The 113,812-nt window shown below is 65.1% G+C and carries 99 protein-coding genes (2 of these 99 only partly in view); 53 read left to right on the top strand and 46 right to left on the bottom strand.

Annotated elements, in window-relative coordinates:
* Positions 1-577: the 5' portion of a substrate-binding periplasmic protein gene (locus P3C50_RS13590; protein ID WP_275546407.1), read on the bottom strand. The gene continues 137 nt to the left of window position 1, outside the view; only the first 577 of its 714 coding nucleotides appear in the window; it begins with the start codon at positions 575-577; its stop codon lies beyond the left edge, outside the window.
* A 214-nt stretch (positions 578-791) separates the two neighbouring features.
* On the opposite strand from P3C50_RS13590, the gene P3C50_RS13585 reads away from it, so the two are divergent.
* Together P3C50_RS13585 and P3C50_RS13580 are read left to right on the top strand one after the other, a co-directional pair.
* Positions 792-1,922 carry a PilT/PilU family type 4a pilus ATPase gene (locus tag P3C50_RS13585; RefSeq protein ID WP_275546406.1) on the top strand — a complete coding sequence of 377 codons (1,131 nt, stop codon included), beginning with the start codon at positions 792-794 and terminating at the stop codon, positions 1,920-1,922.
* An 87-nt stretch (positions 1,923-2,009) separates the two neighbouring features.
* Positions 2,010-3,650, top strand: a complete 1,641-nt coding sequence (locus tag P3C50_RS13580; RefSeq protein WP_275546405.1) for a Na/Pi cotransporter family protein — start codon at positions 2,010-2,012, stop codon at positions 3,648-3,650.
* A 1-nt stretch (position 3,651) separates the two neighbouring features.
* On the opposite strand, the gene P3C50_RS13575 is transcribed toward P3C50_RS13580, so the two are convergent.
* The 3 genes from P3C50_RS13575 to P3C50_RS13565 form a co-directional block, all read right to left on the bottom strand.
* Positions 3,652-5,160: an NCS2 family permease gene (locus P3C50_RS13575; RefSeq protein ID WP_275546404.1), complete on the bottom strand. Its 1,509-nt coding sequence runs from the start codon at positions 5,158-5,160 to the stop codon at positions 3,652-3,654.
* A 115-nt stretch (positions 5,161-5,275) separates the two neighbouring features.
* The gene (locus P3C50_RS13570) at positions 5,276-7,834 is read right to left on the bottom strand and encodes a TRAP transporter permease (RefSeq protein WP_275546403.1); all 2,559 of its coding nucleotides are present in this window, start codon (positions 7,832-7,834) and stop codon (positions 5,276-5,278) included.
* Between the two features lie 145 nt (positions 7,835-7,979).
* A complete protein-coding gene (locus tag P3C50_RS13565) occupies positions 7,980-8,951 on the bottom strand; it encodes a TAXI family TRAP transporter solute-binding subunit (RefSeq protein ID WP_275546402.1) in 972 nt (323 codons plus the stop codon).
* A gap of 222 nt (positions 8,952-9,173) precedes the next feature.
* Here P3C50_RS13565 and P3C50_RS13560 point away from each other — a divergent pair, with 222 nt between their 5' ends.
* From P3C50_RS13560 to P3C50_RS13540, 5 genes are all read left to right on the top strand, one after another.
* Positions 9,174-9,491, top strand: a complete 318-nt coding sequence (locus tag P3C50_RS13560) for a hypothetical protein (RefSeq protein WP_275546401.1) — start codon at positions 9,174-9,176, stop codon at positions 9,489-9,491.
* Between the two features lie 144 nt (positions 9,492-9,635).
* Positions 9,636-11,876 (top strand): putative bifunctional diguanylate cyclase/phosphodiesterase, encoded by a 2,241-nt coding sequence (locus tag P3C50_RS13555; protein WP_275546400.1) that lies wholly within the window; start codon positions 9,636-9,638, stop codon positions 11,874-11,876.
* Positions 11,873-13,468, top strand: coding sequence for a PAS domain-containing methyl-accepting chemotaxis protein (locus tag P3C50_RS13550; protein WP_275546399.1), 1,596 nt, complete (start codon positions 11,873-11,875; stop codon positions 13,466-13,468). Before P3C50_RS13555 ends, P3C50_RS13550 begins: the two co-directional genes overlap by 4 nt.
* Positions 13,469-13,582: 114 nt before the next feature.
* Entirely contained in the window at positions 13,583-14,584 is a 1,002-nt protein-coding gene (locus P3C50_RS13545) for an LLM class flavin-dependent oxidoreductase (RefSeq protein WP_197858849.1), read from the top strand.
* Between the two features lie 83 nt (positions 14,585-14,667).
* Complete coding sequence (locus P3C50_RS13540) at positions 14,668-15,093, top strand: OsmC family protein (RefSeq protein WP_197858850.1); 426 nt, start codon at positions 14,668-14,670, stop codon at positions 15,091-15,093.
* A gap of 55 nt (positions 15,094-15,148) precedes the next feature.
* Here P3C50_RS13540 and P3C50_RS13535 read toward each other — a convergent pair whose 3' ends face one another.
* Positions 15,149-15,568: a hypothetical protein gene (locus P3C50_RS13535; protein ID WP_197858851.1), complete on the bottom strand. Its 420-nt coding sequence runs from the start codon at positions 15,566-15,568 to the stop codon at positions 15,149-15,151.
* Positions 15,569-15,672: 104 nt separating this feature from the next.
* Here P3C50_RS13535 and P3C50_RS13530 point away from each other — a divergent pair, with 104 nt between their 5' ends.
* Both P3C50_RS13530 and P3C50_RS13525 read left to right on the top strand, forming a co-directional pair.
* Entirely contained in the window at positions 15,673-16,734 is a 1,062-nt protein-coding gene (locus P3C50_RS13530) for an aminopeptidase (protein ID WP_197858852.1), read from the top strand.
* A gap of 63 nt (positions 16,735-16,797) precedes the next feature.
* Positions 16,798-17,028, top strand: a complete 231-nt coding sequence (locus P3C50_RS13525; RefSeq protein ID WP_197858853.1) for a DUF1161 domain-containing protein — start codon at positions 16,798-16,800, stop codon at positions 17,026-17,028.
* A gap of 210 nt (positions 17,029-17,238) precedes the next feature.
* On the opposite strand, the gene P3C50_RS13520 is transcribed toward P3C50_RS13525, so the two are convergent.
* From P3C50_RS13520 to P3C50_RS13505, 4 genes are all read right to left on the bottom strand, one after another.
* The gene (locus P3C50_RS13520) at positions 17,239-17,886 is read right to left on the bottom strand and encodes an HAD family hydrolase (protein WP_197858854.1); all 648 of its coding nucleotides are present in this window, start codon (positions 17,884-17,886) and stop codon (positions 17,239-17,241) included.
* Between the two features lie 60 nt (positions 17,887-17,946).
* Entirely contained in the window at positions 17,947-18,918 is a 972-nt protein-coding gene (locus tag P3C50_RS13515; RefSeq protein WP_275546398.1) for a hypothetical protein, read from the bottom strand.
* Between the two features lie 145 nt (positions 18,919-19,063).
* Positions 19,064-19,564: a GNAT family N-acetyltransferase gene (locus P3C50_RS13510; protein ID WP_197858856.1), complete on the bottom strand. Its 501-nt coding sequence runs from the start codon at positions 19,562-19,564 to the stop codon at positions 19,064-19,066.
* Complete coding sequence (locus P3C50_RS13505) at positions 19,561-20,103, bottom strand: gamma carbonic anhydrase family protein (protein ID WP_197858857.1); 543 nt, start codon at positions 20,101-20,103, stop codon at positions 19,561-19,563. The genes P3C50_RS13510 and P3C50_RS13505 overlap by 4 nt, the downstream gene beginning before the upstream one ends.
* Before the next feature lie 121 nt (positions 20,104-20,224).
* Here P3C50_RS13505 and prlC point away from each other — a divergent pair, with 121 nt between their 5' ends.
* From prlC to P3C50_RS13485, 4 genes are read left to right on the top strand one after another with little or no spacing between them, the layout of a single operon-like run.
* On the top strand, positions 20,225-22,273 hold the full coding sequence (gene prlC, locus P3C50_RS13500; protein ID WP_275546397.1) for an oligopeptidase A: 2,049 nt from the start codon (positions 20,225-20,227) through the stop codon (positions 22,271-22,273).
* Positions 22,270-22,557 carry a YheV family putative zinc ribbon protein gene (locus P3C50_RS13495; protein WP_275546396.1) on the top strand — a complete coding sequence of 96 codons (288 nt, stop codon included), beginning with the start codon at positions 22,270-22,272 and terminating at the stop codon, positions 22,555-22,557. The genes prlC and P3C50_RS13495 overlap by 4 nt, the downstream gene beginning before the upstream one ends.
* A 3-nt stretch (positions 22,558-22,560) precedes the next feature.
* Positions 22,561-23,337, top strand: coding sequence for a DUF1835 domain-containing protein (locus tag P3C50_RS13490; RefSeq protein WP_275546395.1), 777 nt, complete (start codon positions 22,561-22,563; stop codon positions 23,335-23,337).
* 31 nt (positions 23,338-23,368) lie between these two features.
* On the top strand, positions 23,369-24,433 hold the full coding sequence (locus tag P3C50_RS13485; RefSeq protein ID WP_275546394.1) for a hypothetical protein: 1,065 nt from the start codon (positions 23,369-23,371) through the stop codon (positions 24,431-24,433).
* A gap of 149 nt (positions 24,434-24,582) precedes the next feature.
* Here the strand turns inward: P3C50_RS13485 and P3C50_RS13480 are convergent, their stop codons facing one another.
* Positions 24,583-25,374, bottom strand: coding sequence for an AraC family transcriptional regulator (locus P3C50_RS13480; protein ID WP_275546393.1), 792 nt, complete (start codon positions 25,372-25,374; stop codon positions 24,583-24,585).
* A gap of 81 nt (positions 25,375-25,455) precedes the next feature.
* On the opposite strand from P3C50_RS13480, the gene P3C50_RS13475 reads away from it, so the two are divergent.
* From P3C50_RS13475 to P3C50_RS13425, 11 genes are all read left to right on the top strand, one after another.
* Positions 25,456-26,442, top strand: coding sequence for a bile acid:sodium symporter family protein (locus P3C50_RS13475; protein WP_275546392.1), 987 nt, complete (start codon positions 25,456-25,458; stop codon positions 26,440-26,442).
* A gap of 75 nt (positions 26,443-26,517) precedes the next feature.
* Positions 26,518-27,579, top strand: coding sequence for a PA0069 family radical SAM protein (locus tag P3C50_RS13470; RefSeq protein WP_275546391.1), 1,062 nt, complete (start codon positions 26,518-26,520; stop codon positions 27,577-27,579).
* Between the two features lie 62 nt (positions 27,580-27,641).
* Positions 27,642-28,547, top strand: coding sequence for an AraC family transcriptional regulator (locus tag P3C50_RS13465; RefSeq protein WP_275546390.1), 906 nt, complete (start codon positions 27,642-27,644; stop codon positions 28,545-28,547).
* A gap of 227 nt (positions 28,548-28,774) precedes the next feature.
* The gene (locus tag P3C50_RS13460; RefSeq protein WP_275546389.1) at positions 28,775-30,085 is read left to right on the top strand and encodes an ABC transporter substrate-binding protein; all 1,311 of its coding nucleotides are present in this window, start codon (positions 28,775-28,777) and stop codon (positions 30,083-30,085) included.
* A 220-nt stretch (positions 30,086-30,305) separates the two neighbouring features.
* Positions 30,306-31,238, top strand: coding sequence for a carbohydrate ABC transporter permease (locus P3C50_RS13455; protein ID WP_275546388.1), 933 nt, complete (start codon positions 30,306-30,308; stop codon positions 31,236-31,238).
* A gap of 9 nt (positions 31,239-31,247) precedes the next feature.
* Complete coding sequence (locus P3C50_RS13450) at positions 31,248-32,081, top strand: carbohydrate ABC transporter permease (RefSeq protein WP_275546387.1); 834 nt, start codon at positions 31,248-31,250, stop codon at positions 32,079-32,081.
* A gap of 15 nt (positions 32,082-32,096) precedes the next feature.
* On the top strand, positions 32,097-33,200 hold the full coding sequence (gene ugpC, locus P3C50_RS13445; RefSeq protein ID WP_275546386.1) for an ABC transporter ATP-binding protein: 1,104 nt from the start codon (positions 32,097-32,099) through the stop codon (positions 33,198-33,200).
* A gap of 28 nt (positions 33,201-33,228) precedes the next feature.
* Entirely contained in the window at positions 33,229-34,704 is a 1,476-nt protein-coding gene (locus tag P3C50_RS13440; RefSeq protein ID WP_275546385.1) for a mannitol dehydrogenase family protein, read from the top strand.
* A gap of 3 nt (positions 34,705-34,707) precedes the next feature.
* Positions 34,708-36,207, top strand: coding sequence for a xylulokinase (gene xylB, locus P3C50_RS13435; RefSeq protein WP_275546384.1), 1,500 nt, complete (start codon positions 34,708-34,710; stop codon positions 36,205-36,207).
* A gap of 392 nt (positions 36,208-36,599) precedes the next feature.
* A complete protein-coding gene (locus P3C50_RS13430) occupies positions 36,600-37,547 on the top strand; it encodes a carbohydrate kinase family protein (RefSeq protein WP_275546383.1) in 948 nt (315 codons plus the stop codon).
* A 176-nt stretch (positions 37,548-37,723) separates the two neighbouring features.
* A complete protein-coding gene (locus P3C50_RS13425; protein ID WP_197858873.1) occupies positions 37,724-38,452 on the top strand; it encodes a carbonic anhydrase in 729 nt (242 codons plus the stop codon).
* 252 nt (positions 38,453-38,704) lie between these two features.
* On the opposite strand, the gene oadA is transcribed toward P3C50_RS13425, so the two are convergent.
* Both oadA and P3C50_RS13415 read right to left on the bottom strand, forming a co-directional pair.
* Entirely contained in the window at positions 38,705-40,516 is a 1,812-nt protein-coding gene (oadA, locus tag P3C50_RS13420; protein ID WP_197858874.1) for a sodium-extruding oxaloacetate decarboxylase subunit alpha, read from the bottom strand.
* Between the two features lie 8 nt (positions 40,517-40,524).
* Positions 40,525-41,940, bottom strand: coding sequence for an acetyl-CoA carboxylase biotin carboxylase subunit (locus P3C50_RS13415; RefSeq protein ID WP_197858875.1), 1,416 nt, complete (start codon positions 41,938-41,940; stop codon positions 40,525-40,527).
* Between the two features lie 154 nt (positions 41,941-42,094).
* Here P3C50_RS13415 and P3C50_RS13410 point away from each other — a divergent pair, with 154 nt between their 5' ends.
* Positions 42,095-43,069 carry a LysR family transcriptional regulator gene (locus tag P3C50_RS13410; protein WP_275546382.1) on the top strand — a complete coding sequence of 325 codons (975 nt, stop codon included), beginning with the start codon at positions 42,095-42,097 and terminating at the stop codon, positions 43,067-43,069.
* A 70-nt stretch (positions 43,070-43,139) separates the two neighbouring features.
* On the top strand, positions 43,140-44,327 hold the full coding sequence (locus P3C50_RS13405; RefSeq protein WP_275546381.1) for an XdhC family protein: 1,188 nt from the start codon (positions 43,140-43,142) through the stop codon (positions 44,325-44,327).
* Between the two features lie 328 nt (positions 44,328-44,655).
* On the opposite strand, the gene P3C50_RS13400 is transcribed toward P3C50_RS13405, so the two are convergent.
* From P3C50_RS13400 to hexR, 4 genes are all read right to left on the bottom strand, one after another.
* Entirely contained in the window at positions 44,656-46,893 is a 2,238-nt protein-coding gene (locus P3C50_RS13400; RefSeq protein ID WP_275546380.1) for a xanthine dehydrogenase family protein molybdopterin-binding subunit, read from the bottom strand.
* A gap of 13 nt (positions 46,894-46,906) precedes the next feature.
* Complete coding sequence (locus P3C50_RS13395; protein ID WP_275546379.1) at positions 46,907-47,365, bottom strand: (2Fe-2S)-binding protein; 459 nt, start codon at positions 47,363-47,365, stop codon at positions 46,907-46,909.
* A 215-nt stretch (positions 47,366-47,580) separates the two neighbouring features.
* Positions 47,581-47,793: a PA3496 family putative envelope integrity protein gene (locus P3C50_RS13390; protein WP_197858879.1), complete on the bottom strand. Its 213-nt coding sequence runs from the start codon at positions 47,791-47,793 to the stop codon at positions 47,581-47,583.
* Positions 47,794-47,889: 96 nt separating this feature from the next.
* Entirely contained in the window at positions 47,890-48,756 is an 867-nt protein-coding gene (gene hexR / locus P3C50_RS13385) for a transcriptional regulator HexR (RefSeq protein ID WP_197858880.1), read from the bottom strand.
* Positions 48,757-49,046: 290 nt separating this feature from the next.
* Here hexR and zwf point away from each other — a divergent pair, with 290 nt between their 5' ends.
* Positions 49,047-50,468 carry a glucose-6-phosphate dehydrogenase gene (zwf, locus tag P3C50_RS13380; protein WP_275546431.1) on the top strand — a complete coding sequence of 474 codons (1,422 nt, stop codon included), beginning with the start codon at positions 49,047-49,049 and terminating at the stop codon, positions 50,466-50,468.
* Positions 50,469-50,548: 80 nt separating this feature from the next.
* On the opposite strand, the gene P3C50_RS13375 is transcribed toward zwf, so the two are convergent.
* Both P3C50_RS13375 and znuA read right to left on the bottom strand, forming a co-directional pair.
* A complete protein-coding gene (locus tag P3C50_RS13375; RefSeq protein ID WP_275546378.1) occupies positions 50,549-51,790 on the bottom strand; it encodes an MFS transporter in 1,242 nt (413 codons plus the stop codon).
* Between the two features lie 208 nt (positions 51,791-51,998).
* On the bottom strand, positions 51,999-52,949 hold the full coding sequence (znuA, locus tag P3C50_RS13370; protein ID WP_275546377.1) for a zinc ABC transporter substrate-binding protein ZnuA: 951 nt from the start codon (positions 52,947-52,949) through the stop codon (positions 51,999-52,001).
* A gap of 66 nt (positions 52,950-53,015) precedes the next feature.
* Here znuA and zur point away from each other — a divergent pair, with 66 nt between their 5' ends.
* The 7 genes from zur (at position 53,016) to P3C50_RS13335 (ending at position 58,742) form a co-directional block, all read left to right on the top strand.
* On the top strand, positions 53,016-53,501 hold the full coding sequence (gene zur / locus P3C50_RS13365) for a zinc uptake transcriptional repressor Zur (RefSeq protein WP_197858884.1): 486 nt from the start codon (positions 53,016-53,018) through the stop codon (positions 53,499-53,501).
* Positions 53,498-54,286: a zinc ABC transporter ATP-binding protein ZnuC gene (gene znuC / locus P3C50_RS13360; protein ID WP_275546430.1), complete on the top strand. Its 789-nt coding sequence runs from the start codon at positions 53,498-53,500 to the stop codon at positions 54,284-54,286. The genes zur and znuC overlap by 4 nt, the downstream gene beginning before the upstream one ends.
* The gene (gene znuB, locus P3C50_RS13355) at positions 54,286-55,074 is read left to right on the top strand and encodes a zinc ABC transporter permease subunit ZnuB (protein WP_275546376.1); all 789 of its coding nucleotides are present in this window, start codon (positions 54,286-54,288) and stop codon (positions 55,072-55,074) included. The genes znuC and znuB overlap by 1 nt, the downstream gene beginning before the upstream one ends.
* Positions 55,075-55,227: 153 nt before the next feature.
* Positions 55,228-56,052 carry a PA5502 family lipoprotein gene (locus P3C50_RS13350; protein ID WP_275546375.1) on the top strand — a complete coding sequence of 275 codons (825 nt, stop codon included), beginning with the start codon at positions 55,228-55,230 and terminating at the stop codon, positions 56,050-56,052.
* Positions 56,053-56,234: 182 nt separating this feature from the next.
* Positions 56,235-57,242 (top strand): methionine ABC transporter ATP-binding protein, encoded by a 1,008-nt coding sequence (locus P3C50_RS13345; protein ID WP_275546374.1) that lies wholly within the window; start codon positions 56,235-56,237, stop codon positions 57,240-57,242.
* Positions 57,242-57,910 (top strand): methionine ABC transporter permease, encoded by a 669-nt coding sequence (locus P3C50_RS13340; protein WP_074676952.1) that lies wholly within the window; start codon positions 57,242-57,244, stop codon positions 57,908-57,910. The genes P3C50_RS13345 and P3C50_RS13340 overlap by 1 nt, the downstream gene beginning before the upstream one ends.
* A 61-nt stretch (positions 57,911-57,971) precedes the next feature.
* Entirely contained in the window at positions 57,972-58,742 is a 771-nt protein-coding gene (locus P3C50_RS13335) for a MetQ/NlpA family ABC transporter substrate-binding protein (RefSeq protein ID WP_275546373.1), read from the top strand.
* A 345-nt stretch (positions 58,743-59,087) separates the two neighbouring features.
* Here P3C50_RS13335 and P3C50_RS13330 read toward each other — a convergent pair whose 3' ends face one another.
* A complete protein-coding gene (locus tag P3C50_RS13330) occupies positions 59,088-59,942 on the bottom strand; it encodes a LysR family transcriptional regulator (protein ID WP_275546372.1) in 855 nt (284 codons plus the stop codon).
* Between the two features lie 112 nt (positions 59,943-60,054).
* On the opposite strand from P3C50_RS13330, the gene P3C50_RS13325 reads away from it, so the two are divergent.
* Positions 60,055-60,480, top strand: coding sequence for a VOC family protein (locus P3C50_RS13325; RefSeq protein ID WP_197858891.1), 426 nt, complete (start codon positions 60,055-60,057; stop codon positions 60,478-60,480).
* A 42-nt stretch (positions 60,481-60,522) separates the two neighbouring features.
* On the opposite strand, the gene P3C50_RS13320 is transcribed toward P3C50_RS13325, so the two are convergent.
* The gene (locus P3C50_RS13320; RefSeq protein WP_275546371.1) at positions 60,523-63,405 is read right to left on the bottom strand and encodes an EAL domain-containing protein; all 2,883 of its coding nucleotides are present in this window, start codon (positions 63,403-63,405) and stop codon (positions 60,523-60,525) included.
* A 289-nt stretch (positions 63,406-63,694) separates the two neighbouring features.
* Here P3C50_RS13320 and uvrD point away from each other — a divergent pair, with 289 nt between their 5' ends.
* The 5 genes from uvrD to P3C50_RS13295 all read left to right on the top strand — a co-directional run bounded on the left by uvrD (position 63,695) and on the right by P3C50_RS13295 (position 69,919).
* Positions 63,695-65,878 (top strand): DNA helicase II, encoded by a 2,184-nt coding sequence (gene uvrD, locus P3C50_RS13315; protein ID WP_275546370.1) that lies wholly within the window; start codon positions 63,695-63,697, stop codon positions 65,876-65,878.
* Positions 65,879-65,901: 23 nt separating this feature from the next.
* Positions 65,902-66,996: a TRAP transporter substrate-binding protein gene (locus tag P3C50_RS13310; RefSeq protein ID WP_275546369.1), complete on the top strand. Its 1,095-nt coding sequence runs from the start codon at positions 65,902-65,904 to the stop codon at positions 66,994-66,996.
* 124 nt (positions 66,997-67,120) lie between these two features.
* Positions 67,121-68,203, top strand: coding sequence for a TRAP transporter substrate-binding protein (locus P3C50_RS13305; RefSeq protein WP_275546368.1), 1,083 nt, complete (start codon positions 67,121-67,123; stop codon positions 68,201-68,203).
* 103 nt (positions 68,204-68,306) lie between these two features.
* Positions 68,307-68,888 carry a TetR/AcrR family transcriptional regulator gene (locus P3C50_RS13300; RefSeq protein WP_275546367.1) on the top strand — a complete coding sequence of 194 codons (582 nt, stop codon included), beginning with the start codon at positions 68,307-68,309 and terminating at the stop codon, positions 68,886-68,888.
* 176 nt (positions 68,889-69,064) lie between these two features.
* Positions 69,065-69,919 (top strand): Tim44 domain-containing protein, encoded by an 855-nt coding sequence (locus P3C50_RS13295; protein WP_013717887.1) that lies wholly within the window; start codon positions 69,065-69,067, stop codon positions 69,917-69,919.
* 190 nt (positions 69,920-70,109) lie between these two features.
* Here P3C50_RS13295 and P3C50_RS13290 read toward each other — a convergent pair whose 3' ends face one another.
* Positions 70,110-70,574 (bottom strand): GNAT family N-acetyltransferase, encoded by a 465-nt coding sequence (locus P3C50_RS13290; RefSeq protein ID WP_275546366.1) that lies wholly within the window; start codon positions 70,572-70,574, stop codon positions 70,110-70,112.
* Between the two features lie 105 nt (positions 70,575-70,679).
* On the opposite strand from P3C50_RS13290, the gene P3C50_RS13285 reads away from it, so the two are divergent.
* Positions 70,680-71,087, top strand: a complete 408-nt coding sequence (locus tag P3C50_RS13285; RefSeq protein ID WP_003464767.1) for an SMI1/KNR4 family protein — start codon at positions 70,680-70,682, stop codon at positions 71,085-71,087.
* A 180-nt stretch (positions 71,088-71,267) separates the two neighbouring features.
* On the opposite strand, the gene P3C50_RS13280 is transcribed toward P3C50_RS13285, so the two are convergent.
* Positions 71,268-71,921 carry a GntR family transcriptional regulator gene (locus P3C50_RS13280; protein ID WP_275546365.1) on the bottom strand — a complete coding sequence of 218 codons (654 nt, stop codon included), beginning with the start codon at positions 71,919-71,921 and terminating at the stop codon, positions 71,268-71,270.
* Between the two features lie 246 nt (positions 71,922-72,167).
* Here P3C50_RS13280 and P3C50_RS13275 point away from each other — a divergent pair, with 246 nt between their 5' ends.
* Both P3C50_RS13275 and P3C50_RS13270 read left to right on the top strand, forming a co-directional pair.
* Positions 72,168-73,562 (top strand): aspartate aminotransferase family protein, encoded by a 1,395-nt coding sequence (locus P3C50_RS13275; protein WP_275546364.1) that lies wholly within the window; start codon positions 72,168-72,170, stop codon positions 73,560-73,562.
* A 101-nt stretch (positions 73,563-73,663) separates the two neighbouring features.
* On the top strand, positions 73,664-75,031 hold the full coding sequence (locus P3C50_RS13270) for a glutamine synthetase family protein (RefSeq protein ID WP_275546363.1): 1,368 nt from the start codon (positions 73,664-73,666) through the stop codon (positions 75,029-75,031).
* Between the two features lie 38 nt (positions 75,032-75,069).
* Here P3C50_RS13270 and P3C50_RS13265 read toward each other — a convergent pair whose 3' ends face one another.
* Together P3C50_RS13265 and P3C50_RS13260 are read right to left on the bottom strand one after the other, a co-directional pair.
* Positions 75,070-76,332: a hypothetical protein gene (locus P3C50_RS13265; RefSeq protein ID WP_275546362.1), complete on the bottom strand. Its 1,263-nt coding sequence runs from the start codon at positions 76,330-76,332 to the stop codon at positions 75,070-75,072.
* A complete protein-coding gene (locus P3C50_RS13260) occupies positions 76,329-77,048 on the bottom strand; it encodes a tetratricopeptide repeat protein (RefSeq protein ID WP_275546361.1) in 720 nt (239 codons plus the stop codon). The genes P3C50_RS13265 and P3C50_RS13260 overlap by 4 nt, the downstream gene beginning before the upstream one ends.
* Before the next feature lie 84 nt (positions 77,049-77,132).
* On the opposite strand from P3C50_RS13260, the gene P3C50_RS13255 reads away from it, so the two are divergent.
* Positions 77,133-77,630, top strand: coding sequence for an acyl-CoA thioesterase (locus P3C50_RS13255; RefSeq protein WP_275546360.1), 498 nt, complete (start codon positions 77,133-77,135; stop codon positions 77,628-77,630).
* A 74-nt stretch (positions 77,631-77,704) separates the two neighbouring features.
* Here the strand turns inward: P3C50_RS13255 and P3C50_RS13250 are convergent, their stop codons facing one another.
* Positions 77,705-78,244 carry a zf-TFIIB domain-containing protein gene (locus tag P3C50_RS13250; protein WP_275546359.1) on the bottom strand — a complete coding sequence of 180 codons (540 nt, stop codon included), beginning with the start codon at positions 78,242-78,244 and terminating at the stop codon, positions 77,705-77,707.
* A 121-nt stretch (positions 78,245-78,365) separates the two neighbouring features.
* On the opposite strand from P3C50_RS13250, the gene P3C50_RS13245 reads away from it, so the two are divergent.
* Positions 78,366-78,761: a DUF3301 domain-containing protein gene (locus P3C50_RS13245; protein WP_275546358.1), complete on the top strand. Its 396-nt coding sequence runs from the start codon at positions 78,366-78,368 to the stop codon at positions 78,759-78,761.
* 12 nt (positions 78,762-78,773) lie between these two features.
* Here P3C50_RS13245 and P3C50_RS13240 read toward each other — a convergent pair whose 3' ends face one another.
* Both P3C50_RS13240 and P3C50_RS13235 read right to left on the bottom strand, forming a co-directional pair.
* Positions 78,774-79,652, bottom strand: coding sequence for an alpha/beta fold hydrolase (locus P3C50_RS13240; protein ID WP_275546357.1), 879 nt, complete (start codon positions 79,650-79,652; stop codon positions 78,774-78,776).
* 36 nt (positions 79,653-79,688) lie between these two features.
* Complete coding sequence (locus P3C50_RS13235) at positions 79,689-80,666, bottom strand: CobW family GTP-binding protein (RefSeq protein WP_275546356.1); 978 nt, start codon at positions 80,664-80,666, stop codon at positions 79,689-79,691.
* Positions 80,667-80,761: 95 nt separating this feature from the next.
* Here P3C50_RS13235 and P3C50_RS13230 point away from each other — a divergent pair, with 95 nt between their 5' ends.
* On the top strand, positions 80,762-81,112 hold the full coding sequence (locus tag P3C50_RS13230; RefSeq protein WP_275546355.1) for an NADH:ubiquinone oxidoreductase: 351 nt from the start codon (positions 80,762-80,764) through the stop codon (positions 81,110-81,112).
* Between the two features lie 380 nt (positions 81,113-81,492).
* Here the strand turns inward: P3C50_RS13230 and P3C50_RS13225 are convergent, their stop codons facing one another.
* The 3 genes from P3C50_RS13225 to dksA are packed head-to-tail and all read right to left on the bottom strand — an operon-like array spanning position 81,493 to position 83,780.
* The gene (locus P3C50_RS13225; RefSeq protein ID WP_275546354.1) at positions 81,493-82,137 is read right to left on the bottom strand and encodes a DUF1826 domain-containing protein; all 645 of its coding nucleotides are present in this window, start codon (positions 82,135-82,137) and stop codon (positions 81,493-81,495) included.
* Positions 82,137-83,342 (bottom strand): zinc metallochaperone GTPase ZigA, encoded by a 1,206-nt coding sequence (zigA, locus tag P3C50_RS13220; protein WP_275546353.1) that lies wholly within the window; start codon positions 83,340-83,342, stop codon positions 82,137-82,139. Before zigA ends, P3C50_RS13225 begins: the two co-directional genes overlap by 1 nt.
* Positions 83,343-83,357: 15 nt before the next feature.
* Positions 83,358-83,780 carry an RNA polymerase-binding protein DksA gene (gene dksA, locus P3C50_RS13215; protein ID WP_275546352.1) on the bottom strand — a complete coding sequence of 141 codons (423 nt, stop codon included), beginning with the start codon at positions 83,778-83,780 and terminating at the stop codon, positions 83,358-83,360.
* 71 nt (positions 83,781-83,851) lie between these two features.
* Between dksA and folE2 the strand changes: the two genes are divergently transcribed.
* Positions 83,852-84,739, top strand: coding sequence for a GTP cyclohydrolase FolE2 (folE2, locus tag P3C50_RS13210; RefSeq protein WP_275546351.1), 888 nt, complete (start codon positions 83,852-83,854; stop codon positions 84,737-84,739).
* Between the two features lie 16 nt (positions 84,740-84,755).
* On the opposite strand, the gene P3C50_RS13205 is transcribed toward folE2, so the two are convergent.
* Together P3C50_RS13205 and P3C50_RS13200 are read right to left on the bottom strand one after the other, a co-directional pair.
* Entirely contained in the window at positions 84,756-86,708 is a 1,953-nt protein-coding gene (locus tag P3C50_RS13205; RefSeq protein ID WP_275546350.1) for a DUF2207 domain-containing protein, read from the bottom strand.
* 2 nt (positions 86,709-86,710) lie between these two features.
* A complete protein-coding gene (locus P3C50_RS13200; RefSeq protein ID WP_275546349.1) occupies positions 86,711-87,274 on the bottom strand; it encodes a LemA family protein in 564 nt (187 codons plus the stop codon).
* A 105-nt stretch (positions 87,275-87,379) separates the two neighbouring features.
* Between P3C50_RS13200 and P3C50_RS13195 the strand changes: the two genes are divergently transcribed.
* From P3C50_RS13195 to P3C50_RS13185, 3 genes are all read left to right on the top strand, one after another.
* Positions 87,380-89,299, top strand: a complete 1,920-nt coding sequence (locus P3C50_RS13195; protein ID WP_275546348.1) for a putative nucleotidyltransferase substrate binding domain-containing protein — start codon at positions 87,380-87,382, stop codon at positions 89,297-89,299.
* The gene (locus P3C50_RS13190) at positions 89,296-90,003 is read left to right on the top strand and encodes a 3'-5' exonuclease (RefSeq protein WP_275546347.1); all 708 of its coding nucleotides are present in this window, start codon (positions 89,296-89,298) and stop codon (positions 90,001-90,003) included. Before P3C50_RS13195 ends, P3C50_RS13190 begins: the two co-directional genes overlap by 4 nt.
* A 167-nt stretch (positions 90,004-90,170) precedes the next feature.
* Complete coding sequence (locus P3C50_RS13185; RefSeq protein ID WP_275546346.1) at positions 90,171-90,332, top strand: DUF2986 domain-containing protein; 162 nt, start codon at positions 90,171-90,173, stop codon at positions 90,330-90,332.
* Between the two features lie 87 nt (positions 90,333-90,419).
* On the opposite strand, the gene P3C50_RS13180 is transcribed toward P3C50_RS13185, so the two are convergent.
* On the bottom strand, positions 90,420-91,322 hold the full coding sequence (locus P3C50_RS13180) for a LysR family transcriptional regulator (protein WP_197859415.1): 903 nt from the start codon (positions 91,320-91,322) through the stop codon (positions 90,420-90,422).
* A gap of 144 nt (positions 91,323-91,466) precedes the next feature.
* On the opposite strand from P3C50_RS13180, the gene P3C50_RS13175 reads away from it, so the two are divergent.
* A complete protein-coding gene (locus tag P3C50_RS13175; RefSeq protein ID WP_275546345.1) occupies positions 91,467-92,855 on the top strand; it encodes an L-serine ammonia-lyase in 1,389 nt (462 codons plus the stop codon).
* A 434-nt stretch (positions 92,856-93,289) separates the two neighbouring features.
* Here P3C50_RS13175 and P3C50_RS13170 read toward each other — a convergent pair whose 3' ends face one another.
* Positions 93,290-94,942 (bottom strand): BCCT family transporter, encoded by a 1,653-nt coding sequence (locus tag P3C50_RS13170; RefSeq protein WP_275546344.1) that lies wholly within the window; start codon positions 94,940-94,942, stop codon positions 93,290-93,292.
* Positions 94,943-95,283: 341 nt separating this feature from the next.
* Positions 95,284-96,951 carry a BCCT family transporter gene (locus P3C50_RS13165; RefSeq protein WP_275546343.1) on the bottom strand — a complete coding sequence of 556 codons (1,668 nt, stop codon included), beginning with the start codon at positions 96,949-96,951 and terminating at the stop codon, positions 95,284-95,286.
* A gap of 282 nt (positions 96,952-97,233) precedes the next feature.
* Between P3C50_RS13165 and cls the strand changes: the two genes are divergently transcribed.
* Both cls and P3C50_RS13155 read left to right on the top strand, forming a co-directional pair.
* On the top strand, positions 97,234-98,679 hold the full coding sequence (gene cls, locus P3C50_RS13160) for a cardiolipin synthase (RefSeq protein ID WP_275546342.1): 1,446 nt from the start codon (positions 97,234-97,236) through the stop codon (positions 98,677-98,679).
* A gap of 107 nt (positions 98,680-98,786) precedes the next feature.
* Positions 98,787-99,518, top strand: coding sequence for a substrate-binding periplasmic protein (locus P3C50_RS13155; RefSeq protein WP_275546341.1), 732 nt, complete (start codon positions 98,787-98,789; stop codon positions 99,516-99,518).
* A gap of 3 nt (positions 99,519-99,521) precedes the next feature.
* Here P3C50_RS13155 and P3C50_RS13150 read toward each other — a convergent pair whose 3' ends face one another.
* The 11 genes from P3C50_RS13150 to P3C50_RS13100 all read right to left on the bottom strand — a co-directional run.
* Positions 99,522-100,034 (bottom strand): DUF3617 domain-containing protein, encoded by a 513-nt coding sequence (locus tag P3C50_RS13150; protein ID WP_275546340.1) that lies wholly within the window; start codon positions 100,032-100,034, stop codon positions 99,522-99,524.
* Between the two features lie 232 nt (positions 100,035-100,266).
* Positions 100,267-100,674 carry a DUF1850 domain-containing protein gene (locus tag P3C50_RS13145; protein ID WP_017363488.1) on the bottom strand — a complete coding sequence of 136 codons (408 nt, stop codon included), beginning with the start codon at positions 100,672-100,674 and terminating at the stop codon, positions 100,267-100,269.
* Positions 100,671-102,698, bottom strand: coding sequence for a TRAP transporter permease (locus P3C50_RS13140; RefSeq protein WP_275546339.1), 2,028 nt, complete (start codon positions 102,696-102,698; stop codon positions 100,671-100,673). The genes P3C50_RS13145 and P3C50_RS13140 overlap by 4 nt, the downstream gene beginning before the upstream one ends.
* Before the next feature lie 240 nt (positions 102,699-102,938).
* Positions 102,939-103,892: a TAXI family TRAP transporter solute-binding subunit gene (locus tag P3C50_RS13135; RefSeq protein ID WP_275546338.1), complete on the bottom strand. Its 954-nt coding sequence runs from the start codon at positions 103,890-103,892 to the stop codon at positions 102,939-102,941.
* Between the two features lie 509 nt (positions 103,893-104,401).
* Positions 104,402-105,742, bottom strand: a complete 1,341-nt coding sequence (locus tag P3C50_RS13130; RefSeq protein ID WP_275546337.1) for a sigma-54-dependent transcriptional regulator — start codon at positions 105,740-105,742, stop codon at positions 104,402-104,404.
* A gap of 267 nt (positions 105,743-106,009) precedes the next feature.
* Positions 106,010-107,761 carry an ATP-binding protein gene (locus P3C50_RS13125; protein WP_275546336.1) on the bottom strand — a complete coding sequence of 584 codons (1,752 nt, stop codon included), beginning with the start codon at positions 107,759-107,761 and terminating at the stop codon, positions 106,010-106,012.
* Positions 107,762-107,801: 40 nt separating this feature from the next.
* The gene (gene cfaB, locus P3C50_RS13120; RefSeq protein ID WP_197859474.1) at positions 107,802-108,986 is read right to left on the bottom strand and encodes a C17 cyclopropane fatty acid synthase CfaB; all 1,185 of its coding nucleotides are present in this window, start codon (positions 108,984-108,986) and stop codon (positions 107,802-107,804) included.
* Positions 108,987-109,060: 74 nt separating this feature from the next.
* Positions 109,061-110,068, bottom strand: coding sequence for a FecCD family ABC transporter permease (locus P3C50_RS13115; RefSeq protein WP_275546335.1), 1,008 nt, complete (start codon positions 110,066-110,068; stop codon positions 109,061-109,063).
* A complete protein-coding gene (locus P3C50_RS13110) occupies positions 110,065-111,093 on the bottom strand; it encodes an ABC transporter substrate-binding protein (protein ID WP_275546334.1) in 1,029 nt (342 codons plus the stop codon). Before P3C50_RS13110 ends, P3C50_RS13115 begins: the two co-directional genes overlap by 4 nt.
* The gene (locus P3C50_RS13105) at positions 111,093-111,860 is read right to left on the bottom strand and encodes an ABC transporter ATP-binding protein (RefSeq protein WP_275546333.1); all 768 of its coding nucleotides are present in this window, start codon (positions 111,858-111,860) and stop codon (positions 111,093-111,095) included. The genes P3C50_RS13110 and P3C50_RS13105 overlap by 1 nt, the downstream gene beginning before the upstream one ends.
* Positions 111,860-113,812 carry the 3' portion of a TonB-dependent receptor gene (locus tag P3C50_RS13100; RefSeq protein WP_275546332.1) on the bottom strand. 153 nt of this gene lie beyond the right edge of the window, so only the last 1,953 of its 2,106 coding nucleotides appear in the window; the start codon falls outside the window, past its right edge; the stop codon is at positions 111,860-111,862. The genes P3C50_RS13105 and P3C50_RS13100 overlap by 1 nt, the downstream gene beginning before the upstream one ends.

Here is a 113,812-nt window from a genome sequence, read left to right as displayed (position 1 = left end):
CAAATGCTGTCTGCGAGCGATGGAATGCGCTCGGCTCAGCGCCGATCGAGCGCAGAGCGCTGTTGCCCAGATGGCGATCGGCGATGAACAGATCGTCACGCTGCAACAGCAACAATCGCGCACACTCCTGCAGCCCAAGGGGGGAATGACGAAGCAGTATCCCCTTGTCGATCAGTTGCTGGATCATCGCCGCCGGCTGCCAGCCCAATGGATAACAGAGACGGCGCCCGGTCATGGCCGGTAGATCAGCGAGTTCGATGGCGTCGCCTGCGCGGCTGAAGAGGTACTGCTCGGACAGGTAAATCGGCGCCGAGTAGAGAAACTCCGCCTCGCGCTCGGCTGAACGAACGTAGGGAAAGGTGGCGTCGTACTCACCGCGCCTGGCCTTCAGGTAGCCGCGGTTCCAGGGCAGCCAGTCGAGCGTCATCGCCATACCCTGCTCGGCCAGCGCAGCGCGCACCACCTGGGTTAGCATGCCCTGACCGGCCAGTGCCTTGCCGGTGAACGGCGCATAGTCATCGCCGGTCGCCAAGTGCAGCACCTCGGCGCGCGCCGATGCGCATAAAAGCAGGCTCAACAGAGCCGCCCGCCCAAATCCCACCATCAATCTCCAGTCATTGGCGTGCGATTGCCTTGCTGCTCCGATCATTGACTCTTGCTCTCACAAGCACGGCTGTCCAGTGCAACCAGGCTATAGGGCGACAATTCATGCTGTTCTCTTGATACGAAGCAACGGGCTGGGCAGGGCGCCGTCTATTCTTGTCGCAACACGAACGAGATGCGGCAAGCCGATGAATGACACCAACGCCAACGATCAGCCTGACGTTTTCCCCTATCTGCAGCTGATCCACCAGCACGGCGGCTCGGACCTGTTCTTCAGCGTCGGCGCGCCGCCGCACATGAAGGTCGAAGGGCATAGCCAGCCCGTCGGCCAGCGCATCATGAAGGCCGGTGAGGTGCAGCAGCTGGCCTATCAACTGATGACGCAGAAGCAGATCGCCGAGTTCGAACGCGACCTGGAGATGAACCTGGCCGTCAGCCTGCAGGGCGCCGGGCGTTATCGGGTCAACGTCTATTACCAGCGCGGCGAAGTGGCCATGGTGGTGCGCCTGATCAAGAGCCAGATTCCCAGCTTCGAAGCGCTCGGCCTGCCCAAGCTGCTGGAGAAGCTGGCCATGCAGGACCGCGGGCTGATTCTGGTCACCGGCGCGGCGGGCTCGGGCAAGTCCACCACTCTGGCGGCGATGCTGGATTTCCGCAATCGCCACAAGAGCGGGCATATCGTCTGTATCGAAGATCCGATCGAATTCCTGCATAGCCATCAGCGCTCGATCATCGACCAGCGTGAAGTCGGCCTCGATACCCACAGCTTCGATGACGCGCTGCGCAACGTGCTGCGCGAGGCGCCGGACGTGATCATGCTCGGCGAGATCCGCGACGCTGCCACCATGCAGCACGCCCTGCACTACGCCGAAACCGGCCACCTGTGCGTCGCCACCCTGCATGCCACCAGCAGCAGCCACGCCATCGAACGTATCGCCCGCTTCTTCCCCGACGACGCCCGCAAGCAGGTGCTGGCCGATGTCGCGCACAATCTGCTCGCGGTGATCGGCCAGCGTCTGGTGCCCGGTATCGAGCAGAAGCGCGTGGTGGCGGTGGAGCTGATGCTGGGCACGCCCTATATCCGCGACCTGATCCAGCGCGACGAACTGGACGAGCTGCGCGAGGCCATCGCACGAGCCGCCGAGCAGGGCCTGCAGACCTTCGATCAGCATCTGTTCGCCCTGCTCGAAGCCGGCCGCATCAGCCTGGCCGAAGCGCTCAAGTTCGCCGACTCGCGGACCGACCTGAGCCTCAAGTTCAAACTCGAGCGCGGTTTCTCCGCCGACGACGCCGAACTCAAGGTACTGCGCGACGGTTGACTGGCTTTATCAGCGATTTCGGCCAATGCTCATCTATACAGGCCGAAACCATAACCTCTAATCGGCCGTCTTACAGGGGGCCGATTTATGCTGACCCTGCTGCATTTGCTGTCAGCCATTGCCCTGCTGGTTTGGGGCACCCACATCGTACGCACCGGTATCCTGCGCGTGTTCGGTTCACAACTGCGCAAGGTACTCAGCCACAACATCGGTCGCCGGCCGCTGGCATTCGTCGCCGGCATCGGCGTCACGGCCTTGGTGCAGAGCAGCAACGCCACCGCGCTGCTGGTGACCTCCTTCGTTGCCCAGGGCTTGATGGCGCTGGCGCCGGGCCTGGCGATCATGCTCGGCGCCGACGTCGGCACCGCGCTGATGGCGCGTGTGCTGACGCTCAACCTCAGCTGGCTCAGCCCGCTGCTGATCTTTCTCGGGGTGATCTTCTTTCTCTCGCGGCGGCAGACCCGCGCCGGCCAGCTTGGCCGCGTCGCTATCGGCCTGGGGCTGATGCTGCTGGCGCTGGAGCTGATCGTCGCCGCCGCCACGCCGATCACCGAAGCGCGCGGCATCCGCGTGCTGTTCGCCTCACTGACCGGCGACCTGCTGCTCGACGCGCTGGTCGGCGCGCTGTTCGCCCTGCTCACCTACTCCAGCCTGGCGGCGGTGCTGCTCACCGCGACCCTGGCCGGTGCCGGGCTGATCAGCCTGCCGGTGGCCATCGGCCTGGTGATCGGCGCCAACATCGGCAGCGGCCTGCTGGCCTTTCTCACCAGCAGCCTGCAGAACCCCGCCGGGCGCCGCGTGGCGTTGGGCAGCCTGATCTACAAGCTGATCGGCCTGTTGCTGGTGCTTCCTGTGCTGCAGCCGTTGGCCGAATGGCTGGACAGCCTGAACTGGCGCGCGGCGGAACTGGTGATCTTCTTCCACCTGCTCTACAACAGCCTGCGCGCCGTGCTGATGTTGCCCAGCGTCGGACTGATGGCGCGCTTCTGCAACTGGCTGCTGCCGGACCGGACCGACGACAGCGGCATCGCTCGCCCGCGGCATCTGGACCCAACGGCGTTGGCCACGCCAAGCCTGGCGCTGGCCAACGCCGTGCGTGAAACCCTGCGTGCCGGCGACCGCGTCGAGCGCATGCTCAGTCATCTGGCGCCTGTGCTTGAGCACAACGAACCGGCGCTGACCAAGGAGCTGCGCAGTCTCAATGACGATGTCGCCAGCCTGTGCCGGGCGGTCAAGCTGTACCTCGCTCAGATTCCGCGCGAGGCACTGAGCGAGCAGGAAAATCGGCGCTGGGCGGAAATTCTCGAACTGGCGGTGAACCTGGAGCAGGCCGGCGATCTGATCGAACGCATGCTCGGCAAGATCCAGAACGAGAAGACCGCGCAGCGCCGGGCCTTCTCCGAAAAGGGCCTGGAGGAACTCACCAGCCTGCACGGGCAATTGATGGCCAACCTGCGCTTGGGGCTGAACGTGTTTCTCAGCGCCGATCACGCCAGCGCCAGCCAGCTGCTGCGCGAGAAGCGCCGCTTCCGGGCGCAGGAGCGGCGCCTGGCCCATGCGCATATCGGCCGCCTGCAGCGTCAAGTCGTGCAGAGCATCGAGACCAGCTCCCTGCACCTGGAGCTGATCGCCGACATGAAGCGGCTCAACTCGCTGTTCTGCTCCAGCGCCTACGTGGTGCTCGAAGGCGGCGAAACCGGCGCCCTCAGGCTTGAGGGCGGCGAGTGACTCAGTCGGCGCCGGCCGCTCGCTCCGGCGCGCTCGGCTCCACCCCGCGCCAGGCGTACCAGGCGAAGAACAGCGCCATCAGCAGATAGCCATGAACGAAGTCCGGCGCGGCGTACCAGGCCAGCTTCGGTGCGTGCATCAGGCCGACGAAGGCCATGCCGGCCGCCACCAGCGCGAAGACGGTGGCCTGGCGGAACTGACGATCGATCACCGCCACGCACATGGCGCCGAGCAGGATGGCGCTGAACATGGCGCCCTGCCCCAGCGCACCGATGGCGCTGGAAATGCCCTCGACCACCTCCGGTGCGCCGCGATTGAAACGAGTCGCCAGGTAGTTGGCGAAATACGGCAGCATCGCCAGCGCCACGGCCGGGTAGTAACGGGCATGGTTGCTGTTGAAGGCGGTGGCGATCATCGACATGCCGACGAACACCAGAATCGGCGCCACCACCGCCACCGGGATCAGCGCGGCAATGAAGGCGATCAGGCCGAACATGGTCGCCAGGCCATACACCGCGCCGTTGAGCAGGCTGTAACCGCGCCCGGCGCCCATCCACTTCGAACCCACGGTGGCGATGTACACGGTGGTCGGGAACACGCCGCCGAACAGCGCACCGAGCGAGGTGCCGAGGCCATCCACGGCCTGGCACTCGCGCACGCTGTAGCTATCGCCGGCAGCGCTCATGGCTTCGACGTTGTTCATGGTCTCGATGGCGTTGTAGAGGGTGATCGGCAGGATTACCGTCATCAGCGCCAGCATGGTGGTGAACAGCAGGCCCAGGCCTTCGTACCAGGCCAGATTGGGCAACAGCGGGTAGAAACCGAGGTGGGTGAAGGCATCGCTGAACTTGCTGCCGTCAGCTGCGCCGATCAGATAGGCCAGCGCCGTCCCGACGACGATGGCGAACAGCGAGGCCGGCAAACGGAACGGCATGCTCACCCGCGCCACCAGACCGACGATGGTGATGGCCAGCACCAGCAGACCGATCACCGGGATTTCCAGGGTCTTGAACAGCATCTCGCCAGCGATGAAGGTCAGTGCCACGCCGGCCACCGCACCGAGCATCGCCGCACGCGGCAGGTGGCGCTGCACCCAGCCGCCTATCAGGCTGATGGCCGCCTCGATCAGACCACTGATGAAACAGGCAGCCACCGCCACCTTCCAGGCCAGCTCGGCGTCGCCGGTGAGGTTCTTCGCCGGCAGCAGCACGCCGAACAGGAAGACGAACATCACCGGTGTGCTGATGCCGTAGGACAGTGCAGTGACGTCGGCGCGGTTCTCGCGGCGAGCCAGACGCGCGGCACTCCAGGCGTAGTAGAAGTTGCCGGCCATCACCGCCACCGCAGCCCCAGGCAACACCTGACCGAACACGATCTCGGCAGGGAAGCCCATGCCCAGCATGCTGATGGCAATGATCACGAAGTTGGCGATGTTGTTCTGGAACAGGGCGAAGAAGGCATCGGTGTCTTCCTTCTTGTACCAGGGGTAATGCACGCGCGGCGTCGACATGACGGGCTGAGTCCTTGTTGTCTGAACGGTCAGGCCGGCGAGTCTAGCAATCTGCCGCCAGGGCATAAACGAACAAGGCAGCCGAAGCTGCCTTGTTGTCAGTTGCCAGCCGGCGTCATGCGCGCTGCGCAACCAGACGACGGCGCTGCAGCAGCACGATCAAGCCGAACAGCAAAAAGCCCGGAATCCACATCAGCTCCTTCATCCAGCGGTCGGTCGGTGCCCGCACGCTGAGAATCTGCTGGTCGAACTCCAGCCCGGCATCGGCGGCCATGCTGCCGAAGGTGACGCTGTCCACCAGTACCTTGTCGCCCTCCTCATAGAGATTCAGGCCGAGCTTCTCCAGACGCTCCTGGCCCGAAGCGCCATCGGGCACCGGCAGCAGCACGGTGAACTCACGCGGATCGCCCACGGCATTTTCCCCGAGCACCTGCAGGCGCAGCGAACTGCCGTCCTCCACGCCATCGAGCGCCTGCGCCAGCTCCGCCGGCGGCACCTCCTGGTAGGGGTCGTGCAGCATGTCCATCCAGAAACCCGGGCGGAACAGGGTGAAGGCCACCAGCAACAACAGCGCGCTTTCGTACAAGCGGCTGCGCACCAGGAAGTAGCCCTGGGTACCGGCGGCGAAGATCAGCATGGCGATGGTCGCCACGATGAAGATGATCACGCCATGCCAGAAGTCCACGTCGATCAGCAGCAGGTCGGTGTTGAAGATGAACAGGAACGGCAGCGCGGCGGTGCGCAGGCTGTAGAAGAACGCCACCAGGCCGGTCTTGATCGGGTCGCCCTTGGACACCGCCGCCGCCGCGAACGAGGCCAGCCCCACCGGCGGCGTCACGTCGGCCATGATGCCGAAGTAGAAGACGAACAGGTGCACCGCGATCAGCGGCACGATCAGACCATTCTGCTGCCCCAGCGCCACCACCACCGGCGCCAGCAGGCTGGACACCACGATGTAGTTGGCGGTGGTCGGCAGGCCCATGCCGAGGATCAGACTGAACACCGCCACCAGCATCAACATCAGCAGCAGATTGCCCATCGACAGCAGCTCGACCAGATCGGCCAGCACCAGGCCGACGCCGGTTTGCGATACCGCGCCGACGATGACCCCGGCTGCCGCAGTGGCGATGCCGATACCGATCATATTGCGCGCACCGGCGATCAGGCCTTCGCGCAGATCGACCACACCATCGATGAAGGTGCCATGCTCATGGCTGCCATCACGGCGCATCCAGCTCAGCAGCGGACGCTGGGTGAGCAGGATGATGATCAGCATCACGCTGCCCCAGAAGGCCGACAGGCCGGGGGACAGACGCTCGATCATCAGGCACCAGACCAGTACCACTACCGGCAGCAGGAAGTGCAGGCCCGAGAGCAGTACCGCGCGGGTCTGCGGCAGCTCTTCCAGCGGCGCATTGGGGTCTTCCGGCGGCAGTACCGGTACGCTGGCCGCGACTTTCAGCAGCGCCAGGTACACCAGTGCGAGCAGCACGCCGATCACCGGCAGGGCGTACTCACCGAGCGCCGGCTTGAGCCAGCCGAGGCCATAGTAGACCGCCAGCGACAGACCGCTGATCAGCGCCGCGCCGAAGGCGAAGCCGGTCAGACGGCGCAGCCAGGGCTTGGGCTGGTGGCCGCCGATGGGCTGCAGGCCGAGCTTGAGCGATTCCAGATGAACGATGTAGAGCAGCGCGATGTAGGAAATCGCGGCCGGCAGGAAGGCATGCTTGATGATCTCGACATAGGACATGCCGATGTATTCGACCATCAGGAAGGCCGCAGCGCCCATCACCGGCGGCATGATCTGACCGTTGACCGAAGACGCCACCTCGACCGCGCCGGCCTTCTCCGAGGAGAAACCGGTGCGCTTCATCATCGGAATGGTGAAGGTACCGGTGGTGACCACGTTGGCGATCGACGAGCCGGAAATCATCCCGGTCAGGCCGGAGGCCAGCACAGCCGCCTTGGCCGGGCCGCCACGGAAGTGACCGAGCAGGCTGAACGCCAGCTGGATGAAGTAATGCCCGGCGCCGGCACGTTCGAGCAATGCGCCGAACAAAACGAAGAGGAACACGAAGCTGGTGGACACGCCCAGGGCGATCCCGAACACGCCTTCAGTGGTGATCCACTGGTGGTTGGCCAACGCGTTGAAGCTGACCCCACGGTGCGCCAGCAGGCCGGGCATGTAGGGGCCAGCCAGGCTGTAGATGAGAAAGACCAGGGCGATGATCGCCAGGGGTGGGCCGAGCGCTCGGCGCGTGGCCTCCAGCAGCAGGGGTATGCCAAGGCAGGCCGTGACCAGGTCGGCCGTGGTCAGGCTGCCGGGGCGCATCGCCAGCTGCTGGTAGAAGATGAACAGGTAGGCGGCACTGGCTGCGGCGACCAGGCCGAGGGCGATATCCAGTAGCGGTACGCGATCACGCGGCGACTTCTTGAACGCCGGGTAGGCAAGAAAGGCCAGCAGCAAGGCGAAAGCCAGGTGAATGGCGCGGGTCTGGGTATCGTTGAGCACACCGAAGCCGAAAATGAACGGCAGCGGTGAAGCGATCCACAACTGGAACAGCGACCAGAGCAGGGCAAGGCCGGCGATCACCTTGGCCATCAGGCCTGCGGGCGAACGCGCACCGACATCCTGGGCGATCAGTTCCTCGGTGGAAAGTTGCTTGTCATGCATGGGGCGAACCTGCATTTGAGTAATCGAAAACGGCAAAACCCGCAGGCCTGGGCCTACGGGTTTGCTTGACACTAGTCGCGAATCAGACAACGCGCTCAGTGCGCATTGTCAAAGATCCCGGCGGTTCGGCCGCCAGGACCGGGGCTTACAGCCAGCCGCGCTCTTTGTAGTAACGCTCGGCGCCCTCGTGCAGCGGAGCAGTCAGGCCGACCTTGATCATGTCCTCTTCCTTCAGGTCAGCGAAGGCCGGGTGCAGACGCTTGAAGCGATCGATGTTGTCGAACACCGACTTGACCAGCTGGTAGACCACTTCCGGGTCAGCCTTGGCGCTGGTGGACAGCACGGCCTTGCCGCCGATGGACGGAGTCGGCTGATCGTTGCCCTTGTACAGACCACCCGGGATGTCGGCCTTGGTGTAGTAGGTCTTCTCGGCCAGCAGCTTGTCGATCTCGGCGCCGGTCACCGGAACCAGCACGGCGTCGGTGGTGGTGGTGGCTTCCTGGATCGCGCCATTGGGATGACCGACGAAGTAGGTCATGGCGTCGATGTTGTTGTCGCCCAGTGCGCTGGCCTGCTCGGCCGGCTTCAGCTCGGCAGCCAGGGCGAAGGCGGAACGATCCCAGCCTTTGACGGCGAGGATTTCTTCCAGGGTGTCACGCTGACCGGAACCCGGGTTGCCGACGTTGACGCGCTTGCCCTTGAGGTCATCGAAGCTCTTGATGTTGGCGCTACGACGGGCGAGAACGGTGAATACTTCGCTCTGCAGCGAGAACACCGCACGGATGTCGCTCATCGCACCTTCGGCTTCGAACGGCGCAGCACCGTTGAGGGCTTTGAACTGGTGGTCGGACTGCATGATGCCGAAGTTGAATTCGCCACTGCGGATGCCGTTGACGTTGGCTACGCCGCCGCCACTGGCCGGGGCGTTGCACTTGATGCCGTGCTCGGCCGAGCCACGGTTGAGGAAGCGGCAGATGGACTGACCGGCCACGTAATAAACGCCTGTCTGGCCGCCGGTGCCGATGGTGACGAACTTCTCTTCAGCCTGTGCCATGCCACTCAGGGCAGTGCCCGCGAGCGCGGCGGACAGGACCCATGCCAAGGATTTGCCTTTCATGGGAAATCTCCTTTTTTCTGTTGTTTTTGAGCGAGCGCGCCTTGTGAGCGACGTCCGGGAGGGAAGTCTAACCGCTTGCGCCGATTATGCACGCACTGATGACCAGGCGGTCGTAACGCCTTGTGTGAAAAGGGCGTCGGTGGTGCGGACTGATCCTGATCAATAAATCGCCATCCGCCTCCTTCTAGTATTACTAGCCAGTTGCCATACAGCGTGATCATCATGCCCCGCACTCACCTGCTGCTCAGCCTGCCGGACACGGCGTCCAGCCAGCAGGTCACTCATCTGCTGCGCCACCAGGCGCCTCTCTGCCACATTATCGATAGCCTCGACAGTTGCCAGCAGCAGCCGCTGTGCCGCTGGCTACAACCCCTGCCAGCGGGCAGCCTCGGCGACGTGCAAAGCAGCCTCGATGACGCCATCGAAGTTCTGGAGCGCACCCGGCACGCTTTCAAGTCGAGTCAGCTGGCCGAGCTGCGCAAGCGCCTGAGCCAGCTCCGTGAAGAGTTGTCCGCACTGGGGCAATGCGGTAAAAGCTAACCGCAGTAGGTTCCGCCCCGTGCGGAGACCGGCTTTGCCGGGCAGGACACAGGGCCTGCAAGACAGAGCGCCGTTGGCCGCCTTCCTTCGAGGAAGTGCGGCTGGCGGCGCTTTTTTTTGCGCTGAAGAAAGTACGAGGCTGAAATGGGCAACGAACAAGAATTCCAGGACCTGCTCCAACATATCGCCCCGGATCTGGAGGAGCTGCGGCAGCGCCTGCATTTTCTCGACTGGCGTCAGGCCGACAACGAGCGCCTGGCGCGCTGCGCGCAGCGGGTCGAACGCGCCAATCAGAACTTCGTCGATACCCTCTATCAGGAGCTGGCCGACTACCCGGCGCCGGCAGCCATCCTCGGCGACAGGGCCGTGATCGAACGTCTCAAGCAACGCCAGACCGACTACTACCGCGGCCTCTGGGAAAGCCCGCTGGATGAAGCCTACGTGCTGGAGCGGCTGCGCATCGGCTGGGTCCACCAGCGCGTGGGGGTCGACCTGAAATGGTACCTCGGCGCCTATCGCCTGTATCTGGATCGTCTACTCGGCGAACTGCTCGGCTCCTCGGTGGCCAGCGATTGTTTCTCCAGCCTGATCAAGAAAGTGTTCTTCGATATCGGCCTGGCCCTGGACAGCTATGGCGCCGCCCAGCGCAAGGCGCTGCAGGACAGCGAAGCGCGCTATGCGCGCGCCATGCGCGGCGCCAACGACGGCCTGTGGGAATGGCAGCTGGAGCAGGATCAGCTGTACCTCTCCGAGCGCTGGGTTCGCATGCTCGACCTCGACCGCGACAGCCTGTCGCCGACCAGCCAGAGCTGGTTCAGCCGCGTACACAGTGACGACCTGCCCGGCCTGCGCCAGGCCATCGACAATCACCTGCGCGGCCTGTCGCCCTTCCTCCATCACGAGTACCGCATCCGCCGCCGCGACGGCAGCTACCTCTGGGTGCTGGTGCGCGGCGTCGCCGATACCTGCAGCAGCGGCCTGCGCCGCATGGCCGGCTCGCAGAGCGACATCAGCCAGCGCCGCGCCGCCGAGGAGCAATTGCACCATGCCGCGCGCCACGATCCGCTCACCGGCCTGGCCAACCGCGCCCGTCTCAGCGAGTTGCTGCAACAGGCCGTGCAGCGCCGCCAGCGTCCCGGCGCGCGCGAGGCTGCGCTGCTGTTCATCGACCTCGATCGCTTCAAGCTGATCAACGACAGCCTCGGTCACCAGGCCGGCGACCGGGTGCTGGTGGAAGTGGCAGAACGCCTCAGCCACTGCCTGCGCCCGGGCGATCACCTGGCACGCTTCGGCGGTGACGAGTTCGTCGCCCTGCTTGATGACCTGGCCTGCATGGGCGACGCCGAAAGGGTCGCCCAGCGCATGCTCGACAGCCTGCACCTGCCGCTACGGCTGCCGGAGCAGACCTTGTCGGTCAGCGCCAGCATTGGCATCGCTGCGCTGCAGGAGAGCGGCCAGCCACTCGACCCGCTGCAGGCGGCCGATCTGGCGCTGTACCGCGCCAAGAGCGCGGGCAAGGCCCAGTTCGCCCGCTACAGCAATGAACTGCAGCAGCAGGCGCAGCGCCAGCTGGAACTGCAAAGCGCGCTCGCCCAAGCCAATGCGCGCGGTGAGCTGCGCCTGGTGTACCAACCGATCTGCCAGCTGGACGGCAACCAGCCACGGTTGATCGGGGTGGAAGCCCTGCTGCGCTGGCAACATCAAGGATGTGATATCTCGCCGCTGGAGTTCATCCCGTGCTTGGAAGAGTCCGGCGAGATTCTTGCGGTCGGTGACTGGGTGCTGCAGCAGGCATGCAGCCAGGTACACGCCTGGCAGTTGGGCGGGCAGCCGCACTTGCGCTGCTCGGTCAACCTGTCCAGCCGCCAGTTGCAACAGAGCGACTTCGCTGCACGTGTCGCCGATATCCTCCGGCACAGCGGGCTGCCGCCGTCGAGCCTGGTGCTGGAAATTACCGAAAGCCAGTTGATGGAGGACAGCGCGCAGAACCTGGCCTGCCTGCGCGAGCTGGCCAGCCTCGGCATCCAGCTGGCGCTCGACGACTTCGGCACCGGCTACTCCTCGCTCGGCTACCTCAAGCGCTTCCCGTTGCACATCATCAAGGTGGACAAGAGCTTCATCGCTGGCGCGCCGCAGGACAGCGAGTCGCTGGCCATCAGCCGGGCGATCATCGGCCTGGGCCACAGCCTGGGCCTGGCGGTGGTGGCCGAGGGCGTGGAAAAGCAGGCGCAGCTCGACTTTCTCTGCAGCGAAGGTTGTCACTACGCACAGGGGTACTGGTTCAGCCCGCCGCGTGCACCGCACGAGTTACAGCGCCTGCTCAGCGGCGAGGACTGTTTCGATGGTCTCTGGTGTCAGTTGCACACAGAAGGCATGCAGACATGAAGCGCAACCTGCCGGTGAGCGGCCGCCAGATTCCGGTACCGCCGCAGACCAACATCCTCTCCACGACCGATCTCAAGGGCGCGCTGACCTACGTCAACGCTGACTTCGTCGCCATCAGCGGCTTCAGCGAAGACGAGCTGCTCGGCTACAACCACAATATCGTGCGTCACCCGGACATGCCGCCCGCCGCCTTCGCCCACCTGTGGCAAACGCTCAAGGCCGGTCGCTCGTGGATGGGCCTGGTGAAGAACCGCTGCAAGAATGGCGATCACTACTGGGTCAGCGCCTACGTCACACCGATGCGCCGCGACGGGCAGGTGGTCGAGTACCAGTCCGTGCGCACCGCGGCCAGCGCAGAGCAAGTCGCCGCCGCCGAGGCGCTGTATGCCGAACTACACGCAGGCCGTACGCCAAGTGCCTTGCGCCGGCCGTTGCTGGGGCCGGACCGGCGCCTGGCGCTGCTCGGCCTGCTAATGCCGCCTGTGGGCGCGCTGCTCACCAGCCTGGCGCTGGGCCTGCCGCTGTTGCCGCAACTGGCCGCCGGTGCGTTGCTGGGGCTGGCGCTGGGAGGCGTCATCCAGCACACCCTGCGGCCGCTGCGGGGCCTGGCCGAGATGGCCCGACGGCATGCCGACAACCCGCTGAGCCAGGTCCTCTACAGCGGACGCCGTGATGACTTCGGCGCCATCGGCTTCGCCCTGCAAAGCCTGCAGGCCGAAGCCGGTGCAGTGGTCGGGCGCATCGCCGACTCGGCCCGGCAGCTCAGCGGTGAGGCCGGGCAACTGGCCGGTGCGGTGGAGCATCACAACAGCGCCACCCTGCAACAGCGCCAGGAAACCGAGCAGGTCGCCAGTGCCATGGAACAAATGGCGGCGAGCGTCCAGGAGGTGGCGCGCAACGCCCAGCTCAGCGCCAGCGCGGCCAGTGCTGCGGATCAGGAGACCGGCTATGGTCGCCAACTGGTGGAGGACACCCGCAGACAGATCGCCACTCTCGCCGAGGCGCTGCAGGCCAGCCATGCCCAGGTGCGCCAACTGGCCGACAGCAGCCGAGAGATCGGCACGGTGCTCACGGTGATCGGCGACATCGCCGAGCGCACCAACCCGCTTGCCCTCAATGCTGCCATCGAGGCGGCCCGCGCCGGCGACGCCGGTCGTGGTTTCGCCGTGGTCGCCGACGAAGTGCGCGCGCTGGCCCGGCGCACCCAGGCGGCCACCAGCGAAATCGATGCCATCATCGGCGGTCTGCAAGGCACCATCGACGGCAGCGTCGCCGCGATGACCGATAGCCAGCAGCACGCTCAGGGCATTGCCGGCCAGGCGCAACAAGCTGCCGAGGCGCTGAGCGGGATCAGCGAGCGGGTCAGCCAGATCAGCGACATGAACCTGCAGATCGCCAGTGCCGTGGAGCAGCAGAGCGCGGTTGGCGATGACATCCAGCGCAACCTGCATGGCATCCGCCAGGCGTGTCAGAGCACCGCCGAAGCCAGCGCCCGCAGCCACGGCAGTGCCGAACAGCTCGCCAGGCTCGCTGCGCGCCTGCAGTTGCTGGCCGAGCAGTTCTGGAGTCAGCGTCAGAGTCGCCCGAGTTGAAGCGCTGCACGCACCAGCCCATTATCCGCGTCGATGATGACTATGCCTGCGCCGGGCGTGCGAGCCACGACCCATGGGGTTAGAGTAGCCGGCCATGCAACGAGGAGACTCCCCATGAGCCGACTGGCCTCCATCAAGCTCTCCACCCTCGACCTGGCACCGATCCGCGATGACGGCGATGCCGCCCAGGCCCTGCACAATTCACTGGCACTGGCCCGACACGTCGAAAGCCTCGGCTTCGAGCGCTTCTGGGTTGCCGAACACCACAACATGGATGGTATCGCCAGCTCCGCCACATCCGTCTTGCTCGGCTACCTGGCCGCCGGCACCTCGAAGATCCGCCTCGGCGCCGGTGGCGTGATGCTGCCCAACCATGCGCCGCTGGTGATCGCCGAACAGTTCGGCACCCTCGCCACGCTCTACCCCGGGCGGATCGAACTGGGCCTGGGCCGCGCGCCCGGTGCCGACCAGTACACCGCCCATGCCCTGCGCCGCAGTCGCGACGGCAGCGCCGACGACTTTCCCAAGGACGTCGAGGAGCTGCAGGCCTACCTCGGCCCGCGCCAGGAAGGGCAACGGGTGATCGCCATGCCCGGCACCGGCACCAACGTGCCGATCTGGCTGCTCGGCTCCAGCCTGTTCAGCGCCCAGCTCGCCGGCATGAAGGGGCTGCCCTACGCCTTCGCCTCGCACTTCGCGCCGCGCTACATGCACGAGGCGATCCGCATCTACCGCAACCATTTCCGCCCGTCTGAAGTGCTCAACAAGCCCTACGTGATGCTCGGCGTGCCGCTGCTGGCCGCCGACAGCGACGAGCAGGCGCAGCATCTGGCCACCTCGGCGTTCCAGCGCATTCTCGCGCTGATCCGCGGCCAGAGCCTGGTGCAGCGCGCACCAGTGGCGAGTATGGAGAGCCTGTGGCTGCCGCATGAGCGCCAGGCCGTCAGCGAATTTTTCGGCCTGGCCGCCATCGGCGGGCCACAGACCGTGCGCCAACGCCTGGAACAATTGCTCGAGCAAACCGAGGCCGACGAACTGATCTTCACCTGCGATATGTACGACTTCGCCGACCGCCTGCACGCCTTCGACATTCTGGCCGAGCTGCAACGTCGCTAAGTGCGAACTTGTGCGCGTGACTGCCCTCTGAATCAGAACGGGCTGCCAGACCGGCAGCCCCTTTCATTCAACGGGAGACGCACATGAAGAAGACAGCTTCGGCCCACTGGCAGGGCGGCATCAAGGACGGCAAGGGCACCATCTCCACTCAGAGCGGCGTGCTCAAGGACTCCCCTTACGGCTTCAACACCCGTTTCGAGGACAAGCCCGGCACCAACCCCGAGGAGCTGATCGGTGCCGCCCACGCCGGCTGTTTTTCCATGGCCCTGTCCAAGGAGCTGGGCGAAGCCGGGATGACCGCCGAGAGCATCGACACCGAAGCACAAGTGACCCTGGACAAGGTCGATGGCGGCTTCGAGATCAGCACGGTGCATCTGTCGCTGCGCGCGAAGATTCCCGGCGCCGACCGCACCGCCTTCGAGAAGGCCGTGGAAACCGCCAAGACCGGCTGCCCGGTGTCCAAGGTGCTGAATGCGGCGATCACCCTGGAAGCCGTGCTGGAAAACTGAAGCGATGCCGCGCCGCAGCCGATGATCCGTCGGCTGCGGCGTGCGTTTCGTGTAGTTAGATCGCCGTCCCGCAGCGCAACACCTCGCCGCGTGCGAGCACGTTGCGCTGCTCGTCATAGAGCCAGGCCTGCGCCTTCATCAGCTGCTGGCGCGCCTCGATGCGATAACGCTGGCCCGCCGCGAACCCCTCATAACGCAGGCGAATCTCGCAGGTCATGCGCAGCGGTTCGCTCTGCATGCCAAGCCCACCGGTGCGCACCTCGAATTGAAAGCGCGTCTCCAGTTCGTGCTGGCCGGGCGTCACCTGAAAATAGCGACCATCCGGCCAGCGCTTGCCGTCCAGGCGGTCGGCCATCAGCAGGGTATCGGCAGTGGAATACAGCTCGACCCAGGCCTGCTGCGGGTCAGGCGTGGGCAGGGGTGAAGCGCAGGCCCCGAGCAGCATCAGGGCGGGAGCGAGAAGCAGGGCGCGCATGGCGACCTCCGATAAGGGTCCGGATACCAGCCTACACCGGGAGGCAGGCAAAACCGAGGCGAAAGGGGCTGGAGACAACTTGCGCGATCAGCTAGCGTGACGGCATGCCCAACGCCTGCCCTATCGACCTGCTGCGCCGCATCGCGGTTCCCCTGCTCGCTCTGCTGCTGGGCGGCTGCTCGACGCTCGACTATTACACCCATCTCGGCCAGGGTCAGTTGCAATTGCTGAGCGCGCGCCAACCGGTCGAACGCCTGCTCGAAGACCCTGCTACCGACCCCGACCTGGCCAGGCGCCTGAGGCTGAGCCAGCAGGCACGGGACTTCGCCAGCGCCAGTCTGCACCTGCCCGACAATCGCAGTTATCGCCTGTACGCCGACCTTAATCGCCCCTTCGTGGTGTGGAACCTGTTCGCCACGCCGGAATTTTCTCTCGAACCCGAGCTGCACTGCTTTCCCATCGCCGGCTGTGTCGCCTACCGCGGCTACTACCAACAGGGTCGGGCACGTGGCGCCGCCGCGCTGCTGCGCCAGGAGGGGCTGGATACCTACATCGGCGGCGTGGAGGCCTACTCGACGCTGGGCTGGTTCGACGATCCGCTGCTCAACACCATGCTGCGCTGGAGCGACGAGCGCTTCGTCGCGGTGATCTTTCACGAACTGGCGCACCAGCAGTACTACCTGCCGGGGGACACCGCCTTCAACGAGTCCTTCGCCACCTTCGTCGAGCGCGAAGGGCTGCGCCAGTGGCATGCCGCCCGCGGCGAGACACCGCCGGCCAGCGACGACCGCCAGCGCCAGCAGTTCATCGAGCTGGTGCTGGCCAGCCGCGAGCGCCTGCAGCAGCTCTATGCCAGCGACCTGCCGGAGCACGCCATGCGCGCCGCCAAGCAGGCCGAATTCGAGCGTCTGCGTCGCGACTACCGCGCCCTGCGCCAACGCCAATGGGGCGGGCAGGGCCGCTATGACGCCTGGATCGAAAGCCCGCTGAACAATGCCAAGCTGCTGCCCTTCGGCCTCTACGACCAATGGGTGCCGGCCTTCGCGGCCCTGTTCGAGCACGAGGCGCGAAGCTGGACGGCCTTCTACGCCGCCGTAGCCGAGCTTGGCCGGCTGCCGGAAGCAGATCGTCGGGCCCGATTGGAAAGCCTGCTGCAAAACGACTAGAACTGCTGGGCAGATTGCCAGTCCAACCTACTCAGGTTTCGCCCAACACTGGAGGTACAAGCGATGCAACGACTGATTCCCGCCCTGGCCCTGATGCTCCTGGCTGGCGGCGCGCTGGCCGCGCCCAAGCCCTGTGAAGAACTCAAGCAGGAAATTGAAACGAAGATCCAGGCCAACAACGTGCCCAGCTATACCCTGGAAATCGTGCCCAACGCCGACGTGCAGGACCAGAACATGGTCGTCGGCAGCTGCGATGGCGGCACCCAGAAGATCATCTATCAGCGCAACGACTGATCCCCGCGAAGGCGGCTTCCCGCAGCACAGCGGGAGGTCGTCTGCCGTTCCGCCCTTGAGTCTACTTCCGGCGATGATCTTTGCGCTAGGTGGAGGGCCGTTCGCGGACAAGTCCGCTCCCACAGATCAGCGACACACCTGTGGGAGCGGACTTGTCCGCGAATCTTTCGACCTGACCTACGACATTCGTTCAGTTATAAGCGGGACGGATCAGCGACTGAACGCCTGGTGCATCTCTGCCAGCGTCTCGAAATGAAAGGCCGGCGACTCGCCGAGCAACTCCTCACGACTACCGAAGCCATAGCCCACCGCCACCGCCTGCAGGCCATTGCTGCGCGCGCCGATCAGGTCGTGCTTGCGGTCGCCGATCATCAGCGCCGACTCGGGCGCCAGTTTCTCCGACTCCAGCAGATGCGCCAGCAGCTCCACCTTGTTAGTGCGAGTGCCATCCAGCTCGCTGCCATAGATGCGCTTGAAGTAGCGATCGAAACCGAAGTGCCGGGCGATCTCCTCGGCGAATACCGTCGGTTTGCTGGTGGCGATATATAGCGTACGCCCCTGCGCCACCAGTGCTTCGAGCAGCGTCTCGACACCCTCGAACACGCGATTCTCGTAGAGACCGGTGACCCGGAAGCGCTCGCGGTAATGATTGACCGCCTGCCAGCCGATGGCCTCGTCCAGCGCATAGGTCGCCATGAAGCACTGCAGTAAGGGCGGGCCGATGAAGTGCTCCAGCGCGGTCAGGTCCGGCTCATCGATCCCCAACTTGGCCAGGGCGTACTGCACCGAACGGGTGATGCCCTCACGCGGGTCGGTGAGGGTGCCGTCGAGGTCGAAGAGGATGGTGGAGTGATGCATGGGCGAGCGCCTATTCGCAACTGGAACGGTGGCGAAGGATACCTGCCTTTGCCCAGGCATTCACGCCTGAGCGGCTTGCGCACGATAGCCCCAGCGCAGCCCAAGGCGGGTGAATGGCCACAGCAGCGCCAGTTGCAGCAGGCTGAAGAACAGCATCAATACGAGGCTGTTTCCCAGTCCAAGCCAAAGCAGCGCCAGCAGCACAATGCCGCAAAGCAATGCACTGCCTATCCACAATGACAAGGTGATCGCCACCGCCGCCGCCAGCCGTCCGCCATTGAACCCTCGTACCTGCGCTGGCAGTGCTGCACGCGCAGTGAAGAACGCGACCAGCAGAAACAGCCCGGCATTCACCAGGTTGACCAGTCCTTCCCAGCCCTGCAGCTCGTACCCATAGGCCATCCCGCTCAGCAACTGGGTGGTCATCCCTGCCAGTTGCAGGGAAGCCACCACGACAGCCAGCGCGAAGCACCAGGCCAGTGTCGTGCCCGGCACCTGCAAATCGTCAGCGCCTACTTCCGCCTGCGGTCGGAACAGATGCAGCAGCAGCCAGAGCGGTAGCAGCGCCTCGAGGCAGAAGATCAGCAAACCGACGCCCCACCAGCCGAGACCAAACAGCAGACGCGCAACGCCGTAGACGTCCAGTTGCTGATACAGCCATGCGTAGAGTTGCCCAGAGGCAAAACCCAGCGCCCAGGACAGCAGCAGGTAGGCCAGGCCATAACCGATCAGCAACCCTGCCGGCTGCCGGTAACTCGCCAGGCGATGGCGCTCCATGTAGGTGTTGGCCAGCCAGTAGACGCACAGCCCGGCCATCAGCAGATGGGTTATCCAGTAGCTGGCGACGTAGCGCAGCCAGAACATGGCATCGGTGTCGACATCATTGATCAGCCACCCAACCAGCGTGACCGCGATACTGATCAGGCTCATCAGCAGCACCACGCCAACCAGATGCAGCGGCAACACCGGCAGTTGCCGTGAAGCCAATGTCGGCGCGCGCGGCTCCGGGGCGAAGGGATTGGCTTCGGTCATGGGGCGATCCTTGTCGTCGACACAGTCCGTTGGGAAGTAATCGCAGAATAACGACCCTGACGACAGAAGAAAGTGCGACAGCCCGTTTACGTGCTGCAGTCGATACAGGGCAAGGCTACTTATCCACCTGGCTGGCGCATGCTTCTCAGTCCAGCAACCTGCGATACATCACATAGCAATCCACCAACCCATGCCGGGCATGGCGGTAGGCCTTGGGCAGGGTGCCGACTATGTCGAAACCGTGCTTCTGCCACAGCGCCACGGCCACCGTGTTGGTGGCCACCACGCTGTTGAACTGCATGGCGCTGAAGCCCAGTTGGCGAGCTACGTCCAGCGAATGGGCGCAGAGCTTGCCGGCGATGCCATGACCGCGAGCGGCAGGAGCGGTCATATAGCCGCAGTTGCACACATGGTCGCCGGGACCTGCGGCATTGGCCTTGATGTAGTAGGTACCGAGAATCTGCCCATCCTGTTCCGCCACGAAGGTTGCGCGCGGCAGTTCCACCCAGAGTTTCCAGGCCGTTTCGCGATCCATCTGCGGATCGAAGGCGTAGGTTTCCTGCGCCTGCACCACGCCTTCGATGATTGGCCAGACCTGGTCGAAGTCGGCCGCCTCGATGGGGCGGATGATCAGTTCGCCACTCACTGGTCGTAACCCTCGGCCAGATGATGGTCCTTGAGCTTCACGTAATTGCCCGCTGTGTAACTGAAGAAGTTGCGCTCCTTGTCGGTCAGCGGACGTGCCTGTTTCACCGGGCTGCCGACGTACAGGTAGCCACTCTCCAGGCGCTTGCCCGGCGGCACCAGGGAGCCGGCGCCGATGATCACCTCGTCCTCGACCACCGCGCCATCCATGACGATGCTGCCCATGCCTACCAGGATGCGGCTACCCAGGGTGCAGCCGTGCAGAGTGACCTTGTGCCCGACGGTCACTTCGTCGCCGATGATCAGCGGATAGCCGTCCGGGTTGAACGGCCCGGCGTGAGTGATATGGAGCACGCTGCCGTCCTGCACGCTGGTGCGCGCACCGATGCGGATGCGGTGCATGTCGCCACGGATCACGGTCATCGGCCAGACCGAGCTGTCCTCGCCCAGCTCGACATCGCCGATGACCACGGCAGAAGCGTCGACGAAGACGCGCGCGCCCAGTTGCGGGAGATGTTGCTGGTATTTGCGAATCGCCACGATAGAGGCTCCTGGGCTGCGGTAAAGCTTGATTGTAATTAAGATGAACCCCATATCGACTGCAATCGCCCTGGGATTTTCCCCGGCGCAGCCTCTCTTCATTCGCCACAGGTGCCTCGTCGTGACCGCGAACAATCCCCTGCTGCAAGACTTCGACCTGCCGCCCTACTCGCAGATCAAACCGGAACATGTCGAGCCTGCCGTCGACCAGATTCTGGCCGACAGTCGCGCGGCCATCGCCACGCTGCTCGAACAGCAACAGGCCAATCCGAGCTGGGACGGCCTGGTGCTGGCGCTGGACGAACTGGGCGCACGCCTGGGCTGCGCCTGGAGCCCGGTGAGCCATCTCAACTCGGTGTGCAACAGCCCCGAGCTGCGCGCCGCCTACGAGGCCTGTCTGCCCAAGCTGTCGGAATACTGGACCGAAATGGGCCAGAACAAACCGCTGTTCAACGCCTATGACGCGCTGGCCAAGAGCCCGGCCGCCGCCGACTTCGACGTGGCACAGAAGACCATCCTCGAACACGCCCTGCGCGATTTCCGCCTGTCCGGCATCGACCTGCCGATCGAGCAGCAGAAGCGCTATGGTGAGATCCAGATGCGCCTGTCCGAGCTGACCAGCAAATTCTCCAACCAGCTGCTCGACGCCACCCAGGCCTGGACCAAGCACATCACCGACGAAGCGCGCCTGAGCGGCCTGACCGACTCGGCCAAGGCGCAGATGAAGCAGGCTGCCGAGGCCAAGGGCCTGGACGGCTGGCTGATCACCCTGGAGTTCCCCAGCTACTACGCGGTGATGACCTACGCCTACGACCGCGCCCTGCGCGAGGAGGTCTACGCCGCCTACTGCACCCGCGCCTCCGACCAGGGGCCGAACGCCGGCCAGAACGACAACGGCCCGCTGATGGCCGAGATTCTCGACCTGCGCCAGGAAATGGCGCGCCTGCTCGGCTTCGCCAACTACAGCGAGCTGAGCCTGACCAGCAAGATGGCCGAGTCCACCGATCAGGTGCTGAGCTTCCTCCGCGACCTGGCGGTGCGCAGCAAACCCTTCGCCGAGCAGGACCTGGCCGAACTGAAAGCCTTCGCCGCCGAACAGGGCCTGAATGACCTGCAAAGCTGGGACGTCGGCTACTACAGCGAGAAGCTGCGCCAGCAGCGCTACAGCATCTCCCAGGAAGAAGTACGCGCCTGGTTCCCGGTGGACAAGGTGCTCAGCGGCCTGTTCACCATCGTGCAGAAGCTCTACGGCATTCAGATTCGCGAGCTGAAAGGCTTCGACACCTGGCATCCGGACGTGCGCCTGTTCGAGATCAGCGAGAACGGTCAGCACGTCGGCCGCTTCTTCTTCGACCTCTACGCCCGCGCCAACAAGCGTGGCGGCGCCTGGATGGACGGCGCCCGCGACAAGCGCCGCGATGCCCAGGACCAGCTGATCGCCCCGGTGGCCAACCTGGTGTGCAACTTCACCCCGCCGGTCGGCGGCAAGCCGGCGCTGCTGACCCACGACGAGGTCACCACCCTGTTCCACGAGTTCGGCCATGGCCTGCATCACCTGCTGACCCGCGTCGAGCATGCCGGTGCCTCGGGCATCAACGGCGTAGCCTGGGACGCGGTCGAGCTGCCGAGCCAGTTCATGGAGAACTGGTGCTGGGAGCCGGACGGCCTGGCGCTGATCTCCGGCCACTATGAAACCGGCGAAGCGCTGCCGCAGGCCATGCTGGACAAGATGCTGGCGGCGAAGAACTTCCAGTCCGGACTGATGATGGTGCGCCAACTGGAGTTCTCCCTGTTCGACTTCGAGCTGCATGCCACCCACGGCGACGGCCGCAGCGTGCTGGACGTGCTCGAAGGCGTGCGCGCAGAGGTCTCGGTGCTGCGCCCGCCGGCCTACAACCGCTTCGCCAACGGCTTCGCGCATATCTTCGCCGGTGGTTACGCGGCCGGTTACTACAGCTACAAGTGGGCCGAGGTGCTCAGCGCCGATGCCTTCTCCAAGTTCGAGGAAGAAGGCGTGTTCAACGCCGACACCGGTCGCGCCTTCCGCGAAGCCATCCTGGCCCGCGGCGGCTCGCAGGAACCCATGGTGCTGTTCGTCGACTTCCGCGGCCGTGAGCCGAGCATCGATGCCCTGCTGCGCCACCTCGGCCTGAGCCAGGAGGCCGCATGAGCGATGCGCCTGTGAACAGCACGCCGAAACGCTTTATCGCCGGCGCCGTGTGCCCGGCATGCAGCGAGACCGACAGCATCAAGATGTGGAACGTCGACGGCGTGCCGCACCGCGAATGCGTCAAGTGCGGCTACGCCGACACCCTGGACGCCCGTGGCAACTCGGTGCCCAAGGAGCTGCCGACCCGGGTCAACGTCAGCGGCCTCAAGCCCAAGGCGGCCGATCCCAATGTTCAGGCCGTGCAGTTCTTCCCCAATCCCAAGCTGAAAAAAGACAAGGACTGAGCCATGTGGCATCTGGTCTGCGGCGACAACGCGGTGGCCGGCGTCAGCCGAGTAATCGGCCAGCCTGCCGCCGAGAGCGGTCTGCGCGTACTGCGTGACGACCTCGCCGTCGGCCCGCTGGGCGATGTGGACAACCCGCCGTGCAGCGCCCGCGCCATATTCTGGAGCGAAGTATGGCCAGCCGCGGTGACACCGCGGCCAGACTTTTCCACAGGCCTGGCCGAGGATGCTCGCTGGCTCGCCGACCTGGCCGAGCAGGATCGGCCCGTCACCGTCTGGCATGGCGACAGCAGCAGCGAGCAGTTGCTGCTGGCGCGCGTCGCCAGCGCGTTGCAAGGCAGCAGCGTCGAACTCTGGGAAGTGCCCTGCGGCAGCGGCGATAGCCGTGTGCAGACGCGCAAGGCGGTGGCCATGCACAGCCCCGAGGCGCTGGCGCAAATCGCCAAGCCGCGCTTGGTCGATGCCAAGCGCCGGGCCGCACTGGCTGCACAGTGGCAAGAGGTACTGGCTGACGAGGCACCAATCCGTCGTTGGCAAGCGGGCGTCTTCACACGCGAAAGCTATCAGACCATCGACGCCGCGCTGCTCGATAGCGCCAGCGCACAGGCACAACCGCTGGCGCGGCTGATGGCCGAGGTCATGGCGCGCAGCGATGGTTTCTTCGCCACCGATTTCTTTCTGTTCTGGCGCGTCCGTGAACTGGCGGCCGCCGGCCTGCTGGCGCTCAGTGGCGAGCCCGGTGAATACGGTTATCAGGGATTGCAGGTGCGTCGCGCCTGATCCGGCTTGTTGCATGTCCAGGGAGGACAGGATGCGTTACCTACCCCTATTGATGCTCGCTACCGTGATGCCGGTGAGCGCCGAACTGCGTATCGACGATCTGCACGCCAAGCGCAGCGAGTGGGAAACCTACCGTTTCCCGCTGTTCAAGGGCGACAGCCCTGCCATCGCCCGTATCAATACCTACCTGCATGCGGTCGTGCTCAAAGGCCTGCCGGGACGCTTCGAGCGCTCGCCGTTCGAACGCATCTGGCCCAAGGACGGTGAGATCTGGGGCACCAACAGCATCGATTACATGATCGATGGCCAGGGGCCGGGCTATCTGTCGCTGAGTGTGACCGGCGAGTACACCGGCGCCTACACCAGCATGGGGGCCTTCGCTTACTCGTTCGATCTGGCCAGCGGCCGCCCCATCGGTCTCGAACAGCTTTTCACCGAGGCCGGCCTGCAACGGCTGCGCGAACACGTAGGGCGCGAGCGCGGCAAGCGCATCGAGGCGTTTCTCGCCGAATTGCCACCGCCGGATGACGCCACGGCAGAGCCGGACGAGCATGACGAGCGCCTCGAAACCCAACGCGAGATGTACCAGGAATGCCTGCCCCGTCGCAGCAGTGGCGACCTGCAGTACGACCGCGTGGAACTGCGCCGCGATGCCCTCACCCTGGTCGCCGAAGGCTGCGCGGCCCATGTCGTGCGCGCCCTGGACGACCTGGGTGAGTACCGCAACAGCATTCCCTATACGCAACTGGCCGAAGACTTCAGCCCCTACGGCCGTTGCCTGCTGCTGGAACAGCGCAGCGACTGCCAGCGCCCCGCCGATCTGCGCGCTGGTGGCGCCTACCACGGCAAGATCGCTGGCCGCTACGCGATCAGCCTGGTGCTCGAAGGCAACGTCTATGCCTCCAGCAGCTACTTTTACGACCGCTACGCCCGGCAGATCGAGCTGAGCCGGCAAACCGTTAGCGCTGACCAGGTTCGCCTGCACGAAGGCGGCGACAACCCCGCCATTTTCGAACTGCACTTGCAACCAGACGGCTCGCTGATCGGCACCTGGCAGCAGGAAGGCGGCAAGGCGCTGCCGGTGGTTCTTGACTGAAACCGGCCACGCGTTTCGTCCTCACCACTGGCTGCCCATAACTGGAAAGCTTCGCGGACAAGTCCGCTCCCACAGGGGGGCGGTGGCTGATCCGTGGGAGCGGACTTGTCCGCGAAGCGCGCAGCGCTCGATCACACTGAGAGCAAAGGCTACTCGCGAAAGAATTCCCCCGGTGTCGCGCCGAACTGTCGGCGAAAAGCGGCGATAAAGGCCGATAGCGAATCGTAACCGCAGGCCAGCGCCACATCGGTGACACGCTCGCCCTGCTCCAGCGGGGTCAAGGCATCGAGCAGGCGCTGACGCTGGCGCCAGCCGCGGAAACTCAGACCGGTTTCGCGCAGGAACAGTCGGCTCAGGGTCTTCTCCGAGACGCCCAGGCGCTCGGCCCATTCGCCCAGGCCAAGCTGGCGCAGGTTGGCATCTTCAAGCCCCTGGCATACCTCGCGCAGCCGCGCGTCCTGCGGCAGCGGCAACACCAACGCCACTTCCGGCGCTGCCTGGAGTTCATCGAGCAACACCGACGCCAGCCTGCCCGGTGCGCCTTGCTCGTCGTACTCGGCCGGCAGGTCGCTGAAGCGGCGGATCAACTCGCGCAGCAGCGGGCTGACCGCCAGCACCCGGCAGGCATCCGGCCCCCAGGGCACGGCGTTGCCGTCGATGTACAGGCTACGCATTTCGGTGCGCGGCGAGCTGAACACGCGGTGCTCGACGCCGGCCGGCACCCATACCGCGCGTTGCGGCGGGGCGACGAAACGGGCGCCGGCGGTCTGCACTTCGAGCACCCCGGCGATGGCATAGGACAGCTGCACCCAGGGGTGCGTATGGCGAAAGGTCAGCGCCCGGTTGGTCAGCGATTCGACCCGGCCATACAGCGGCCGTGGCAGGCTCGGCAGCTCGGGGAGATTGCGATAGAAGGCGGCTGGATGTCTGTTTGGCGACACTTGCTGGCTCTTTGGCGTTAGTCGGAAATCCTCGATGACGATAATGTGGCGACCTTCCGTATCGCAAGCCCGAGATTCGCCATGTTCCTGCGCCGCCTGTTACCCGATGCCTTCACCATGACCCTGCTTGCCGTGGTACTCGCCGCCACGCTGCTGCCTGCCAGCGGCCAGATCGCGACGATCTTCGAGTGGATCACCAACCTGGCCATCGCCCTGCTGTTCTTCCTGCATGGCGCCAAGCTGTCGCGCCAGGCGATCATCGCCGGGGCCGGGCACTGGCGCCTGCACCTACTGGTGTTCTCCTGCACCTTCATCCTCTTCCCGCTGCTCGGCCTGGCCCTCAAGCCGGCGCTGGAGCCGTTGCTGGGCAATGAGCTGTATCTGGGCATGCTCTACCTGTGTGCCCTGCCGGCCACCGTGCAGTCGGCCATCGCTTTCACCTCGCTGGCACGCGGCAATATCCCGGCAGCCATCTGCAGTGCGGCGGCCTCCAGCCTGCTCGGCATCTTCGTCACCCCGCTGCTGGTGGCGCTGCTGATGGGCGTGCAGGGCGACAGTGGCTCGACCCTCGACGCCATCGGCAAGATCAGCCTACAACTGCTGCTGCCGTTCGTACTCGGGCAGATCGCCCAGCGTTGGATCGGCGCCTGGGTGACTAAGAACAAGAGCTGGCTGAAATACGTCGACCAAAGCTCGATCCTGCTGGTGGTCTACACCGCCTTCAGCGCTGCGGTGATCGGCGGCCTGTGGCAGGAGGTGCCGCTGCTCACCCTGCTGGCCGTGACCTTCGCCTGCTGCGTATTGCTGGCCCTGGCGCTGGTGCTGACCCATTTGCTCGGCAAATGGCTGGGCTTCAGCCTGGAAGATCGCATCACCATTCTCTTCTGCGGTTCGAAGAAGAGCCTGGCCACCGGCGTGCCCATGGCGCAGGTGCTATTCGCCGGCGGCGCCATTGGCGTGCTGATCCTGCCGCTGATGCTGTTCCACCAGATCCAGCTGATGGTCTGCGCGGTGCTGGCGCAGCGTTATGCCAAGCGTGAGGAGACGCCGCAGACCGCGGCAGCTTGATCGCCTCGCGACAGAAGGGACTTGCTCGAACGACAAATAGCTGTATTTTTATACAGTATATTTTGGAGTCCGAGCATGTCCGCCAGCCAGCCGCCACGAGGCCGTGGCACCGCCAGCAATCCGCACAATCGCTTTGCGCCGACGCGCTCGGAGCATGAAGACGATGGCTGGTATCAGGAAGAGACGCCCCTGAGCCGCGCCACCGAAGTGCGCAAGGAAAAGGCCAAGACCGCGATCACCCACAACAACTCACCGGACGTCGGCTTCGACCGTTCGGTGAATCCCTATCGCGGCTGCGAACACGGTTGCATCTACTGCTTCGCCAGGCCGAGTCATGCTTATTGGGACCTGTCGCCGGGCATCGACTTCGAAACCCGGCTGATCGCCAAGACCAACCTGGCCGAGCGCCTCGAAGAACAGTTGCAGAAGCCCGGCTACGTAGCGCAGCCCATCGCCCTGGGCATCAACACCGACGCCTACCAGCCGATCGAACGCGAACAGCGCCTGACCCGCCAGGCGCTGGAGATTCTGCTGCGTTACAAGCATCCGCTGCACATCATCACCAAGGGTTCGCTGATCCTGCGTGACCTCGACCTGCTCAGCGAGCTGGCCAGCCATAACCTGGTCAGCGTGGCCTTCAGCCTGACCACCCTGGACGACGAGCTGAAACACATCATGGAGCCGCGCACTGCGGCGCCTGCCGCCCGCCTGCGTGCCATGCGCACGCTGCATGAGGCCGGCGTGCCGGTGAGCGTGATGTGCGCGCCGATGATTCCGATGATCAACGACATGGAGCTTGAGCACCTGCTCGAAGCCGCACGCGATGCCGGTGCACGTTCGGCGGGTTACGTGCTGCTGCGCCTGCCGCTGGAGATCGCCGAACTGTTCGAACAGTGGCTGCAGGCGCATTTTCCCGACCGCGCCGAGCATGTGATGAGCCTGATTCGCCAGAGCCGTGGCGGCAAGAACTACGACAGTCGCTTCGGCAGCCGCATGCGTGGCGAGGGCCAGTTCGCCGACCTGCTGCAGCAGCGTTTTCGCCTGGCGCGGCGCAAGCTCGGCCTGGATCGTCGCGACAGTTTTACGCTGGACTGTTCGCAGTTCTGCCCGCCAGGTGCGCAATTGAGCCTGCTCTGACTTGGCCGCGCCGCTCGATATGTTAAAACGTGGTGACTCTAGGCATTGACCGACGAAGCCCCATGACCCGTACAGCCCGCGTAGCCGACCCGTCCTACGAACTGATGGACGACCACGAAGGCCATTCGCTGATCTACCGCCAGCACGGCTTTCCCTCGCCGCTGGTGCGCTGGCACTTCCACAAGGAATACGAGCTACACCTGATCGTCGCCAGCTCGGGCAAGGTGTTCATCGGCGACTACATCGGCAACTTCTCGCCCTACACACTGTTTCTCACCGGCCCCGGCCTGCCGCATAACTGGATCAGCCAGGTCGAAGACGGCGAAGTGGTCGAGACCCGCGACATGCTGGTCAATTTCACCGACGAAGTACTGGAAAGCGGCACCGCGGTGTTCGCCGAACTGAAAAGCCTGCAGCCATTGCTGGCCCGCGCGCAATTCGGCATCGAATTTCGCGACCCGCAGGTGATTCGCCAGGCCGCCGCTCTGCTCGGCAAGATCGCCAGCAGCCGCGGCATCAGCCGCCTGGGCCACTTCTTCATCCTCATGGAGCTGCTAGCCGGCAGTGAGGACTACCAGCTGCTCTCGGCCGTGACCTCCTCCGAGTTCGGCGACGAGCAGCATGTCGAGCGCATCAACCGCGCGGTGGACTACATCTTCCAGCACTACGCGCAGGGCATCAGCCAGGAAGAGGTCGCCGACTACCTGGGCATGACGCCCACCTACTTCTCGCGCTTCTTCAAACAGGCCACCGGCCGCGGCTTCGTCGAGTTCGTCAATCGCCTGCGCGTGAGCAAGTCCTGCGAACTACTGAGCAAGAGCGACAAGCCGGTGACCGAGGTGTGCTTCGAGTCTGGCTTCAGCAACATTTCCAACTTCAATCGCCGCTTCCAGCAGCTCAAGGGTATGACGCCCACGGGCTATCGCAAGCTGGTGGTGCAGCGCCTGACCGAGCAAAACCTGTACTGATTCGGCGGTTGCTTCTGCTGCCTGCATCGCGGCGACCGCTCTGCCAAGCAGTTTTCATCCGCGTTCGCGCTATGTTCCAGCGGACTCTCAAGTGCAAAAAAGTATCGATCACTGTGCGCTCTAGGATTTGTCCGCGCGAGTCTGCGGGGGTGTAATCGAGCCCGAGCGAAACAAAAACAATAACGTTCTTCCGTAGCCGAACCGGCGCGGGAGAGGAGTTCACAAGCATGAACAACGCGATCAAAGCCCTCGTTGCAGCCTCCTGCCTGTCCCTCACCGCGGTCGCCCAGAGCGCCGAAACCCTGACCATCGCCACGGTCAACAACAGCGACATGATCCGCATGCAGCGCCTGGCGAAAACCTTCGAAGAGCAGAACCCGGACATCAAACTCAAGTGGGTGGTGCTCGAAGAGAACGTGCTGCGCCAGCGTCTGACCACCGACATCGCCACCCAGGGCGGCCAATTCGACGTGCTCACCATCGGCATGTACGAAGCGGCGCTGTGGGGCGAGAAAGGCTGGCTGGAGCCGATGACCGAGCTGCCGGCCGACTACGACCTCGACGACGTTTTCCCCTCGGTGCGCGAAGGCCTGTCGGCCAAGGGCACGCTGTATGCCCTGCCCTTCTATGCCGAAGCCTCGATCACCTACTACCGCACCGACCTGTTCGAACAGGCCGGCCTGACCATGCCCGAGCGGCCGACCTGGGATCAGCTCGCCGAGTTCGCCGGCAAGCTGCATCAGCCGGACAAGGGAGTCTATGGCCTGTGCCTGCGCGGCAAGGCCGGCTGGGGCGAGAACATGGCGCTGATCACCACCCTGGCCAACGCGCACGGCGCGCGCTGGTTCAACGAGCAGTGGCAGCCGGAGTTCACCGGCAGCGAGTGGAAGAACGCGCTGAACTTCTATGTCGACAACATGAAGAAGTACGGCCCGCCGGGCGCTTCCAGCAACGGTTTCAATGAGAACCTGGCGCTGTTCAACAGCGGCAAGTGCGCGCAGTGGGTCGATGCCAGCGTGGCCGGCTCGTTCGTCACCGATGAATCTCAGAGCAAGGTCGCCGACTCGGTCGGCTTCACCTTCGCGCCGACTCAGACCACCGAAAAGGGCGCGTCGTGGCTGTACTCCTGGGCACTGGCGATCCCCACCAGCTCCAAATCCAAGGAAGCGGCCAAGACCTTCAGCGCCTGGGCGACCTCCAAGGCCTATGCCGAGCTGGTGGCCGAGCGCGATGGCGTGGCCAACGTACCGCCAGGCACCCGCGCCTCGACTTACAGCGATGCCTACATGCAGGCGGCGCCGTTCGCCGAGGTCACCCTGGATTCGCTGAAGCAGGCCGACCCAGCCAACCCCAGCGCCAAGCCGGTGCCCTACGTGGGCATCCAGCTGGTGACCATCCCCGAGTTCCAGGCCATCGGCACCAGTGTCGGCAAGCTGTTCGCCGCCGCGCTCACCGGCCAGATGCAACCTGACCAGGCGCTGCAAGCCGCGCAGCAGAGCACCGAGCGGGAAATGAAGCGCGCCGGCTATCCCAAGTAGAGAAGCCGCTTTCCCGTAGGGTGGGTTAGCGCCGCGTCCAATGACAGCCCAGACGCCGCGATGACAGCGCGGCGCGTAACCCACCAGGCGATAGTCGGCGTTGCACCAATGGTGGGTTACGGCGCCATCTTGAGCGAGAGGCGCCAGAGTATCCCGACAAGACGCCTAACCCACCCTACGGACCGCGTCTGTCACCACGACACTGCCTTTCGGAGGCACCATGAACACCTCGGCCATCGACACCCCTGCTGCACAGGTCAGCACCCCAGGCGAGCGCAAGCCGCGGCGTCTGGCGCCCGGCTGGTTTCTGGTCAGCCCGTCGGTGCTCCTGCTGCTGATCTGGATGATCGTGCCGCTGGGCATGACCGTCTATTTCTCGCTGATCCGCTACAACCTGCTCTACCCCGGCGAGAACGACTTCGTCGGCCTGGAAAACTTCGAATACTTCGTCACCGATGCCGCCTTCCTCTCCGGCGCCGGCAACACCGTGCTGCTGGTCGGCAGCGTGCTGCTGATCAGCGTGGTGTTCGGCGTGCTGATTTCCGCCTTGCTGGAGGCCAGCGAGTTCTTCGGCCGCGGCATCGTGCGGGTGCTGCTGATCTCGCCGTTCTTCATCATGCCCACGGTCAGCGCGCTGCTGTGGAAGAACCTGATCTTCCACCCGGTATCGGGGATTCTCGCCGCTGTCTGGCAGTTCTTCGGCGCCCAGCCGGTGGACTGGCTGGCGCACCACCCGCTGTTTTCGATCATCCTGATCGTGTCCTGGCAGTGGCTGCCGTTCGCCATCTTGATCCTGATGACCGCCATGCAGTCGCTGGATCAGGAACAGAAGGAGGCCGCGCGCCTCGACGGCGCCGGCCCCATCGCCATCTTCTGGCACCTGACCCTGCCACACCTGGCACGGCCGATCGCCGTGGTGGTGATGATCGAAACCATCTTCCTGCTCTCGGTATTCGCCGAGATCTACACCACCACCAGCGGCGGCCCGGGTTACGAATCGACCAACCTGGCCTACCTGATCTACACCCAGGCGCTGCTGCAGTTCGACGTCGGCATGGCCTCGGCCGGCGGGCTGATCGCCGTGGTCATCGCCAATATCGCCGCCATCGTGCTGATCCGCATGATCGGCAAGAACCTCACCGAGCGGCAGTAGGAGCGCAGCATGCTGACCCTGAAACAGTCCCGCCGCCTGCAGAGCCTGGTCATCGGCATCCTCGCCTGGGCCATCGCCGCGCTGATCTTCTTCCCGATTTTCTGGATGGTGCTGACCAGCCTGAAGACCGAGATCGACGCCTTCGCCACGCCGCCGCAGTTCATCTTTACGCCGACGCTGGAGAACTACCTGCACATCAACGAGCGCAGCGACTACTTCGCCTTCGCCTGGAACTCGGTGCTGATCTCCGTCTCGGCGACGCTGCTGGGCATGCTCCTGGCCGTGCCCGCCGCCTATTCCATGGCCTTCTTCGAGAGCAAACGCACCAAGGGCACGCTGCTGTGGATGCTGTCGACCAAGATGCTGCCGCCGGTGGGCGTGCTGGTGCCGATCTACCTGCTGGCCAAGCAGTTCGGCCTGCTCGATTCGCGCCTGGCGCTGATCATCATCTACACCCTGATCAACCTGCCGATCCTGGTGTGGATGGTTTACACCTACTTCAAGGACATCCCGGTGGACATCCTCGAAGCCGCGCGCCTCGATGGCGCCACCACCTGGCAGGAGATCGTCCGCGTGCTGCTGCCGATCGCCCGCGGCGGGCTGGCCTCGACCATGCTGCTGTCGCTGATCCTGTGCTGGAACGAGGCGTTCTGGTCGCTCAACCTGACCAGCTCCGCCGCCGCCCCGCTGACCGCGCTGGTGGCCTCCTACTCCAGCCCCGAGGGATTGTTCTGGGCCAAGCTTTCCGCCGTCTCGACCCTGGCCTGTGCGCCCATCCTGATCTTCGGCTGGATCAGCCAGAAGCAACTTGTCCGCGGCCTGTCCTTCGGCGCAGTGAAATAACGGGAGAACTCCGACATGGCTGATCTGAAGATCCGCAACCTGAAAAAAGGCTTCGACGGCACCGCGATCATCAAGGGTATCGACCTGGACATCCGCGACCGCGAGTTCGTGGTCTTCGTCGGCCCGTCGGGCTGCGGCAAATCCACCCTGCTACGGCTGATCGCCGGGCTCGAAGAGGTCAGCAGCGGCCATATCGAGCTCGACGGCAAGGACATCACCGACGTCGCCCCGGCCAGGCGCGACCTGGCCATGGTGTTCCAGACCTACGCGCTGTACCCGCACATGACGGTGCGCAAGAACCTCTCCTTCGCCCTCGACCTGGCCCGGGTCGGCAAGCAGGAAGTCGAGGAGAAGGTGGCCAATGCCGCGCGCATCCTGCAACTGGAGTCGCTGCTCGAGCGTAAACCCAAGCAGCTCTCCGGCGGCCAGCGCCAGCGCGTGGCCATCGGCCGTGCCATCGTGCGCAACCCGAAGATCTTCCTGTTCGACGAGCCGCTGTCCAATCTCGACGCCGCCCTGCGCGTGCAAACGCGCCTGGAGCTGGCGCGGCTGCACAAGGACCTGCAGGCGACCATGATCTACGTGACCCACGACCAGGTCGAAGCCATGACTCTGGCCGACAAGGTGGTGGTGCTCAATGGCGGCCGCGTCGAGCAGGTCGGCTCGCCGCTGGAGCTGTATCACCACCCGGCCAACCTGTTCGTCGCCGGCTTTCTCGGCACGCCGAAGATGGGCTTTCTGCGCGGCACGCTGCACAAGGCCGGTGCCGACAGCTGCGAGGTGCAGTTGGAGTGCGGCACGCATCTGACGCTGCCGCTGTCCGCCGCCGGCCTCAGCCAGGGCAGCAGCGTAACCCTGGGCGTGCGCCCCGAACACCTCAACGTCGTCGCCGCCGATACCGGTCGCCTGCAGGTGACCGCCGACGTCAGTGAGCGCCTGGGCAGCGACACCTTCTGCCACGTGCGCTGCGCCTCGGGCGAGATGCTCACGGTGCGCGTACGCGGCGACTTCGCACCGCGTTATGGCGACGCCCTGACGCTGGACTTCGACGCGGCGCACTGCCACCTCTTCGATGCCGATGGCCAGGCCATCGCCAAACCACTGCAGCAGGCCGCCTGACGCCGCGCTCCAATACGGGATTCTTCGGATGAAGCTCAATCGCCAGCAACTCTCCCAGCTGGGCGGCGCTATCGCGCTGCCCCGCTACACCCCGGACATGATCCGCACCGGCATTGCCCACATCGGCGTCGGCGGCTTTCACCGCGCGCATCAAGCCGTCTACACCGATGCCCTGATGAACCGGGGCCTGGCGCTGGACTGGGGCATCTGCGGCGTCGGCGTACGCAGCGAAGACCGCGCCATGCGTGACGCTCTGGCCAGCCAGGACCATCTCTACACCTTGGTCGAACTGGGCGATGAGCCGAACCTGCCGGTGCGGGTGATCGGCGCGATCACCGATATGCTGCTGGCCGAGGAATCGCCGCAGGCGCTGATCGACAAGCTGGCCGACCCGGCGATTCGCATCGTCTCGCTGACCATCACCGAGGGTGGTTACTGCATCGACGACAGCACCGGCGAATTTCTCGCCGAGCTACCCGCTATCCAGCACGACCTGCGCCACCCCGAATCGCCGCAAAGCGTCTTCGGTTTTCTCTGCGCGGCCCTGGCCAAACGCCGCGCCGCCGGCACTCCGGCCTTCACCCTGATGTCCTGCGATAACCTGCCGCACAACGGCGACGTCACGCGCAAGGCGCTGCTGGCATTCGCCCACCTGGCCGATCACGAGCTGGCCAGCTGGATCGACCATCACGTGAGCTTCCCCAACGCCATGGTCGACCGCATCACGCCGATGACCAGCGCCGCCCACCGCCAGCAACTGGCCGAACAGCATGGCGTCGAGGACGCCTGGCCGGTGGTCTGCGAGCCCTTCGTTCAGTGGGTGTTGGAGGACAAGTTCGTCAGCGGCCGCCCAGCCTGGGAAGAGGTCGGCGTGCAGTTCACCGATGACGTCACGCCCTACGAGGAAATGAAGCTCAAGCTGCTCAACGGCAGCCATCTGGCGCTGACCTACCTGGGTTTTCTCAAGGGCTATCGCTTCGTTCACGAGACCATGAACGATCCGCTGATGCGCCGATACGTGCGCACCTTCATGGACCTGGACGTCACCCCACAACTGGCGCCGGTGCCGGGCATCGACCTGGACCACTACAAGGACACGCTGATCGAGCGCTTCTCCAACCAGGCCATCGCCGATCAGCTCGAACGGGTCTGCTCGGACGGCTCGTCGAAGTTTCCCAAGTTCATCGTGCCGACCCTCAACCGCCTGATCGAAGACGGTCGGCCACTGGAACGCGCGGCCCTGGTGGTCGCGGCCTGGGCGTTGTATCTCAAGGGCGTCGACGAGACCGGCGCGCACTATCGCATCCCCGATCCGCGCGCCGAGTTCTGTCAGGCGCTGGTGGCCGACGACGACCAGGTGCGCGAGCGGGTGCTCGGCGTCGAGGCGATATTCGGCACCGCCATCCCGCAGTCGGAAGCGTTCATCGCGGCCTTCGAGCTGTGTTACGACAGCCTTCGCAAGCTGGGCGTGACCCGCACCCTGCAGACCCTGCTGGGCGACTGAGCCATGTACCTCGGCATCGACTGCGGCACCCAGGGCACCAAGGCGCTGATACTGGATGCCGATAATGGCCAGGTGCTCGGTGCAGGCAGCGCCAGCCACACGCTGCACAGCGGCGCCAATGGCCGTCGCGAACAGCAGCCCCAGCAGTGGCTGGACGCTTTCGAGCAGGCGACGCGTCAGGCGCTGGCGGCTGCGGGCATCGGCGGCGAGCGGATTCTGGGTATCGGCGTTTCCGGCCAGCAGCATGGCCTGGTGCTGCTCGACGAACAGGGCGCGGTGCTGCGCCCGGCCAAGCTCTGGTGCGACACCGAATCGACTCCGGAAAACCAGCGCCTGCTCGATCACCTCGGCGGGGAAGCCGGTTCGCTGCAACGCCTCGGCGTGGCCATCGCACCCGGCTACACGGTGTCCAAGCTGCTCTGGACCCGCGAGCAGCACCCCGATGTGTTCGAGCGCATCGCCCATATCCTGCTGCCCCACGACTACCTCAACCACTGGCTCACCGGCCGCGCCTGCAGCGAGTACGGCGACGCCTCCGGCACGGGCTACTTCGATGTGCGCACGCGCAGCTGGGATGTCGAGCTGCTGAATTTCATCGACCCCAGCGGGCGCCTGCAGCGCGCACTGCCGGAGCTGATCGGCCCGGATCAGCTGGTGGGCCGCATCCGCCCACAGGTCGCCCGGCAATTGGGGCTGAACCCGGACGCCGTGGTGGCCAGCGGCGGCGGCGACAACATGATGGGCGCCATCGGCACCGGCAATATCCGCCCCGGTGCGATCACCATGAGCCTGGGCACCTCCGGCACGCTCTACGCCTACAGCGCCCAGCCGACGATCAGCCCACACGCGCAGGTCGCGACCTTCTGCTCATCGAGCGGCGGCTGGCTGCCGCTGATCTGCACCATGAACCTGACCAGCGCCAGCGGGCTGATCCAGCAATTGCTGGAGCTGGATATCCACAGCTTCGCCGAGCTGGTCGAGCGCTCGCCCATCGGCGCCGAGGGCCTGTTGCTGCTGCCGTTCTTCAACGGTGAACGAGTGCCGGCGCTGCCGACGGCGCGCGCCAGCCTGCTGGGCATGGACAGCGACAACCTGACCCGCGCCAACCTGTGCCGCGCGGTGGTCGAGGGCACTGCCTTCGGCCTGCGCTACGGGCTCGACCTGCTGCGCGCCAGCGGTCTGCAGAGCGAAACCATTCACCTGATCGGCGGCGCAGCGAAAAGCCCGGTCTGGCGCCAGGTGATCGCCGATATCATGGGCACGCCGCTGGTCTGCCCGCAGCACACCGAAGCCGCCGCCCTGGGCGCAGCGATCCAGGCTGCCTGGTGCCTGACGCCTGGCGACGATCGCCAGGCGCAGCTGGCCGCACTGTGCGAGCGCTGCGTGCAGCTCGATGCCAGCACGCACACCCAACCGGATGCTGCAAGCACCGCGCAGTACGAGGCGGTCTATCAACGCTATCGCGAGCAGGTCAGCCGGCTTGCAGAGGGTAATTCGAAGTGAGAGCAGCGCTGACGGTGAAAGCCGGTTTGCAAAACAGCTTTTCGTAGGAGCCCCGCCCCGGAGCGTAATGCTGTTCACTTAAGGCTGTACGCGCCTGGCTCCCCTCTCCCATTTATGGGAGAGGGGCTGGGGGAGAGGGCTGTAAATGCCGCAAAACTGCCAGCTCCCCCCTCGCCGAACACGGCCCGCCCTAACCCTCTCCCCGAAGGGGCGAGGGGACTAATCGCGTCCGACCGCTTCTTATATGAACGGCATTACGCCCTAGGGCTAAGTTTTTCCAGTCCGCGCCGCCCTGGTTCGCAGCGGGGCGCCGCTCCTACAGCTCGGTGCATCGGGGCTTGAATGAAGCGGGTGGTTTTTAAATGTGCCCTTGAATCGATACGGAGATGAATATGTACCTGGTCTGTGGCGAAGCACTGTTCGACGTGTTTATCCAGAACGACGGCGGGCGTAGCAACGAGTTGGCCTTCAAGGCCATCGCCGGCGGCTCGCCGTTCAACGTGGCGCTGGGCTTGCGCCGCATGGGCGCCGACTCGGCGCTGTTCACCGGGATTTCCTCGGACAGCCTCGGCCAACACCTGCGCCAGGTGCTCAGTGATGAGGGCGTGAGCGATGCTTACCTGATTGCCAGCGATGCGCCGACCACCCTGGCGATGGTCGGCGTGGACGCCAGCGGCTCCCCGCGATACTCCTTCCGCGGCGAAGGCTGCGCCGACCGCCAGTTGCGCACCGAGCACCTGCCAACGCTCGATGATCAAGTGCGCGGCGTGCATGTCGGCTCCTTCTCGCTGGTGGTGGAGCCGGTGGCCAGCACGCTGCTGCAGCTGGTGCAGCGCGAGCACCCGCATCGCCTGATCAGCCTCGACCCCAACGTGCGTCTCGGCCCGGCGCCGGATGTCGCCCTTTGGCGAGAGCGCGTAGAGACCTTCGCCCGCCATGCACACCTGATCAAGGTCAGCGAAGAGGATCTGCAATTGCTGTATCCCGAGCGCGACCCGCAACAGGTCGCGGCAAGCTGGCTCAACGAACGCTGCCAGTTGGTGTTCCTCACTCAGGGCAGCGCAGGCGCCAGCGTCTACAGCCGCCACGGGCACAGCTCGGCGCCGGCCGTGGCCGTGCACACCCGCGATACCGTCGGCGCCGGCGATACCTTCCAGGCGGCGCTGCTCGCCTACCTGGCGCGGCACCAGCTGGACAGCGTCGAGGCGCTGGCAACGCTGAGCCGTGAGCAGATCGACGCCATGCTGAACCAAGCGATCGCAGCCGCCGCGCTGACCTGCTCGCGGGTCGGTCCCGACCTGCCCTACCTGCATGAACTGGAGCGGCAAAGCGCGCGTTGAGCGGGGCACAGGACGCCCTGTGCGGCACGCCATATCGGTAAACCGACACCGGGCACCAACTGCATGAACCTACCGGTTGTCGCGCCTGCGAGCGCGGGCGACACTTGCGTGTGACTCGCACCCCGCTGCGGCTGTCGTTTTAGCAGCGTATTTTCGATAACAAAGAGGTTCAGGGCATGCCTTACAAACATCAGGTGATTCCGCTTCAGGCCCATGAGGGCAACGAAACCGCCGATCAGGCGCTGCACAGCATCGTCGAGGGCTTCAAACGCTTTCGCAACGAGGTATTCCCGCAGCAGGAAGAGCTGTTCAAGAAGCTCGCCACCGCCCAGAACCCACGCGCCATGTTCATCACCTGCGCCGACTCGCGCGTGGTGCCGGAGCTGATCACCCAAAGCTCGCCGGGCGACCTGTTCGTCAACCGTAACGTTGGTAACGTCGTACCGGCCTACGGGCAGATGATGGGTGGCGTATCCACCGCCATCGAGTACGCGGTGATGGCTCTGGGTGTGCAGCACATTATCGTCTGCGGGCACTCCGACTGCGGCGCGATGAAGGCGGTACTCAACCCGGCGTCTCTGGAAAGCATGCCCACGGTAAAGGCCTGGCTGCGCCACGCCGAGGTCGCGCGCAGCGTGGTCGCCGAGAATTGCAACTGCAGCAACAACCAAGAAGCCCTGGAAGTGCTCACGGAAGAGAACGTGGTGGCGCAGCTCAATCACCTGTGCACGCACCCGTCGGTGGCAGCCAGGCTGGCGCGCGGTCAGCTGTTCATCCATGGCTGGGTGTATGACATCGAAACCAGCCAGATCAAGGCTTACGATGCCGAGCTGGGCAGCTTCCTGCCGCTCGATGGCGATAAGGTACCGATGGCCACGCCGCGCGCACGTTTTCCTCAGGAGTGAAACGCGCCGGCCGGAGCTCAGGCTCCGGCCGGCTGAAAGGAGAAGGCCATGCCCCGCGCAAGCGGTGCTGATCGCCCGCGCTGTGCTTGCGCACCTGGGGCATGACCAGAGAACTGCAGGAAAAAAAGGAGCCTTGCGGCTCCTGGGTCTCGAACCCTGGGCGTCCGGTCAGGGACGCCAACGAATAAAAAAGGAGCCCGGGTTATACGCCCCGTCAAACTTGCCCATCCAACAGGCCGGGCTCCATAGAGGTTAACCTTCGATTTCCACCAGCACTTCGCCCGGATTGACGCGGTCGCCCTTGGCCACGTGAACGGCCTTGACGGTACCGGCAATCGGCGCCTGCACCTCGGTTTCCATCTTCATTGCTTCGGTGATCAGTACGGCCTGACCGGCCTTGACCGTGTCACCTTCCTTGACCAGCACATCGACGATGTTGCCCGGCATGGTGGTGGACACGTCGCCCGGTGCCCCGGCCTGCTTGCGTTTGCCGCCGCTGCCAGCGACGAAATCGTTGAGCGGCTCGAACACCACCTCTTCCGGCATGCCGTCGATGGACAGGTAGAAGTGGCGCTTGCCGTCGCCCTTGACGCCGACGCCGGTGATGTCCACGCGGTAGCTTTCGCCATGCACGTCGACCACGAACTCGGTCGGCACGCCTTCACCACCGACCGGCGCCGCCTTGCCCTGGCCATTCGGCATGGGCAGCAGCTCTTCCGGTTTGAGGGTGCCGGCCGCGCGCTCTTCGAGGAACTTGCGCCCGATGTCAGGGAACATGGCGAAGGTCAGCACGTCCTCTTCGCACGATGCCAGGCTGCCGATCTCTTCACGCAGGCGCGCCAGCTCGGGTTTGAGCAGGTCGGCCGGGCGCACGTCGATCACTTCCTCGCTGCCGATGGCCTGCTTGCGCAGTTGCTCGTCGACCTTGCCCGGCGCCTTGCCGTAGCGGCCCTGCAGGTACAGCTTCACTTCGTTGGTGATGGTCTTGTAGCGCTCGCCAGCCAGCACGTTGAAGAACGCCTGGGTGCCGACGATCTGCGACGTCGGGGTCACCAGCGGCGGGAAGCCGAGGTCGGCACGCACACGCGGAATTTCTTCCAGCACTTCGTTCATGCGGTTCAGCGCACCCTGCTCCTTGAGCTGGTTGGCCAGGTTGGAAATCATCCCGCCCGGCACCTGGTTGACCTGCACGCGGGTATCCACGCCGGTGAACTCGCTCTCGAACTGGTGGTACTTCTTGCGCACAGCGTGGAAGTACATGCCGATTTCCTGGATCAGTTCCAGATCCAGGCCGGTGTCGAACTCGCTGCCCTTGAGCGCGGCGACCATCGACTCGGTGCCCGGATGGCTGGTGCCCCAGGCCAGGCTGGAGATGGCGGTGTCGATATGATCGGCACCGGCTTCGATGGCCTTGAGCTGACACATGGCGCCGAGACCGGCGGTGTCGTGGCTGTGGATAAATACCGGCAAATCGATCTCGGCCTTCAGCGCCTTGACCAATTCGAAGGTGGCATAGGGCGTAAGCAGGCCGGCCATGTCCTTGATCGCGATGGAGTCGATGCCCATCGCCTGCATGGCCTTGGCCTGGCCGACGAAGGCCTCGTTGGTGTGCACCGGGCTGGTGGTATAGGCGATGGTGCCCTGGGCGTGCTTGCCGGCAGCCTTGACCGCCTCGATGGCCACGCGCAGGTTACGCACGTCGTTCATCGCATCGAAGATGCGGAACACGTCGATGCCGTTGACCGCGGCCTTGGCCACGAAGGCGCGCACCACGTCATCGCTGTAGTGGCGGTAGCCGAGCAGGTTCTGCCCGCGCAGAAGCATCTGCAGGCGGGTGTTGGGCAGCGCGGCCTTGAGCTGGCGCAGGCGCTCCCACGGGTCTTCCTTGAGGAAGCGCACGCACGAATCGAAGGTGGCCCCACCCCAGACTTCCAGCGACCAGTAGCCGACGCGATCGAGCTTGTCGCAGATCGGCAGCATGTCCTCGGTGCGCATGCGGGTCGCCAGCAGCGACTGGTGGGCATCGCGCAGGACGGTATCGGTAACGGTGATCTTCTTGCTCATGATGTCCCCTACAGGCCCGCGTGGGCAGCGATGGCAGTGGCGATGGCGATGGCCAGGTGCGACGGGTTGCGCTTGATCGAGTACTGGGTCAGTTCCGGGTGGCTTTCGACGAAGCTGGTATTGAACTGGCCGCTACGGAATTCCGGGTTACGCAGGATTTCCTGGTAATAGGGCGCGGTGGTGCGCACGCCCTGCACGCGCATGTCGTCCAGTGCGCGCAGGCCACGATCCATCGCCTCTTCCCAGGTCAGCGCCCAGACGATCAGCTTCAAGCACATCGAGTCGTAATAGGGCGGAATGGTGTAGCCGGTGTAGATCGCCGTGTCGGTGCGCACACCGGGGCCGCCGGGGGCGTAGTAGCGGGTGATCTTGCCGAACGACGGCAGGAAGTTGTTCTTCGGGTCCTCGGCGTTGATACGGAACTGCAGGGCATAACCGCGGTGGATGATGTCTTCCTGCTTGACCGACAGCGGCAGGCCACTAGCGATGCGGATCTGCTCGCGAACGATGTCGATGCCGGTGATTTCCTCGGTGATGGTGTGCTCCACCTGCACCCGGGTGTTCATCTCCATGAAGTACACCTCGCCTTCGGCGAGCAGGAACTCCACGGTACCGGCGTTCTCGTAGCCCACGGCCTGCGCTGCACGCACGGCCAGGTCACCGATATAGGCGCGCTGCTCGGGGGTGAGCTGCGGGCTGGGGGCGATTTCGATCAGTTTTTGGTTACGCCGCTGGATCGAGCAATCTCGCTCGTACAGGTGCACGGTGTTGCCGAAGCTGTCGGCGAGGATCTGCGCCTCGATGTGCTTCGGGTTGACGATGCATTTTTCCAGGAAGACGGAGGCCGAACCGAAGGCCTTGGTCGCCTCGGAGATCACTCGCGGGTAGGCCTGCTCCAGCTCCTCGCGGCTGTTGCAGCGACGAATGCCGCGACCGCCACCACCGGAGGTCGCCTTGAGCATCACCGGGTAACCGATACGCTCGCCTTCTCGCAGGGCTTCGGCCAGGTCGGCGACGTTGCCTTCGGTGCCGGGAGTGCAGGGCACACCAGCAGCCATCATGCTGCGTCGGGCTTCGGTCTTGTCGCCCATGCGGCGGATGACTTCCGCGCTCGGACCTATGAATTTGATCCCACGTTCAGCGCAGATCTCTGCAAGTTCGGCGTTTTCAGAAAGGAAACCGTAGCCGGGGTGCAACGCATCGCAGCCGGTTTCCACCGCCAGATTGACCAGCTTGCGCGGGTTCAGATAGCCGGCCAGCGGATCTTCGCCAATGCTGTGCGCCTCGTCGGCACGCTTGACGTGCAACGCATGACGGTCGGCGTCGGAATAGATCGCCACCGAGCGGATGCCCATTTCGGCGCAGGCCCGCACGATGCGGACGGCAATCTCACCACGGTTGGCGATCAATATTTTTCTTATCACGATCCAATCCTCAGCGCAGAGCTGCAAGGGACGCTGCAACAGTTGGTTGCAAACGTGGTGAAACCCTATCCGGCTATACGAATTAACCAAAATGAATAATTATTTGATCGTGCATAAGTAATTACTTATACGTTGATCGAACGAGGACGAAAACGTGCGTAAAACCCTGCTGCGCATGACCTTGCGCCAGCTTCACTTATTCCGGGCGGTGTGCGAGCACGGCTCATACAGCCGTGCGGCCGACGAAATGGCGCTGACCCAACCGGCCGTGAGCCTGCAGATTCGTCAGTTGGAAGATCTGGTCGGCCAGCCGCTGTTCGAGTACGTCGGCAAAAAGCTCTACCTCACCGAGGCCGCCGAAGCGCTGCGCCGCGCCAGCAGCGACATTTTCGGCCGCCTGGAAAGCTTGGATATGCAGTTGTCCGACTTGCAGGGCTCGCTGCAGGGGCAGCTCAATTTGTGCGTGGAATCCAGCGCCAAATACTTCATTCCCCACCTTTTCGCCGATTTTCGCCGCCAGTATCCGGAAGTCAGCCTCAACCTTACGGTGGTCAACCACGCTCTGGCTGTGCGTCGCCTGACCCTCAGCCGCGACGACCTGATGATCATGAGTCAGGTGCCGCAGGACCTGGCGCTGGACTTCATGCCCTTTCTCAACAACCCGATCATCGCCGTGGCGCCGCCAGATCACCCGCTGTGCGAGGCGGACAGTCTCCAGTTGCAGGATCTAACCGCCTATCCGCTGCTGATTCGCGAAAGCGGCTCCGGTACCCGCCGGGCCTGCGAGGAGTACTGCCACCAGAAACGCGCGCATTTCCCGCATACGCTGGAGATCGGTTCACTGGAATCGCAGCGCGAAGCGGTGCTGGCCGGGCTTGGTATTGCCTTGCTACCGCGCCATGCGGTGCGCCTGGAGCTGCAGCACGGCCTGCTGCGCGAACTGCCAGTGGCCGAGCTACCGCTGCAAAGAAGCTGGTGCGTAGTGAATATTCGCGGCCGCAGGTTGTCCCCTGTAGCACAGGCTTTCGTCGATTACATCCGCACCGAACGTGCTCGCATCGTCAAGTTGGCCGAGCGTTTCGAGGGTAGCCACGCAGGATCGGGCAAGAATCTCGCAGAATCGGCCTAACCTTTCCCGACTGACCTGAGCGACATTGCCAACCTGGAATCACACCGCCAAACCCGTCCGGGAGAACTCTATGCTGTCGGGAATCAGCGCCCTGCTCGAGGCCATGCGCGCGCTGGAGCGCGACAATGGCCAGGCCGTGCTCGCCACCGTGGTCAAGGTCGAAGGCTCGGCCTATCGCCGCCCCGGCGCGCGCATGCTGATCCCGCTGTATGGCGGCACCGTCGGCACCATCAGCGGCGGTTGCCTGGAGTCCGAAGTGGCGAAGAAGGCCTGGTGGCTAACAGATAGCGGTGAGCCGGTGATTCGCCGCTACAGCACGGCCACCGAGGAAGACGATGACGACCAGGACGCCGCGCTGACTTTCGGCCTCGGCTGCAACGGCACCGTGCATGTGCTGCTCGAACGCCACAGCGCGGAAAAGCCGCTGGTGGTGCTCGATCTCTTACGTCAGGTGCGCGAAAGCGGTCAGGCTGGGGCAGTCGCCACGGTGATCGGCTGCTATCGCAACGCCCGCGTGCGTGTCGGTGATCGCTTGTACCTGCATCCCGCACTTAGCGACAGCGATCGCCTGCTCGATCCTGAACTCGACGCCGAGGTTCGCGCCGGCCTGCAACGAACCCTGACCGATGGCCGCTCCTTGCTGCGCAGCTACCGCGATGAGCGCGGCGAGATCGAGGTTTTCTGCGAGTATCTGGCGCCGCAGCGGCGCCTGGTGATCTTTGGCGCCGGGCATGATGCCCAGCCGCTGACGCATATGGCCAAACTGCTGGACTGGCACGTTACGGTGGTTGATGGCCGCGCCCATTTCGCCCGCGCTGAACGCTTCCCCGATGCGGATGCGGTGCTGCAGGTCGATGCCAAGCCACCCTACGATCTGCACGCCCTAACTGACGGCGCCCTGGTGGCGATCATGAGCCACAGCTACAGCCAGGATCGTCACTGGCTCGGCAGCGTGCTGCAGGGTTCGCCTGCCTATATCGGCCAATTGGGGCCGCGTGACCGCACCGAACGCCTGCTGAACGAGATCCGTCAGCATACCGAGCAGTTGCCGGCACTGGAGCGCCTGCACTACCCCATCGGCCTGGATATCGGCGGCGACACGCCGGAAAGCGTGGCCACGGCGATCCTCGCCGAGATGACCGCGGCCATCAACCAGCGCACAGGCGGCATGCTCAAGCATCGCCAGGCGGCGATCCATACGCCAACGCCGCAAGATTGCAGCGAGATCGAAAGCGCGGCCAGACTGACTGCCTCCTGAGCGAAGCCCCGAATTGCATCCGGGCTACATGTAGGGTGGGCTTCAGCCCACCACGGCTGGTCTGGTGGGCTAAACACCCTACATGCTGAACACGCCCGATACGATCCCGTAGGAGCGGCTTCAGCCGCGATCAATGGCCAAAGCTCGCCGCTAAAGCGCCTCCTACACAAGAACGACCTCCCGAGGCACGATTGATCTCCCCCTGTGGGAGGGGCTTTAGCCGCGACACCTTTGCAGCAATCTCGCCGCTAAAGCACCTCCCACAGTGCCCCCCACAAACCAAAACGCCCGGGCAACTGCCCGGGCGTCGTGTTTACCGCGCCTTCGGTCAGGCCGTGATCTGCGCCGGGAACGGCAGCTTGCGCAGGCGCACGCCAGTGGCGGCGAACAGGGCGTTGGCCAGGGCCGGCGCCAGCGGCGGCACGCCCGGCTCACCGACACCGGTGGGGTTCTGCGCAGACGGCACGATATGCACTTCAACCTTGGGCATCTCGTTCATGCGCAGCACCTGGAAGTCGTGGAAGTTCGACTGCTCGACCCGGCCTTCCTTCAAGGTGATCGCGCTGTGCCGGGCAGCCGCCAGGGCGAAGCCGATACCGCCTTCCATCTGCGCCTTGATCACATCCGGGTTGATCGCGATGCCGCAGTCCACGGCACACACCACACGGTCCAGGCGATAGCTGCCATCGGCCTTGACCGTGACCTCGGCGACCTGCGCGACGAACGAGCCGAACGATTCATGCACGGCAATACCACGCCCGCGCTTCTCACCCTCGGCGCCGGCAGCCAGCGGCTTGTCCCAGCCGGCCTGCTTGGCGGCCAGCTCCAACACACCGCGATGACGCGGCTGGCTGTCCAGCAGCGCATGGCGGAACGCGTAGGGGTCCTGCCCGGCCGCCACGGCCGCCTCGTCGATCATGGTTTCGGCGACATAACCGGTGTGGGTATGACCGACCGAACGCCACCACAGCACCGGCACCTTGATATTGCTCGGCGTGCTCAGCTCCACCTGCAGGTTGGGCACCGCGTAGGACAGGTTGGAAATACCCTCGACCGAAGTATGGTCGACACCATCCTTGATCATGAAAGGCTCCATCGAAGTGCCGGTCATGATTGACTGGCCGACGATGCGGTTGTGCCAGGCCTGCAACTTGCCGGCCTCGTCCAGACCAATGCGTGCACGGTGCACGTACATCGGCCGGAAGAACCCGCCACGGGTGTCGTCCTCACGGGTCCAGACCATCTTCACCGGCGCATCGACGCCCTTGTCGCGCGCGGCCCTGGTGAACGCCACCGCTTCCAGCAGGTAATCCGACTGCGAACTGGCGCGACGACCGAAACTGCCGCCCGCGTACAGCTGGGTCAGCGAAACCTGTTCGGGCTTGAAGCCCAGGTAGTTGCTGATGATGGCCTGGTCGACAGTCTGGAATTGCTCGCCATTCCAGATCTCGCAGCGCTCGTCGGAGAGTTTCACCAGGCAATTCATCGGCTCCATCGCCGCATGAGCCAGGTAAGGGAATTCGTAGTCGGCCTCGACCACTTTGGCGGCCTTGGCCAGCGCCGCATCGGCGTCGCCCTTGCTCGTCGCCGGTAAACCGGGCTTGCCCGCGCTGTCGCGGTATTGCGCGAGAATCTCCTCGCTGCCGAGGGTGAAGGCCTGGCTCTCGTCCCAGTCGATCACCAGCGCATCACGACCCTGACGCGCCGCCCAAGTGTTCTTCGCCAGCACGGCGACCCCCGAACGGCCGTGGGGCAGGTCGCGAAACTCCACCACTTCGACCACATCACGCACGGCCTTGGCCTTGCTGCTATCGACCGAGCGTGGCACGCCGCCGAAACGCGGCGGATAGGCGACCATGGCCACCAGCATGCCGGGCAGCTTGAAGTCCTGGGTGAAGATGGCGCTGCCATCGGTCTTGCCCGGACTGTCCTTGCGGCGCAGTTCGCGCTTGCCGATCAGCTTGAAGTCCTTGGGGTTCTTGAGCTGCACCTGCTCGGGCACCGGCAGTTGCGCGGCGGCCTCGACCAGTTCGCCAAAGCCGGCGCTGCGCCCGGAACCGCCGTGACTGACCACGCCCTTGTCGACGCTGATTTCACTCGCAGGCACGCCCCAGCGCTGCGCGGCCGCAGCCACCAGCATGGCCTTGGCGGTCGCACCGGCGTTGCGCATCTGCTCCCAGGAGTTGGCCATGGCGGTGCTGCCGCCAGTACCCTGCATCGGGCCAAAGGCAAGGTTGTTGTAGCGCTTCACATCGGCCGGCGCGCCTTCGACGCGCACCTTGTCCCAGTCCGCGTCCAGTTCTTCGGCCAACAGCGTGGCCAGGCCGGTGTAGCTGCCCTGGCCCATTTCCAGGTGTTTGGCCAGCACGGTCACCGTGCCATCGAGGTCGATGCGCACGAAGGCGTTCGGCTCCAGCGGGCCACTTGCGGCCAGTGCATCCATGCCGCGCAACAGCGGCGCGAAGAAGATGCCCAGCGCCAGGCCGCCGGCGCCCTTGAGCAGGCTGCGACGGCTGACATTGAGAATGCCGCGCGTGGCGCTATCGGGGGTTTCGATCTTGCCCATGATTCGACGCTCCTCAGGCCAGCTGACCAGCCGCTTGGTGGATGGCGGCGCGAATCCGCACATAGGTGGCGCAGCGGCAGATGTTGCCGCTCATGGCCGCATCGATGTCGGCGTCACTCGGCGCCTTGTTGCTGCTCAGCAGCGCCGTGGCGGCCATGATCTGCCCGGACTGGCAGTAGCCGCACTGCACCACGTCCAGCTCGCGCCAGGCCTGTTGCACCACCTTGCCCACGGCGTCTTCGCCGACCGCCTCGATGGTGCTGATGCGTTTGCCGGCCACCGCCGATACCGGCGTGACGCAGGAGCGGGTCGGCTGGCCATCGACATTCACCGTGCAGGCGCCGCACAGGGCCATGCCACAGCCGTACTTGGTGCCAGTGAGATTGGCGACGTCGCGCAAGGCCCAGAGCAGCGGCATATCGCCTGCCACGTCCAGTTCATGCTCCTGGCCGTTGAGATTCAGGGTAATCATGGTCTGCCCACCTTTCTGATGGTGTCTAAGTCATTTCGCCAGGCCGCGCTGGCGATCCCGGTCAGGCCCGCACGCAAGGGGCCGGAGCGTCACTTTAGTGGGCGCAAAAGCGGCTGTCGCCGCCTGCAGATGAGATAGGCAGAACCGGGCAACAAGTTCGTAGAATCGGGCAAGCTCATTGCCCTGCCCGCAGGCAGGCAGGGCGACGAGAGGAGTCAGGCGGCGCGGCGCGAGGTGCGTTCGCTGCGCTGCGCGTAGCTGGCGGGCACCAGCTCGGGGAAGTCGGCAAGCTCGCGTTGCAGCTGGCACTGCTCGGCATAATTTTCGATGGCCCGGCGATAGGCCATGCGGCGCTGGTCTTGCAGTTTGCGCCGGGTCTTGGCGTCGGGTTGGTCGTGCAGTTGCGCGTCATCGAAGATACGAGGCATCTCGGTTCTCCCGGAACGAGGACTGGAGGCCTCAGCTTGCTCCGGGCAGATGACGCTTTTGCGGCGGGCAGATGAACAGGCGGTGAAACCGCGCGCTCAGTCCTCGCTGCTGCGCAGGGACTTTGGCGACAGGCGCAGGCTGCGCAGACTGCGCTTGACGCTCTTGAGGTGGTTGACCAGGCTCGGGCCCCGCGCCATGGCCACGCCCATGGCGAGTACGTCGATCACCACCAGGTGGGCGATGCGCGAGGTCAGCGGGGTGTAGATCTCGGTGTCTTCCTGCACGTCGATGGCCAGGTTCACGGTCGACAGCTCCGCCAGCGGAGTCTGGCTCGGGCACAGGGTGATCAGGCTGGCGCCGGATTCACGCACCAGATTGGCGGTGATCAGCAGGTCCTTGGAACGCCCGGACTGGGAAATGCACACTGCCACATCGCCCGGCTGCAGGGTCACCGCACTCATCGCCTGCATGTGCGGGTCGGAATAGGCCGCGGCGTTGAGCAACAGGCGGAAGAATTTGTGCTGGGCATCGGCCGCCACGGCGCCGGAGGCACCGAAGCCGTAGAACTCCACGCGCTGCGCATTGGAGCAAGCGGCGATGGCGCGCTGCAGGGCCTCGGGGTCGAGCTTCTCGCGCACCTCCATCAGCGTATGCAGGGTGGTGTCGAAGATCTTCAGGCTGAAGTCGGCGACCGAGTCATCCTCGTGAATCGCGAACTGACCGAAGCTGGCACCGGCGGCCAGGCTCTGCGCCAGTTTCAGCTTGAGGTCCTGGAAACCACTGCAACCGATGGCGCGGCAGAAACGCACGATGGTCGGCTCGCTGATGCCGACACTGTGCGCCAGCTCGGCCATGGAGCTATGCATCACCGATGCAGGATCGAGCAAGACGTGATCGGCCACCTTGAGCTCGGACTTGCGCAGCAGGTGGCGCGACTGGGCGATGTGTTGCAACAGATTCACGGAGATAGGCTCTATGCAGAAAAGGGTCTACCGCGGCGCTCGGCGAGTCTCGGCTCGGTTATGATCGGCGGTCGGCGGTTGTAGTGACCTTGTAGTTATACTACATAGCTCGCGCTCGCGCACAGCCAAGCGGCTGCCGAACAGCTGAACGAATGTTTCAAACATCGGGCACGCCGCAAAAACACAGGCATTCTTGGGGCGTTTTTCACCGCCTCCTTCCTGCAAACGCAGGTAGTTTGCAACGGTCCGCTAAACGAGTCGGAGTGTTTCCCTTGAGTATTCCCTGCGACATGCTGGTCTTCGGTGGCACGGGCGATCTGGCCCTGCACAAGCTGCTGCCGGCGCTCTATCACCTGCACCGCGAAGGGCGCCTACACGCCGATGTGCGCATCCTCGCCCTGGCTCGCAGCAGCCACACCCGCGAGGCCTACCAGGCCCTTGCCGAGCGCCACTGCCGCGCCCAGGTCGCCCGTGCCGATTTCACCAACGAGGCCTGGGCCAGCTTCGCCGCACGCCTCGACTACTTCGCCATGGACGCCGCGCAGAGCGCCGATTTCGGCCGCCTGGCCAAGCGCCTGGGGCGTGATGAACAGCGTGTGCGGGTCTACTACCTGGCCACCGCACCGAGCCTGTTCGAAGACATCGCCGCGCACCTGGCCAACACCGGCCTGGCCGGGCCGGCGGCACGCATCGTGCTGGAAAAACCCATCGGCCACTCGCTGGAGTCGGCCCGCGCGATCAACGCTGCCATCGGCGCCGTGTTCGATGAGGCGCGGGTGTTTCGTATCGATCACTACCTGGGCAAGGAAACTGTGCAGAACCTCATGGCGCTGCGCTTCGCCAATGCCCTGTTCGAACCGGTATGGCGCGCCGGTCACATCGACCACGTGCAGATCAGCGTCTGCGAAACCCTCGGCGTGGAAAACCGCGGCGGCTACTACGACAAGGCCGGCGCCATGCGCGACATGATCCAGAACCACCTGCTGCAACTGCTCTGCCTGGTGGCCATGGAGGCGCCGGTACGATTCGACGCCGAGGCAGTACGCAACGAGAAGGTGAAGATCCTCGAAGCGCTGAAACCCATCTCCGGCCTCGACGTGCAGGACAAGACCGTGCGCGGCCAGTACACCGCCGGCAAGATCGGCGGCCACGATGTCCCCGCCTACTACTTCGAGAAGAACGTCGACAACGACAGCGACACCGAAACCTTCGTCGCCGTGCAGGTGGAAATCGACAACTGGCGCTGGGCTGGCGTGCCGTTCTACCTACGCACTGGCAAGCGTCTGGCGAAGAAAACCTCGGAAATTCTCATCCAGTTCAAACCGGTGCCGCACCGCCTGTTCAATGGCGGCGAAGCCAACCAGCTGCTGATCCGCCTGCAGCCGGAAGAGCGCATCAGCCTGCAACTGATGGCCAAGAATCCCGGCAAGGGCATGCGCCTGAAGCCGGTGGAGTTGGATCTCAACCTGGCCAACGCCTTCAACCAGCAGCGCCGCTGGGACGCCTACGAGCGCCTGCTGCTCGACGTGATCGACGGCGACTCGACGTTGTTCATGCGCCGCGATGAAGTCGAGGCCGCCTGGCAATGGGTCGACCCGATCCTGCAGGGCTGGCACCAGCATTATCAAAGCCCGCGACCCTACCCGGCCGGCAGCGATGGGCCGGAGCAACTGCAGCACCTGCTGGAGCGGCACGGGAGGCACTGGGCATAGACGTGCAGCCGGAAGCGATCCGGGAATGACCGGCACCTTCCCCGGATTGCATCCGGGCTACTGGCTCGCGCCAACGTCGCTCAGGCTACTGATCGGCGCGCGTGCGCGAACACCACAAGCAACACCAGCATTCCCAGCCCTCCAGCAGCCAGGAACAAACCCTCGTACCCCAACGCCTTGGCCAGCACTCCACTGCTGGCGCCGACGAAGCCGGACAACAGCAGTTGCGCCGACGCCTGTAGAGTGAAGTCGGCGCCTTCGTGTTCGGCGCGGCACATGCGCATCATCGCGGCGAACAGGGCAACGGTGGACATGCCATCGGCTATCTGCTCGAACAGGGTCACGACGTAGACCAACCCAGTGTTGGCGCCCTGCCCCACCAGCAACGCCAGGGCGGCGATGCCGATGGCCTGCAGCGCGCCGAACAGCATCAGCGACCGCAGCACGCCGATGCGCGCGTAGAGCAGGCCGCCGAGCACAGCGCCAGCGATGCCGGCCAGGCTGCTGATCAGGGTTAGCTGGCCAAGCGCGCCCGTGCTCCAGCCCTGATCCACCAGCATCGGTTTGATCATCGGCGAGCCCAGCGAGTCGCCGAGCTTGAAGGTCAGCACCACCGCCAGCCACAGCAGCATGCCCGGCTGCGCCAGCAGGCCGCGGTAGTGATCGAGCAACAGTCGCGGGCCAAGGGCACGCTCCGCCAGAGCAGGCTGAAAGGGCAGGACACGGCGCTCGGGGAACAACCAGATCGGCACGGTCATCAGCAGGATCAGGCCGGCCACCAGCCCCACCGCCAGGTTCCAGCCCAGCGGGTCGATCACCAGCAGCAGTCCGCTGCCGCTGACGATCATGCCGACCTTGTAGCCACCGACCTGCAGGCTGTTGCCCAGGCCGCGCCAGCGTTCGGGCAACAGGCGTACGGTTAGGCCATCGGTGGCCACGTCCTGGGTCGAGGCCAGCAGGTTGATCAACAACAGCAGGCCGAGCAAAAGCCACAGGCTGGAGCCAAACAGCGTCTGCGGAGCTAGCAGCGCCAGTGCGGCGACACAGACGATGACGCCCGTCTGCAGCGGCAGGATCCAGCCACGATGGTGGCCCAGTCGAGGCGAGGCCAGGCGGTCGATCCAGGGCGCCCAGCACACCTTAAGCAGCCAGGGTAGCGCCAGCAGTTTGAGCAGACCGATCAGTGCCAGGTCGACGCCATGCTGACGCAGCAGCACCGGCAACGAGTGGGCGATCAATCCGGACGGCAGGCCTTGCGCGCAATAGAGCGAAGCCAGCAGCACCAGCGTGGCGTTGGACGGACGAGGTGCGGTTGGCGACATGGCGGGCGCTCGCGGCAAAAGCGCAAGCCTAGTGGTTTGCGCCAGCCAGCGGCAATGCGACGCTGGTTACAGTTCGTAGCTCGGTTCGTCGCGGCTGAAGCCCCTCCCACAACAGCCGACCCGTAGCCCGGATGCAATCCGGGGCACTTCAATCGCGAATGAATTCGCTCCTACACAGGGTCTGCCGCTGGATTCTCCAATGCGACCCTTACAGGCTATTCAGGCACTCGCTGAGGCCGTTTGCCAGGTTATCCAGCAGCTGCTCGTAACCGCTGGCGTCGACCGGCAGGGTGCCGCCCAGCGCATCCAGCTCCGCCAGCTTGACCGGCAGGCCCGCGGTGAGGGTTTCCGCCAGGCGCGGGCGCAGCGGCGGTTCGCTGAAGACGCAACTCGGGCCGGTCTGCTGCAGGCGCTCGCGCATGGCAGCGACATGCCGCGCACCGGGCTGGACTTCGGTCAGCACGCTGAACACGCCGGCGTGCTTGAGGCCATAGGCAGCCTCGAAATAGTCGAAGGCCTCGTGGAAAACGAAGTAGGGCTTGCCTTGAAGTTCGGCCAGTTGCGGGCGGATACGGCCATCGAGCGCGTCCAGGCGCGCTTCGAAGGCTTGCAGATTGGCGGCGTAACGCCCGGCGTTGGCAGCATCCAGCTTGGCCAGGTCCGCGGCCATGCGCGCGGCGATCACCTTGGCGTTGTCCGCGGCCAGCCACAAATGGGCATCCAGGCTGCCCGGGCGATGGTCGTGATCGTGCCCCAGGTCGTCACCGGCATGGGCGTGCTCATGATCATGATCGTCGTGTTGGTGGTCGTGGTCATGCTCGCCATGGCTGTCGCCAAAGTGACGCAGGGTCATGCCGGGCAGATCCTGCACGGCCACCTGCGGTTTGTTGCGGCTGCTCAGGACGCGGGGCAGGAAGGCTTCCATGTCCGGGCCGATCCAGTACAGCAAGTCGGCCTCGCGCACTCGCCGTACGTCGGAAGGACGCAGCGCATAGTGGTGCGGCGAGGCGCCCGGCGGCAGCAGCACTTCGGGCTCGCCAACACCGTCCTGTACCGCCGCGGCGATCAGTTGCAGCGGTTTGATACTGGTCAGAACACGCACCTCGGCCTGGGCGCTGGCGACGAAAAGAAGGGTAAAGAGACAGAAAAGACGCAACACGGGGAATACTCGGATGGAATTGAATGGGTAATATAATAACGTCTCTTACCAGCGCCGTCCTTGCCCATGACCGACACGCCTCTGGCTTCACGCCCACACGACCATTCCCGCTGCGTCAGCCATGCGCTGGCTGAAGCCGAAGCCATCTGCGCTCGCCAGGGCCTGCGCCTGACCGCCCTGCGCAAACGCGTGCTGGAGTTGGTCTGGGCCAGCCACAAACCGCTCGGCGCCTACGACATTCTCGGCGTGCTGAGTGATGAAGATGGCCGCCGCGCCGCGCCGCCCACTGTCTACCGCGCGCTGGACTTCCTCCTGGAAAACGGCCTGGTGCACCGCATCGCGTCACTCAACGCCTTCGTCGGCTGCAGCCATCCGGAGCACGCGCATCAGGGCCAGTTCCTGATCTGCCGGGCCTGCCATGCGGCGACCGAACTGGAGCAGCCCGCCATCAGCCAGGCCATCGTCGACGGCGCAGCCGGCGTCGGTTTCGCCGTGGAAAGCCAGACCGTGGAAGTCGTCGGCCTATGCGCAGGCTGCAAGGGCGCGGCATGAGCGAAGCGCTGATCCGCCTCGACGGCGTCGCTGTCAGCTTCAACGGCCAGCCAGTGCTGGACGACGTGCAGCTCAGCGTACAACCCGGCGAGATCGTCACCCTGATCGGCCCCAACGGCGCCGGCAAGACCACCCTGGTACGGGTGGTGCTCGGCCTGCTGCAGCCTGAGCGTGGCAGCGTGCGCCGTACACCGCGTCTGCGCATCGGCTACATGCCGCAGAAACTTCATGTCGACGCCACCCTACCGCTGTCGGTGCTGCGCTTCTTGCGCCTGGTGCCAGGCGTGGATCGCAAACGCGCGCTGTCGGCACTGGCTGAAGTCGGTGCCGAGCAGGTGATCGACAGCCCGCTACAGAGCATTTCCGGCGGCGAGATGCAGCGCGTGCTGCTGGCCCGCGCCCTGCTGCGCGAGCCGCAACTGCTGGTGCTCGACGAGCCGGTGCAGGGCGTCGACGTCGCCGGCCAGGCCGAGTTGTACCGGCTGATCTCGCGGCTGCGCGAGCGTCACGGCTGCGGCGTGCTGATGGTCTCGCACGACCTGCACCTGGTGATGAGCGCCACCGATCAGGTGGTCTGCCTTAACCGCCACGTATGCTGCTCCGGCCACCCGGAACAGGTCAGCTTCGATCCCGCCTTCATCGAGCTGTTCGGCCAGGACGCCAAGAGCCTGGCCGTCTATCACCACCACCACGACCATGCTCACGACCTGCATGGCGGCGTGGTCAAGCCCGGCCTGACCATTCACGGCCCGGCTCACGTTCACGGCCCGGACTGCAAACACTGATGCCCGATTTCCTTCTCAACGCCCTGCTCGCCGGCCTGGCGCTGGCCCTGGTGGCCGGCCCGCTCGGCTCCTTCGTGGTGTGGCGACGCATGGCCTATTTCGGCGACACGCTGTCCCACGCCGCCCTGCTCGGCGTGGCGCTGGGCCTGCTGCTCGACGTCAGCCCGACCCTCACCGTGACCGTCGGCTGCGTGCTGCTCGCCGTGCTGCTGGTGACCCTGCAACAGCGCCAGCCGCTGGCCTCCGACACCCTGCTGGGCATCCTCGCCCACAGCACCCTGTCGCTGGGCCTTGTGGCGCTGAGCTTCATGCATGACGTGCGCATCGACCTGATGAGCTACCTGTTCGGCGACCTGCTCGCCGTCAGCCCCAACGATCTGGCCTGGATCATCGGCGGTAGCACGCTGGTGCTGGCGCTGCTGGCCTGGCTGTGGCGACCGCTGCTGGCGATCACCGTGCACGAGGAGCTGGCGCGGGTCGAAGGCCTGCCGGTGGCGGCGATTCGCCTGGCGCTGATGCTGCTGATCGCCGTGGTGATCGCCGTGGCGATGAAGATCGTCGGCGTGCTGCTGATCACCTCTCTGCTGATCATCCCCGCGGCTGCCGCCCAGCGTCACGCGCGCACGCCGGAGCAGATGGCCGTGGGCGCCAGCCTGCTCGGGCTGCTGGCGGTGTGCTGCGGCCTGGCGCTGTCCTGGTACCAGGACACACCGGCCGGGCCTTCCATCGTGGTCAGCGCCGCGGCGCTGTTCCTGGCCAGCTTCGCACTGCCCAGGCGCAGCGCCTGATGGCGCGCTCTGCGTAGCCCGGATGCAATCCGGGAATGCTCCAGCACGTTTTCCCCGGATTGCATCCGGGCTACGGCGCGACCGATCAAGGTGAAATCAGCAGTACGAACCTGTATGATTGCGCGTTTTTTGCACAATTCGAGACGCGTAGTCATGAAGTCGTTCGCTTTTCGCGGTCTTCCTCTTTTGCTGGTTCTGCTGCTGATCGGTTGCCAGAGCAGCCAGCAGCAGAGTCTCCCGCCGGTCGATGATCTGGTCCTCGCCTTCCGCCAGCTCGACCTGAGCCTGGCCGAGGAGCGTCTCGACGATGCGCGTAGCCAGCTCGGCGCACTGCAGCAACGCGCCAGCCGCGACACACGCCTGGAGCAGTACCAGCGCCAACTGGCCGAAGCCTATATGGAGCGGGGCCAGGAAGCGCTGCAGCAGGGCGATCTGGACCTCGCCGCACAAGCGCTGGGCCAGGCTCGCAGCCTGATGCCGCAGGCACCGTCATTGAGTCACGACCTCAACCAGGCCATCGATAGCGCCCGCGCCGCACGCCAGGCTGCAGCCGAACAGCAGGCACGCGAAGCTGCCGCCAAACTCGACGCCGAGCGCCAGGAGCAACTGCGCCAGCAGCGCCTGGCCAGAGCATCCGTCGCAACGGCGCCTGCGAGCGAGCCGGCACCAGAGGCCGAGAGCACGCCTGCCGCCCGAGTGATCGACCCCAGCGCGGCCACCAGTTCGGTGGCGTTGCCTATGCTGGACAGCCAGGACAACCAGCAATTGCGCCGCCTGCTCGACAGCGTGGCAGCGGACGTCGTGACCTTTCGCTGCGCCGTGCGCATCGAAGTACGCGAGGCCAAGGACTATCCCTGGGTCGCGGCACTGCTCTCGGCTCGTATCAAGAAGCTCGACCCGAGCTTCCGTCCGCAGCTAAGCCAGAAGATCGCGCCGCAACAGGTACCGCGCCTACTGTTGAGCCCGCAGCGTCAGTGAAACAGGCGCTGAGACCGCCGCTGATCGTTAATTCCGATTTGTAATAACCATAGGCCAACAAAGATTTTCTCGGCCTAAACACCGCCGGGTAGACTAGCGCCCTTTTGCGCCCACCCGGCGCCCGATGGCCGGCCCCTTCCACCTTGAGGCTCGCCCTTGAACACACCCAAAAGGTCGTTCGCGTGATCCAGTTTCAATCCGTCCACAAGGCCTACCGTGTCGCAGGCCGCGAGATTCCGGCGCTGCAGCCCACCACGTTGCAGATCGGCAACGGCCAGGTGTTTGGCATCATCGGCCACTCCGGCGCCGGCAAGAGCACCCTGCTGCGCCTGATCAACCGCCTGGAAGAACCCTCCGGCGGGCGCATCGAGATCGACGGCGTCGACGTCACCGCCCTCGATGCCAATGGCCTGCGCCGCTTCCGCCAACAGGTCGGGATGATCTTCCAGCATTTCAACCTGCTGTCGTCGAAAACCGTCGCCGGCAACATCGCCATGCCGCTGCGCCTGGCTGGCGAGCTGAGCCGCGCCGAGATCGACGCCCGCGTCGCTGAGCTGCTGGCCCGCGTCGGCCTGCAGGATCACGCCAACAAATACCCCGCGCAGCTCTCCGGCGGGCAGAAACAGCGTGTCGGCATCGCCCGTGCGCTGAGCACACGGCCGAAGATCCTGCTGTGCGACGAAGCCACCAGCGCTCTCGACCCGCAGACCACCACCGCCGTGCTGCAGCTGCTGGCCGAGATCAACCGCGAGCTGGGCCTGACCATCGTGCTGATCACCCACGAGATGGATGTGATCCGCCGCGTCTGCGACCGCGTGGCGGTGATGGACGCTGGCGTCATCGTCGAGGAAGGTCCGGTGGCCGAGGTGTTCCTGCACCCGCAGCACCCGACCACGCGGCGCTTCGTGCAGGAGTCCGAGCATGTCGACGAGGCCGAGCAGCACGACGACTTCGCCCACGTTTCGGGACGCATCCTGCGCCTGACCTTCCAGGGCGAAGCCACCTACGCGCCGCTGCTGGGCACCGTGGCCCGCGAGACCGGCGTGGACTACAGCATCCTTGCCGGACGCATCGACCGCATCAAGGACACCCCCTACGGCCAGCTCACGCTGGCCCTCACCGGTGGCGACATCGACGCCGCGCTGGCGCGCTTCGAAGCCGCCGACGTGCATCTGGAGGTACTGCGCTGATGCTCGAACAACTGCTACCCAACGTCTTCTGGCCGGAAATCTGGCAGGCCAGCCTCGATACTCTGAACATGCTGCTCGGCTCGATGTTGTTCACCGTGCTGCTCGGCCTGCCGCTCGGCGTGCTGCTGTTCCTCACCGGCCCGCGCCAGTTGTTCGAGCAGAAGGCCCTGTACGGTGCGCTGTCGCTGGTGGTGAACATCCTACGCTCGGTGCCCTTCGTCATCCTCTTGATCCTGATGATCCCCTTCACCGAGCTACTGGTCGGCACCTCGCTGGGCGTCGCTGGCGCCATTCCGCCGCTGGTGGTGGGCGCCACGCCGTTCTTCGCCCGCCTGGTGGAAACCGCCCTGCGCGAAGTGGAGCGCGGCATCATCGAGGCGACCCAGGCGATGGGCGCCAGCACTTGGCAGATCATCACCCGCGCGCTGCTGCCCGAGGCGCTGCCCGGTCTGCTCGCGGCCACCACCGTCACTGCGATTACCCTGGTCTCCTACACCGCCATGAGCGGCCTGATCGGCGGCGGCGGCCTCGGCGATCTGGCCGTACGCTATGGCTACCAACGCTACCAGCCGGACGTGATGGCCGTGACCGTGATTCTGCTGCTGATCCTGGTGCAGGTGCTGCAGATGGTCGGTGACCGGCTGGTTGTGCATTTTTCCCGCAAATGATGAAAAGCGGCGACTCGCCACCCGCGAGACCCGCACCAACCTTCCCAAAAGGAACCTTGAAATGAAGAAGCTGCTGACTGCAATCGCCGCCTGCGCGGCCTTCTCGGCCCAGGCCGAAACCCTGAGCGTCGCCGCCACCCCGGTGCCGCACGCGGAGATCCTCGAGTTCGTCAAACCGGCCCTGGCCAAAGAAGGCGTGGAGCTGAAGGTGCGCGTGTTCACCGACTACGTGCAGCCCAACCTGCAGGTACAGCAGAAGAACCTCGACGCCAACTTCTTCCAGCACCAGCCGTACCTAGACGAGTTCAATGCCAGCCGCAAGACCGAGTTGGTCAGCGTCGGCGGTGTGCACGTCGAGCCCTTCGGCGCCTACTCCAGCAAGATCAAGAGCCTCAACGAGCTGGCGCAAGGCGCCACCGTGGCCATCCCCAACGACGCCACCAACGGCGGCCGCGCCCTGCTGCTGCTGCAGAAGGCCGGTGTGATCACCCTCAAGCCGGAAGCCGGCATCCTCGCCACGCCGAAGGACATCGTCGAGAACCCGAAAGGCATCAAGGTGCGTGAACTGGAAGCGGCCACCCTGCCGCGCGTGCTGAGCCAGGTCGACGTTGCCCTGATCAACACCAACTACGCCCTGGAAGCCAAGCTGAACCCGACCCAGGACGCCCTGGCCATCGAAGGCAGCGACTCGCCGTACGTCAACATCCTGGTGACCCGCGCCGACAACAAGGACAGCGACGCCGTGCAGAAGCTGGTCAAGGCCCTGCACAGCGCCGAGACCAAGCAGTTCATCGAAGAGAAATACAAGGGCGCCGTCATACCGGCGTTCTGATCGCCGCACAGGTCCCAGCTGTAGCCAATGCCGCGCCGCTGCCAAGCCGCGCGGCATTTTTTATGGGCGGTACTTCGCGCACCCTACCTGGCTGCCAGCGCGGACAAGTCCGCTCCCACAAAAACGGTGCAAGCGCACGGCGGCTCGCCACTCATACCGTAGGAGCGGTCTTGACCGCGAAGCTTTTCCTGCTGCGCCATTCGCGGACAAGTCCGCTCCCACAATCCGCTCCCACAAAAATCGGCGCACGCCCAACCGGCCCTGAGCTTCTCTGGGCGAGTCCAGATGAACAGGCACAGGGCGACTACTGTTCCGGATTGCATGCAGGCTACGACCTCCCAAGGATTAGCCCCGCAGGCAATCCAGCAGACAGTCCAACGCCGGCTGGCGCTGCGCACGCCGCAACAGCGCCACCAGTTCACGGTGGAAGGCCAGTTCGCCGAGCTCGATCACCCGCAGGCGGGTCGGCCGCTGCAGCCACAGGCCGGCACGCGGCACCAGCGACACACCCATGCCGTTCTCCACCAGACGCACGATGGCCTCCACCTCGTCCAGCTCCAGCGCCTCGCGCACCGCCAGCCGCTGCTCGCGCAGGAAGCGGCAGACCTGGCGGCCACCGAACGAGGCCCGGTCGTATCGCACGAATGGGTGCTCGGCGAGCAACTGCAGCGGATCGTCGCCGGCTGCGTCCAGCGGTGCGATGAGCACGAAGGGCTCGCGCGCCAGCGGTACCTCCAGCAGCTCCTTGGGCAATGGGAACGGCGGCTTGATCAGCAGGGCCAGGTCCAGCTCGCCGGCATCGAGCTGGGTGAACAGCTGCAGCGACACCCCCGGCACCAGCTTCAGTTCGACCCGCGGCGCCAGCTGGCGAAAGCGCGGTAGCGCCTCGGCCAGCAGCCCGGTCTGCAGGGTGGCGATGGCGCCGACGCGCAATTCGCCCTGCCACTGATCAGCGGCCTGCGGCAGGGCCATCTGCGCATACAGCGCCAGCATCTGCTCAGCCAATGGCAGAGCGTGGCGACCGGCGGCGTTGAGCACGGCGGCGCGGCCGCTGCGGTCGAACAGGCGTACGCCGAGGTGCTGTTCCAGTACGCGGATCTGCGCGCTGACCGCCGACTGGGTCAGGCCGACCTGCTGCCCGGCAGCGGCGAAGGTGCCCAGGCGGGCCACGGTGACGAAGGTTTTCAGCTCGCGCAGCATGAGCGTCTCGATTGATCAAAATTATTTGAGCTTGCTAGAAAGGATATTCGCTTTCAATCGATTTGGCTGTTGCTAGGCTAGCCCGACAGACAATAACCAGAGGTAATGCGTGATGGCCCTTGCTCCCTTTCACCTGGCGATTCCCGTTTTCGATCTCGCCGCAGCGCGGCATTTCTATGGCGAGGTATTCGGTTGCGCCGAAGGGCGCAGCAGCGATCACTGGGTCGATTTCGATTTCTTCGGCCATCAGCTGGTGATCCACGAGGCGCCGAAGATGGCCTACCAGGAAGCGGCCGTGAGCAACCCGGTGGATGGCCACGACGTGCCGGTGCCGCACTTCGGCGTGGTGCTCGGCTGGGCCGACTGGGAAGCCCTGGCCGAGCGCCTGCGCAGCCGCGAGACGCAATTCGTCATCGAGCCCTATGTGCGTTTCAAGGGCCAGGTCGGCGAGCAGGCGACCATGTTCCTCCTCGACCCCTGTGGCAACGCCCTGGAATTCAAGGCGTTCAAGGACATCGGCCAGCTGTTCGCCAAGTGAGCAACTGAGTCAGATCCGGCGACGGGGCGAGGTAGACGCCGCTCAGTCCAGCGGGTGGTCGATCTGCGCGCGCAGCAGTTCGGCGAAGGCGCTGGCCTCCACCGGGCGGCTGATCAAAAAGCCCTGGATCTCGTCGCAGTTCTGGCTCTTGAGAAAGTCCATCTGGGCTTGGGTTTCCACGCCCTCGGCGACCACTTTCAGCTCCAGACTGTGGGCCATGGCGATGATCGCGCGAGTGATCGCCGCGTCCTCGCTGCCGGGCGAGAGATCGCGGATGAAGGTCTGGTCGATCTTCACGTAGTGCACCGGGAAGCGCTTGAGGTAGCTGAGCGAGCTGTAGCCGGTGCCGAAGTCGTCGATCGCCAGCTTCACGCCCAGCGCACGCAGTTGCTGGAAGGTGGCGATGACGCTTTCGACGTTGTCGAGCAGTTGGCTTTCGGTCAGTTCCAGCTCCAGGTACTGCGGCGCCAAGCCGGTTTCCTCGAGCACCTGGCGGACCAGGCTGGTGAGATTGCCCTGGCGCAGCTGGTGCACCGACAGGTTGACCGACACGCGTATCTGCGCCAGCCCCTGGCGCTGCCACTCGCAGGCCTGCTGGCAGGCCTGGCGCAGGACGAACTCGCCGATCGGCGCGATCAACCCGGTCTCTTCGGCCAGGCCGATGAACTCGCCCGGCGCCACCATCCCTTGCTGCGGATGGCGCCAGCGCACCAGCGCTTCGGCGGCATTGAGCTGGTCGTCGGCGAGGTTCAGCTTGGGCTGGTAGAACACCTCCAGCTGACCTTCGTCGATCGCCTTGCGCAACTGGTTCTCCAGTTGCAGGCGCTCGAGGGTATAGGCCTGCAGGTTGTCGGTGAAGAACTGGAAGGTATTGCCGCCCAGGTGCTTGGCATGCTGCACGGCCATGTTGGCCTGGCTGATCAGCGCGCTGATTTCGCGTGCGTAGTCCGGCAGCAGGCTGATCCCCAGGGAGGCGCTGACCACCAGCTCGTGACCGCCGACGGTCATCGGCACACGCAGCTTGGCCAACAGCCGGCTGGCCACCCGCGCCAGGCTTGAGAGGCTGCCGTAGGCGTCGAGGATGACGGCGAACTCATCGCCCGACAGCCGCGCGATGCAGTCAGCTTCGGGCAGGTTATGGGTCAGGCGGCGGCTGATCTGACGCAGCAACTGGTCCGCCACTTCATGGCCGAGGCTGTCGTTGAGCAGCTTGAAGCGGTCCAGGTCGATATGCACCAGGGCGATGCTGCGACCACTCTGCCGCGCGCGCTGGCTGGCCTCGTGCAGGCGCTCCTTGAACAGGGCGCGGTTGGCCAGGCCGGTCAGCTCGTCGTAGTGCGACAGGTAGCGCAGGCGTTCCTCGGCCTCGCGCCGCGCGGTGAGATCGGCGAAGAAGCCGACGATATGGCTGGGTCGTCCACTGGCATCGCGCACCAGATTGAGCTGCAACCATTGCGGATAGAGCTCGCCACTCTTGCGCGTCTCGATCAGTTCGCCCTGCCAGGTGCCGCTGCTGTCCAGCTCCTGGCGGATCAACTGGTACTGCCTGTGCATCTCGCGGCTGCCGATCAGGCTGGTCACGGTGCGCCCGACCACGTCCTCGCTGCCGTAACCGGTCACCGAGCTGAAGGCGCGGTTGACCGCCAGCATGCGGTAGTCGGGGTCGAGAATGAAGATACCCTCGCTGGCCGCCTCGAACACGGTCGCCGCAAGGCGCTGTTGCTGCTCCTGCTGGCGTCGCGCGCTGACGTCGCGCCGCGTGCCGAGCATGCGCCGGACACGCCCGGCGGCATCGCGCTCGACCGCGCGGCCACGGTCTTCGACCCAAATCCAGTGGCCATCGACATGGCGCACGCGGTATTCGATCTGATAATCCTCGCTGCGCCCCTTGAGGTGCTGGACCAGCGCCCGGCGCAGCCGCGGCAAGTCATCCGGATGCAGGCGTGGCGTCAGATCGCGCAGCATCACCTTGACCTGGCCCGGTTCCAGACCGAACAGCTCGCGCAGGTGCGAGTGGTGCACCTGATCGCTTTCCAGGTCCCAATCCCACAAGCCCAGCTCACTGGCCTCCAGCGCCAGGGCCAGGCGCGCCTGGCTCTTGCCCAGGGCGTGGGTCGCCTCGTCCAGCTCCAGGGTGCGCTCGGCCACACGCATTTCCAGCTCGTCGTGGGCACCGCGCAATTCGCGTTCGGCGCGGCGGCGTTGTTCCACCTCGCGCGCCAGTTCTTCGTTGAGCCCTTCTGCGCGCCGCTTGGCATGCTCAAGATTGCTGATCAGCGCCAGGTTGTGAAAGCGCTGCAGCAGGCTGCGCTGCACCAGCCGATTGACCTGCCAGGCGACGATCAGCAGGGCGAGAAACAGGATCACGCTGAGCAGTCCCCAGCCGCGTTGCAGGCCGTTATCGGCCAGCAGCAGGTAGGCGGCCGAAGGCACCAGGCACGGCAAGGCGAAACTCAGAAAAGCAGGCAGGCTGACGGCGTAGGCCACGCTGGCCGAAAGGATCGCCGCGCCGATCAGGCCATAGACCAGCGCCTGCTGATAGAACACGTCGGCCGGCACCAGCACGATCACGGCGAACGCCAGGGTCAGGCCGGATGCGGCGGCGCCGAAGAGGAAGATGCGCTGCCAGTAGGGTTCGGCCTGGCGGCTGGGCAGCGCCTCGTTGAAGGCATTCACCTGAGTCAGGCGTAGCAGCACCAGCAACTCCACCCAGCCCAGCCAGGCCGCGAGCAACGGCGCGCTCTGCTGACTCCACAGCAACAGACTGCAGGCCAGGCCGACCAGCAGCATGAGCAGGGTGGGCAGGCGCGAGCCCAGGAACAACAGGCGCGTGCGCTCGACGGTAATGTCCGTGGCGAACTGACGTGCAGCCTGCTGCGGGTCCAGCGTCACCTCGTGAACTACGGCGCTAGTCGTGGCGGTCATAGGCGATGTTCTTGTAATGGTGCCTAAGGGTCTGCGGCGTATATATGGGCGCTCTCAGCCCTGACGTCGCCGGAGAATACCCGAGACAGACCCAGTGCCCAACAAAGATGTGGACCATTTCACAGGGTGATGGCCAACTTTTGGCGGGCGCCCAAGATCGTACTGGCCCTTGGCCGCCTGCCTGCGCCCATCTGCGCCCTGACCTGCCGGTCGTCGGTTAGATCCGGTCGGTTTCGCCTCATCTGGCCGACGGTTTGCCCTCCCCTGCCCGGCCCCCTAGAATGCCGCGATGCAAAATGACCCCGAACTCCTCCTCGCTTCGCTCAACGACGCCCAGGTCCAGGCCGTGGCCGCCCCGCTCGGCCGCCAGCTGGTGCTGGCCGGCGCCGGCTCGGGCAAGACCCGCGTGCTGGTGCACCGCATCGCCTTCCTGATCCAGGCGATGGGCGCTTCGCCTCATTCGATCCTGTCGGTGACCTTTACCAACAAGGCCGCCGCCGAGATGCGCCACCGCATCGAACAGATGCTCGGCCACAACCCGGCCGGCATGTGGGTCGGCACCTTCCACGGCCTGGCCCATCGCCTGCTGCGCGCCCACTGGCAGGAAGCCGGGCTGGCCGAGAATTTCCAGATTCTCGACTCCGACGATCAGCAGCGCCTGATCAAACGAGTGATCCGTGACCTGGGCCTGGACGAACAACGCTGGCCGGCCAAGCAGGCGCAGTGGTTCATCAACGGCCAGAAGGACGAAGGCTTCCGCCCGCAGCATATTCAGGCTGGCGGCGACCTGTTCCTGGCCACCATGCGCGGTATCTACGAGGCCTACGAAGCGGCCTGCGCACGCACCGGGGTGATCGACTTTTCCGAGCTGCTGCTGCGCGCGCTCGACCTTTGGCGCGACAAGCCGGGCCTGCTCGAACATTACCAGCGGCGCTTCCGCCATATCCTGGTCGACGAGTTCCAGGACACCAACGCCGTGCAGTACGCCTGGCTGCGTCTGCTGGCCCAGGGCGGCGACACGTTGATGGTGGTCGGCGACGACGACCAGTCGATCTACGGCTGGCGCGGCGCGCGCATCGAGAACATCCAGCAGTTCTCCAGCGACTTCCCCGACACCCAGGTGATCCGCCTGGAGCAGAACTACCGCTCCACCGCCGGTATCCTCAAGGCGGCAAACGCCCTGATCGCCAACAACAACGGACGCCTCGGCAAGGAGCTGTGGACCGATGGCAGCGACGGCGAGCCGCTGGCCCTGTACGCCGCCTTCAACGAGCATGACGAAGCGCGCTACGTGGTCGAGACCATCGAGGACGCGCTGCGCAAGGACGGCCTCAAGCGCAGCGAGATCGCCATTCTGTATCGCTCCAACGCCCAGTCGCGGGTGCTGGAAGAGGCGCTGCTGCGCGAGCGTATCCCCTACCGCATCTACGGCGGCCAGCGCTTCTTCGAGCGCGCCGAGATCAAGAACGCCATGGCCTACCTGCGTCTGCTCGACGGACGCGGCAACGATGCTGCGCTGGAGCGCATCATCAACGTGCCGGCACGCGGCATCGGCGAGAAGAGCATCGAGACCATCCGCGAGTACGCCCGCGCCCATGACGTGCACATGTGGGAAGCGATCCGCCTGATGCTTGCCAACAAGGCCCTGCCAGGCCGCGCTTCGAGCGCCCTGAGCGGTTTTATCGAGCTGATCGAAGGCCTGGCCGAGAAGGTCCTGGCCATGCCCCTGCACCAGATGACCCAGGTGGTCATCGAGCAAAGTGGGCTGCTCGCCTACCACGAGGCGGAAAAGGGCGAGAAGGGCCAGGCCCGGGTGGAGAACCTGGAGGAACTGGTCAGCGCCGCGCGCGCCTTCGAGAACGACGAAAACGACGAGCTGACTCCGCTGCAGGCCTTCCTCACCCACGCCTCGCTGGAGGCCGGGGACACCCAGGCCGCCGAAAACGAGGACAGCATTCAACTGATGACCCTGCACAGCGCCAAGGGCCTGGAGTTCCCGCTGGTATTCCTGGTTGGCATGGAAGAGGGTCTGTTCCCACACAAGATGAGCCTGGAAGAACCGGGCCGACTGGAAGAAGAACGCCGCCTGGCCTACGTTGGCATTACCCGTGCCATGCAGAAGCTGGTGATCAGCTACGCCGAAACCCGGCGTCTCTACGGTAGCGAGACCTATAACAAGGTCTCGCGCTTCGTCCGCGAAATCCCCGCACCGCTGGTTCAGGAAGTACGCCTGAGCAATAGCGTCAGCCGCCCGGTAAGCACCAGCTCGATGAGCGGTAGCAGCCTGTTCGCCGGTAGCGCCGTGCCGCAGACGCCCTTCAATCTGGGCCAGCGGGTACGCCACAGCCTGTTCGGCGAGGGCACCATTCTCAACTTCGAGGGTGCCGGCGCGCAGGCCAGGGTGCAGGTGAATTTTGAAAACGAAGGCAGTAAGTGGCTGATGCTGGCATACGCCAAGCTCGAAGCCTGTTAGCACACCGTATCTGGAGATAATCGATGAATCGCCGCAATCTGTTCGGCACCGCTCTGGCGCTGATCGCCGCCATCGGCCTGGTTGGCTGCAAAGAAGAAAAGGCTGCCAGCGAGCAGGCCGCCGCTAAACCGGCAGAAACCTTCCACTGGAAGATGGTCACTTCCTGGCCGAAGAACTTCCCCGGTCTGGGCACCTCTGCCGAGCGCCTGGCTGAGCGTATCAACGCCATGAGCGCCGGGCGCCTGACCGTCAAGGTCTACGCCGCCGGCGAGCTGGTTCCCGCACTGGAAGTGTTCGACGCGGTATCGCGCGGCACCGCCGAGATGGGCCACGGCACCCCGTACTACTGGAAGGGCAAGGTACCGGCTGCGCAGTTCTTCAGCAGCGTGCCGTTCGGCCTCTCCACCCTGGAAATGAACGCCTGGCTGAGCAAGGGCGGCGGTCAGGCGCTGTGGGACGAAACCTATGCACCCTACGGTGTGAAACCGCTGTCGGCGGGCAACACCACCATGCAGATGGGCGGCTGGTTCAATAAGGAAATCAACAGCCTGGATGACATCAAGGGCCTGAAGATCCGCATGCCGGGCCTCGGCGGCGAAGTCTGGAGCAAGCTTGGCGCGATCACCGTCAACCTGCCCGGCGGCGAAATCTTCACCTCCCTGCAGACCGGTGCCATCGATGCCACCGACTGGGTCGGTCCGTACAACGACCTGGCCTTCGGTCTGCACAAGGCCACCAAGTACTATTACTTCCCGGGCTGGCAGGAGCCGCAGGCCGTGGTCGAATCCATGGTCAACCAGAAGGCCTTCGACGCGCTGCCGGCCGACCTGCAGGCCATCGTCGTCGAAGCCGCGCGCGCCGCGACCCTGGACATGATGGACGACTACGTGTTCAACAACGCCAAGGCGCTGCAAAGCCTGAAGAGCGAAGGCGTGCAGTTCAAGCGCCTGCCCGATGAAGTGCTGCAGGCCATGCGCGAACAATCCGACGTGGTGCTCGAAACCCTGGCAGCCGAGAACGACCTCAACGGCCGCATCTGGGCTTCGCAGAAAGCCTTCCTCGAAGAGGCCAGCGCCATGCAGGCACTGACCGAGAAAGAACTGTACGACTGGCGTTAAGCTGCTGCCGCTCCCACAAGGCTTTTTGCCCTTGTGGGAGCGAATTCATTCGCGATGGGGTTGGCGCCGTACCAGCAGGATCGCGAATGAATTCGCTCCTACAAAAAAATCTGGAAGCCACTCCATGCGCCTTTCCGCCCTGCTTCTGCTGCCCCTGCTCGCCGTTGGCCTGATCGGCTGCAAGGACGACTCCAAGCCGGCCGACCAGGCCGCAGCCCCCGCTCAGACCTTCCACTGGAAGATGGTCACCACCTGGCCGAAGAACGCTCCCGGCACCGGCACTGCCGCCGAACGCCTGGCCGAGCGCGTCAACGCCATGAGCGCCGGGCGCCTGACCATCAAGGTCTATGCCGCTGGCGAACTGGTGCCGGCGCTGGAAGTGTTCGATGCGGTGTCGCGCGGTACCGCCGAACTGGGCCACGGCACGCCCTACTACTGGAAGGGCAAGGTACCGGCCGCGCAATTCTTCGGCGCGGTGCCCTTCGGCTTGTCCACCCAGGAAATGAACGCCTGGCTGAGCAAGGGCGGTGGCCAGGCGCTATGGGACGAAGCTTACGCGCCGTTCGGCCTCAAGCCGCTGACCGCAGGCAACAGCACCATGCAGATGGGCGGCTGGTTCAACAAGGAAATCAACAACCTGGATGACATCAAGGGCCTGAAGATCCGAATGCCGGGCCTCGGCGGTGAAGTCTGGAGCCGCCTTGGTGCGACCACCGTGGTGATGCCTGGCGGCGAGATCTTCACCGCCTTGCAGACCGGTGCCATCGATGCGACAGACTGGGTCAGCCCCTACAACGACCTGGCCTTCGGCCTGCACAAGGCAGCCAGGTACTACTACTACCCGGGCTGGCAGGAGCCGCAGTCGGTCCTCGAACTGCTGATCAACCAGAAGGCTTACGACGCCCTGCCGGCAGACCTGCAGGCCATCGTCACCGAGGCGGCCCGCGCAGCGACCCAGGACATGATGGACGACTACGTGTTCCACAACGCCCTGGCGCTGGACGAGTTGAAGAAGAGCGGCACGCTGCTCAAGCGCTTCCCCGACGAGGTACTGCAGGCCATGCAGCGCGAGACCGAACAGGTGCTCGGCGACCTGGCGGCGCAGAGCGAACTCAATGGTCGTATCTGGGCCTCGATGCAGACCTTCCAGGCACTGGCCACCTCGATGCATGCGCTGTCGGAGAAGGAGCTGTACGACTGGCGCTGAGCCCGGTGATCGGCGACGGCGGTGCGCATGTCGCAGCAGCCGTCATTGGCTCCGTTTGTCGCTCCAGGCTGCACCTCATACTCTGGCGGCCATACTTCAGGGGATGAAAAAGAAGCCGACCGACCCCGCCCACATTCTTGATACCGCCCTGCAACTGGCCGACGTCTGCGGCTGGGAGCGCCTGCACCTTTTCGAGGTAGCCGCCGTACTGGACATCGGCCTGGACGATATCGCCCGCCACTACCGTGACAAGGATGACCTGGTGGAAGCCTGGTTCGATCACGCCGATCAGGCCATGCTCAACCACGCAGGAAACCCCGACCTCCCCGGGCTGAATGCCGAACAGCGCCTGGAAAGTTGCCTGCTGGCCTGGCTCGACAGCCTCGCCGCTCATCGGGCTGTCACCGCACAGATGCTGCTGTACAAACTGGAACCCGGTCATCTCCACCTGCAGGTACTCGGCCTGATGCGCATCAGCCGCACCGTGCAGTGGTGGCGCGAAGCAGCCGGGCGGCAGAGCCTGCATTTGCATCGTATCGCCGAAGAAACCCTGCTCACCAACGCCTACCTGCGCAGCTTCGTGCACTGGCTGCGCCACCCCGAAGAAGACGCAGTAACCTTCCGCGCCTTTCTGCGTAGCCAACTCCGCTGCGGCCCGCTGCCTCTACTGCTGCAACGCCCGTAGCTCGGATGAAGTCCGCGGCCATGGCTGCGGGCCTTCCCGGATTGCATCCGGGCTGCTCGAACATATCGCAGGGTGCTCGCCCTCCAGGCAAAAGCCGGAAACATTCTGTCACTGGTCATCACCCGCCACGGCGGGCAAGATGCCGACCAAGCTTTTCCACAAGAGAGAAAACCGTGATGCAGCGTTTCCTCAGTATCGCCATGGTGCTGTGCCTGGCACTGACCTTCAGCTTCGAAGCCCACGCCAAGCGTTTTGGCGGTGGCAAATCCTTCGGCTCCGCTCCCAGCCACCAGACTCGTCAGGCCACGCCGCCAGCTCAACAGGCTGCCCCAACTCCCGGCCGCCAGCAGCCTGCCGCTGCCGCCAGCGGCGCTTCGCGCTGGCTCGGCCCGCTGGCCGGTCTGGCCGCTGGTGGCCTGCTGGCCTCGATGTTCATGGGCGACGGCTTCGAAGGCCTGCAGATCATGGACATGCTGATCTTCGGCCTGATCGCCTTCCTGCTGTTCCGTTTCCTCGCCGCCCGTCGCGCTCGCCAACAGCCACAAATGGCTGCTGCCGGTGCGCCGTACCAGCGTGAAATGCCGAACGCCGACAACGCGCCGGCCGCTGGCAGCAATATCTTCGGCGGTCGTCTGGCTTCGGCCGCTCCGGTGATCAACGCCCCGGCCTGGTTCAACGAGCAGAGCTTCATCGCCGCTGGCCGTGAGCACTTCATGAACCTGCAGCAGCACTGGGACGCCGACGAGATGGACAAGATCGCCGAATTCGTCACCCCACAACTGCTGGACTTCCTCAAGCGCGAGCGCGCCGAACTGGGTGATGGCTTCCAGTCCACCTACATCGACGACCTTCAGGTCCAGCTCGACGGCGTCGACGACAACGCCGAGAAGACCATCGCCACCCTGACCTTCAGTGGCGTGTCCAAGACTTCGCGCTTCGACCAGGGCGAGCCGTTCAGCGAAAGCTGGCGCCTGGAGCGTGCCCAGGGCGACAACCAGCCCTGGCTGATCGCCGGCATTCGCCAGAACTGATCGCAACGACGCACAAAAAACCCGGGCTTGCCCGGGTTTTTCATTTCGGCATTTGCCGGCTATCGCGGCTGAAGCCGCTCCTACACCAGCGCCTTACGGCCCTCATGGCCATGTCGGCGCCGAAAGCAGCACCCGTGGGAGCGGACTTGTCCGCGAATCGCGGCGCCAGCCGCGCCTGCACAAGCCGGAGTCACGTCATCGCGGCTCGGCGCATGCCGATATGCGGGATGTCGTCCTCCAGATAGACCTCGGTCACCGCCTCGAAGCCATACCTCCCGTAATAACCCTGCAGGTGCGCCTGAGCAGACAGGTAGACCGGCACGCCAGGCCAGCGGCGGCGGCATTCGACCAACCCCTGCTCCATCAGCCTATGACCCAGGCCACTGCCACGTGCCTGCTCTGCAATCACCACGCGGCCAATCACCACCTCGCCATTCATCCACTGCGGGTCGAGCAGGCGCAGATAGCCCACCAGCACGTCGCCATCGCGCGCCAGCAGGTGGCAGGTATCGCCGAGCAGGTCCTGGCCATCGGTTTCCAGGTAGGGGCAGTTCTGCTCCACCACGAACACCTGGGTGCGCAGCGCCAGTAGCTCATAGAGCGTGAAGGTATCGAGTTCACAGTGATGCAGGCAGCGCCAGGTGACAGACGACATGAGAGAGCTCCGTAAAATTGCCAGTATGCAATGCAGGCCGCAGGTTTTCATTCCGTGGGCCAGCTACTGTATAAAGCCGACCCTACCCAATTAGGAGCCGACGCCGTGGAAGAAGTCATCGAACAGCTACGCGAACTCAACGAGCCCGTCCCGGTGCCGCTGGAGCTGCCCGAGGAAGAAACCCTGGTGGAGATTCAGGAGCAGATCCTCATCCACCTGCCCTTCGAACTGCGCGAGTTCCTGCTCAAGGTCAGCGACGTGGTCTACGGCCGCCTGGAGCCGGTGACCGCCAGCGACCCGCACTCGCACACCTACCTGCCGGAAGTCGCCTCGGTGGCTTGGGACCTCGGCCTGCCGCGCGATCTGGTGCCGCTGTGCCAGGACGGCCGCGACTACTACGCGGTCGACGTCGAAGGCCAGGTGTGGCTGTGGGACGGCGACGAGGGCGAGCTGACCGACGAAAGCTGGGACTCGGTCTGGCACTGGTGCCGCGACGTCTGGCTGGAGAGCTGAGCCTCGCGGTCACGGCGGCTGTGCTGTGGCCGGGTGCGTTAGCCTTCGCGGCCAAGACCGCTCCCACGGCATCATGCCGGCACCGTGGGAGCGGACTTGTCCGCGATTGCGCCGTTGATCCCAGGCCTCCACAAGGTACAAGCTCCCATCCGCGTGAAAGCGGGCTTCTCGCCGTCCGCCTCAGGTGTCGCCCTGCTCCAGCGCCAGCAGGTTGAGCAAAAATCGCGCGAAATACAGCAGATCCTGCTCCATGGCCTGGCGCGCTCCCTTGGCATCGCCGGCTTCGATGGCGGCAAAGGCATCTTCATGAAAGTCATTGAGCCGCAGTGACAGATCGGCGCCAGTGAACAGGCGATTGAAGAAGGGGCCGATCTGCAGCCACAGCGACTCGATCGAACGCAGCAACACCGGGTTGCCGCAGGCACCGTACAGGTGCAGGTGGAACTGGCTGTTGGCGCTGAGGTAGTCCTGAACCTGGCGCTGCTCGATGGCCACGTCCATGCGCTGCACGCAGTCACGCAGCCAGGCCAGGTCGTCGCGGCTCAGGCGCGGCGTAGCCAGCTCCACCGCGAGGCCTTCCAGCGCCAGGCGTACCTGAAAGATGTTCTCGTAACGTTCGCGGGTCATCGACGGCACGCGCACCGAGCGCTGCTGCTCGCCCTCCAGCGCGCCCTCGGCCACCAGCCGTTGCAGGGCCGCGCGAACCGGCATCGGGCTGGTCCCCCATTCGGCCGCCAGGTCACGGATTTTCAGCCGTTGTCCCGGCTGGAAGCGCCCGGCCAACAGGCCCGAGCGGATGTTCTGATACAACTGTTCCTGCAGGTTGTCAGCCATGCTGAACCACCTCCATCGGTGGCGCCGGCAGTTGGGCAAGGGTCAGGCTACAGTCACGCATGAAAGGCTCCGGTCAAGAAAGCATGGGCAGGGTCAACGCCGATTTTGTCTGAGAAAACCTGTCGTTGAAATGTTCTGTGATCACGAATATCGATTTATTTGGCCATATCGCGTGGATATAAAGACCATTTACTATTTTGTGATCACAAAATATCATGCCGGCAGCATCTGAACGAGGTATGCCCCATGACCACCGCCAGTGGCATCAGCCAAGCCGCCGTAGACCGCTTCGTCGCCGCCGAGCGCGAGCTGTTCCTGTCCCGCAATCCGAAGTCCGCGGCGCTGGCCGAACGCGCCCGTCACTCGCTGTACGGCGGCGTGCCGATGCACTGGATGGCCGACTGGTCGACGCCGGTGCCGCTGTTCGTCGAGCGCGCCAAGGGCGCGCGCTTCTTCGACGTGGACGGTCATGAGTACGTCGACTTCTGCCTCGGCGACACCGGCACCATGTTCGGCCATTCTCCCGACCCGGTGGCTCGCGCCCTCGCCGAGCAGGCAAACAACGGCCTGACCACCATGCTCCCCGGCGAGGACGCCGTGGTCTGCGGTGAGCTGCTGGCCCAGCGCTTCGGCCTGCCCTACTGGCAGGTGACCGCCACGGCTACCGACTCCAACCGCTACGTGCTGCGCTGGGCGCGCGCCATTACCGGCCGCAAGACCTTGCTGGTGTTCGACGGCTGCTACCACGGCACCGTCGACGACGTAATGGTGCGCGAGCGCGATGGCCAGACCGTGCATCGCTCCGGCCTGATCGGCCAGGCCTACGACCTGACCGAGCACAGCCGCGCCATTCCCTTCAACGATGTCGCAGCACTGGAGGCGGCGCTGGCCCAGGGCGATGTCTGCGCCCTGCTATGCGAGCCGGCGATGACCAACATCGGCATGGTCCTGCCCGACCCGGGCTTCATGCAGAAATGCCGCGAGCTGACGCGCCAGTACGGCAGTCTGCTGATCATCGACGAGACGCACACCATCTCCACCGATATCGGCGGCTGCACGCGCCTGTGGGGCTTGGAACCGGACTTCTTCGTGGTCGGCAAACCCATCGCCGGCGGCGTGCCATGTGGCATCTTCGGTTGCAGCGCCGAGATGGCAAAAGCCATGACCCAGGCTCGCCAGCGCGCCAGTGAGCAAAGCCACGGTCACGGCCACAGCGGTATGGGCACCACGCTCTCGGCCAACGCCCTGGCCATGCACTGCATGCGTGCCAACCTGGAGCAGGTGATGACCCAGGCCGCCTACGACCACATGCTGCCGCTGGCCGCGCGCCTGGCCGAAGGCTTTCGCCAGTTGATCGACAAGCATGGCCTGAAATGGTCGGTGACCGAGTTGGGCGCACGTTGCGAGTTCCAGTTCTGCGCCACTCCGCCGCGCACCGGTGCCGAAGCTGAAACGGCCTTCCATGACGAGCTGCAGATGGCCCTGCACCTGTACCTGATCAACCGCGGCATCCTGATCACACCGTTCCACAACATGACCCTGTGCTGCCCGAGCACCACAGCCGAGGATGTAGACAAGCTGATCACCATGCTCGATGCGGCCCTCACCGAACTGCTGGCCATTCCCGGTGCTCGCGAGTAACTCATCGAGATGCCTGTGGGAGGGGCTTTAGCCGCGACAGTCGCCGCTGAAGCGCCTCCCACAGGATGCACTGCGCCCCACGACCTTTTGCGAGAACCACCATGCAATTCGCCAACCCTCAGGAAGCCCGCGACTTCCTCGCCCAGCACCCCGAGGTACGCAGCATCGAGCTGATGCTGATCGACGCCAATGGCATCCCGCGCGGCAAGCTGCTGCATCGCGACGAGTTGCTGGCCATCTACGAGAACGGCCGGCCGCTACCCAGCTCGATCCTGTCGCTGACCATTCAGGGCGAGGACGTCGAGGAGAGCGGCCTGGTCTGGGAAGTGGCCGACGCCGACTGCTGGACCTATCCGCTGCCCGGCTCGCTGTGCCTGCAACCCTGGCGCGCGGTGCCCACCGGGCAGTTGCAGGTGAGCATGCACCCGACCCAGGGCCTGCCAGCCACGCCGGGTGATCCGCGCCATGTGCTGGTGCGCGCCATCGAGGCGCTCAAGGCCGACGGCTATCACCCGGTGATGGCGGTGGAACTGGAGTTCTACCTGCTGGACAAGCAACGCGACGCCAATGGCCGCCCGCAGCCCGCCGTGCAGATGAACGGTGTGCGCCCGCAGGCGCCGCAGGTCTATGGCGTGTACGAGCTGGAGCAGGTGCAGCCGTTTCTCGACGACCTCTACGCCGCCTGCGAAGCCCAGGGCTTGCCGGTGCGCACGGCGATCTCCGAATACGCTCCGGGCCAGCTTGAGCTCACGCTGGAGCACCGCTTCGATGCCCTGCAAGCGGTGGACGAAGGCGTACGCTACAAGCGCCTGGTCAAGGGCGTGGCCAACAAGCACGGGTTGCAGGCCTGCTTCATGGCCAAGCCCTTCGGCAACCTGGCCGGCAGCGGCTTGCATATGCACGTATCCCTGGCCGACGCCAAGGGCAACAACCTGATGGCCTCGGAAGACCCGCAGGGCACGCCGCTGCTGCGCCACGCCATCGGCGGCATGATGGCCACGCTCAATGACGCGCTGGCGATCTTCTGTCCCAACGCCAACTCCTTCCGCCGCTTCCAGGCCAACAGCTACGCGCCGCTGGCCAAAAGCTGGGGAGTGAACAACCGCACCGTGTCCTTCCGCGTACCGGGCGGGCCGGCCAGCAGCCGCCACGTCGAGCACCGCATCTGCGGCGCCGATGCCAACCCTTACCTGGCTGCGGCGGCTATCCTCGCCGGCATTCACAAGGGCATCCGCGAGCAGATCGACCCGGGCCAGGCCATCGTCGGCAATGGCTACGAGCAGGCCCGTGAAACCCTGCCCACCGACTGGCTGACCGCACTGCGTAACCTGGAAGCCTCCACCTGGGCACGTGAGGCGCTGGGCGAGGATTTCCTCAAGGTGTTCCTGGCGATCAAGTGGGCCGAGTTCCGCCAGTTCATGGGCGAAGTGGGCGAGCAGGACTGGCGCTGGTATCTGAATCACGCCTAAGCACCACGCAGCTGCCCACCGGAGACGGTGGCCGGGCGCTACAACGGCATGCAGCGCCCGTTGAAGCCTGACTCATGCGGGCCGTCGAAGCACAATTGGCCACGCTCATCGAGCTCGGCCAGGCGCGTCGGATAGTAGGGATTGCGGGCGTCCGGCATGTCGGTCAGGCGTTCGGCAGCGAACGCCCCGGCAGGCAGGCTCACCGCAACGGCGAGCAAGCGGCGCTTGGCCTCCAGGTCCTGCAAACGTCCGGCATACAGGCGCATGTCCGGGCCGGCGATAGCCAGCAGAATGTTCCCGGCCCGGTTGCGCATACCGCCAACCGAGGTCGGCCCGGGCGCCGGCTCTTGCAGCGCGGCGGCGAACGCCTGCGGTTCCAGCTGCGACAACTCGGCGGCCCGCGCATAAGGCGCTAGGCTGGCATTGATGGTCATCTGCGGTCGGAAAAACAGTTTCAGGCCAAGGTATTCCCGGCCGGAGACGCTGTCTGGCAGTTGTGCATACATCTGCGCGATGCCGAAGAACTCGCGCTGCATGGGCCTCAGCAGCGAACGCTCAGCGGCGCTGAACGGCACCGGGATCTCCGGCCGCGGCGTCAGCCCCTGGCGATACAGGCGAACCTGCCACTCCAGATTACGGTTGACCAGCACTCCCAGGAGCATTTTCAGCACCAGGTTGTCCGCCTGCACCAGTTGCTGACGCAGCCGGCTCAACTCCCAGCGCAATCCGGCCAGGGCCACATCGCCCTGGCCATCGGCGGCCAAGTACAGCACGAACAGATCGTAGACCTGCTGCCCCTTGTACACATAGGTCAGGCGCGGCACCGGCTCGGCGAGGCTCACCGAGGTCAGCGTGCGGTAATCGTCCAGGCCGAGAAAGTGCCGGTAGCGTTCGAGCAGAACGTTCTGCTCCGCAGTGATGGCCGGCAATTGTGAGGCCTGCGCCAGCAGCGTTTCGAAGCAGCCTGGCGTCTCGATCTGGCAGAACGATCGCCCCTCGGGCACCGCCAGGGTGGCGACGGCCGGCGCCGCATACTCGCCTTCGGTCACGCCGCGCCCGGCGTGCCAGCTTTGGTAATGCTGCAGACGCATGGCGCCCAGCGCCTCGGGCTGCTGATCAACAGGCGCATCCAGCCCGCTCAGGTACAGGTAGGCATGGCTTTCGCCAGTCGCCGCCTGTACCTGCTGCTGCCAGTCCTGCACCTGGGCGCTCAGCGGCTCGTCTCGCAGCCAGGCGCTGCCGCCGACCAGCAGCGCCAGCACCAGAATCACAACACCCAGCAGGCCGGCACGCCGGCTCACGGACGTACCTGCGCATCGACCTTGATGTAGTCGCCCGCCACGCTGATGCCCATGCCGCCATAGTCCTGGCAGCCATCGGCGAACACCTCCAGCACGCGCAGGGCAATGCCTTCGCGCAGCAATTGTACGGCGCAGCCGGTGCCGAGCTGCGCATCTTCCAGCTTCATCACTGCGCCCTCGCCTTGCAGGCGTCCCTCCAGATCACCGATAGCTGCCGGGCCGTATTCTTCCACCCGTGCACCGGCGCGCAGCGGCGAAAAGCTGGCGCGATAACCGCCCGCCGGGTCAGTGCTGATCTGCAATTCGCTCCATACCGCCTGACCGCCATAGCGCAGATAGAGGCCCTGCGGGCTGGCCGCCAGCGCCTGGTAATCCACCGCCTCGGCCACCTTGCCCATGTGCAGGCGGGTCGAAGAACCGCTGAGGTGGTTGTCCAGCGCCACACCCAGCCAGGCCCGCGCCATGCCGGCATCGCCCGCGCGCAGATTGGCCAGAATCAGATTGTTCAAGGCCAGCTCCAACTGCGCCTCGTCGCCCTGCTCGACGCGGCGCAGCTGACGCTTGAAGGACTCGATGGCCGCCTCGAAACGACCGGCCTGATAGGCGGCCGTGCCTTCCTGGTTGCACTGCGCCGGTGTATCGCACGATTGTTCGGCCAGTACCGGCAGGGCGAGCAGGCCAAGCAACATAAGGGGAATGTGGCGCAAGGGCATCATCTGGCATCCTAACCAAGCAAAAACTCATAGTAGCCGCGCGACGCACAGCACGGCAGCGCACAGCCTCCCAATTTCGGAGTGACCATGGAAGCCGGAACCGCACAACTGACGATGACCGTACTGATGACCCCGGACATGGCCAACTTCTCCGGCAATGTGCACGGCGGCACCCTGCTCAAGTACATGGACGAGGTGGCCTACGCCTGCGCCAGCCGCTACGCGGGGCGCTACGTGGTGACCCTATCGGTCGACCAGGTGATGTTCCGCGAGCCGGTGCATGTCGGTGAGATGGTCACCTTCCTCGCCTCGGTCAACTACTGCGGGCGTACCTCCATGGAGGTGGGTATCAAGGTGATCACCGAGAACATCCGCGAGCGCTCGGTGCGCCACACCAACAGTTCCTTCTTCACCATGGTGGCGATGGATGAGCAGGGCCGTCCGGCAGTGGTGCCCGAACTACACCCGGACACCCCCGACGGCCTGCGCCGCCAGCGCCAGGCCAAGCAACGCCGGCAGATTCGCGAAGAGCTGCAGCAGCGCTACCAGGCGCTGGCCGAGGAGAAGAACCAGCTCCACGCCTGATGATGTAGCGCGCAAGCGCCCGTCGCGGGTACATCCGGCGGGTAGCACCCGCCCTCCGTGGTGCCGTGCGTTCCTCAGTCGTGACCGATGTAGAACAGCAGCTCACGCCGCTGCGGATGGTCCTTGAGCCAGGCGCGGATTTCGTCGGCACGGGCGATGGCGTCCTCGCCGGCAATGCGGCTGAAGCGCTCGCGGCGTGCCTGCTCGCTGGCCTCCTGGCGCACCTGGCGCTGCCAGGCGTCGGTGAAGATCGCCGGCATGCGCTGGCTCAGCTCCAGGGCTTTGAGCAGTTGCCACTCGCCACTGTCCAGCCAGGCTTCGTCGCAGGTGCCGCACAAATCCAGACGATTGGCGCGGGTGCCGCTGATCTGAAACTTGCTCATCAGCTTGGCGCACTTGGGGCAGCTCAGCGCATGGCTGGTTTCACCCACCTCGGTTTCCGCTTCAGCGGCCAGCGCCGCTGGCGTTTCCTCTGCCGGCTGGCGCTCGGCCCAGTCGCGGTAATGCAGCAGGCTGACCAACGTGCCCGAGCACTGCGGGCAACCGTGGGCGAGCAGGCCATCTTCGAGTTTCGCCGGTTGCAGTCGACTGGTCCGGCAGGCGGGGCAATGCATGGTGACGTCCTTTTCCTGTGAAGTGCGCGAACGCTAATGCACAGCCGACGCAAGGGCAAGCTGGATGCTGAGAACTGGGCAGCAGATAGGCTAAGCTCTGTCTCCCTGATCCGGAGTCGTCATGATCAACCTGTTCGATGTCTTCCTGCTGATGCTGTTCGCCGCCGTCTGCGCCTGGCTATGGCGCGGTCACGGTATCCGCGAGCGGGCGCTGGCGCTGGCCAAGCAGCACTGCGCCAAGCTCGACGTGGAGCTGCTCGATGGCGCCGTGGCGTTGCGCCGCCTGGCCATCCAGCGTGACAGCAAGGGGCATCGGCGCCTGGCGCGGCTGTATGACTTCGAATTCACCGTCACTGGTGAGCAGCGCCTGCGCGGGCATATCAGCATGTTCGGCGCGCATCTCGGGCGCATCGAACTGGAGCCTCACCCGGTGCTGGAACCGCAACCCGAGCCGGTTGCGGTGCAGCACCCGGGCAACGTCATTCAACTGGAAGACTGGCGGCGCAAGGCGCAGTAGCGCCCGCCCGACTCAGCCCCGCTGCAGCAGGAAATCTGCCACCCGCTCGGCGCTGTCCGCCGGCTGCTCCTGCATGAAGCAGTGCCCACCCGGTACCACCTGGCTGCGCACGTGGGCGTTGCTCGCACACCAGCGCGCCACTGATCGCGCCACGAACGGGTAGGTGCTGGCACCATGGATCACTTCGGTCGGTGTCGTCACCTTGGCCAGCGATGGCCACAGGCGACGCGGATAGGAGCCGAAAATCTCCGCTTCGCGGCTCGGCCGGCACTTGAGCTCGACGCCACCGGCCACGTCTTTCAACGCATGCTCGACATAGGCATCGAACGCCGCCTCGTCCCAGCCGCGGAACATGCCACGGCCATGCAGTGCAGCATGCGCACTGGTGCGATCCGACCACTGCCGGCGGCGCTTGTGCGCCTTCTTCGCCATGCCGGTGCGCTGCGCCAGGCCGACCACGTCGGACAACGCCATCACGCCGATCATTGCCGGGCTGAACAGTACCGGATCGAGCAGTACCGCGCGCTGAAACAGTTTGGGATGGCGCGCCAGGATCAAACTGCTCAGCACGCCACCAAAGCTGTGGCCGAGGGCGAAGCGCGGCACATCGCCGAACGGCGCGCGCAATGCCTCGAACGCCTCCACCGCTAGCTCGGCGCTGCGGTTCCAGCCATGGAAGCGCCCAGCGTGATCGCTGTCGCCATGGCCCTGCACGTCGCACAGCCAGAGGTCGAAGTCCTTGGCCAACAGCGCCAGCATCGGCGTGTAGACGCGCCCGCAGTAGCCGTTGCCGTGCAGAAAGTGCAGCAGTGGTTTGCCCGATGGCGGCGTATGCCAGCCGCGCAGGGTGAAACCGGCAGAAGTGTCATGAGACCAGGGCAGCAATTGCATGAAAGTTATCCACAGCGACGAACGCCGGCGAGTGTATCAGTCACTCGCAGCGATTCGGCAGGCGGCGAACGAGGCGCTGAGCGCTTCGACGTCCTGCGCCTGATCGAAGATCAGCTCCAGCCGCGAATCCTTGCGCCATTCGCTGGCGCTCCAGTCGGGTAGTGCCTGCGTCTGCAAGGCATTCAGCGAGCACCAGCCATCGGCTCCGTGCAGCACCGCCTTGGCCCGGCGCCAGCCCAGGTTGCGTAACCAATCTGCGACCCGCGCGAGGTCAAAGACCTGCTCGGGATGCCAGCGCCAGCCGATGCTCCAACCGTCGGCCTGAGCCTGCACCTGGCAGATCGGCTCGGCGGCGTTGCGCCAGATCTGCGTCAGGGCCGGTGCAGCTGTGGGTAACTCGACCTCCACCGGAGCCGGCGAGGCCTGCGCTGTCACCCCCGGCAGCAAGGCCAGGTCGAGTCGACCCTGTTCAGTCCAGTGCAGCGGAAGCGGCGGCAGGTTCGCGGCAATTCGCGCACGACTCGGCTCATCCAGCCCAGCGCTCTTGTTCAGCAACAATAGCCCGGCCTCGCCCAGCGCCTGACGCTGCACGTCCGGCAGCGGTTGGCCTGCCGCCAGCGTGGCGGCGTCCAGCACCAGCAGCGCCGGCTGCACGGCCAGCACGCCAACCCAGGGCGGCTGACTCAGTTGCGCCAGCAACTGCGCCGGATGGCCCAGGCCGGACGGCTCGATCAGCAGGCGATCTGGCTTGGCCTTGCGCAGCAGGCGGCCAAGGCCGACCTGAAATGGCGCGCCGTTGACGCAGCACAGGCAACCGCCGGCCACCTCGGTCAGGACGATGCCATCGTCGCCCTGCTCGAGCAGGGCGGCGTCCAGGCCGATTTGGCCGAACTCGTTGATCAGCACAGCCCAGCGCTCACCCGCCGGTTTCTGCGCCAACAGATGACGGATCAGGCTGGTCTTGCCGGTACCCAGCGGGCCGCCGATGAGATGAGTAGGGATTTGACTGAGCATGAATCTATCGTCGCTGGTTCGCCGGGCAAGTGCCAGCACAGACTGCAAGGAAGCAGCATGGTAGATTCGCCGGCAGATTTTCGGGAGTCGAAACGATGCGTGCATGGCTGTTGCTGTTCTCTCTGCTACCGGGCCTGGCCCTGGCCGAAGCCTGCGTGGTGCATAGCCAGGCCGAGCGCCTGGACGTGAAGGTCTGCCAGGAAAACCGCAATATTCCCGCCGCGCTGTTCCGTGACGGCTTCTGCCAGCCGCAATTGCAGGGGCAGACAGTCGAGGTGGAGTTTGTCGAGCAGTGCCCGCAGGGTGCCTACGGCATTTGCCAGAACGCGCGCGCCGGCAGCGACCTGTACCAGCAGGATATCCACTACTACGGTGTGGCCAGCGACGCGCTGTATCTGGAGCCGGCCTGCAAGACGCAATATCAGGGCACATGGATCAAGCCCTGAGCCCTGCGCATCGAGCGACGCGGGTCTGAATATCGTAGGGCGGGTGCAACCCGCCAAGCTACAACTGGCGGGTTGTACCCGCCCTACGAGGAAACGCAGCGCCCCTGACATCAAAGCGTCACCAAACGAGCGCCTAATAAAGATGGGTACCTCACATGACCCTCATGCCCGAGTCACGCGTCGGCATGATCTCTTGGTGCTTAAGGCCGGAGCAGTCGCTCCGGCCTATTTTTTCCGTCATTCCTGGCAGCAGCAGGCCCTCTCCCCCAGCCCCTCTCCCATAAATGGGAGAGGCGAGCCAAGCGCCTACCGCCTTAAGAACAGCATCGCGCCACGGGGTACGGCTTCTATAACTGTTTGCCGCGCAGCTTGCGGCGATGTCAGGCCAGCCAGTCCAGAGTCAGCAGCAAACGTCGCTGCCCGACCGGCGGCTGCGGCGAGCGGTGGATCAGCCCGCGGCCCTCGTTGCCCTGCCATTTCTCGCCCTTCGCCAGCGCCACATGCCCGGTGTCCAGGCGCTGAATCAACGCCTCGTCCTGCGGCTCGGCAGTCGGCTGACCAAGTGCGCTGCGCGGCATGGCGCCCTCTTCCAGCCAGTCGCTGCCGACGCCGGCATAGCTGGTGATCAGCCGTAGCGGCACGTGGTCGACGTGAAAGCGCGGGCACATGGCTTTGTCCAGCACACGCAGACGCAGGCCGATGCGTTGGGCGTCGAGCAGGCAGGCATAGGCGCGCACCAGCCAGGCCACGTCGGCGAGAAAGGCTGCCTGACCCGGCAGGTCGGCGTACTGCGCCACCAGGCCGTCGAGGTTCGGCTCGCTGTCCGCACTCGGCAGCTCCAGGGTGATGGACTGCGCCAACGGCTCGCCCTGCGCCAGCAGCGCCTCGGCGAAGTCGGCGATCTGCGCCGGCAGGCGGCGCTGCCAGACGGCCAGGTTGACGCCGTCGTGCAGCACCTCGCCAAGCACCTGGATATCCTCGCCCAGCACCTGCCGGGCGACGTTCGGCAACTGCAGGGCGAACATCAGGCCGCCTCCTGCTGCCAGGCACCGAACGGATCGGCCAGCAGACGCCAGGCATCGGGGCCGCCGGCCATTTCCGCATCGGTCAGCAGGCAGTCGTCCAGCTCACGCACCAGGCGGGCGAAATCGATGTTCTGGCCGATGAACACCAGCTCCTGGCGGCAATCGCCAACCTCGGCGCTCCAGTGCTGCATGATCGTCTGCAGGCCTTCCTCGTCCTGCGGCCAGTGCTGCTTGGCCACGAAACGCCACCAGCGCCCGGCCAGGCCATGACGCATCAGGCCGCCGGCCTGCGACCAGCTGCCGGCCTCCTGGTATTTGCTGGCCAGCCAGAAGAAGCCTTTGGAGCGCAGCAGGCGGCCATTGCTCCAATCCTGCGAGAGGAAGTCGAAGAAGCGCTGCGGATGGAACGGCCGGCGCGCACGATAAGCGCTGGAGGCGATGCCGTATTCCTCGGTCTCCGGCACGTGCTCGCCGCGCAGCTCCTTGAGCCAGCCCGGCGCCTGCGAGGCGCGGTCGAAGTCGAAACGGCCGGTATCGAGGATCTTGTCCAGGGCGATCTGGCCCATGCTCATGGCCTGAATGTCGGCGTGGGTGTTGAGGCCTCGGAGGATGGCCGTCAGTTCCTCGCGCTCGGCCTGGCTGATCAGGTCGATCTTGCTGATCAGGATGACGTCGGCGAATTCCACCTGCTCGATCAGCAGGTCGGTGATCGAGCGCTCATCCTCCTCGCCCAGGGTTTCGCCACGGCTGGCCAGGCTGTCGGCCTCGTGGAAGTCGCGCAGGAAATTCACCCCGTCGACCACCGTGACCATGGTATCCAGCCGCGCCAGGTCGGACAGGCTGCGGCCCTGCTCGTCGCGGAAGGTGAAGGTTTCGGCGACCGGCAACGGCTCGCTGATGCCGGTGGACTCGATCAGCAGGTAGTCGAAACGGCCGTCACTGGCCAGACGCGCGACCTCTTCGAGCAGGTCTTCACGCAGGGTGCAGCAGATGCAGCCGTTGCTCATCTCCACCAGCTTTTCTTCGGCGCGGTTGAGGCTGACGTCGCGCTGCACTTCGCTGCCGTCGATATTGATTTCGCTCATGTCGTTGACGATCACCGCAACCTTGAGGCCGTCGCGGTTTTTCAGCACATGGTTGAGCAGGGTGCTTTTGCCGGCGCCGAGAAAGCCGGACAGCACGGTTACGGGTAGACGCGGGTTCATAGAGTGTTCCTCGTTTCAGTCACGGTCACGCTGATGTTTTTCACGCCGCTCCTGACGCTCCTTGGCTTCGATACACAGCGTCGCGGTAGGGCGCAGCAAGAGGCGCTTGAGGCCGATGGGTTCGCCGGTTTCGGCACACCAGCCGTATTCGCCCCGCGCCAGGCGTTCGAGCGCCTGGTCGATCTTGTCCAGCAGCTTCTTTTCCCGCTCCAGCAGGCGCAGCTGCCACTGCCGTTGCTCCTCGGCGGCGCCGATGTCGGCCACGTCGCTGCTGGTTTCGGGCTGGCGCAGCTCGGCGAATTCTTCGTCGATGCGCGCCTGCAACTCGGCACGCTGGGCCAGCAGCAACTCGCGGAAGAAGCGCTGCTGGGCGTCATTCATGTAGTCATCCGCTGGCTGGGCCAGCAGTTCGGCTTCGGTGGGCAGGGTCAGGATCATGGCAAATCGGCTGGCTTGTTTTAATTGTTATAACATAACATTAAGCGCTGACAGCAACCCATGGATTTGCGATGAACGAAAAGCCTCTGCCGGATATAGCCGCCCAAGCCACTCACCATGATCTGCCGCTGGACTGGGTCGGCATGACCGGCATCGCCCTGCCCATTCGCCTGGCGGGCGCGGCGGTGACCGCCAGCGTCGATATCGGTGTCAGCCTCGACGATGCCGGCGCGCGCGGCATTCATATGTCGCGCCTGTACCTGGCGGCGCAGCGCCTGGCGCATCGGGAACTAGACGTGGCTGCCGTGCTGCAGGTGCTGGATGATTGCCTGAGCAGTCATCAAACACTGGCCGACAGCGCCACGCTGACCCTGCGTGGCGAGGTGGCGCTCGAACGTCCGGCGCTGGTCAGCCCGCTCGCCGGCTGGAAGGCCTACCCTTTCGAATTGCGCGCCAGGCAGGACGGCCGCGGGGTGAATATCGAATTGCAGGTCGAGGTCGGCTATTCGTCCACCTGCCCCTGCTCGGCGGCGCTGGCCCGGCAGCTGATCCAGCAGCGTTTCGCCGAGACCTTCGCTCAGGAGCCGCTGGATTATCTGGAGGTAATCGACTGGCTCGGCTCGACCCAGGGCATCGTCGCCACGCCGCACAGCCAGCGCAGCACCGCGACCCTGCAGCTGCGTCTGGCGCCGGGCTGCACCAAACTGCCCGTGCTGGCGTTGATCGACAGCGCCGAGCAGGCCCTCGGCACGCCGGTGCAAACAGCGGTGAAACGCGCCGATGAACAGGCTTTCGCCCTGGCCAACGGGCAGAACCTGATGTTCTGCGAGGATGCCGCGCGCCGCCTGCACCGCGCCTTGGGCCAGCTAACGCAGGCCAGCGCCTTCCACCTGAAAGTCGTGCACGCGGAGAGCCTGCACGCCCATGACGCGGTGGCGGCGGTCAGCCACGGCTGGTGAGATCGGCAGCCTCCTCTTACCAGCCACCGCCACCACCACCGCCGCCGCCGCCACCGGACGAGCCACCGCCACCGGAGCCGCCGGAGGAGCTGCCAAAGGACGAGGAAGAGGAGCTGGACGGCGCAACAGATGCCGTCGCCATCGCGCGACCGAGGTTCGACGACAGGCTGCCGCTCAACGACTGCGGGCTGGACAGGCTACGCCCCGAATACCAATCCGGTTTGTAGCCGCCCTGCGGCGCGCTCACCAGGCCGCTTGCCAGGGCCTGCTCGAAGCGCGCACTCCACTGTTGCTCGACCCCCAGCGCCATGGCGTAGGGCAGGTGCTGCTCGTACAGTGCGATGCTCATCGCCGGCGCCTCGGCCACCTTCTCCACCAGCTCGCTTTCCGCCAGTCGCAGGTAGTCGCGGTAGCCTTCGAGCTTGTCGAGCAATTCGCGCCCATGCAGGGTCGGTGCCTCGAGCAACCAGCGGAACAGGATGCAGGCCAACGCGAACAACAGCACCAGGCCCAGGCTCCAGACCGTCAGTGCCGGGACGGTACTGGCCATCATGGCCAGCACCAGCAGCCCTACCGCGCCGAACGTCGTGGAAAAGAGCAGCCCGACGATCATCTGCACGTACTGCCCGGCGCGCCATCTATTCACGCCAATGAACAGACCGCCGACACCGACCGCACCAAAGGCCATTACGAACAGCGACATCATGCAAACGACGAAGAGATCGCCACCGCTCAACCCCGGCAGCAGGGTCAGCGGCACGCCCAGCAACGCCAGGATCACGCCACGCCACCACTGCTTGCGGTTGAGCCTGAAACAGGCTGCGTGATAGTTCTCGCTGATGCTGGCGCGCAAGGCCTCCAGCGCATTCTTCAGACGGGGCTGGTAGGTGCTGCCCACGGTCAGACTGGAGGCGGTTTTGAACAGCGCGCCATAGACCTTGCGTTCACCGGGGTGCAGCGGTGGCACCGGCTTGCCGGCGGCCTTGAGGGTGTAGGCATCGCCACTATCGGACAGGTGTACGGCGCGCTTGATCGCCATCGAGGTCAGCGCCACGCTGAGCGCCCTGGCCGGTTCGTAACGCCCGCTGAAGCCCTGGTTCCAGACGAACCCGGCAGCCGCTGGCGACAGGCCTTCCGGCGCCTGGAACAACGGAATGATCAGGCCCTTCGCCGGGTCACGTCCGACTTGCCGCCACTGCCAGATGAAATAGCCCAGCATCGCCAGCAGCATCAGACCGCCCAGCGGCAGGCCGGGATTGTCCTGCAGCACCCAGAGCAGCCGCTGGTACGCCGATGGGCGTTCGATCAGCCCGGCAGGCCAGGCCACGGCAATGGTGAACCCTTCACGCGCATCCAGCGGCTGGGTGGTTTCCATCCGCAGCAGCGCGTCGTCCTGCGCGACAACCCGGAAGTGCTTGTCCTGCGCGCTACGCCGCCCGGTGTAGCCGTCGACCTGGAGGATCTTCGCGCCTTCCGGCAGATGCACGCTGATACGCGCCCTGTCGATGGGAAACAGCCAGTCGTTGCCGGTGACGTTCCAGTACAGCTCGTCTTCGCTCGGCCGTTCGATCAATTGCCGATCGGTGACATAGACGATGCGATAGCGATGCTGCCCCGGCTCCAGCTCGCGGTTGGCCGAGCCGATGCGAATCCGCTCGACGGCGCCCAGCGACTCCAGCTGGTAGGGCTCTGCCCGGCCGTTGCGCTGCACTTCCAGCACCTTGAAGCCGACGCTGCGCAACAACTGCTCACGGCTGATCATCCGCACCGGAAAGTCGCGGAAGATGCCGCGGCTGATCCGGTAGCCGGCGGCTTGCACGGTGATCAGCTCGGTGACCTGCAGGCTGCCATCGGTGCGCACCTCGACGTTCACGGAGTAGTCGCTGATGCGTTCCTCCTCATTGGCCAGCGCAGCGCCCGCTAGGCTCAGCAGCAGCAAACAGAAAAGCGGTTTGAGCCATCCCGGCATGATCAGAACTCCATTTTTGGCGATTGTGCCTCGCGCGCATCGGCGAGGGCGAAATACTCGGCAGTGGCGAAGCGCAGCGCCTTGGCCACCAGATTGCTCGGCGCCGACTCGACGAGGATGTTCAGCTCGCGAACCGCGCCGTTGTAGTAGCGGCGCGACATCTGAATCTGCTCCTCGACCTCGCTGAGCGCGCGCTGCAGGGCGACGAAATTGCCATCGGCCTTCAACTGGGGATAGGCCTCGGCGAGGATCATCACCCGCATCAGCGTCGTGCCCAGTTGCGACTCGGCTGCCCCGCGCGCTGCCACCGCGTCGCCCTCATGAGTCTGGGCATTGGCGCGTTGCGCGGTCAGTGCTTCCAGGGTGTCGCGCTCGTAGTTCATGTATTCGCGCAGCGCTGCCACCAGGTTGGGAATCAGGCTCGAACGGCGCTTGAGCTGCACATCGATCCCGCTCCACGCCTCGGCCACCCGATGACGATTGAACACCAGGCGGTTGTAGCACCAGATCACGTATCCCACGGTCGTGACGGCCAGCGTCATGCCTATCCATTGCCAGGCTTGCATGCCTTTTTCCTTACCCCGCTATGCTGTTTGCTACAGCATCAGCATTTTCTCTCCCCACCATGACAGGTATGGTGGGCCCATGTCCCACGCGCGCGCGAGCTATTCATGCAGATCGAGCTGATCGAAATCCGCGATCACCTGAGCCGTTTCCCGCCTTTCGATGACCTGCCAGAGGAAACCCTCGACACCCTCGCCGGCCAGGTACAGGTCAGCTACTTCAAGGCCGGCAGCGAGATTCTCGCCTATGGCGCCGAGATTCACGAACTGCATTACGTACGCAGCGGCGCGGTGGAAATCTACCGGCGCAATGGCGAATTGCACAACCGCCTGACCGAGGGCGATATCTTCGGCCAGGCCGGCCTGCTGCGCGGCAACAAGGTGCGTCTGGGCGCCAGGGCACTGGAAGACAGCCTGATCTACTTCATCCCCGGCCCGCTGTTTCAGCAGCTTTGCGACCAGTTCGACAGCTTCGCCGATTTCGTCGAGGCCGAAGGCCAGTCGCGGCTCAAGTCCGCCCTGGAAGACAGCCACGGCAAAGCCAGTGAGCTGATGAAGATCAAGGTGCGCAAACTGATCGGTCGCTCGCCAGTCAGCGTCCCGCTGGACATGCCGGTACAGCAGGTGGCGAAGGTCATGAGCGAGCAGAGCGTGTCCTCGGTCATCATCGTCAACCCCGGCAGGCGCTGGCCCAACCCCGCCCAGGTGCAGGTGGCCGATCAGCAGACTCAGGTCATGGCCGGCATCCTCACCGACCGCGACCTGCGCATGCGCGTACTGGCCGAAGGGCTACCAGGCGACACGCCGGTCAGCCAGGTGATGACCCCCGGCCCGGTCACCGTGCAGGCCGACGAGTCGGTGTTCGAGGCCATGCTGTGCATGCTGCGCAACAACATCCACCACCTGCCCGTGCTGCAACGACGCCGCCCGGTCGGCATGATCTCGCTGGCCGACGTCATTCGCTACGAGTCGCGCAGCAGCCTCTACCTGGTCAACAGCATCTTCAACAAGAACTCGGTGGAAGGCCTCAGGAGCCTGCTGCCGGACCTCCACGCCACCTTCGTGCGCATGGTCGCCGACGATGCCAGCGCGCACATGGTCGGCCGCGCCATGAGCAGCATCGGCCGCGCCTACAGCCGGCGCCTGCTGATGCTTGCCGAAGAAAAGCTCGGGCCACCACCGGTGCCTTACTGCTTCATGATCGCCGGCTCGATGGCCCGCGACGAGCAGCTGCTGCTGACCGACCAGGACAACGCCCTGGTGCTCGACGACAGCTTCGACGCGGAAAAGCACGACGCCTACTTCGCCGAACTGGCGCAATTCGTCAGCGACGGCCTGGCCGCCTGCGGCTATGCCTACTGCAAGGGCGGCATCATGGCCAGCAACGCCAAATGGCGCCAGCCGCTGAAAGTCTGGCGGGGCTACTTCAACCAGTGGATCGAACAGCCCAACCCGCAGACCCTACTCAACAGCAGCATCTTCTTCGACCTCGATGGCGTGTACGGCAAGACCGCGCTGGTGGAAAATCTCAAGGAATTGCTGGCGGAAAAAGCCAGCGCCACCCCGGCCTTCCTCGCCGCGCTGGCGCGCAACGCGCTCAATCGCACACCGCCGCTGGGCTTCTTCCGCACCTTCGTCATGGAAACCGACGGCCGCCAAAAGAACATCATCAACCTCAAGGGCCGCGGCACGGCGCCGCTGACCGACCTGATCCGCGTACACGCCCTGGCGTGCGGCTCCAAGGCACAGAACTCGCTGGAACGCCTCGACGCCATCGCCGCCACCAAGCTGCTGCCCCAGGAAGCGCTGGATCATCTGCGCTATGCCTTCGAGTTCCTCAGTCTGGTGCGCATCCGCCACCAGGCCCGTGAAGTCGAGGCCGGCAACCCACCCGACAACTACGTCGAGCCGGAGAAATTCAGCTCCAGCGAACGCCACCACCTCAAGGAAGCCTTCCAGGTGGTGAGCAATGCGCAGAAATTCCTGCGCTTTCGCTATCCGGCCCAGCCCCTGTCTCGTCCGCAATGAGTACGTATCAGAATCAGGACTGGCCGCAACTCTTCGCAGAACGCGCCGCCAGCAGCGAGGACGAGCGCCTGCGGGCCTATTACGGCGCCGGCTGCATCGCCGCCGACACGCCATTGGCGGATGTGCCACTGGTCGCGCTGGACGTGGAAACCACCGGCCTTGATCCGCGTGAACACGCCATCGTCAGCCTCGGCCTGGTGCCGATGAGCCTGCAACGCGTCCGCTGCGCCGAGTCGCGCTACTGGGTGGTCAAACCCACTGGCGAACTGAGCGCCGAGTCGGTGACCTTCCACCACATCACCCATTCCGACATCCGCCATGCGCCTCGCCTGGCGCACGTCCTGGACGAACTGCTCGAAGCCCTGGCCGGCAAGGTGGTGGTGGCGCACTACCGCAACATCGAGCGAGGCTTCCTCGACCAGGCGGTGCGCCAGCATCTGGGCGAAGGGCTGGTGTTCCCGGTCATCGACACCATGGAGCTGGAAGCCCGCCTGCATCCCAAGCGCACGGTCAGCTGGTGGGACCGCCTGCGTGGCCGTGAGCCCATCTCCATCCGCCTGGCCGACAGCCGCCTGCGCTACGGCTTGCCGCTGTACTCGGCGCACCATGCGCTGACCGACGCCCTGGCCTGTGGCGAACTGCTGCAGGCGCAGGCGGCGACGCATTACCCACCGCATACGCCGGTCGGGGCGCTCTGGAGCTGAAACCAACCGCCCACTTCGGGGAGCGGCTTTGGCCGCGAAGCTCTTGCTTTCCAATGTCGCGTTGCAAGCCGGGCATTAGGTAGCTGGGGGGTTGAGCATAGCGGTACCCATCCTGCGGGCTCCGCGTGAGGATCATCAACAATTTAGGACAGGGCAGACTCACAACCATGAATCGCCGCAAGAAGATCAAACAACTGCTTGAAGCCCACGCCAAGAAGGCCAACGCCAAGCTCGCGCCTAAAAGCAACAAACCCAAGTACCTCAGCAAGGCTGACAGGGCGAAGTTGGCGGCTGAAGCGGATCAAGAGTGCGTCACGCCGGCTGAGTAAAGCTCGGGGCACCCCTGTGAAGTGCGGACACATCGAAAAAGCCGAAAGCATCGCGGCTGAAGCCGCTCCTACAGGGGCTCAGTGGCGCTAGCCCAACACCCTGTCGGCCGTATAAATCGCCTCGTCGAGAAACACGTTCACCGCCGGATGATCGCGCTCGCCCTTGCGGTAGGCGAGGAAGACGCCGCGCTGGATATCCGGCAGCAGCGGCACGGCGGTGACGCCGGGCAGCGGGCGCACCAGGCGCAGGCCGGAGACGATGGAAATGGAATTGCCTGAGGCGACCATGGCCGCGACCATTTCGAAACCGGCGCAATGGGCGTTGATCCGCGGCGCATAGCCGGAGCGGCGGCACAGGTTGGTGATGAATTCGCCGAACGAGCTACCCGAGGAATCCAGCGCCCAGGCTTCGTCGCGCAGGTCGGCCACGGTCAGGCTGTCGCGCCTGGCCAGGGCATGGTCGATGGGCAGCAGCACGTGCAGCAGATCCTGGGTCAGGGGAATCAGCGCGTAATGTTCGCGGTTCTCATCCGGGGTCACGGCCAGGTCGTCGATCACCGCCACGTCGATCTGCCAGGAGCCCAGGGCACTGAGGCTTTCCTGCGGCTCCAGATCCAGCACCACAACGTTCAGCCGCGGATAGGCGCTGCGCAGCGCCCGCACGGTTTCCGCAATCACCGCCACGGCGATCGAGGGAAAGGCCGCCACCCGTAATTCGCCGGCGATTTCGCCGCGCAGCAGCGCCAGCTCCGAACGCGCTTCGTCGAGCACCATGAGGATGCGCTCGGCATGTGCCACCAGCCGCTCGCCCGCGGGAGTCAGCACCACGCCGCGCCCGCGCCGCTCGATCAGCGCCACCTCGACTTCACGTTCGAGCTGGGCGACCTGCTGCGATACGGCAGAAGGCGTCAGGTGCAGCGACTCGGCAGCCGCCGCCATGGTGCGGCAGCGAGCCAGTTCACGCAGGGTTCGCAGGCGGGTGAGGTCCATGGCGCGATCTCAATAGTTAAGTGACGCTAACGAATACGTTAAAAATAAATCAGTATACATAATGATAGGGCCGTTCTTAGATAGAGGCATCCACACGCGCGTAACCGGGCGCGTGTCCGTTCAATCGACAAGAAGAATTCCGCCATGGCTATCAGCGTTTTCGACCTGTTCAAAGTGGGTATCGGCCCGTCCAGCTCTCACACCGTCGGCCCGATGCGCGCCGCCGCGCTGTTCACCCACGCCCTGGAAAACCACGAGCACATGCCCAAGGTGGCCCGTGTGGTCGCCGAGCTGTATGGCTCGCTGGGCGCCACCGGCAAGGGCCACGGCAGCGACAAGGCGGTGCTGCTCGGCCTCAGCGGCCATGAGCCGGATACCGTCAATGTCGATCAGGTACCCGAGTACATCGACACCATCCGCCGCGACAAGCGCATCGTCCTGGCCGGCAAGCACTCCGTCGCCTTCGACGAGAAGGCCGACCTGAAGATGTTCCGCAAGGCGCTGCCGCTGCATGCCAACGGCTTGCGCTTCGCCGCCTTCGATGCCGCCGGCATCCAAGTCCACGAGGCCACCTATTACTCGGTGGGCGGCGGCTTCGTGGTCAGCGAGGCGGTGCTGGCCGATGGCAGCAAGCAGAAGATCATCGCTCCGGATGCCACTACCCTGCCGTTGCCATTTCGCAGCGGCGCCGATCTGCTCAAGCTGACCCGCGAGCACGGCATCGGCATCGCTGAAGTGATGCGTCGCAACGAGCGCCACTGGCGCAGCGACGAAGAAACCGATGCCGGTCTGCTGAATATCTGGAAGGTGATGCAGGCCTGCGTGGATCGTGGCTGCCGCACCGAGGGCATCCTCGCCGGCGGCTTCAAGGTCCGCCGCCGCGCCGCCATCCTGGCGCGCAAGCTGGGCGGCTTCCAGCGCAGCTACATCGAAGATCCGCTGCGTATGCTCGACTGGGTCAACCTCTGGGCGCTGGCCGTGAACGAAGAAAACGCCGCAGGCGGCCGCGTGGTCACCGCGCCGACCAACGGCGCCGCCGGTATCGTCCCGGCGGTGCTGCACTACTACGCCAACGCCATCTCCGGCGCCAACGAGCGCGGCATCATCGACTTCCTGCTGACTGCCGGCGCCATCGGCATTCTGTACAAGGAAAACGCCTCGATCAGCGGCGCCGAAGTGGGCTGTCAGGGCGAAGTGGGCGTGGCCTGCTCGATGGCCGCCGGCGCGCTGTGCGCGGTGCTGGGCGGCACCCCGGAGCAGGTCGAGAACGCTGCCGAGATCGGCATGGAACACCACCTGGGCCTGACCTGCGACCCGGTCGGTGGCCTGGTGCAGATTCCCTGCATCGAGCGCAACGCCATCGCCTCGGTGAAGGCGATCAACGCCGCGCGCATGGCGCTGTACGGCGACGGCGCGCACTACGTGAGCCTGGACAAGGTGATCAAGACCATGCGCGAAACCGGGGCCGACATGCTGACCAAGTACAAGGAAACCGCTCGCGGTGGCCTGGCGGTGAACATCGTCGAGTGCTGATACCCGCGTAGCGACGCAAACGCCCCGGTTTATCCGGGGCGTTTTTGTTTCCAGCGAAGGTTGATATCGCCCTCTGGCGTTAACGCATGCTGCAAGCTGCTCCCGCTTGAGAAAGTCCCACGGGCAAAAACCTCCGGGCGAGCCTCAACAGCGTGCAGTGCACGGCCGCAGCAAGGCATGGCTACACTTGCGCTACATGCGCTGATATTGATGGTTTCTCTTCGACTCACGCATTGTCCGGCTGCAAGCCTACCCCTCGATCAGCGCCCCTGACGGTCGATCACCTGCCGTTAGGATCATCGCGGCTACCCTGTCTCCGGCCTCGTAAAGACGCGTTGCCATGGGTTTCAAGGCTCACAAACAACGACGCCCCTATCGTGCGATAGGGGCGTCGTTGTCGTGCCAGGGCCGCCTATGGCGGCGCGGCGTCACGCCTAGCGCGGTTCGCTCATCAACCCTTTGACGATCGCCACACAGCCCACCAGCAGCACGAGGGTGAACGGCAGACCAGTGGAAACCGCCATGGCCTGCAGGGCCACCAGGCCACCGCCCAGAAGCAGGGCGACCGCCATCGCACCTTCCATGACCACCCAGAACACCTTCTGCGAAGCCGGCGAATTGATCTTGCCGCCCGCGGTGATGGTGTCGATCACCAGCGACCCGGAGTCCGAAGAGGTGATGAAGAACAGCACGACCAGAACGATCGCAGCAAAGGAGCTAATAGCACTGATCGGCAACTGATCGAGCATGACGAACATCTTCAGCTCCAGGGCTGCCTGTTGCAGCTCGGTCAAGCCACCGAGGGCTTGGTCCAACGCCGTACCGCCAAAGGTGGTCATCCAGATCACCGAAACCAGCGTCGGCACCAACAGCACGGCGGTGAGGAACTCGCGCACGGTCCGGCCACGGCTAACGCGGGCGATGAACATGCCGACGAACGGCGACCAGCTGATCCACCAGGCCCAGTAGAACGCGGTCCAGCCCTGGCTGAAGTTGGCGTCTTCACGAGCGATCGGATTGGACAGCGCCGGCAGGTACTGCAGGTAGGCGCCGAGGTTATCCAGCACGCCGCTCAGCAACAATGCGGTCGGGCCGGCAACCAGCACGAACAGCAGCAGCACGATGGCCAGGCCCAGGTTGATCTCGGACAGACGCTTGACGCCCTTGTCCACACCGGCCAGTACCGAGCACAGCGCGATCAGGGTGATGACGGTGATCAACAACACCTTGGTGGTGGTATCGGCGGGCAGGCCGAACAATACGTGCAGACCGGCGGTGGCCTGCTCGGCACCCAGGCCGAGCGAGGTAACCAGACCGAACAGGGTGGCGAACACCGCCAGAATGTCGATCAGATGCCCCGGCCACCCCCACACACGCTCACCGAGCAGCGGGAAGAAGATCGAGCGGAACGACAGCGGCAGCCCCTTGTTGAAGGCGAACAGCGCCAGGGCCAGCGCCACGATGGCGTAGATCGCCCAGGGGTGCAGGCCCCAATGGAAGATGGTGGCCGCCATGCTCAGGCGCGCAGCTTCCGCCGCATTCCCCGCTGCGGCGTCCAGCGGGGCCCAGTCGGTGCGAGCGCCGCCCTCCCCGACAGCCACCCCCGCCAGCGAAGAGTCGAAGTGCGACATGGGTTCGGCCACGCCGTAGAACATCAGGCCGATGCCCATACCCGCCGCGAACAACATGGAGAACCAGGACGCGTAGGAATAGTCCGGTCGCGCCAGCGTGCCGCCGAGGCGCACCTTGCCCAGTGGCGAGACGATCAGGCCCAGACACAACAACACGAAGATGTTCGCCGAGCCGATGAAGAACCAGGACAGGTTCACTGTCAGCCAGTCACGCACGGCTTTGAACAGCGGTTCCACCTGGTCGTGCATGGCCAGCGCCAGCACGACGAAAATGAATGCAGTGACCGCCGATATCAGGAATACCACCCCATGGATATCGAGATTGACCAGATAACGGCCACGAATGTTGTCCTGGCCAACCACATAATCGGTATCGATGAGATTGGCTGCGCCACTGGGGGCGGGAATACCGTCTACGGATGAGTCGTTCTTGCGTGATACGGGGCCTTGGCTCAAGGGGCTGCTCCTTCTTGTTTTATTCGCGAGCAATGCGGCGACCGCCGCTGCTATACGCGGAAGCTGACGCTATCAGAAGGAAATTCGGCCTTGAGCTGCGGAAACGTCGCGGTTTTTCCCGATAACGACTGAGGGAGCGAAAGGCGCAGGGGACGACAAAAAGGCGTCTGCCGGTGTTCTGGCGCTTTGACTAGAAAACTGGGCGTCATGCTGGTCGGCAAAGGATGTCGCCTGCGCTTGCCGATGTCGCTGAGGTGCTGTCCAGGCGTCAGCTGCAGAGATGGCGACCATAAAAAAAGCGCGCCCATGGGCGCGCTTCTGGACAAGATGAACAGCGAGCGTCAGCGCGGCTCGCTCATTAGTCCCTTGACGATGGAAATGCAGCCCACCAGCAGCACGATGGTGAACGGCAAGCCGGTCGACACGGCCATTGCCTGCAACGCCACCAGGCCGCCGCCGAGCAGCAGGGCGATGGCGATCACGCCTTCGATGCTGGCCCAGAACACGCGCTGCGGTACCGGCGCGTTGACCTTGCCACCGGCCGTGATGGTGTCGATCACCAGCGAACCCGAGTCCGACGAGGTGATGAAGAACACCACCACCAGCACAATGCCGATGAACGAGGTGATGGCGGTCAGCGGCATCTCCCCGAGCATGCTGAACAGCTTCAGCTCCAGGCCTGCGTCCTGCGCACCGGTGAAACCATCGACCAGCAACTGGTTGATGGCGGTACCGCCGAAGGCGGTCATCCACAACACCGACACCAGCGAGGGTACCAGCAGCACGGCGATAAGGAACTCACGCACGCTGCGGCCACGGCTGACGCGGGCGATGAACATGCCCACGAACGGCGACCAGCTGATCCACCAGGCCCAGTAGAACGCCGTCCAGCCCTGGCTGAAGTTGGCGTCCTCCCGACCGACCGGGTTGGCCAGTGCCGGCAGATACTGCAGATAGGCACCGAGGTTCTTGAAGAAGTCGGTAAAGATCACCAGGGTCGGCCCGGCGATGATGATGAACAACAGCAGGGCCATGGCCAGGCCCATGTTGATCTCCGACAGACGCTTGACCCCCTTGTCGAGGCCGGCGACCACCGAAGCCAGCGCGATCAGGGTGATGGCGACGATCAGCAGCACCTTGGTGGTGTCCGTCGCCGGGATGCCGAACAGGTACTCCACACCCGCAGCCGCCTGCTCGGCACCCAGCCCCAGCGAGGTGACCAGCCCGAACAGGGTGGCGAACACCGCGAGAATGTCGACCACATGGCCCGGCCAGCCCCACACACGCTCGCCGAGGATCGGGTAGAAGATCGAGCGGATCGACAGCGGCAGGCCCTTGTTGAACGAGAACAGCGCCAGCGCCAGCGCGACGATGGCGTAGATCGCCCAAGGGTGCAGACCCCAGTGGAAGATGGTCGCAGCCATGCCCAGGCGCACGGCTTCCTCGGCGTTACCGGCAGCGCCGCCGAGCGGCGCCCAGTCGGTACGCACACCGTCCTCACCGACCGTAATTCCGCCCATCGCCGCGCTGTAGTGCGACATGGGTTCGGACACGCCGTAGAACATCAGGCCGATGCCCATACCGGCGGCGAACAGCATGGAGAACCAGCCCATATAGGTGTAGTCGGGCGTCGCGTCCTTGCCGCCGATGCGCACCTTGCCCAGCGGCGAGAGGATCAGGCCGAGACAGAGCAGGACGAAGACGTTCGCGGCACCGATGAAGAACCAGGCCATGTGATGGGTGAGCCAGTCGCGCACACCGCTGAACAGCGGTTCGATCTGGTTCTGCAGAGCCAGGGCGAGAATCATGAAGATCACCGCGACCAGCGCGGAGATGGTGAAAACCTTGCCGTGGATGTCGAGGGCGAAGATGAACTGCCCTTTGATGTTGTCCTGACCGATGACGTAATCGGTATCGATCAGATTGGCTTCACCGGTCGGTGCCGGGATGCCTTCGTGGGTTTCCGCTGCGGGTGGCGGGGTCGTGTCATGCGAAGGGACGTTTCCCATACGTGGCGTACTCCTTGATGCGTTTGACTCGCTAGACGAGCGTGAACAGGACGGATGCCCTCCTCCAATTAAAGACGACCGACAAGTGGGTCGAAGTAGAAAGGGTAACACATGAATTCCGCTCACTCAGACTCACAGACACATGAGAGTTGCGAATGATTCCCTAACGGCTGGCATTTTGCCCGACACTGCCATTCGTCCAGCCGCCGTGGCAGCATGGCGACGAACGCTGCGCAACCCCCATGGTCAGCTGCACACAATCCGTGCAAAGGAAGACCCCGCATGCCTGCGGATTTCGGCATTCCCAACCTGTTCGGTTACCTGATCGCCACCATCCACGCCCTCGGCGTCCTAGCCGCGATACACGCCGTGCTGACCGTGCGCACGGCACAAGGCGCGCTGGCCTGGGGGCTGTCGCTGTTCTTCATGCCCTACCTGACGCTGCTGCCTTACCTGGTTTTCGGCCGCAGCCGCTTCGACGCCTACGTCAAGGCGCGGCGCCAGGCCGACAAGGAAATGCGCCAGGCCATGGCCGAACAGGACTGGCGCCCCTGGGTCGAGGAAGCCAAGGCGGCGCACCTATCGCCCGCGTATGATCGCCTGCGTGCATTGCCGCGCCTGTCGCACCTGCCCGGCCTGACCGGCAACCGCGTCGAATTGCTGATCGACGGCGAGGCCACCTTCGAGGCGATCTTCAGTGCGCTGGCCAGTGCCCAACAGACGATCCTCCTGCAGTTCTTCATCATCCGTGACGACGCCCTCGGCCAACGCATGCGTGACGTGCTGCTGGAGCGCGCCGCCGCCGGCGTGCAGGTTCACGTGCTGTACGACGGCGTCGGCAGTCATACGCTGCCGCGCGCCTATATCGACAGCCTGCGCCGGGGCGGCGCGCAGGTGCATGCCTTCCCCACCCGCGCCGGGCTGCTCAATCGCTTCCAGCTGAATTTCCGCAACCACCGCAAGATCGTCGTGGTCGATGGCGAGATCGGCTTCCTCGGCGGGCTCAACGTCGGCATCGAATACCTCGGGCAGAAGCCGCCGCTGGCGCCATGGCGCGACACCCACGTGGAGGTACGCGGGCCGGTGGTGGCGAGCCTGCAGGAAGCCTTCGCCGAGGACTGGTACTGGGCCTGCCAGAAACTGCCGCCAATGCTGATGCCGAGCAAGCAGGACGAGCCCGGCCTACTCTGCCAGGTGATCGCCAGCGGCCCGGCGGACCCGCAGGAAACCTGCTCGCTGCTGTTCGTCGAAGCGATTCACGCAGCGCGCGAACGGGTATGGCTGAGCAGCCCCTACTTCGTCCCCGACGAGGCACTGTTCGCCGCCCTGCGTCTGGCGGTGATGCGCGGCGTGGACGTGCGCCTGCTGCTGCCGGCGCGAGCTGACCACCACATCGTCTACGCCGCCTCCAGCCTGTATGCCTTCGAGGCGTTGCGCGCCGGCGTGCGCATCTTCCGTTATCAGCCAGGCTTCCTGCATCAGAAGGCGCTGCTGATCGACCACGACGCCTGCGTGCTGGGCAGCGCCAACCTGGACAACCGCTCCTTCCGCCTGAATTTCGAAGCCAACCTTCTGACCTTCGACGAGGCCTTCAACGCGCAAGTGGCGCACATGCTGGAAGAGGATTTCAGCCGCTCACGCGAGCTGGTCAACGCCGACCGGCGCGAACTGCATCGCCTGCAGCAACTGGGCATGCGCGTGGCGCGGCTGATTTCGCCGATCCTCTGATGCCACGCCGCGGCGATGCTCGAGCAGGAAATTTTGTGCGGGCTGCGCGGCGCGGCTATGGTTAGCGGAGCCAGCCGCTGTTCGCTGTCAGCGAGACCCCGCCTGCCATGAAAAGACGCCATGCCCTGCTACTCAGCCTGTGCCTGTTCGCTGCGCCCGCCGCCGCGCAGGAGGAGATTCGCGTCGGCGTCGAACTGCAGCCCTATCAGCCCTACTCCGATGTACAGGACGGCGAGTACCGCGGTTACGCCCGCGACCTGCTGGATGCCTTCGCCGCCGAGTACGGCTATCGCTTCGTCTATACGCCGCTGCCGGTGAGGCGGCTGCTCAGCGATTTTCTCGCTGACCGGGTCGACCTCAAATTTCCCGATCATCCGCAGTGGAATGCCGATCAGAAAGCCGGCCACAGCGTCCACTACAGCCATCCGGCAGCACCGTATATCGACGGCATTCTGGTCAAGCCGCAGCATCTGGGCCAGGGCATGCAGCGCATCGAACTGCTCGGCACGCAGAACGGCTTCACGCCCTGGCCCTATCTGCCGGAGATACGCACCGGGCGTATCCAGCTGATCCAGGCCAATCAGATCGAATCGCTGTTGCGTATGGCCGGCAGCGATCGTGTCGATGCGGTCTATCTCAACCCCAAGGTCGTCGCTCACCAGTTGGAGCAGATGGGCATGGCGGCGGGCAGCCTGGTGTTCGATCCACAGCTGCCCCACGTGGAAGACCATTACTACCTGTCCAGCATCCGCCACCCGCAGCTGATCGAGGCGTTCAACCGCTTCCTCGCCGAACGGGCCGAGCAGGTCGCGGCGATACGCTTACGCCACGGCCTGTGAGGTCTAGCGCTTCAGGGCAGCACAATCCGCCCCGACCCAGCGCGCACGGCTTTCCATGCTGCTCGGCTGGCCGTTGTAGGTGCCCTTGACCTGGGTGGTGAACTCCTTGTCGCTGACGAAGCGCGTTTCTCCTTCGCCCTGAGCCTGCGGGCAGGTGAAACGGAACTTCCACACCGCCGCGCTGCGTTCGAGAATCTCGTTGCTGCAGCCTGAGTCGGGATCATGCAGGGGGATTTCCTGGGCCTCGATCTGCTCGGCGGTAAGACACATCTGCACGCCGCCGGCGCCGAGCTTGATGCCCTGCTCGGCCATCATGTCCTCCATCATCTGGCGCTGCTCGGCTGGCAGGTTCTGCATCTGCCCGAGCATTTCCTGCATGCCGGGCATAGCGCGGCCGCCCACCTGCATGTTGTGCGAGCTGACCTCCCAGACGCCGGGCTGAATATCCAGGGCGCTGGCCAGAGTGGGCGATAGACAGAGGGCGAGCGGTAGAACGGAACGCGAGAGGATGCGCATGACAGGTCTCCTGAGCGGATAATGGGCCAGGCCGATGGTACCTCGGGGCACCAGGGCGTCGGGCCGCCGCTCCGATAGGAGGCGCGCCCCGCGGCGATTTGGACAGCGCATAAGCGCATAAGATTCGCGCCGCGCAGACGAACAAAACCCCCACAGGCTCGCGCCGCATGGGGGTTTCCTTCTTTTGGTCCAGCACTTGTGGCGCCGGGAACATGGGCTCGCTCTGGCGAACCTAGCCCGCGTCAGCCGCGGGGGAGCTCAGCTCACAGCTCCAGAGTTCCAACGCCGGCTGGCTCGCTTTTGGCGGGCCGAGCCAGTCGCTCATCGGGCGACAACGCTGGTCGATACACAGTTGGTAATCCCCGGCTTCGGGCGTACGCCCGACTCGCAGGGGTTGCAAAGGCGGTAGCTGACGCTGGTAGTGCCAGCTGCCATTGCGCAGTTCGGCGCCGTCGGGAATTTCCATTCCGGCGCCGGAACCCTTGACCCGCGCCTCACCGAGAACCAGGCCCTCGGCGGTGACGCGGTAATCCTCTTCCCAGCGGATCTTCTCGATGGTGTGGGTCCAGGCCAGGGTGAAGGCCGGCGTGGGCAACTCTGCCCACACTGCACCGGCCAACCCCAGGCACAGGCCGATCACGCCGTCGCTGCCTCGGCGCGACGGGCGCGCCAGAAGTGCTGAGCGATGAAGATGGCGCTGAGGGCGAAGCCGATTTCGTCACTGATCGGGGTGGCGAGAATCAGGCTGGCGCCGGCCGCCAGACCCAGGATGCGCTCCCACCAGGTCAGCTTGGCCTGCAGGTAGCCGGTGAACACCACGCCCCAGATGCCGATGGCCAACGCGGCCTTGAACAGCACGTAGAAGGTGGCGAGCAGGCTGTCGCCCTGCAGCATCAGCGCCGGCGAATACACCGCCATATAAGGCACGACGAAGCCGGCCACGGCGATGCGCACGGCCCACAGGCTGATCTTCAGACCGCGCTCCTTGGCGATCGGCGCGGCGGCGAAGCAGGCCAGCGCCACCGGCGGCGTGAGGTCGGCCATGATGCCGAAGTAGAAGACGAACATGTGCGAGACGATCAGCGGTACGCCCAGTTCCAGCAGCGCCGGTGCGGCAATCGAGCTGGTGATGATGTAGTTGGGGATGGTCGGAATGCCCATGCCCAGCACCAGGCAGGTGAGCATGGTCAGCACCAGCGACAGGAACAGGTTGTCCTGGCCGATGGCAAGGATGTAGCCGGCGAAGGTGGAGGCCACACCGGTCAGCGACACCACGCCGATGATCACGCCGACCAGGGCGCAGGCGATGCCCACCGGCACCGCATGACGCGCACCTTCGACCAGTGCGTGCAGGCACAGGGTCAGGGTTTCACGACCACCTTTGACGAACCAGCAGACTGCCACCAGCGCGGCGATAACACCGAAAACCACGCCGATACCGAGCTGGAAGAAGCCGGCGCAGAGCACGCCCAGGGCGATCCAGAAGGCGAAGCGCATGACCTTGGAGGACACCCGCAGGATGATCGCCGAGCCGAGGATGACCATGGCGGTCAGCGCCAGGCCGACGGTGCCGGAGAACAGCGGGGTACGGCCGGAGAACAGCAGGTAGATGAGGATGAACAGCGGGATCAGCAGGAACCAGCGCTCACGCACGGCCTTCCACGGATTCGGGCATTCGTCCTTGGGCAGGCCGCGCAGGTTGGCGCGCTTGGCTTCCAGGTGGACCATCCAGAACACCGAGCCGAAGTACAGCAGCGCCGGGATCAGCGCGGCCTTGGCCACCTCAATGAACGGCACGTTGATGGTCTCGGCCATGATGAAGGCCACGGCGCCCATGATCGGCGGCATGATCTGGCTGCCCATCGACGAAGTCGCCTCGACACCACCAGCGAAGGCCGGCCGATAACCGAAGCGCTTCATCAGCGGGATGGTGAACTGGCCGGTGGTGACCACGTTGGCCACGCCGGAACCGGTGATGGTGCCCATCAGCGCCGAGGACACCACCGATACCTTGGCTGGACCGCCGACCTTGTGGCCGAACAGGCCCATGGCGAAGTCGGTGAACAGCTTGATCATCCCGGCCTGCTCGAGGAAGGCGCCGAACAGGATGAACAGGAAGATGTAGGTGGCCGACACGTAGGTAGGCGTGCCGTACAGACCTTCGGTGCCGAACGACAGCTGGTTGACGATCTGGTCAAGGCCGTAGCCGCGGTGCATCAGGTCGCCCGGCAGGTACTGGCCGAGCATGCCGTAGGCGAGGAACAGCGCGCAGATGATCGGCAGGGCGATGCCCATGACCCGGCGCGCAGCCTCGAACACCAGCACGATCAGGGTCAGGCCGACGATCATGTCGTTGGTGGTCATGTCACCGGAGCGCTGGATCAGGTCCGCCTCGAAGTACCACTGGTAGATGGCCGTGGCCATGCCGGCCAGGCCCAGCAGCCAGGCCAGCGGCTGCCACGGGCGGCCCTTGCCGAGCCCGGGGAAGCTGATGAACACCAGCAGCAGCAGGAAGCCGACGTGCACCGCACGCAGCACTTGGGTCGACACCGGGTGAAAGGCTGCGGTGAATATCTGGAAAATGGAAAACAGCAGGGCGACGGCGAACAGCGCCTTCGGCCAGTCGGACGGGCTGGAAGCCAGGCCGTTGTCTTGTTCACTCATGGAGTGCAAACCTCATGACTACTTCGATTGCGGTGACAGAGTCGCCAACAAAACCCACCGCCCTGTGAACGCCGGTTTTATTCGCGATTCTGGGGACCCTGTCCGTTCCGATCTTTGCTCTGTAGGAGCGGATTCATCCGCGATTTCCTCGCGAACATCGCGGAATCCGCTCCTGCAACAGCAGTATCGGCGTCGATACAGAGCAAACAGGCCGTGGCGCACGCCACGGCCTGCCCTGCATCAGAGCGCGCCAGCTTCCTTGTAGAAGCGCTCGGCACCCGGGTGCAGCGGGATCGGCAGGTTCTTGGTAGCGGTGTCCAGCTTGATGTCCTTGGCCGCGGAGTGGGCGGTGCCCAGGCGCTCGAGGTTGTCGAACATCAGTTTGGTCATCTGGTAAGCCACTTCGTCGGAAACGCCTTCATGGGTGACCAGGATGTTGGTGATGGCGACGGTGGGTACGTCGGCGTCCTGACCGTCGTAGGTGCCGGCCGGAATGGTGGCGGCCTCGTAGGCAGCGTTGTCGATCTTCGCGGTCACTTCGGCCGGGATGGCGACGAAGCTGATCTTCATGGTCGAAGCCAGGTCACGAATGGCTGCCATGCCCAGGCCGGAGGACTGCAGGGTAGCGTCCAGCTGACGGTTCTTGATCAGCTCGACCGACTCGGCGTACGGCAGGAACTCGACCTTGCCCATGTCCTTGTAGGTCAGACCGGCAGCTTCGAAGATGGCGCGGGCGTTGAGCTCGGTACCGGACTTCGGTGCGCCGACGGAGATGCGCTTGCCCTTGAGGTCTTCCAGGGTCTTGATGCCGGATTCGGCGTTGGCGACGATCTGGATGTAGTTCGGATAGGTACCGGCGATGGCGCGGATTTTCTTCAGCGGTGCCTTGAAGCCGGCGTCTTCAACGCCATTCCAGGCATCGGCGACCGAGTCACCGAGGGCGAAGGCCAGCTCGCCACGACCGGCCTGCAGCAGGTTGAGGTTTTCCACCGACGCCTTGGTCGCCTGGACCGAGGTCTTGGAACCTTCGATGCCATTGCTGTACAGCTGCGAAAGGGCTACGCCGATCGGGTAGTACACACCGCTGGTACCGCCGGTGAGCACGTTGATGAAGGTCGGGGCAGCGAGGACTGCGGTGCTGGCAGTGATGGCCGCGGCAGCGGCGAACAGGCTGAGTTTCTTGGTCAGTCGCATGGAATATCTCCGTCGTTGTTATGGCTTTATGCAGAGTTTCAATCTAGACGACGCCACCGAGGCGGCATCGGCGGTGCGCGATCAGCGGCGCAGGGTGCAGCGTAGGACAAGAACCGCGGCAGGCGCGGTGGGGAGGCGGCCCATGCAAAGCAGCGAGTGCGGCATGGCGCGAGGGGCATGGCAGTTCATGGGGCTGACCTCTTGTCGTTGTTATGGTCGCCGCGTCGGCAAGTTGCTGCACGGCTACAACAGACATAGCAGATGCCGTGCCAGAGCCTGAAAAGCCCGAGATAGAGGGCTCCTATCTGGAGACCATGGGGTCACTGAGCGGGAAACCGCTTACACCCGAACATCCATAAGCAAAAATCCGCTTATCGAATAACCCGGACGCAATCCGGGAAAATCGATATGCAACCTGCTCCCGGATTCATCCGGGCTACGACTGATCCGCCAGCCCCTGGGGCGCACCGGCTGGTTCGAGGCCGGGCACTCTACATACGCTGTGCCGACTACTCCTCGCCGCCCGGCAAGTAATCACCGCGCGCCAGGCCGTGGCGCTGCATTTTCTCGTTGAGCGTACGACGCGGCAACTGCAGCACGTCCATCACCGCGGCGATATTGCCCTGGCATTGCAACAGCGCGTTGTGCAGGCATTGCGCCTCGAAGGCCTCCATCTGCTGCGCCAGCGCCTGGCCGGCGAAGCGCTCGGCTGGCGGCGGGCTGGACAGGCCCAGAGCATGACGCTCGGCGGCGTTGATCAGCTCGCGGACGTTGCCCGGCCAGTCATGCCCGAGCAGACGCGCCAGCTCGCTCGGCGCCAGCGGCGGCGCTTCGCGGCCATGACGTTGCGCGGCCTCGTGGGCGAAATGCTCGAACAGCAGGGGGATGTCCTCGCGCCGTTCGCGCAACGGTGGAATGTGCAGGGTGGCGACGTTCAGGCGATACACCAAGTCCTCGCGGAAACGCCCGGCCTTGACCTCGTCGAGCAGGTCCGGCTTGGCCGCGCTGATCACCCGCAGGTCGACCTGGATGCTCTTGTTCGAGCCCAGGCGTTCGAGGGTCTTCTCCTGCAGCACACGTAGCAGTTTGACCTGCTGCGCCAGCGGCAGACTCTCCACCTCGTCGAGGAACAGGGTGCCGCCGTCGGCATGCTCGATGCGGCCGATGCGCTTGGCCTGGGCCCCGGTGAAGGCGCCGCTCTCGTGGCCGAACAGCTCGCTTTCGAAGATGGTCTCGGGAATCGCCGCGCAGTTGAGCGCGGCGAAGGCCTTGCTCGCGCGCGGGCTGAAATCGTGCAGGCTGCGCGCCACGCGCTCCTTGCCGCTACCGGTCTCGCCGCGGATCAACACGTTGACCGAGGTGCCGGCCAGTTCGAGGATCTGCCGGCGCAGGTTTTCCATGGGCCGCGAAATGCCGATCAGCTGGCTTTCGATGCGGCCCTTGTTCGCCACCTGCTGGCGCAACTGGCGGTTCTCGCAGACCAGGCGGCGCTTGTCCAGGGCACGGCGCACGCTGTCGAGCAGGCGCTCGGGTGTGAAGGGTTTCTCGATAAAATCATAGGCGCCCTGACGCAGTGCCTGCACCGCCATGGGCACGTCGCCGTGGCCGGTCACCAGGATCACCGGCAGATCGCTGTCGATCTGCAGCAGCTTGTCGAGCAGCTGCAGACCATCGCTGCCGGGCATGCGCACATCGCTGACAACAATGCCGGGGAAGTCGCGGTCCACCACCGCCAGGGCTTCGGCCGCGCTGGCGCAGGTACGTACCTCGAACCCGGACAGCTCCAGCCACTGCTGCACCGCCTCGCGAATCGCCGCTTCGTCGTCGACCACTATGACCTGAGCGCTCATGGCACCTCCTGTTCAGAACGGCGGGCAGTGTAGCCCGGATAAAATCCGCAGAGGCAACCCGCGGCATCAGGATGAGAACCCGTAGGAGCGGCTGGGCGGCATTCCGCTTTAGCCGCGATAGCTGCGCCTGCATTTCGCCGCTGAAGCGGAATGCCGCCCAGCCGCTCCTACAAAGGCTCGTCGTGGATGACGCTTCACCCATTCACCGTGACCTCGCAACCTTGGTGGACGAAAACAGCGTCATCCACGCTAGCCTCTAACAGGCCGTCAAGGCGCTGCCGGCAACCGCAGAGTGAAGACCGCGCCCAGTTCACCATTGTGCGCCTCCAGGCTGCCGCCGAGATCGCGCACGATACCGTAGGACACTGCCAGCCCGAGCCCCAGGCCCTGCCCCACCGGCTTGGTGGTGAAGAAGGGTTCGAACACGCGGCCGAGGGTTTCTTCGGCGATGCCGCCACCGCTGTCCTCGACGCTGAGCAGGCAGTTGTCGTCTTCACGGGCGATGCGTACCAGCAGGATGCGCGGCTCGCTATCGGCCATGGCATCGAGGGCGTTATGCAGCAGGTTGAGGATCACCTGTTCGATGCGAATGGCATCGCCGAGCACTTCGGCCTCGGCGTCGACCTGCGTGCGCAACTCCACCTGCTCGCTGCGCATGCGTGGCGCCAACAGCTGCAGGGCCTGCTCCAGCACGTCGCCCAGACCCAGGCGCTCGCTGAGGCCGGCCGGGGTTTTGCGGGCGAAGGTCTTGAGGTGACCGGTCAGCGCGGCCATACGTTGCAGCAGGCCGTCGATGCGTTGCAGGCCTTCACGCACCGCCTCCGGCCGACCGCTGTCGAGCAGCAGGCGCAGGCTGCCGAGCTGCATCTGCAGGGCGGTCAGGGGCTGGTTGATCTCGTGCGCCAGGGCCGCCGACATCTGCCCCAGCGCGGCCATTTTGGCGGCATGCACCAGCCCGTCCTGAGCCTCGCGCAGCTCGGCGGTGCGCAGCGCCACCTCGCGCTCCAGGCGTTCGCGAATGCCGGCCTGCAGGCGCTGGTTCTTGCGCCGCTGGGCGAGGAACAGCAACAGGAAGGCCAAGGTCATCCACACCCCGGCGGCGGCCAGACGATAGCTGCGCACGCTGTCGGCCAGGCCGGCCGGCTCGCTGAGCAGATGCAGGGTCCAGCCCTCTTCGGGCATGTACAGGCGCTGCCAGAGGTAGTCGCGATTGCCGTCGGGGCCATCGACGCGGGCCCAGTCCGCATCGGCGTCGATCTGCCGGTGCACCTGGTGCGCCAGCGGCTGCAAGGCCTGCTCGGCGTAGCGGCGCACTTGCACCAGCTCGGCAAGCGCACGCTCGTCAAGCGCCTGCAAGGCGCGGAAACGCCAGATCGGCTTGTTGCTGAGGATCACCACCTGATAGCTGTCGGCGACCAACAGCACACCGGGCTGGCCGACCCATTCGCGCTGCAGCTCTTCCAGCTCCAGCTTGACCACCAGCACACCGAGCAGCTCGCCGTCGTCGCCACGCACCACATGGGAGAGGAAGTAGCCGGGAATCCCGGTGGTCACGCCCACCGCGAAGTAGCGCGCGCCGCCATCGCGCACGGCGTTCTGGAAGTACGGGCGAAAGGCGTAGTTGTTGCCGACGAAGCTGCTCCAGTCCCGCCAGTTGCTGGCCACCAGGGTTTCACCCTGGGCATCGAGCAGGTACAGCACGGTAGACCCGGCTGCGGCATTGAGGCGCTCCAGGCGCTGGTTGAGCGCCAGGCGCAACTGGCGATCATGCGGCGCGCGCAGCAGGGTGCGGATGTCGCTGTCCAGCGCCAGCACCTCGGGCACCGAGCTGAAGCGTTCGACCAGCGTGCGGATGGATTGGGCGTAGAGCTGCAGTTGCCCGCGCGCCTCGACACTGCGCTCGTCCCAGGCGCGCCGCTCGGCATAGCGTCCGCCCAGCCACAGGCTCAGCAGCAGGCCGGCGACAATCGCCAGCACGGTGAGCAGGACGCGGTAGCGGGGGCGCAGCGACAGGGGCATGGGCGGCTCGCGGGATCAAGACGAGCCGCATGTTACCCCATCAGCTGTAAAGATCAGCGCGGGTCCACGGCAGATCGTGGCCGCCATCTTCGCGCGGCTTCACCGCAAGGATCTGGTGCAGGTTCATCCAGCCGTGCTGGAAGCCATAGGCGCAGCCGGCCAGGTACAGGCGCCAGATGCGCAGGGACTTTTCCGGCACCCACTGCGCGGCTTCCTGCAGTCGTCGCTCCAGCCCCTGGCTCCACAGGTGCAGGGTGCGCGCATAGTGCAGGCGCAGGCTTTCCACGTCGACGATCTCCAGCCCGGCCTCGCTGATCGCCCTGGCCATGGTCGCCAGGTGCGGCAGCTCACCTTGCGGGAACACGTAGCGGTCGATGAACTCGCCAGCGCCACGGCCCACCGGACGGCCATCGGTGAAGCGCGAGGTGATGCCGTGATTCATCACCAGACCGCCAGCCCTGACCGCACCGAACAGCCGCTCGCAATACAGCGGCAGGTTGGCATGGCCGACGTGCTCGAACATGCCGACGCTGACCACCTTGTCGAAGCGGCCATCCTGCGGCAGGTCGCGGTAGTCGAGCAGCGCCAGGGTCACCCGCGCTTCCAGGCCCTCTTCGGCCAACCGTTGCCGGCCCAGTTCCAGCTGCGCCTGGCTGAGGGTGATGCCGTAGACCTCAACCTCGTACTCCCGCGCGGCGAAGCGCGCCAGGCCACCCCAGCCGCAGCCCACATCGAGCAGCCTGTCACCCGGCTGCAGGCGCAGCTTGCGGCACAGGTGGCGCAGCTTGCCCTGCTGGGCCTGGTCGAGGTTCTCCTGGCCGGTTTTGAAGTAGGCGCAGGAATAGACCATGTCGCGGTCCAGCCACAGGCGGTAGAAATCGTTGGACAGGTCGTAGTGATAGCGGATGGCCTCGGCATCGCTGCGCTTGTCGTGCGCCGCGTAAGGCTCGACAGGTACGGATTGGTCGCCGAGCAGCGCGGTGCTCAGCGCATCGCCCACCTCGATGGCGTCTTCGATGGGTCCTTCCAGATCGACGCGGCCTTCGACATAGGCGGCGCCCAGTGCATCCAGGCTGGGGTGGGCCAATTGCGTGACCAGGCTGGGGTCCTTGACCACCAAAGTCACCCGCGGCCTGGGTCCCAGGTCGATCTGCTTGCCGTCCCACAGTTTCAGGCGCAGCGGAATTTGCAGATCGCGAAACGCGGTGGGTAATTGCGCCAGCATGATCAGCCCTCCTCCCCAGCCATGGAGTCTCAAGCAGATGACTTGGCCGGCCTGCCCAGGTTCGATTCGGGCGACTAGCGGCGCCTGAGCAGGGCGACGAAGAACACCCCGCCGATGGCGGCGGTGACGATGCCGATGGGCAGGTCCTGCGGCGCCAGCCAGGTGCGCGCGGCGACATCGACCCAGACCAGGAACAGCGCCCCCAGCAGCGCCGCCACCGGCAGCAGGCGACGGTGCTCGGCGCCAACCAGAAAGCGCGCCACGTGCGGCAGTATCAGGCCGACGAAGCCGATGGCGCCGGACAGCGACACTAGTACGCCGGTGAGCAGCGACGCCGCCACGAATACCAACAGGCGCACGCGGCGCGGCTCCAGACCGAGGCTCACCGCGCTCTGCTCGCCGGCCATCAGCGCGTTCAGCGCGCGAGCCAAACCAAGCAGCACCGCCAGCGCCAGGGCCAGACACAACGCCGGCAGCCAGAGCAGCTCCCAGCGCGCCAGGCCAAGGCCGCCGAGCATCCAGAACAGCACCGAGCTGGCCGCATGCGGGTTGCCCAGATACAGCAGCAGGTTGCTTGCCGCCATCATCACGAAGGACACCGCCACCCCGGCCAGCAGCAAACGGTCGCTGTGCAGACGGCCACTGCGGCTGGCGATGGCTAGCACCAGCAACATGCTCGCCAGCGCACCGACGAAGGCCGCCAGCGGCAGGCTGAGCAGCCCGGCGAACTCGCCCAGGTACAGCACCACCACCACCGCGCCGAAGGCGGCGCCGGAGCTGACGCCGAGCAGGTGCGGGTCGGCCAGCGGATTGCGCGTCACCGCCTGCAGCACCGTGCCGACCACCGCCAGCCCGGCACCCACCAATGCGCCGAGCAGCACCCGCGGCGCGCGCAACTGCCAGACGATGCTGTCCTGGCCGACGCTGACCGGCGTTTCGGCAGTGATGCCGAACAGGTGCTGGGCAAGGATCGCCAGCACCTGCTCCAGTTCGACCCTGGCCGCACCAAAGGCCAGCGACAGCGCACAGGACAATGCCAGCAGCACGGCCAGGCCAACCAGCAACAGGCGATAACGGCTCACAGGTCGAAAGCCTCGGGGTGCAGCGCGGCGGCCAGGGTTTCGATGGCGGCGGCGTTATCCAGGCTCGGCGTGACCGCCAGATAGGGCAACACCACGAAGCGTTTCTCACGAATCGCGGTCACCCCCTGCAGCGCCGAGTGCTGCAGCAGGAAGTCGCGCTTCTGCGCCGCGGTGCGCTCACCATAGTCGACGATCAGGATCAGCTCCGGGTCCTGCTCGACCACCGACTCCCAGCCCACCTTCATCCAGTTGGCCGCCACGCTGTCCATTACGTTACGCCCACCGGCTGCCTCGATCAGCGGCTGCGGCATGCCCAGGCGTCCGGCGCTGAAGGGCACATCCTCGCCGCTGTCGTAGACGAATACGCGCGGCCGTGCCGGCGCTTCGCCGAGGCGCGCCTGTACTGCCGCCACGCGTCGCTGCATGCCTTGCACCAGTTCATCGGCGCGCGGCTCGACGGCGAAGATGCGACCGAGGTTGCGCAGGTCGCCGTAGACATCCTCGAGACTGGCGACACGGCCGGGCGACACGTGCGCGCAGGACTCGCTCAATTCGTACACCGGGATATCGAAGCGCGCCAGGCTGGCCGGAGTGACCTCGCCGCCGATGCGCATGCCGTAGTTCCAGCCGGCGAAGACGAAATCGCTGCCGGCACCCAGCAGGTTCTCCAGCGACGGATAGCGCGCGGCCAGCTCCGGCAGGCCGTCGAGCTGCTCGCGCATCTTCGGATCGAGGGTCTTCCAGCCGCTGATGCCGGTGTAGCCGGCCATGCGCTCCTTCAGGCCCAGGGCCAGGAGCATGGCGGTCATATTGACGTCATGGCTGACCGCCCGCTTGGGCGGGTGGTCGATGGTCACCTGACGGTCGCAACTGGTCACGGTGACGGCCCAGGCGGGGCTGATCAGCCCTAGCAGGATTGCGCCAACGAGTGTAGGAGCGAGCTTTGCTCGCGAAGCTTTTGTCTTTTCCCAGGATTCGCGAGCAGAGCTCGCTCCTACAGGTTCAGCCGTGCGTAAACGCTTCATCAAACAATCCAGGTAATGCGCGGATGACCCGCCAGTGGATGGGTGTCGACCAGCGCCTGCAGGCCGAACACCTGCTGCAGCAGCTCGGTGGTCAGCACTTCGGCGGGCGGGCCGATGGCCACCAGACGGCCCCCGTCGAGCACGCAGAGGCGATCACAGAAGGCCGCCGCCAGGTTGAGGTCGTGGAAGCTAGCCAGCGTCGCCAGGCCCAGCGCCTTGATCTGGCCAAGCAGCTCGAGCTGGTAACGCGGGTCGAGGTGGTTGGTCGGCTCGTCGAGGATCAGCAGTTGCGGCTGCTGCACCAGGGCACGGGCAAGCAGCACGCGCTGCTTCTCGCCGCCGGACAGGCGGGCGAAGGGCTGCTGCGCCAGGTCGCTCAGACCGAGGCGGGCCAGCGCCTCGTCGACCAGGCGTCGATCCTCGGCATCGTCGCCGTCGAACAAACCCTTGTGCGGCGTGCGGCCCATGGCCGCCACCTCCTGCACGCGCAGACCGAAATCCTGCGGAAACTCCTGCAGCACCACCGCCACGCGCTGTGCGCTCCAGCGCGGCGGGCGCTGCCACAGCGCCTCGCCGTCCAGCTCGACATCGCCGGCGCTGGGCCGCTGATAGCGATAAGCGCAGCGCAGCAGGCTGGTCTTGCCGCTGCCGTTGGGGCCGATCAGCCCCACCAGCTCGCCGTTGCCGACCGCCAGGTCGATACCGTCGAGCAGCCGTCGCTGCCCATCCGCGGACCAGGCCAGTTGGCGCAGACGAAGACGATCCATCAGAAGCTGTAGTCCGCAGTGACGAAGAACGAGCGTGGCGCGCCCAGATACCACTGCTGGCCGTCGCTGCTGGCACTGGTGGCGTATTGGCGGTCGAACAGGTTGTTCGCCTCCAGGCCCAGGCGCAGATCCCTCAGCACCTGCCAGCCAATGTTGGCATCGACCACGGTGTAGCCAGGCACCTTGGCGGTGTTGGCGCTGTCGGCGTAGCGCGCATCGACATAACGCGCGCCAATGCCGGCGTCCACGCCGCTGCCCAGATCCTTGTTCAGCCACAGGTTGGCGGTGCGCCTGGGCACGTCGGTCGGGCGATTGCCGCTGCGGTCGCCGCCGCCTTCGACGAAGTCGTCGTATTCGGCGCGCACCAGGGCGGCGTTGGCCGACACCTGCCAGCCCTGGCCCAGCGCCAGCTCCAGGGTGGCCTCCAGACCGTCGGAAGATTGCTGGCCGATCTGCTCGGTGGGCGCGGCCGGAGTTTCGCGGCTGAGCAGCTTCTTCTTGACGATGTGATAGGCCGCCAGCGTCCACTCGCCCTGCCCACCCCAGAACGCCTGCTTGAGGCCGATCTCGGTCTGCCCGGCTTCGCTCAGGTCGAACTGCTGCTGGCTCGGGCTGAGGGTCAGCAGGTTGCTCACGCCTTCGCTGCTGGTGGCGTACTGGCCGTACAGCGACAGCTCCGGGGTCAGCGCGAAGACCAGGCCGGCGCGCCAGTTGTCGCCGCTCAGGCTACGGTCGGCGCTGCTGCCATCGACCAGGTTGTCGCGCTGGATATGCACCTGGTCGCGACGCACGCCGGTGACCAGCGACAGGCGCTCGGTGAGCTGGGTGCGGTTCTCGGCGAACAGCGAGAACTGCCGCGCCAGGTTGCGCTCGCGCGGGCCGTAGCCGAGCGGATCGGTGCTCTGGTATTGGCCGCCACCGGAGCCGGCCAGCGGCACGCTGTCGCTGAAGCTGCTGGCGAAGTCGTGCTGGCGGGCGAAGTGGATGCGGTTGTAATCGACACCAACCACGGTGCGGCTATCGAGGCCGAACAGGGCGTGATCCAGGGTAAAGGTCTGGCGGTCGCCGATCTGCTCCTGGGTGTGCTTGATCCGGTAGAACTCGCTGCGCTCGACCGTATCGCCGGGCTGCCAGCGATAGGCCTCGGCATTGCGCCAGTAGCGCTGGGTCTTGATGTAGTAGAGCTGGTTGCTGGCGCTGAGCGCGTCGTTGATGCGCCAATCGCTGACCAGGCGGGTGATCTGGTCGTTATAACGGATATCGGCGTCGGCGACGTTGTAGTTGCGCTCACGCAGGCTCTCACGGTACTTGCCATCGACCAGCGGCGTGCCGAGGTAACGCATCGGGTTCTGGTCGCCATGGTCGTGGGACAGGGTGAAGCTCAGGTCGTCACTGGCGTCCCAACGCAGAGCGGCGCTGACCGCCACGCTGTCCGAATCCCCCCGGTCGACCCAGCCATTGCTGGCCTGCTGATTGACGTTGAAGCGATAGCTCAGCGCGTCGCTCAGCGAACCGCCGCTGTCCAGCGCCGCCTGGCGACGGTCGTCGCTGCCGTAGCCAAGGCGCAGCTGATTGCGGATCTCGCCCGCGAAGGGCTTCTTCGGCACCACGTTGATCACCGCGCCGGTGGCGCCCTCGCCGTAAAGCACCGAGGCCGGGCCGCGCAGCACGTCGATGCGCGCCACCGACCAGGTGTCCGCCGGGAAAGTCACGGTGCCGGCGCCGACGTACTGGCGGGTGCCGTCGTACAGCTGCATGGTCGCCGAATGGCCGGTGAAGCCGCGCGCCGAGAGCGCCGTGCCGCCATTGCCGGGGGTGCCGATATCGCTGATGCCGGGCGTGCGGGTCACCGCATCCTGCACCGTCAGGTTGTTGCGCCCACGCACCTCGGCGCCGCTCAGGCTGGTGGTGCTGGCCGGGGTCTGCAGGGCCGAAAGCTCCAGGCGCGAGCC

The sequence above is a fragment of the Pseudomonas sp. Marseille-Q0931 genome, assembly GCF_940789645.1.
GTDB lineage: Bacteria > Pseudomonadota > Gammaproteobacteria > Pseudomonadales > Pseudomonadaceae > Aquipseudomonas.
The sequence above is the reverse complement of the archived record's forward strand: the minus strand, read 5'-3'. Positions and strand labels throughout refer to the sequence as shown.

What these genes read in the sequence shown, in the direction of transcription:
- uvrD (WP_275546370.1), top strand. Translation starts at nt 63,695, where the DNA reads ATGCAAAATGACCCCGAACTCCTCCTCGCTTCGCTCAACGACGCCCAG.
- P3C50_RS13530 (WP_197858852.1), top strand. Translation starts at nt 15,673, where the DNA reads ATGCCCAACGCCTGCCCTATCGACCTGCTGCGCCGCATCGCGGTTCCC.
- P3C50_RS13150 (WP_275546340.1), bottom strand. Translation starts at nt 100,034, where the DNA reads ATGCGCATCCTCTCGCGTTCCGTTCTACCGCTCGCCCTCTGTCTATCG.
- P3C50_RS13515 (WP_275546398.1), bottom strand. Translation starts at nt 18,918, where the DNA reads ATGACCGAAGCCAATCCCTTCGCCCCGGAGCCGCGCGCGCCGACATTG.
- P3C50_RS13305 (WP_275546368.1), top strand. Translation starts at nt 67,121, where the DNA reads ATGCGCCTTTCCGCCCTGCTTCTGCTGCCCCTGCTCGCCGTTGGCCTG.
- P3C50_RS13395 (WP_275546379.1), bottom strand. Translation starts at nt 47,365, where the DNA reads ATGATTACCCTGAATCTCAACGGCCAGGAGCATGAACTGGACGTGGCA.
- zwf (WP_275546431.1), top strand. Translation starts at nt 49,047, where the DNA reads ATGCTGGTCTTCGGTGGCACGGGCGATCTGGCCCTGCACAAGCTGCTG.
- P3C50_RS13230 (WP_275546355.1), top strand. Translation starts at nt 80,762, where the DNA reads ATGCGTGCATGGCTGTTGCTGTTCTCTCTGCTACCGGGCCTGGCCCTG.
- znuC (WP_275546430.1), top strand. Translation starts at nt 53,498, where the DNA reads ATGAGCGAAGCGCTGATCCGCCTCGACGGCGTCGCTGTCAGCTTCAAC.
- P3C50_RS13550 (WP_275546399.1), top strand. Translation starts at nt 11,873, where the DNA reads ATGAAGCGCAACCTGCCGGTGAGCGGCCGCCAGATTCCGGTACCGCCG.
- P3C50_RS13240 (WP_275546357.1), bottom strand. Translation starts at nt 79,652, where the DNA reads ATGCAATTGCTGCCCTGGTCTCATGACACTTCTGCCGGTTTCACCCTG.
- P3C50_RS13545 (WP_197858849.1), top strand. Translation starts at nt 13,583, where the DNA reads ATGAGCCGACTGGCCTCCATCAAGCTCTCCACCCTCGACCTGGCACCG.
- oadA (WP_197858874.1), bottom strand. Translation starts at nt 40,516, where the DNA reads ATGAGCAAGAAGATCACCGTTACCGATACCGTCCTGCGCGATGCCCAC.
- P3C50_RS13295 (WP_013717887.1), top strand. Translation starts at nt 69,065, where the DNA reads ATGCAGCGTTTCCTCAGTATCGCCATGGTGCTGTGCCTGGCACTGACC.
- P3C50_RS13235 (WP_275546356.1), bottom strand. Translation starts at nt 80,666, where the DNA reads ATGCTCAGTCAAATCCCTACTCATCTCATCGGCGGCCCGCTGGGTACC.
- ugpC (WP_275546386.1), top strand. Translation starts at nt 32,097, where the DNA reads ATGGCTGATCTGAAGATCCGCAACCTGAAAAAAGGCTTCGACGGCACC.
- P3C50_RS13175 (WP_275546345.1), top strand. Translation starts at nt 91,467, where the DNA reads ATGGCTATCAGCGTTTTCGACCTGTTCAAAGTGGGTATCGGCCCGTCC.
- P3C50_RS13465 (WP_275546390.1), top strand. Translation starts at nt 27,642, where the DNA reads ATGACCCGTACAGCCCGCGTAGCCGACCCGTCCTACGAACTGATGGAC.
- P3C50_RS13205 (WP_275546350.1), bottom strand. Translation starts at nt 86,708, where the DNA reads ATGCCGGGATGGCTCAAACCGCTTTTCTGTTTGCTGCTGCTGAGCCTA.
- P3C50_RS13275 (WP_275546364.1), top strand. Translation starts at nt 72,168, where the DNA reads ATGACCACCGCCAGTGGCATCAGCCAAGCCGCCGTAGACCGCTTCGTC.
- P3C50_RS13485 (WP_275546394.1), top strand. Translation starts at nt 23,369, where the DNA reads ATGCGTTACCTACCCCTATTGATGCTCGCTACCGTGATGCCGGTGAGC.
- P3C50_RS13165 (WP_275546343.1), bottom strand. Translation starts at nt 96,951, where the DNA reads ATGGGAAACGTCCCTTCGCATGACACGACCCCGCCACCCGCAGCGGAA.
- P3C50_RS13105 (WP_275546333.1), bottom strand. Translation starts at nt 111,860, where the DNA reads ATGGATCGTCTTCGTCTGCGCCAACTGGCCTGGTCCGCGGATGGGCAG.
- P3C50_RS13570 (WP_275546403.1), bottom strand. Translation starts at nt 7,834, where the DNA reads ATGCATGACAAGCAACTTTCCACCGAGGAACTGATCGCCCAGGATGTC.
- P3C50_RS13580 (WP_275546405.1), top strand. Translation starts at nt 2,010, where the DNA reads ATGCTGACCCTGCTGCATTTGCTGTCAGCCATTGCCCTGCTGGTTTGG.
- P3C50_RS13225 (WP_275546354.1), bottom strand. Translation starts at nt 82,137, where the DNA reads ATGTTCGCCCTGCAGTTGCCGAACGTCGCCCGGCAGGTGCTGGGCGAG.
- P3C50_RS13400 (WP_275546380.1), bottom strand. Translation starts at nt 46,893, where the DNA reads ATGGGCAAGATCGAAACCCCCGATAGCGCCACGCGCGGCATTCTCAAT.
- P3C50_RS13340 (WP_074676952.1), top strand. Translation starts at nt 57,242, where the DNA reads ATGCTCGAACAACTGCTACCCAACGTCTTCTGGCCGGAAATCTGGCAG.
- P3C50_RS13245 (WP_275546358.1), top strand. Translation starts at nt 78,366, where the DNA reads ATGATCAACCTGTTCGATGTCTTCCTGCTGATGCTGTTCGCCGCCGTC.
- P3C50_RS13335 (WP_275546373.1), top strand. Translation starts at nt 57,972, where the DNA reads ATGAAGAAGCTGCTGACTGCAATCGCCGCCTGCGCGGCCTTCTCGGCC.
- P3C50_RS13330 (WP_275546372.1), bottom strand. Translation starts at nt 59,942, where the DNA reads ATGCTGCGCGAGCTGAAAACCTTCGTCACCGTGGCCCGCCTGGGCACC.
- P3C50_RS13180 (WP_197859415.1), bottom strand. Translation starts at nt 91,322, where the DNA reads ATGGACCTCACCCGCCTGCGAACCCTGCGTGAACTGGCTCGCTGCCGC.
- P3C50_RS13475 (WP_275546392.1), top strand. Translation starts at nt 25,456, where the DNA reads ATGTTCCTGCGCCGCCTGTTACCCGATGCCTTCACCATGACCCTGCTT.
- cls (WP_275546342.1), top strand. Translation starts at nt 97,234, where the DNA reads ATGCCTGCGGATTTCGGCATTCCCAACCTGTTCGGTTACCTGATCGCC.
- P3C50_RS13575 (WP_275546404.1), bottom strand. Translation starts at nt 5,160, where the DNA reads ATGTCGACGCCGCGCGTGCATTACCCCTGGTACAAGAAGGAAGACACC.
- P3C50_RS13585 (WP_275546406.1), top strand. Translation starts at nt 792, where the DNA reads ATGAATGACACCAACGCCAACGATCAGCCTGACGTTTTCCCCTATCTG.
- P3C50_RS13525 (WP_197858853.1), top strand. Translation starts at nt 16,798, where the DNA reads ATGCAACGACTGATTCCCGCCCTGGCCCTGATGCTCCTGGCTGGCGGC.
- P3C50_RS13110 (WP_275546334.1), bottom strand. Translation starts at nt 111,093, where the DNA reads ATGAAGCGTTTACGCACGGCTGAACCTGTAGGAGCGAGCTCTGCTCGC.
- P3C50_RS13130 (WP_275546337.1), bottom strand. Translation starts at nt 105,742, where the DNA reads ATGAGCGCTCAGGTCATAGTGGTCGACGACGAAGCGGCGATTCGCGAG.
- P3C50_RS13490 (WP_275546395.1), top strand. Translation starts at nt 22,561, where the DNA reads ATGTGGCATCTGGTCTGCGGCGACAACGCGGTGGCCGGCGTCAGCCGA.
- P3C50_RS13190 (WP_275546347.1), top strand. Translation starts at nt 89,296, where the DNA reads ATGAGTACGTATCAGAATCAGGACTGGCCGCAACTCTTCGCAGAACGC.
- P3C50_RS13270 (WP_275546363.1), top strand. Translation starts at nt 73,664, where the DNA reads ATGCAATTCGCCAACCCTCAGGAAGCCCGCGACTTCCTCGCCCAGCAC.
- cfaB (WP_197859474.1), bottom strand. Translation starts at nt 108,986, where the DNA reads ATGCTGGCGCAATTACCCACCGCGTTTCGCGATCTGCAAATTCCGCTG.
- P3C50_RS13280 (WP_275546365.1), bottom strand. Translation starts at nt 71,921, where the DNA reads ATGGCTGACAACCTGCAGGAACAGTTGTATCAGAACATCCGCTCGGGC.
- P3C50_RS13125 (WP_275546336.1), bottom strand. Translation starts at nt 107,761, where the DNA reads ATGCCCCTGTCGCTGCGCCCCCGCTACCGCGTCCTGCTCACCGTGCTG.
- P3C50_RS13495 (WP_275546396.1), top strand. Translation starts at nt 22,270, where the DNA reads ATGAGCGATGCGCCTGTGAACAGCACGCCGAAACGCTTTATCGCCGGC.
- P3C50_RS13250 (WP_275546359.1), bottom strand. Translation starts at nt 78,244, where the DNA reads ATGCATTGCCCCGCCTGCCGGACCAGTCGACTGCAACCGGCGAAACTC.
- dksA (WP_275546352.1), bottom strand. Translation starts at nt 83,780, where the DNA reads ATGATCCTGACCCTGCCCACCGAAGCCGAACTGCTGGCCCAGCCAGCG.
- P3C50_RS13155 (WP_275546341.1), top strand. Translation starts at nt 98,787, where the DNA reads ATGAAAAGACGCCATGCCCTGCTACTCAGCCTGTGCCTGTTCGCTGCG.
- znuB (WP_275546376.1), top strand. Translation starts at nt 54,286, where the DNA reads ATGCCCGATTTCCTTCTCAACGCCCTGCTCGCCGGCCTGGCGCTGGCC.
- P3C50_RS13460 (WP_275546389.1), top strand. Translation starts at nt 28,775, where the DNA reads ATGAACAACGCGATCAAAGCCCTCGTTGCAGCCTCCTGCCTGTCCCTC.
- P3C50_RS13135 (WP_275546338.1), bottom strand. Translation starts at nt 103,892, where the DNA reads ATGCGACTGACCAAGAAACTCAGCCTGTTCGCCGCTGCCGCGGCCATC.
- P3C50_RS13195 (WP_275546348.1), top strand. Translation starts at nt 87,380, where the DNA reads ATGCAGATCGAGCTGATCGAAATCCGCGATCACCTGAGCCGTTTCCCG.
- P3C50_RS13310 (WP_275546369.1), top strand. Translation starts at nt 65,902, where the DNA reads ATGAATCGCCGCAATCTGTTCGGCACCGCTCTGGCGCTGATCGCCGCC.
- P3C50_RS13185 (WP_275546346.1), top strand. Translation starts at nt 90,171, where the DNA reads ATGAATCGCCGCAAGAAGATCAAACAACTGCTTGAAGCCCACGCCAAG.
- P3C50_RS13300 (WP_275546367.1), top strand. Translation starts at nt 68,307, where the DNA reads ATGAAAAAGAAGCCGACCGACCCCGCCCACATTCTTGATACCGCCCTG.
- P3C50_RS13320 (WP_275546371.1), bottom strand. Translation starts at nt 63,405, where the DNA reads ATGACCGCCACGACTAGCGCCGTAGTTCACGAGGTGACGCTGGACCCG.
- P3C50_RS13455 (WP_275546388.1), top strand. Translation starts at nt 30,306, where the DNA reads ATGAACACCTCGGCCATCGACACCCCTGCTGCACAGGTCAGCACCCCA.
- P3C50_RS13290 (WP_275546366.1), bottom strand. Translation starts at nt 70,574, where the DNA reads ATGTCGTCTGTCACCTGGCGCTGCCTGCATCACTGTGAACTCGATACC.
- P3C50_RS13140 (WP_275546339.1), bottom strand. Translation starts at nt 102,698, where the DNA reads ATGAGTGAACAAGACAACGGCCTGGCTTCCAGCCCGTCCGACTGGCCG.
- P3C50_RS13405 (WP_275546381.1), top strand. Translation starts at nt 43,140, where the DNA reads ATGCTGTCGGGAATCAGCGCCCTGCTCGAGGCCATGCGCGCGCTGGAG.
- P3C50_RS13440 (WP_275546385.1), top strand. Translation starts at nt 33,229, where the DNA reads ATGAAGCTCAATCGCCAGCAACTCTCCCAGCTGGGCGGCGCTATCGCG.
- P3C50_RS13425 (WP_197858873.1), top strand. Translation starts at nt 37,724, where the DNA reads ATGCCTTACAAACATCAGGTGATTCCGCTTCAGGCCCATGAGGGCAAC.
- P3C50_RS13260 (WP_275546361.1), bottom strand. Translation starts at nt 77,048, where the DNA reads ATGATGCCCTTGCGCCACATTCCCCTTATGTTGCTTGGCCTGCTCGCC.
- P3C50_RS13540 (WP_197858850.1), top strand. Translation starts at nt 14,668, where the DNA reads ATGAAGAAGACAGCTTCGGCCCACTGGCAGGGCGGCATCAAGGACGGC.
- zur (WP_197858884.1), top strand. Translation starts at nt 53,016, where the DNA reads ATGACCGACACGCCTCTGGCTTCACGCCCACACGACCATTCCCGCTGC.
- P3C50_RS13200 (WP_275546349.1), bottom strand. Translation starts at nt 87,274, where the DNA reads ATGCAAGCCTGGCAATGGATAGGCATGACGCTGGCCGTCACGACCGTG.
- P3C50_RS13565 (WP_275546402.1), bottom strand. Translation starts at nt 8,951, where the DNA reads ATGAAAGGCAAATCCTTGGCATGGGTCCTGTCCGCCGCGCTCGCGGGC.
- P3C50_RS13470 (WP_275546391.1), top strand. Translation starts at nt 26,518, where the DNA reads ATGTCCGCCAGCCAGCCGCCACGAGGCCGTGGCACCGCCAGCAATCCG.
- P3C50_RS13255 (WP_275546360.1), top strand. Translation starts at nt 77,133, where the DNA reads ATGGAAGCCGGAACCGCACAACTGACGATGACCGTACTGATGACCCCG.
- P3C50_RS13375 (WP_275546378.1), bottom strand. Translation starts at nt 51,790, where the DNA reads ATGTCGCCAACCGCACCTCGTCCGTCCAACGCCACGCTGGTGCTGCTG.
- zigA (WP_275546353.1), bottom strand. Translation starts at nt 83,342, where the DNA reads ATGAACCCGCGTCTACCCGTAACCGTGCTGTCCGGCTTTCTCGGCGCC.
- P3C50_RS13450 (WP_275546387.1), top strand. Translation starts at nt 31,248, where the DNA reads ATGCTGACCCTGAAACAGTCCCGCCGCCTGCAGAGCCTGGTCATCGGC.
- P3C50_RS13535 (WP_197858851.1), bottom strand. Translation starts at nt 15,568, where the DNA reads ATGCGCGCCCTGCTTCTCGCTCCCGCCCTGATGCTGCTCGGGGCCTGC.
- P3C50_RS13325 (WP_197858891.1), top strand. Translation starts at nt 60,055, where the DNA reads ATGGCCCTTGCTCCCTTTCACCTGGCGATTCCCGTTTTCGATCTCGCC.
- xylB (WP_275546384.1), top strand. Translation starts at nt 34,708, where the DNA reads ATGTACCTCGGCATCGACTGCGGCACCCAGGGCACCAAGGCGCTGATA.
- P3C50_RS13390 (WP_197858879.1), bottom strand. Translation starts at nt 47,793, where the DNA reads ATGCCTCGTATCTTCGATGACGCGCAACTGCACGACCAACCCGACGCC.
- P3C50_RS13560 (WP_275546401.1), top strand. Translation starts at nt 9,174, where the DNA reads ATGCCCCGCACTCACCTGCTGCTCAGCCTGCCGGACACGGCGTCCAGC.
- folE2 (WP_275546351.1), top strand. Translation starts at nt 83,852, where the DNA reads ATGAACGAAAAGCCTCTGCCGGATATAGCCGCCCAAGCCACTCACCAT.
- P3C50_RS13555 (WP_275546400.1), top strand. Translation starts at nt 9,636, where the DNA reads ATGGGCAACGAACAAGAATTCCAGGACCTGCTCCAACATATCGCCCCG.
- P3C50_RS13520 (WP_197858854.1), bottom strand. Translation starts at nt 17,886, where the DNA reads ATGCATCACTCCACCATCCTCTTCGACCTCGACGGCACCCTCACCGAC.
- P3C50_RS13350 (WP_275546375.1), top strand. Translation starts at nt 55,228, where the DNA reads ATGAAGTCGTTCGCTTTTCGCGGTCTTCCTCTTTTGCTGGTTCTGCTG.
- P3C50_RS13430 (WP_275546383.1), top strand. Translation starts at nt 36,600, where the DNA reads ATGTACCTGGTCTGTGGCGAAGCACTGTTCGACGTGTTTATCCAGAAC.